Here is a 112,182-nt window from a genome sequence, read left to right on the forward strand (position 1 = left end):
GTCTGCTGGCCCTGGGCGGCGTGCGCTCCGGACAGTCGGTCCTCGACGTCGCGACCGGCCTGGGCGAGCCCGCCCTGACCGCCGCCAGGGCCGTCGGCCGCGACGGCAGGGTCGTCGGGGTCGACATCTCACCGTCGATGATCGAGGCCGCGCGACGTCGCGCCGGGAACATCGGGAACGTCGAGTACCGCCTGGGCGACGTGGAGTCGGTCGACTTGCCCGACGGTTCCTTCGACGTCGTCCTGAGCCGGTGGGGTCTGATGTTCGCGGTGGACCACGTCGCCGCCTTCCGCGAGATGCGACGCCTGCTCGTCCCCGGCGGAGTACTCGCAGCATCCGTGTGGGGGCCGTCGGAGACGGCTCCGGCGATGTCGCTGGGCTACACGGTACTGAGCGAACGGCTCGGACTGCCCGCTCCGCCCCCTGGTCTGCCGGGGCCTTTCAGCATGTCCGACCCGGCGCGGCTGATCGACGACGCGGTCGCCGCAGGGTTCGCCCACATGTCGGTGAACGAGTTCGACGTGCCCTTCCGCTTCGGATCCGTCGAGGAGTACGTCGGGTTCAACCAGGCGGTCACGCCGCCCCTACTGCTGGACCGCCTCCGCGACGTCGGCGACCCCGATCCGTGGCAGCAGCTCGCCGAGGCGGTGGGGCGCTACCGGTCCGACGACGGCGGCCTGTCACTGCCGTCGACCACCCTGTGCCTCCGGGCCGTCGCGCCGAAGGCCTGACCGGCCCCGGTCCGGTGCGCGCGGAGAGGAATCGGCCCGTGCGGTCCACGCACGCGCGGACCGTCGCCGCGGTCGTACTCGCCGGAGGCTCCGGCAACCGCCTGCGACCGCTGACGGACCGTTCCAACAAACACCTGCTCCCGGTTGGCGGCGAGCCCCTCGTCGTCCGGGCCGTACGGCAACTGGTGGCCGCGGGCGTCCGCGATGTGCTGGTCGTCATCGACGACCGGCACGCCGGCGCGTTCATGGGCGCGCTGGAGGACGGGGCCGCGCTCGGGCTGCGCAGCCTGGCCTACGCCTGGCAGCCGCCGGGGGGCGGCGGGATGCCTACCGCGATCGGCGCGGCGGAGCACCGACTCTGCGCCGAGAAGTTCCTCGTGGCATGCGGCGACGTGCTGACCGACGCCGACCTCGGCCCCGTCATCGACGACTTCCTCGCCCAGACCGACGGCGCGCGGATGACGGCGGTGCGCACGGCGGACACCGCCGGGTACAGCCCGCTGGTCACCCGCGGCGCCGGCGTCGCCGGGATCCTCGACAAGGATTCGCGCCGTCACCTGCCGGGCCTGGTCGACCTGGGCTTCTACCTCTATCACCACGACGTCTTCGAGGTGATCCAGAAGCTTCCCGTGTCGGCCCGCGGCGAGACCGAGATCTGGGACCTCAACCGCGTCTATGCGGAGCGCGGGCTCCTGGAGTTCTCGGAGGTGTCCGGCTGGTGGGCCGACGTGGGCGCGAGCGTCGACGTCTACATGGAGGTGAAACGCCGGTATGGCGGATGACGAAGGACCGGTCGAGTTCCTCATCCTCGGCGCGGGCTTCGCCGGCCTCGGCGCCGGCGTCGAGGCCGCACGCCGCGGCCGCGACAGCCTGATCCTGGAGGCCGCGGCGGAACCGGGCGGGCTGTGCCGGAGCACCACCGTGCACGGATGCGTCTTCGACCACGGGCCCAAGGTGCTGCTGCCGGGTACCCCCGATCCCGGCATCGCCGCAGAGCTGCTCGGGCATCTCGACGGCGGCTACGACAGCTACTCGATGCGCCAGCAGACCTACCTGACCGGCGTCGGCCTTGTCGGGTTCCCGGTCCAGCGGTATCTCGTGGACCTGCCCGCCGGCGAATGCCTGCAGATCCTGGCGGACCTGCCGGCCGGCGATCCGGCTCCCGAGGACCTCACCTGCTACCGCGACTGGCTGCTGCACACGTACGGCCGGCGGCTCTGCGAGACGGTGCTCTTCCCCTACGAGGAGAAGAAATGGCAGGCACCGCTCGACTCGATGGACTACGAGTGGGCGCGGAACCGTCGCCAAGAGACCCGTGCGGACATCATCGAAGGGGCGACGAGGAGGCTTCCACCGAACGGTCGTTACTATTACCCGCTGCGCGGCGGGATCTCGGTGCTGAGCGAGTCCCTGGCCCATCGGGCCGGGCCGATCCGGTATCACGCCGAGGTGACGGAGATACGCGAGGCGGAAAGGTACGTCGTCGCCGGCGGCGTCCGGTACCGCTACGAGCATCTGATCTCGACGCTGCCGCTCGACCGTGCCCTCGCGATGGGGCACGAGGCGGACCGCGCGTTCGTCGACGCGGCCACCGACGTTCTGCGGTGGCTCGCCGTCAGGGTCTTCAACCTCGTCTTCGCCGGAGACACCGACATCGACGGCACCGCGATCAGCTTTCCCGACCCGGACATACCGTTCCGCAGGCTGTGCGTCCTGCAGAACCTCTGTCCCGCGCTCGCCAGGAAGGGGATGACACCGCTGTCCGTGGAGACGTCGCTGCATCCGAGCGAACCGGCTCCGGACGAGGCCGCCCAGCTCGACGCCGCCCTGGGTGCCATCGCCCGCCTGCCGTTCCTGTCCGAGCTCGGCGAGCTGCTCGGCCATCAGGTACTCACGCTCGACTACGCCTACCCGCGGCAACGGCGGCGTCTCGACGAAACCGTACGGGCCGTACACGCATTTCATCGCACATACGATATTCACCATTGCGGCCGTGGCGGCAATTTCGACTACTGCAATAGCGACGCAGCCTATGCGCAGGGAAAACGGGTGGTCGCGCGTCTCATCGACGAGCGGCCGGAGTCGGCCGTTCGGCCGCGATCATCGATGCGGATCCGGCGTTAGGTACTCGTGTGAAAGACATCATTCGGCGGGTCGACCGCTGCCGCGTGTGCGGGATGAACGACTGGTTCGACGTCATTTCTCTGGGGCCGATGCCGCTGGCCAACGACTTTCGTGCGCCCACAGAAGCCGCCGAGGCGGTGCCACGGTATCCCCTGGATGTCATCGTGTGCCGCGGATGCCGACTGATGTGCCTGCGTCACGTCGTCGACCCCAATGAGCTCTTCAAGAATTACGTCTATACGTCGTCCGATTCGCTCACAGTGCGGACGCACACACGTCACCTTACCGAGCTGTGCATCCGGCGATTCGGCCTGCGGCCCGGGTCGTTCGTCGTCGAACTCGGCAGCAACACCGGAACTCAGCTCGATCTCTTCCGCGCCGCCGGAATGCGCGTTCTGGGAGTCGACCCGGCACGGAACCTGGCCGACATCGCCGGGCGCCGCGGGATCGAGACGCTGCCGGAGTTCTTCGGCGGGGACGTCGCCCGGCGCGTCAGGCAGGATTACGGCGCCGCGCGGCTGGTCCTGGGCCGGCACGTGTTCGCGCACATCGCGGATCTCGATGACGTGCTCGACGGCGTCAAGACGCTGCTCGATCCGTCCGGCGTCTTCGCGATCGAGGTGCCGTACCTGCTGGACCTGCTGACGGGGAACCAGTTCGACACGATTTACCACGAGCATCTGTCGTACTTCTCGGTCGGTACTCTTTGCATCTTGTTCCATCGGCACGGGTTGCGGGTCGTGGACGTCGAGCGTGCGGGCGTGCATGGTGGGTCCATCGTGGTGTTCGCCCGGCCCGCGAACGGCGACGGACCGGTCGCCCCACGTGTGGCGGACCTGCTGGCTCTGGAAGGCCGGACCAGACTCACCGACCTGTCCACATACCACGCGTTCGCCCGGCGGGTCCGGCGGGCGAGGGAGTCACTCGGCGAACTCGTACGGGAGCGGGTGACCGGTGGCAGCGTCGTGGCCGGCGACGGCGCACCGGCCAAAGGCGCGATCATGGTCAACGCATGTCACCTCGGCGGCGACCATCTCGCCTTCTGCCATGACACGACACCGTTCAAGCAGGGCCGGCTGCTGCCCGGCACGACGATTCCCGTCTGGTCTCCGGAACGGGCACGCCGGCGGCCGCCCGACTACTACCTGCTCCTCGCCTGGAACTACGCGGAGGAGATTCTTCGCCGGGAGACCCGCTACCTCCACGGCGGGGGACGTTTCATCATCCCCCTTCCGGAGCCCCGGATCGTCTCCGCCGATTCGGGTAAGGCCGTGTGCTCCTGACATGCCCGGCTGACCACGCCGACATCCGGGTTCCGCGCGTGGTTCGCGCGTCATGCGCTCCGGAATATACTTGTAAAGTTGGCAGCGAGGAGGGCGTCCCGACGTGAAGCATCAGCGCCGCAACTACGGGCAGTACTGCGGCCTCGCGGGCGCGCTCGACATCGTCGGCGAGCGCTGGACGCTACTGATCATCCGCGAGCTGCTCACCGGCCCCTGCCGGTACAACGAGTTGCTGGTCAACCTGCCCGGAATCGGCACCAATCTGCTCGCCGACCGGCTGAAGTTCCTGACCGAGGTCGGCGTCATCCGCCAGCGGCCCCGTGAAGGTTCCAGGGTCCGGATGTACGAGCTGACCGACCAGGGGGAGGGGCTTCGCAACGCGGTACTCTCGCTGGCGCGCTGGGGCCTGGGCACGCTCCCGATGCCCCAAGCCGAGGACATCGTGCGTCCCCGGTGGGCGGTTCTGGCGATCGAGGCGATGGCCGATCCCGCCTGGACCGGTCCCGACGAGCAGTACGAGTTCCGCATCGATGACGAGGCGTTTCACGTCAAGGTGGAGGACGGTCGGGTCTCGGTGGCGCATGGCAAGGCGACCACCGAACCGGCCCTTGTCGTCCATACCGACGCCGTGACGTTCGTGGAGATCGGAGCGGGTCGCCTGGATCCGCTCGAGGCGACGCTCACCAGGCGCCTCGTCATGGACGGCGATGAGGATGCGATGCTGCGCTGCTCCCGGCTGCTGGGCCTGGTGGCCTGACGGCCGGTCCCGGCCTGCCTGTGGATCCTTCGATCTACGCCCTTGACTACACATTACTGAAGTCCTCTAATAGGGCATAACCAGGCTACGCCATTTCGTACCTAAAGCTTACTTCTTGAGGGCTGCCACACTCACCGAGAGGTCGTGCACGGTGACTGAGAGCGCATCAGCGGTGAGGCGTTCGTCCATCCGTGACAGCGCCCGGACGCGAGGTCCGGAACGCCACGAGCGCTGCCGCCCCGGTGATCCGTGAGGGTCGCATCGCGTAACGGTGAGCCGTTGCACCGGTGGTCCTCCGCTCGTCCCGCCCTTGTGCATTATCACCTTTACTCATGGCAAATATGTCCTTGACGGCCTCGCCGATCCTCGTCTTTACTGCTGCCGACCAGCCCATGTTCCGATTGGATAGGGAACATCGTGAAACTGCCCGAGATGGCGACTACCTTTCACGCAGGCCGGCACTGTCGCACATCCATGCCGGGAGGCATGGCGTCCCTGCCCGTACCCTCGTCGGTCGGCGCGTCGGCAACCCCTCGGGCGGGCGAAGCGCCGGCGCCGGGCGGGTGCGCTCGGTGAGCGGTGAGGCGCACGCCGCCGCGCGCGCCAATCTCAGTGCGGGCAGGCTCTCGTCCTACGGGTTCGCCGTGGAGGCCACGATGGGACAGCGGCCGATGCGCTACCTGATCGGGCGGCGGATCGCCAAGGGGACGGCCGTTACCGGACTGTTCGTCGTCGAACCCGACAGTCTGTCGGGCACCCACGTCTGGATCACCGAGAACCACGCTCGTCGGGAGTGCTGTGTTCAGACCTACGTCCCCACCATGAGGACGTCGGTGCGCCTGGTCGAGCGCTACGTCTTCGCCTGTCTTCCGCTGACCGACATCGGCTACCTCGACCTCATGGCATGGCGCTACCCCGGGCTGGACGTCGTGCCGGCGGACATCGAGGTGGACATGTCCTGGAGCCGGTGGCGCTCAGCGGAGTCCCGTTGTTACCTCGGCCCGGGCAGCACGCCGGGACTTACCGTGACCGAGGCCACCGATTCCGGCACCGGAGTGGTCGTCGCACGTGTCGTCGAGCGGCGTCGCGAGCAGTTCCGGCGCTGGGAGGTCCTGGAGCTGGGCGACGATGACATCGACGGCCTGCCCAAGCGGATCAGGGTCTCGCGTCCACAGACCGGCCGATGGACGGAGTTCCACCGCGACGGCGAGCCCCTTCCTCTTCCGGAGGAGGCGTTCGACGGTGATCCCAGGTGCCTGCGCGCCGAGCTCGAACACCAGTGTCCTGGAAGGGTGTGCTGACATGGCCGGGCACGCCCGCCGAGCTTCGCATACTCCTCAGGGCCGTAGGCCGGATCGTCTGGATGGCCCCGCCGACCCTGGCGCGGCTGATGTTGATCATGTTAACGACCCGGCGGCGGCACCGTGGCGAGCGTGCCGCCGCCGAGTTCGCGCGGCTTCTCGAACGGCTCGCCGGTGCGTTCGTCAAGGCGGGACAGCTTCTGGCGACACGCGTCGACCTGGTGGGGGAGACGCTCGCCGGAGCCCTCGGCCGGCTACACGACAGCGTTGAGCCTATGAACTCCGGGGAGGCACTTCGCACGGCGCGCACCGGGCTCGGCCGGGTTCCGCCGGCGTTCGTCCGTGGCCTCCGCAGGCCTCCGGCGGCGAGCGGTTCCATCGCGTGCGTCTACCGAGTCGAACTGGACGGCCGGGCCGTCGCGGTGAAGGTCCGCCGCCCGAACGCAGAGGCCTTGATCACGGCGGACATGGCCTTAATGCGCCGTATTGCGAGCCTGGCTGCACGACTTCCCGCCTTCCGCGGGTTGCCGCTCGTGGAGATCGTCGAGCAGATCGCCGACAGCCTGGAGGCGCAGCTCGACTTCACGGCCGAGGCGGCCAGCCTCCGGCGGCTGCACGACAACCTCGCGTCCACGCCGGGCGTGGTCATCCCGGACGTGATCCCCGAACTGTGCGGCGAGGGCATCATCACCATGGAATTCATCGAGGGTCTCGGCCGCACGTCGATCGACTCCCTGCCCGAAGACGTCCGTAGGGCGGAGGTGGCCACCCTGGTGCGCGCCGTCTACCGGATGCTGTTCGTCGAGGGCCTCATCCATGTCGACCTGCACCAGGGGAACGTCTACTTCATGCCAGACGGCAGGGTGGTGGTGCTGGACGCCGGCTTCGTCTTCCAGATGAGCCCGATGGCACACCGCAAGTTCACCGAGTTCTTCGGGGGCATGATCCGCGGAGACGGCGAGGCGTGCGCCGACATCCTGCTGTCGACCGTGCGACGCGTCGACACGGGAGCGGACGTGCGGTGGTTCCGGGTCGGCGTCGCCGAACTCGTCGCGCGCAACGCCGGCGTGGCGGTCGAGGACTTCAACCTTCCCAGCTTCTGTGTCGCCCTCTTTGATCTACAACGACGGCATGGCCTGTACGCGGAGCCGGAGTTCGTGTTTCCCCTCCTGTGCCTCCTGACCCTCGAAGGAACGATCCAGCGTTACCACCCGCAGTTCGACTTCCAGATGGAAGCCGCTCCTTATGTGATGCATGGACTTCTTCTCTCGGGCGATCCATGACCCTAGCCCAAAGGTTTCGTCGGTGACATCAACTATTGTCAGGAGGTAGGTTTTTATTGCTTGTAGGCCAGTCGGTAGGTCGGCTGAAAATCTCTTCGCTCGCCATGAAGGATTCCTGTGCGTCGACTACTGAGCGGCTATTGTAATAGTAATTACACTGACTCGATGCAGCGGCCTGCCAGCGCCTCTGAACAGCGTGGACACGAGACTCGACGAGATCATCGGTGACCTCCGCGCAGCCTGGTCGGCCGCGTCGTCCGCCGCGCACTTTCGCGATTCATCGGCACCCTTTGTCGACGTTTGAGAACGTTTCCGAAAGTCACGCGGCGAGTCTCCGCAGCGTACCGCTGGTGCGGTGCGCAATCTGTCGTGCGGAGTTCATTCATGCGTATGACGTGCGCGGGCCCGACACTTGATGTCCGGCCTGCATATCCTGCATTGACTATCCTGCGGAAGCTGATTAGTTTCAGGCGTATCGTGCTGTTTGGGGGTTCCGCGCATGATTTTTTTGTTCCCGATATATCCGGCTGCACTGGACTTCCCGGCGCTCCCGCACCGGCTGCGCGGCTTCACCTTCGAAGGAACGGTGATGAGCACCATCATCCTCGATCTGATCACCGTTTCCCGGCGCCGCCCCGTCAGGTCGCAGCTTAAGAAGTTCCTGCGCCACGTGTCCGCCCCGGGCGCGATGCCGGCCGGCATCCAGGAGACGAGGGGGACATCGTGAGCGATCCCGTGGCTGCGCACGACGCCATCGCCATCGTCGGCGTAGGTTGCCGGTACCCGGACGCCGACGATCCCGACCAGCTCTGGGAGACGGTGCTGGCCCGGCGCCAGGCGTTCCGTCCGCTGCCACGTGTGCGCCTGGACCTCGCCGACTACGGCCCATCCGCCGACGCGGGCTCCGACTCCACCTACGCGCGATACGCGGGCGTGCTGGACGGATGGTCGTTCGACCGAACCCGCTTCCGCGTGCCGGGCCCAACGTACCGTGTCACGGACCTGACGCACTGGCTGGCCCTGGACGTGGCCGCCGCGACCCTGGCCTCGGCCGGTTTTCCGGGCGCCCGCGGGCTGAACGGCGATCGTGCCGGCGTGATCTTGGGCAACACCATGAACGGCGAGTTCAGCCGTGCCGCGTTGATGCGGCTGCGCTGGCCGTATGTGCGGCGGATCCTGCAGGGCACGCTCGGCGGCCTCGACCTGGAGGCCGATGCACTCGCCGAACTGCTGCGCCAGGTGGAAAAGGCCTACAAGGAGCCGTTTCCCGAACCAACCGACGAGAGCCTCGTCGGGGGCCTCGCGAACGCGGTGGCCGGACGCATCTGCAACCACTTCGACCTGCGCGGCGTCGGCTATACGGTCGACGGAGCGTGTTCATCGTCGCTGCTGGCGGTGACGACGGCCTGCACCGCGCTGACCAACGGTGACCTCGACTTCGCCCTCGCCGGCGGCGTCGACCTCAGCCTCGACCCGTTCGAGATGGTGGGCTTCGCCCGGGTCGGGGCCTTGGCGGAGTCGATGATGCGGGTGTACGACGCAGAGCCGACCGGCTTCCTCCCCGGCGAGGGCTGCGGAATGGTCGCGCTCATGCGCGCCAAAGACGCCGCCGCCGAAGGGCTCACGCCGATCGCACTGATCCGGGGATGGGGCGTCTCCTCCGACGGGCAAGGCGGCCTCACCCGGCCCGAGACGTCGGGCCAGTTGCTGGCGCTGCGGCGGGCGTACGCCAGAGCCGGGTTCGGCGCCGAAACCGTCGCGTTGTTCGAGGGGCACGGGACCGGCACCGCAGTCGGCGATCAGGCAGAGCTCGGCACTCTCATCGAGATCCAGGCGGCCCCGCGCAGCGGCCCTCCGGCGGCGCTCGGATCCGTCAAGGCCAACATCGGCCACACCAAGGCCGCAGCCGGGGCGGCCAGTCTCATCAAGGCGACCATGGCGCTGCACCGACAGGTCATCCCGCCGACGACCGGCTGTGAACGCCCGCACCGCCTGCTGCGCCAACCCGGCGTCCCGCTCCGGATCGTCGAGGATGCCGAGACATGGCCGGACGCGCCGCGGCGGGCGGCGGTCAGCTCGATGGGCTTCGGCGGCATCAACGCTCATGTCGTACTGGAGGCGGCGACCGAACATCGGAAGACGCGACTGACGGCAAGGGAACGCCGTACCGTCGGCGGCGACCTCAACTGCGAACTGTTCGCCACCGCTGCCGATACGGCCGCTGATATGGCGGCGTTGCTGGACCGGATGGCGGCACGGGCCGCGACGATGTCCTTCGCCGAGCACACCGACCTCGCGGCCGCGCTCGCCGGCCGAAATGGCCACCGTACGGAGGGGATACGGGTGGCCATCGTGGCCCGCGAGCCGGCCGAGCTGGCCCGACGTGCCGTCCAGGCGCGCGACCTGATCGCAGGGCTGGGCACCCGCACGTTCGCCGCAGCGGCCGGGATCTGGGTGGGACAGGGCTCACCAGGACGCGTCGGCCTGCTGTTCCCCGGTCAGGGTGCACCGGTACCCGGCCGCCCCGGCGCTCTGGGCCTCGTCCTCCCGGAGTGCCGGGACTGTTTCGAGAAGTCCCCGGCGGGCCGGTCTCCGGCCGTCCCCGGCCGGAGACGGAGGCGGTGGACACCGCCGTGGCGCAGCCGGCGATCTTTCGGGCCTCCGTTGCCGGACTCCGCTGGCTGGCACGGCTCGGTGTCACGCCCGTGGCCGCCGCGGGGCACAGCCTCGGCGAGATCACCGCCCTGCACTGGGCCGGCGCGTTAACCGAGCCGGACACCGTGGCCCTGGTCACGGCGCGGGGCCGGATCATGGCCGACGCGGGCGCACACGGAACCGGGATGCTGTCCGTCGCCGCACCGCGCGACGTCGTCGCCTCCCTCATCGTGGGCACCGATCTGGTCACCGCGGCCGATAACGGCGCCGCGCAGGTCGTCGCAGGCACGATCACCGACATCGACCTCGTCGCCGACCGAGCCCAAGCCGCCGGTGTCGTCGCACAGCGGCTGAACGTCAGCCATGCCTTCCACTCACCCGCGGTCGCCCCCGCCGAACCGGCCCTCGCGCACTACCTCGCCGACGTACCCGTCGCAGCCGTCCGCCGCCGCGTCTACTCCACCGTGAGCGGCCGCGAGCTGAACTCCGCCGACGATCTCCGCCGGATGCTCGCCGCACAGGTCACCGGGCCGGTGCGGTTCCGTGAGGCCCTCCAACTGCTGGCCGCCGACTGCGACGTCCTCGTCGAGACGGGCCCCGGACACTCCCTCACGATGATGGCACGGTCCATCACGGACGTGCCGGCCGTCGCACTCGATGTGGGCGCCGAGTCGGCGCTACCCCTGTGCGACGCCACCGGAGCGCTGTTCGCAGCCGGCGCGTGCGACGACCTCACCGTCCTGTTCGCCGGACGCTTCCACCGCCCCTTCGACCTCTGGCGCGACCCGCAGTTCCTCGCCAATCCCTGCGAGAGCGCACCGGGCGCCGACCTGGTTCTTCAGGACGCGTACACGCCTGCCCGGGTAGCCGCCCGCGCCCATCCGCACACCAGCAGCGCGCGCTCGGGCAGCGAGGGTGACGTCGGCGACACATACGCCGCGATGCACGGAGACAACCCGCTCCCGCCCGCCGCGAACAGGGCCGCGGCGGAGAGGGACGGCGCCACGGCCATGGACTCCTGCGACCTGCCCTCCCTCGTCCGCCAGTTGATCGCCGAGGCGGTCGAGCTTCCGCTGGACGCGATCGACGACAGCGAGTTCCTGCTCGGCGACCTGCACCTGAGCTCGCTGCGGGTCGTCCAGCTCACCGTCCAGGCCGCCAAGGCGGCCGGGCGAGCCGCCCCTGCGGGACAGCAGCTAATGACCGAGACCACCGTCGGAACACTGATCGAGACGATCGAGCAGCTGCCGTCGGCCGCGGAAGACAGCGAACGGCTCGAGCGCAGAACCGGCGGAGTCGCCGAATGGCACCGGGTGCTCATTCCGGAGACACGCCCGGCCGACCCGCCCGGCGCACCGCAGCGGCTCGACTGGCGGATTCTTGGAACCGGCTCCCTTCGCGCCTCCATCGAGCCCCGCCTGCAGATCGCCCCCCACACCCAGCCCGCATACCTGGTGTTCCTGCCCGAAGATCCCGACGACGACGCGATCGGCGCACTGCTCGACGGCACCCGCCGGGCCCTGGCCGAGGACGCGCCGCTCACCGTCGTCGACCAGGGCGACACGGCGTCGGGTTTCCTCGGGACGATCGCGCAGGAACATCCCGGTCGGCCGGTGCGGTGGGTGCGGGCCACCACGGATGACCGGGCCGACGTGCTCGCGGACGTACTGGTCACCTCCTGGAACGGTCACGCGGAAGTCGTCGTCGACGAGGCAGGCCACGTCCGCACCACGGCCTATCGCCCCGCCGTCACCCGGGGGACCGGCGCTCCACTGTCGCCCGGGCAGGTACTCCTGGTGACCGGTGGAGGGAAAGGCATCGGATTCCACAGCGCCCTGTTCCTCGCCCGGCGCTGGGGCGTCCGCCTCGGGCTCATCGGCCGCAGCCGGCCAGAAAACGACAAAGAGCTGCATGCCGGCCTGGCGCGGCTACGCGAGGCGGGTGTCAACGTCCACTACGAAGCCGCTGATGTGACCGACGCCGCCACACTGCGCCGCAGCGTCCATCGCATCACTGCGGCGCTCGGCCCGATCGCCGGCATCCTCCACGCCAGCGGGCTCAACCGTCCGGCCCGCTTCGCCGATCTCACCCCGGACGACTTCGCCGGGCACGCCGCGCCCAAGCACCACGCGCTACGGGCGCTGCTGGACGCCGTCGACCGCCCGAAGCTGCGGCTCCTCATCACATACGGTTCGGTGATCGGCCGTTTCGGCCTCCCAGGCGAGGCGCATTACGCACTCGCCAACGGCCGCATGCGCGAGCTCAGCCGGGTTCTGTCCCGCGAACTCCCTGACTGCCGGGTGTGCGACGTGGATTGGACCGTCTGGTCCGGTGCCGGAATGGCTGAGCGACTCGACGTGCTCGACACCCTCGACGCTGAGGGCGTCGTCCCGCTGCCCGCCGAGCGCGGCGTGGAGCTCCTCGCCCAGGTGGCGGAGGCACCGCCCGAGGCACACGCCGTGATCGTGAGCGGACGCCTACCCCAACTCGACCTGGCGGATGGGGCACCAATCGGGGAACACCGCTTCCTGCGGCGCACGCGATCCTGGACGCCCGGCGTCGAACTGGTCGCCGAGACCGAGATCAGCGTGGCGGACGATCCGTATCTTCTGGACCACCGCATCGACGGCGTACTGGTCCTGCCCGCCGTCTGCCTCCTGGAGGCGATGGCACAGGCGGCGGCCGTGATCACCGGAGGGCCCGTCAGGGGAGTGGTGAACACCCGCTTCGACCGCCCGGTGGTCATACCGGACAACGGGCACCGGACCATCCAGGTGTCCGCGCTGACCCGCGAAGACGGCGATGTGGACATCGTCGTGCGCAGTGACGAGACCGGCCTCGCCGTCAGCCACGCCGCAGGTACCGTGACGTGCACCGAAGCCGCCCCGCCCGACGTTCCCGGCGGGGGACAGCGGCCGCCCGCACACGATGGCGGCGCACTGTACGGCCCGCTCTTCTTCCACGGCCCACGATTCCACCGGCTCGGCGCGTACACCCACCTGGAGGCCACCGCCTGCACCGCGGTGCTACGCGGCGACCGGCCCTGGCAGTTCGGGCCCGGACTGCCCAGCGCCCTACGGTTCGGCGATCCAGCACGCAACGACGCCTCCATCCACATAATGCAGGGATGCGTGCCGCATCGGCGGCTTCTGCCGACCGGATGCGCGCGGTTCACGGTGCATCAACGACAGACCGATGGCGGCGACCTCACCCTCCGCGCGATCGAGCGTGGGCATTCCGGCGCCGACCACACCTACGACGTCCTGCTGCAGGACGCCGCCGGGCGGCCGGTTGTCAGCTGGTCGGGGCTGCGGCTGCGCGACGTCGGCCCGCTGCCCGCATCGGGCGGGCGCCCTGCCGCGATCGTCGGCCCCTACGTGAACCGCCACCTGGCGGAGTTGTCGGCGGGCCGGGACGTCAGGCTGGACCTTACGGTGGCCGGCGAGCCCGTAATGACCGCAGCGGGCGGCGACCCGGCGGCCTGCGCATGGGTACCGGACGTCGCGGGGCCGCCAGACCCTCGGTGGGCCTCGTCGATCGCCGAGCTGACGCATCTCTGCGGAGAGTCGGAGCCTCAGATCCACGCACGGCTGCACACCATCTACGCATGCCTGGGCACAAGCGTGCCGCTCAGGGGCCACCGCGTCCACGAGGACGGGTGGATCGTGCTCCGCGCGGACGGCGACGACGTCATCTCGGCCATGTTCGCCATCGACGGCCACCCGCGGCAGCTAGCACTGGCCGTCCTCATCAAGGGGGGGTCATGAGACCGTACTTCGAATACCGCCACCGGGTGACGTTCGCCGACACGAACACGGTGGGCAACGTCTACTTCGCCAACTACGTGATGTGGCAGGGAACCTGCCGGGAGCGGTTCATCGCCGAGAAGGCCCCAGGCGTCGTGGCTCGTCTCAGCGACGACCTGGCGCTGGTCACCGCCTCATGCGCATGCGACTTCATCTCGGAGCTGTACGCCCTCGACCTGGTGTCCGTGCGGATGTCCCTCCGCCGGATCGACGGCAACCGACTGACCATGGACTTCGCCTACTACCGGATCGACGCCGGCCCCGGCCTGCTCGTGGCGCGCGGAGAGCAGACCGTCGCCTTCATGACCCGCGACGAGGACGGGCTCGTCCCCGTGAGCATGCCGGACGAGCTGAGGAAGGCGCTCGATCCCTACACCGAAACCATGAACGGCGGATTAGACACCGCGATGCCCCGGCCGTCCAATGCCTTCCTAAGACGAGAAGAGGTCGCCGGGAACGGCCGCGGCACCTCCCAGACCCCCACCGAGAAGGGACGTGTTCCCTCATGAGATCGCCCGGAGCCATCGCCGTCGAGCCGGCCGCGACGGATCTCCGGTTTCCTGCCACGCGAGCACCGCGGTGCCATCACCAGGAGGTCAGATGCCGCACATCGATCTGGGAAACAACCTGCCGGGCATCCTCGGCCTGTTCCGCTACCGTCCGGAAACGGCGCGCCCGCTCTCCGAACTCGTCGATTTACTGTTGCGCGGGCCGAGCACCCTCACCCGGGGCGAGCGGGAACTGATCGCGACCTACGTGTCGGCCCTGAACGAGTGCGTCTTCTGCACATCCGCGCATGCCGCGTTCGCCGCCGCGCAGCTCCCCGGCGGGCGCACCCTCGTCGAGGAGGTCTGCGCGGATCCGGCCGACGCGCCGGTGTCGGTCAAGCTGAGAGCGCTGCTGCGCATCGCCCGGGCGGTGCAGGAGGGCGGCGCCGCGGTCCGTGGCGAGCACGTCACCGACGCACGCGCGGCCGGCGCGACCGACACGGAGATCCACGACACCGTATTGATCGCGGCGACGTTCTGCCTGGCCAACCGTTATGTCGACGGGCTGGCCACCGATGTTCCCGCGGACCCGGCCGCGTACGAGGATGCCGCTATGCGCCTCGTCGCGCACGGATATGTCGATCAAACCTGACCGCGGACCGACAAGGGGTCCTGCCGGCCCCATCCGGCTGCACTGACTTCGCGGTATCGACATGCCTACTGAAGATCCCCGGTCGGCCGGCGCTCGGATCGCTTTCTGCGTCTCTCCGGATGAGAGGAAACGATGTCTCTCTCAAATGCCCGACTGAGAAAATCAGTTCCCGGTGCCGTCGCGGTGGTCGTGGTCTTGATCCTCTTCCTCGTTGCGCGCCTCCCGGACGCGTCCGGCACTGAACGGGAGCAGATCGCCTCGCGTTACCGGTTCAACGAGATGCCCATCGCGTTGCCTCCCGGTTACCGACCGCGACAGACGGTTCGCAAGGTCAACCCGGCCTACCACCACGTCCGGTCGTGGATCTCATCGGTGGGGGCGTCGATCGCCCTCAACGACCTATGGGGCCGAGGGCGCGCCGACACCATGTGCTTCGTCGATCCGCGCACCGACCAGGTCGTGGTGACCTACGCCCCGACCGCACCGCCTGAGGACAGGTTCACCCCGTTCACCCTCGATCCCAAACCTCTTCCGGTCGACTCGGCCATGGCACCCATGGGCTGCACACCCGGCGACTTCAACGCAGACGGCCGGATGGACCTCATGGTCAATTACTGGGGCCGCACCCCGGTCCTCTTCCTTGCCCGGGCAGACGCCACCACTGTGGCGGCGAACGCGTACGAGCCGGTGGAACTGGTCCCTCAGGTCTCGGTCGACGGGCGTTACCACGGCCCGCGGTGGAACACCAACGCGGTCAGCGTCGGGGACTACGAAGGAATCGGCCATCCGGATATCTTTCTGGCAAATTACTTTCCCGATTCCGACGTGCTTGATCCACATGGCCAGAGCAACGTGGTGATGAACTCGTCGATGTCCGACGCCAAGAACGGCGGCGGCACGCATGTGTTCCGATGGTACGGAGCGACCGCCGGGCCACACCCGACAGCTCATTATGTGGAGGAACACGACGCCGTTCCCTATCGGACCTCGACCGGGTGGACGCTTGCCATTTCGAGCGCGGACCTGACCGGTGACGGCAAGCCAGAGGTCTATGTCGCCAACGACTTCGGCGAGGATCACCTGCTCCACAACGTGTCGACACCCGGTCACATCAAGTTCACCGAAGCAACAGGGAGACGCGGCCCGGCGACTCCCAAGTCATTCGTCCTCGGCCACGATTCATTCAAGGGGATGGGCATCGACTTCGGTGACCTTAACCGCAACGGCAGATTCGACATGGTCGTCAGCAACATCACCGCCGCTCGGGGACTCGAGGAGAGCAACTTCGCCTGGATCAATGAGGCGAAGAGCGAGGCGGACATGAACCGGCGGCTCGCAAGCGGAGTGGCGCCCTTCTCACAGCAGGCTCAGCAATTGGGGCTGGCATGGTCCGGATGGGGCTGGGACGTCAAGATGGGCGACTTCCTGAACGACGGAACGCTTGAGGTACTGCAGGCCGAGGGGTTCGTCAAGGGCAGGATCAACCGCTGGCCCTGGCTGCAGGAACTGGCCATGAGCAACGACTCGATCTACACCAACCCGAAGATGTGGCCGAACGTCCAACCCGGTGATGACATCGCGGGGAGCCAGCCCATGGCTTTCTATTCCCGCCAGGGAGCCCACGGCACCTTCGTGAACATAGACGAGCAACTCGGACTGGCCGTGCCGATTCCGACCCGGGGCATCGCCACGGCAGACACCCGAGAGAACGGCGCTCTAGACCTCGCGATAGCCCGGCAGTGGGGTCCGCCGGCGTTCTACGCCAACAACGCACCAGCCCGCGGTCAGTACCTTGATCTTCACCTCTACCGCCCGGTGGCGGGTGCTCATGACGCACACGGTCTACGGGCTCTCGGCAGCCCCGCCTACGGCGCAACCGCGCGGATCCGCACAGCGGACGGACACTCCGTGCTCTCCCAACTGGACGGTGGCGGCGGACACAGCGGCAAGCGCAGCTTCGAGGTGCGGTTCGGCCTCGGCGCGTACGCCGGCGCCATACCCGTCACGGTGCGGTGGCGCGACACGCGGGGCGCGCTGCACGACCAGACCATGCAGCTCACCCCGGGGGAGCACACCCTTCTCCTGGACAACGCGGCCGAGGAGGTTCCGAGCCGATGACCACGACCGCCCAAACGGCGAACAGCGCACCCGCTCCCGCGGTGACACCCGCGGCGTCGCCCGAGCGCCGACCCGACCCCCGCTACCTGGCACTACGCAACTTCGCGATCTCCATCACGGTGTTCAACATCCTCGGTTACACCGTGCTCGGCTTCGAGCAGCCGTGGCTGTGGCCGTTCCTCGCCGTCGCGACCGGATACTCCACGGAGATCATCTTTGAGCTGATCAGGGCCTGGGCCGAGCGCCGGCCGCCAGGCTTCCGTGGAAGGGGCCTTCGCGGGCTGTACGAGTTCCTGTTGCCGGCGCACATCACCAGCCTTGCCGCCAACATGCTTCTCTATGCAAACAACCAGTGGTGGCCGATCATGCTGGCCATCGTGGTAGGGGTGGGACAGAAACACGCGCTCAGGGCACCGATCAACGGCCGGTGGCGTCACTTCATGAATCCCTCAAATCTGGGCATCACCGTCGTCCTGCTCACCCTAGGAACATGGGTCAGCATCGCTCCGCCATACGAGTTCACCGAGTACGCCAACACCTTGTTCCGAATCACGATTCCGCTGGTCATCGCCACCGCCGGCACGGTGATCAACGCCATGCTCACACGCCGGATACCGCTCATCGTGGGGTGGATGGGCGCATTCGTGATCCAGGCGCTCATCCGTCACTGGATCTGGCACGCCCCGTTGTTCACCGCGTTGGGGGTCATGAGCGGCGTCGCATTCGTGCTATTCACCAATTACATGATCACCGACCCGGGCACCACACCTGCCAAACCACGTGCCCAGTTCATGTTCGGCAGTGCGGTCGCCTTCGTCTACGGCGCGCTCATGGTGGCCAACGTCACCTACACCTTGTTCTACGCGACGACCATCGTCTGCGCCCTCCGCGGGGTCGGCTGGTGGGGCGCCTACCTGTGGCGACGGCGGCGTGAGCGTGCTACGCGAACAGCAGACCCCGCAGAGACGGGCGCCGACCCGCCAGAGCCCGTCACGGCCTGACGGGCAGACCGGTCTCCGCGCCGATCGCGTGCGGCCGAGGTGTCTCCCGGTTTCCGGGAGACACCTCCTGCGCCGCATCCGCAATTCCGTGTAGCTCTATCCGTCATGGCAGGGCCGAATTCAGGAGGATCCTTGGGTAATTCCTGGAGAAGAATCCGGAGTCGTGTGCTGACGCCGAACCAGTCGGCGACCCGGCTCGACGTACGCGGATTCCACGTGAAGGACCCAGACGCCCGCGACCTGCTCGAGACCATAGGCCGTACCTTCCTCACTGGCTATGCCCGCGCGGCCGAGACCCGCTCGGCGGCCGAGACACGGCCAGGGCTCGACCGGATCCCGACGCGTTTTCGTGGTTTCGCCTATGAGGGCGCGGCCATGGGATGCGCGGTCCTGGACGGCCTGCCATTCGGTCGAGCGGGCCGAGTAGACGATCTTCTCTCCGGACCGGGCTCCGACCATGTCTACATGGCCTACGTCGGCATCGGATGGGCCATGGCCCGGCTGCCAAGGTTCCGCTGGTCGAGACTGAGCGCGCCCGACCCGCTGCTCCGCTGGCTCGTGCTCGACGGGTACGGCTTTCATCAGGCGTACTTTCACACCGATCGCTACGTTCACCGACGATTCCGGGAGGAGTCCTTTCCCTGGCCGCCGGCGCCTCCGCACCGTACGCGGGCCGGGCCATCGACCAGGGCATCGGACGTGCCCTGTGGTTCGTTTGCGGCACGGATACCGACCTTACGGTCATGACGATCGAGCGCTTCCCCGAAGAACGCCGCGCCGCCCTGTTCAGCGGGGTGGGCCTGGCCATCACCTACGCGGGTGGTGCGGATGAGAAGGAAATGTGCGGCCTCTGGCAGCAAGCCGGCGAATACCGGCCGAATATCGCTCAGGGCTCGGCATTCGCCGCGGAGGCGCGGCTGCGCGCGGATCTTGTCGTGCCGCACGTCGAGCTCGCCACCGAGACGTTCTGCCACATGACTCCGGCACAGGCGGCACAGGTGTGCCGCGCGATGCTCCCCGAAGAGACGATCGTCCCGGCCGAGGACGCCCGGAGCCCCGAACCCGCCTACGAGACGTGGCGGCGGCGCATCGCCGAGGAGTTCGCCATCCGCGGGAGGACTTAGCCTCCGGCATCCCGGCCGAGAACACCACCGCATCAGGTTCACCGGAGGGGACAATGGCGCTCAGCCTTACCGATGACAAATGGACGGCGACACGCCGATCCCTTCGCCGGACCGGCGACCGATTCGCAGAACTCGTCTCCTCCGCCCCCGATCGAGGGCCGAAGGCGACTCAGCACTGGTCGGTGGGGGAGACCGCCGCCCACGTGCTGACCATCGCCCGGGTCTACACATCCATGCTCGATCCGGACGCCGCAGTCCCGTTCGAGGGCCTCGACGATCTCGTCCAGTCGACGGTCGTCGACACCGTCGACGACCTCAATGCCGCTCTGCTCGTCCAATTCACCGAGCGGGACCCGCGTCGGATCGCCCAAACGTTGCGGTCGGACATCGACCACCTCCTGCAGGCGACAGACGGCACGGATCCGAAGACCGCCGTGCCGTGGCTGGGCGGATCCGAGGTTCCGCTCGCCGGGGTGTTCGCGCACCTGCTCAACGAACTCCAGATCCATGGCCGCGACATCGCTTTCGCCGGTGACGCGCGGTGGGTGGTCCCACCCGAGGAGGCCGCGCTCTTCTTCGACCTGTTCCTCGTCGGAGTGACCCGGTACGGCTACGGTCGGCTGCTGGACGGACACGGCCCCGCGCCGGCGGGGCGCATTGCGGTCGAGTTCCGCTCGCCGTACACCACGCCCGTGACGCTCGCGATGACCGACGGGTTCGTCACGGTGGAAGAGCCCGGCGGCTACACCGACGTGCGCCTGTCCTTCGATCCGACGACGCTCAACCTGGTGCTGTTCGGCCGCATCGGCAAGCCCCGCGCAGTGCTGATGGGAAAGATCGCCGTCCGGGGTCGACGACCGTGGAAATTGCCGGCCTTCCTCCGAATCCTCCGTCTACCGTCCTGATGCCCGCTCATCCATAGCTGGACGGCGCAGTTTCTGGATAAAGCAACTATCGTATGTATCGTTGATAGGGCTGACTTAATGACGAACTCTCAAGAATCACGCGGATTGGCGAAGGAATCAATCGGAGAGCCTAACAACTCGGACGGTCGGCGCCGTCTCGTGACATTCTGGCTCGGGGCGGCGCTCGTCGCCATCGGGGTGTTCCTCCATCTCCCGATGTACTTCCAAGCCCGCGACATGCATTACCGCATGGCCGGAATGAAGATGGACGCCGGAATGATCACTGGAATGGTCCTCGTCGTCATCGGTATCGCCCTGTCCGGATACGGTCTCCTGCCACGTCACGCCGACTTCGACGTCGCGGCGCGGCTGAAGGTCGGGGCCATCGACGACGCGCGGATCGGCCGCACCCATGTGGGCCTTCTCCTCGTTCTGGCCGCCGCCGTGACGATCGACGTGATGAAGCCCACCTCACTGGCTTTCGTCACCCCCGGCGTAGCGAAGGAGTACGGCCTGAAATCGGCCCTAAATCCCCACGGGAGCGTGCCCGTCGCGCTGCTGCCGCTGTCCGGCATCATCGGCACCGTCCTCGGCTCGCTCCTGTGGGGCTGGCTGGGTGATCGCATGGGGCGCCGGGCGGCCATGCTGCTGGCCGGAGTGATCTTTGTCGGCACCTCGATCTGCGGTGCCATGCCGAGCTTCAACCTGAATCTGCTGATGTGCTTCATCATGGGCGTGGGCGTCGGCGGGATGCTCCCGGTCGCATTCACACTGCTGTCCGAGACCATTCCGGCGCGTCACCGCGGCTGGCTGATGGTGCTCATCGGCGGTGACATCGCCGGCGGTTACGTGCTGACGAGTTGGGCCTCGGAAACCCTCACGCCCACCTACAGTTGGCGCATCCTCTGGCTCATCGGGCTGCCGACCGGGCTCGTATTCATCCTTCTCACCCGGTGGGTTCCTGAATCGCCCCGGTACCTGCTTGCTGTCGGCAAGGAACACGAGGCGCGCGAGGTCCTGCGCAAGTACCACGCCGAGATCGTCCCCATCGAACGATCAGAGCTCCAGGCCGAGACGGCCGTGCGCAGTCGTTACCACGAGGTGCTGCGTCCCCCGTTCATCGGCCTGACCGCGATCCTGGCCCTGGCCGGAATCGGCATCGGGTTGGTGACGTACGGATTCCAACTGTGGCTGCCGACGAACCTGCGTCACCTCGGCTATGGGGGAGTGACCGCAGACCGGATGCTCCGGGACTCCGCGCTGATCGGATTCCCCCTCACCTTCGTGGTCGCCTACTTCTACCACCGATCGAGTCGTTGGACCATGATCGGCCTGATGGCGATCGTGGCGACGGCGCTGCTCGGATTCATGATCCTTGGCGACTCGGTCGCCGAAGACCGGCCGCTGCTCAAGGCGTTGCTGGTGGTCCCGATCTGGGGGTCCAGTTCAGTGGTGGCGGTCCTGTCGGCGTACGCGGCCGAAATCTATCCGACCCGGATCCGGTCGCGCGGCAGCGGGCTGGCGGCCGGGACGACGAAGGCGGGCGGCGTCCTCGTCATCGCCATGGTCGTCGCCGACGTGGCCGCGCCCTCGATGCGGGTCACCGCTGCGCTCGGCGCGATACCCCTGACGCTGGCCGCCGCGCTGGCGCTGCTGGTTGCCATCGAGACCCGGCACAGGCCGCTGGAGGAGATCACGGCCGCGGAACTCGGGGCAGAACACCTGCCCCAGCTCAGATAGGACGACCACAACGTCGGTCTTGGCAGGGGCTATGAGCGACTTTGATGGGACAGAGGCCAAGTTCCGTGAGACAGGACACCAAGCCCCAAAGCGCTCATGGAGGCCCGAATGCCGCATATCAGACAGAATCCAAATTCTGTTCGGTATAGGTCACGGGCGCCAGGACCGCAGGAGTGACAGGGGATCGGGCTCCGGCAGCCTCGATGCCGGGCGTGAGGGTCGTCGTGGCGGAACGCATCATCTTCGGTCCAGTGCGCCGTTGGAGCATCGATCGACGGCTGCGGGTTCCGCGACGTCCGCCGTGAATTCGTTGATCATTCCTGTGGTCGTACGCGCCGTTGAGGGCGGCGGCACGTCGACTCGTTCCGTGAACGCGCGGCATCGGTGCCGGACGGCCGGAAACTGGCGAGCATCCGGGTCGTGACGATGCCGTCGACACGGGCGCGCCGGTCCATCGAAGGTCCTTTCAGGGGGTGTCTTCTGGCGATTCAGCAGATGCTCGATAATGAACATTATGTCAAGTAGAGGGTCTGATAACGCATCAGTCCCTGCCCCTCGCTCGCCCGTGAGATCGGCCTTCCTGGCGCATCCGGGGCAGCCGGCGTCGAACTCCCGCCATCCCAACTGAGGAACGCAGGGGTCGGAGTATCCGACTAACCGAACGAGATCGGCCTGGTGACCCGCGCCACGATCTTCAGGTTTGACGGTTTGCTCGGGTCGCCCCCGTTCGATTGGACTGCGACGGCGATCAGGAAGCAGCCTCCGCCGACCTTGGCACAGTCGATCATGCCGGCATTCGTCCCCTGGCTGGTCATTCCGGTGAACGTGCGATGGACCACGACGTGCGCCCGGCCAGTGCCATTCCGATCGGCAACGAACCGCGACATCTCGGTAACGGCGCACACGGTCAGCTCGGCCCGTTGGCCGGCGCATTCGCCGATGGAGGACTGCATTCCCGTTCGACCGGCCGGGAACCCGGTGACGGTCGTGGAGATGGACTCGCCCTCATGCAGCCCGGACGCGGCGTGCCCGGCCTGCGGCATTGACCACATCGATCGCCGCGCCCGGCGTGATCAAGGTCTCCGCCTTCTTGATCACCTGGTCATTGGATGTGGAACTCTGGCCTTTTGGTGATGATTTCGACGACGAGGTGCGCGAGTCCCCCGACCGGGCGTACAGGACGGCGACGACCGCGGCCGCCACGATCACAGTCACCACGGCGAACATCAGGCTTCGTGGAATCCGGCTGATCGGTCGCATAATCCCTCTTGGGTGCGTACCCGGCGATTACTACATGTTTTTATACCATCGCACAGTCAGGTTTCGCGACCGCGATACGCCGGAGAAGACTCCGGCCCTGTCCACCGAGACCCTCCGGGAGCACACGATCCAGTAGCCGACCTTCCGCAGTTGAGGGCGGTGTCTGGGGCGCGTCCACGATGAACGGCAGGTCAGCGACTCGGCTCTGGTGACGTGAGCGAGAATCGCCTAGTACTCGACCGGCAGTGGCCGTCCGGCCGTGTCCAGGGGGCCGAGATAACGCTACGTCTCGCTTCGGTGCGTGCAACGTCGATACGAGCGGTCGGGACGAAGGCGCCGTACTGACACCTGACGACGAACGAGCGCTGACACGCTCGCGACGATGCGCAGCCCGGCCCGCTCCTTTCGGCAGCGGCCGTACATAAGCGAGGGAGACAGTCGCGGTGGTCTTCGGTTCGAAGGTGACAGGAGGTGGCGGGCCAGGGCGAGTGCGGTGAGCGCGGCGACGAGCGCGCACACTCCCGGCCACCCGGCGTGCCCGTAGGCGCGGGTTCCGAGCCAGGAGCCCGCGCTGCCGCCCAGGTAGGCGCAGGTCATGTAGGCGGTGTTGAGCCTGCTGCGGGCGTCGGCGCGCAGCGCGAAGATGCGGGCCTGGTTGGCGACCATGCCGGACTGCATCGCGACGTCCAGGAGCAGAGTGCCGATGGTCAGGGCGGTCAGGCCCGCTGCTCCCCCGCAGGCGCCGGCGGTCAGGACGGCGGCCGCGGCGAGGCGCCGAGCAGGCAGAGGAGGTTCACCGGGCCGGGGCCCCGGCGGTCCACCAGGCGGCCGGCGAGCGGGGTGCAGAGCATGGTCGCTCCCCCGACCAGGGCGAGCATGCCTACGGCCTGGGCGTCCAGGCCGTAGGACGGGCCGGTGAGCAGGAGCGCCAGGCAGGTCCAGACGGCGGAGAATCCGGCGAAGACGCATGCCTGGTAGAGGCAGGAGCGGCGCAGGTCCGCCTCGGCGCGCAGCAGGCGGAGCGGCTCGGCGATGAGCGCCGGGTACGGGCGGCGTGCGGGCGGGGCGGTGGCCGGCAGGGTGCGGGCCAGGACGGCCGCGAGGAGCAGTGTCAGCACCGCGGCCGCCAGGTAGGGGGCGCGCCAGCCGAGCCGTTCGCCGAGCGTTCCGCTGAAGGTGCGGGCCAGCAGCATTCCGCCGATCGATCCGCTGAGCAGGGTGCCGGTCACCGTTCCGCGGCGGTCGGCGGGCACGAGCCCGGCGGCGAGCGGCGCGATGACCGGTGCGGCGACGGTGGTGACGCCGGTGAGGGCGCTGGCGGCGATCAGGGCCGGCAGGGTGGGTGCGCAGCCGGCGGCGAGCAGGCCCAGGCCGGTGAGGGCGAGCAGGGTGGCGAGGAAGGGTCGGGGCGGGAGCCGGTCGCCGAGCGGGACGAGCAGGAAGATCCCGGCGGTGTAGCCGGCCTGGACGGCGGTCACCGCCAGGGCGGCCGCGCTGGCTGGTACGTGCAGTCCGGCGGCGATCAGCGGGCTGATCGACTGCGGGAAGTAGACGGTGCCGACGGCTACGCCGCAGGTGACGGCCAGGGTCAGGACCATCGACCGGCCGATGCCGCTCCCCCGGCCGGTCGATGACGGTTCCGTGCCGGGTGCGGGCCGCCGGCGGGCTGCTGGTGTCATGGACCCGAGTCCACGGCGGCGGTGCCCGGCCGTCGATGGATGTAGCGTGGGGCTTAATGATCGGTTTCGTGCTCGGCGTCGAGGACCTCGCCGACACGCGTTTCGCCCTCTCCCCCGTGACCGAGACGGTGCTGAGCCTGCGGGTGCTTCGGGATCCGGGCCTGTCGGCGTTGCACCTGCCGTGGCGCAGGTCCGTCATCGGCGGGCTCGCGACGCTGGACGCCGGTCTGCTGATGTCCCTGGTCGGGGACCGGCTCACCCTTCCGGACTTCCTGACCCCGCGGCCGGCTTCGCCCGGGCCTTCGAGGAGGAACTGGCCGTCGTTCGCGGGACCTGCCCGGGTGTGGTGCGCCGTGATCTGCTGGCGGCGCACGCGCCCGGCCCGCTCCCCCGCGTCCTGCGGGAAGCGGCCACCGGCGATGACGAGGCCGTCGTCCGGCTGCGGGACGCGATCTGTGATCTGCTGCGGCGGTACTGGGGCCTGGCGATCGAGCCGGCGTGGCCGCGGATGCGCCTGCTGCTGGAGGCCGACATGACCTACCGTGCCCGGCAGCTGGCCCTGGGCGGCGCCCGTCTGCTGTTCGCGGATATGCACCCGAACCTGCGATGGCACGACGGGGTCCTGCAGATCGACAAGATGATCGGCGCGCATCGCGTCGAGGCGCCGGGGCAGGGGCTGTTGCTGGTGCCGTCGGTGTTCGCTCACAAGCCCGCTCCCCCGGTGAGCCCGGATGAGCCGCCGATGCTGGTGTATCCCAGCCGTGGCGTGGCGACGTTGTGGGCTCCGGTGCGGGCCGCCGGCGCGTCCGCTCTGGTGGCGCTGATCGGCGCGCCGCGGGCCAGGCTGCTGGGGTTGCTGGAGGAGCCGCTGGCCACCGCCGAGCTCGCCCGCCGTGTGGGGGTGACGCCCAGCGCGGTGTCCCAGCATCTGCGGGTGCTGTTCGCGGCGGGACTGGTCACCCGGGCCCAGAGCGGGCGTCAGGTCCTGTATCGGCGGAGCGATCTGGGTGACCGGCTGGCCGGCGGGCACCGCCCCTCCCCCTCCTGACCGCCGGGGCGTACGTTCGTGGTGCGGTCCGGGGACGGCGATATCCCTGACCTGGGCCGATCCGCCCGCGTAGGTGTGGTTCTGTAGGGAATGATGGGATCGGTGCCGGGGCTGCGAGGGCCGTTGGTCCTTGATTTCAGGGCCGAGGCGCCCTGTTCCCGCGGGGGCGCGGTGTTCAGGGCGTCGTACGGCCAGGGGGAAGCGAGGCGTTCATGACCATCCGGGTGTTCTTGGTGGATGACCATGAGGTCGTCCGGCGTGGGGTGGCGGCCTTGCTGTCGTCGGAATCGGACATCGAGATCGTGGGTGAGGCCGGCAGCGCGGAGCAGGCGCTGGCGCGCATCCCGGCGGCGCGTCCGGACGTGGCCGTGCTGGACGTGCGGCTGCCCGACGGGGACGGTGTCAGCGTGTGCCGGGACGTCCGCTCGCGCATGCAGGAGGTGGCGTGCCTGATGCTGACGTCCTTCTCCGACGAGGAGGCGCTGTTCGACGCGGTCATGGCCGGTGCGGCGGGGTATGTGCTCAAGCAGATCCACGGGTCCGATCTGGTCAGCGCGGTGCGTACCGTGGCGTCCGGGCAGTCGCTGCTCGACCCGCGCAGCACGGCGCAGATGCTGCAGCGGCTGCGGGAGCGTCAGACCCGCAAGGACCCCCTCGCAGCCCTGTCGAGTCAGGAGCGTCAGATCCTCGAGCTGATCGGTGAGGGGCTGACGAACCGGCAGATCGGCGAGCGTCTGTTCCTGGCGGAGAAGACGGTGAAGAACTACGTGTCGAACCTGTTCGCCAAGCTCGACATGCGCCGGCGTACGCAGGCGGCCGCGTTCGTGGCCCAGTTGAAGGCGGCGGAGGGCCACGAGTCCCGCGACGAGTGAGTCGGGCGCGGGCGTGGTGGTCAGGCCGGGGTGCAGTGGTCGATGAGCCGCATCCGGGTGTTCTGCAGGCGGTCGAGCATGATCGCGGTGAACCGGCGGGTGAGCTCGAAGCCGAGGGCCGGGTCGGTCACGCACAGGGCGCGTACGGTGCGGCCGTCCAGGACGATCGCGCGGACGGGTTCGGCGGCGACGGCGCCGAAGCGCCATTCGTACGGCGGGAACAGCCAGGACCATCCCAGCACGGTGCCGCGGCCGAGCGTCTCGACGACGACGGTGCCGCGGCCGGGGACGCGCAGGTCCAGGGTGATGCGGCCGGCCTGGATGAGCCAGAACCGATCGGCGCGTCCGCCCTCCTCGAAGAAGCGGTGCCCGGCCGGTTCGTGGGCGTAGTGGGCGGCCCGGGCGAGCATGTCGACGTGCCGTTCGGGCATGCCCCGGAAGAACTCGTGGGCTGTCAGGGCCGTTCCCGGCAACGTCGTCATGGCCGTTCATCCCCTCGCCGATGTCCGGTGGTCGGTGGCGTCCCACCGTGTCGCACCGGCGGATCACCGCCGGCGCTCTTCCAGCGTCCGTGGCGGCGGCGCGGGCGCAGAAGGGCCGAAGGTCCCGCCCGGTGGGGCCGCTCGGCTCTCTCCCGGGCCGGGATGCGGGGGGATCGTGGATAGCGACTTGAGGAGGTCGTCATGCTCGTTGGCCCGGGACCCCGGTATGTGATCACGGGGTTCGACGGATCCCCGAACTCCGTCGCGGCGCTGCGCCGGGCGGCGGAGGAGGCCCGGCGCCGTCATGCTCGCCTGGACGTCGTCCAGGTCGTTCCGGCTTCGGAGGGGCTGTTGGGGTGGGGGCGTGCGTGGCTGCGGCTGCGTGACGAGGTGGCCAGGCTCCTGCCGCGCTCGCAGCAGATCACGACGCGGCTGCGGGTCGCGCGCGGCGAGCCCGGTGTGGAGCTGACCCGGCTCGCCGCGCGGGCCGAGGCTCTGGTGGTCGGCGCGCGGCTGAACGCTCATTACGGTGACCTGCTCGAGGGTGCCACGGTTCCGACGGTCCTGATCGCGTCGCCGTGTGAGGTCATCGTGTGTGTGGGCGATTCGCGGCAGGACGTCTGAGTCGCCGCGCGGGTCACGCGTCCGGGGCGGTGTGGATCGAGACGGGGCGGGTGGCCGCGTCGTAGGCCGCGCGGGAGCCGGTGGCTCCCATGCCGCTGTCGCCGGCCGGTTCGTAGAGTCGTTCGGGACCGCCGCCCTGCCATTGGTTGATCCAGAGGACTCCGGCGGGGATGCCGCGCGCCGCGGCGATGTGCGCCGGGTCGGCCGTGTAGACGGTGGCGGCGAGGCCGAAGCGTGAGTCGCGGGCCTTCTCCAGTCCTTCCTCCGAAGGAGGAGATGATGGTGACCGGGGCGGACCTGTCCGAACGGCAGCGCGGCCGCCTCGCTGACATGCGCGAGTACGCCACTTTCATGGCGGGCGTCTGGAATCGCTCCTCGGGGAGTACAAGGCCTCGCGGGAGACCGGCCGCTCCACGCCCGTGGGACGCGACCGGTAACCCACCCCCTCCCCCGGCCCGCGCTCATCGGCCTCACGACGCCGCCTCGGTCCGGCCGCTACGGGCCGGACCGGCGACATGGCGGCTCGTCAGGAGGCGTCGGTTCCGGGGCGGAGACAGACGCAGAACGGGTGACCGGCCGGGTCGAGCAGGACCCGCCAGCGGTCGCCGCCCGGCTGGAACTCCGGCCGGACGGCCCCGAGCTTCACGCAGCGCGCCTCGGCCTCGTCCAGGTCGTCGGCGTACAGGTCGAGGTGGTATCGCTTGGAAGAGTCCGTGTCGGGCCAGTTCGGCGCCCGGTAGCCCGCCACCTGCCCGAAACCGACGTTGGTCACGCCGTCGCCGATCATGGCGTACGCGTCCTCGCTGTGGGTGATCGGCAGGTCGAGGACCTGGTGGTAGAACTCGGCGAGCGCCCGGGGATCGGCGCAGTCGAGGTTGACCATGGCAAGTGAGGCGATCGCGGTCATGGATGGCCGCCTTTCCTTCTCGGTGACGGCTCCCATCCTGCCGGTGATACCTGACATCTTCTGGCAGTCTTCCCGGCGTCAGATCTCCACGTCGATGAGCGCCCGGGCGCCCCGCCGGATGGAGGCCTGCCCGCCGGTGGCGGCCGCGGCCCACGCTTCGAAGGCCGTCAGGTCCGCCTCCGGAACCGGCACGTCGATCTCGACGCCGGCGCCGTAACGGGTGCCCGCCGGCGGGTACGGCGAGGCGTGCAGGTCGCGCTGGAGCCGGCCCGCCCGTTCATGCCCGACCGAGACGGTGACGGTGACGACCGGCCGGCGCTCGACCACTCCCACGGCGTCGATCGTCTCGGCGACCGCCTGGCCGTAGGCGCGGACCAGGCCGCCGGCGCCGAGCTTGATCCCGCCGAAGTACCGGGTCACGACGGCGGCGACACCGGTCAGGCCGCGGCGGCCCAGGACCTCCAGCATCGGCAGGCCGGCGGTGCCGGCCGGTTCCCCGTCGTCGCTGTTGCGGGTGGTCTGCCCGTGCTCGCCCAGGACGTAGGCGGTGCAGTTGTGGGTGGCGTCGCGGTGGGCGCGGCGGCGCTCGGCGATGAACGCCTGCGCCTCCTCCTCGGTCGCCACACGGCCCAGGGCGCAGATGAACCGGGATCGGCGGATCTGCAGCTCATGGGCCCCGGAGTGCTTGATGGTGCGCATGTCGCCTCCCACCGTAGAGGGCCGGCGGGGGCGTCGGCCGTCACGCACGTGCTGTGGTCACGCTCGGTGATGTTCGGTGGCGTGTCGTTCCGGTTCGCGTTTCCCTCTTCCCGGCGACCGCATCGTGTCCCGCGCGCCGCCTGAAGTGGTGATTCGGGTCGGGCATAGTGGGAGCCGCCGGCCGAGGCGGCCGGGGCCGGGGCGGCCGAGATGGTCACGCGTTGATCACGCCCGCGGGCGGGCGAGTACAGGGAGCGCGGCTGATGGAATCGTTCGACGTCCCGGACGGGAGCATGCCGCCGGTCCCGGTGGCGGCGGGGGCCGGCGAGCCGGCCCGGCTCGCCGCCGTCCGCCGCTACCAGATCCCCGACACGGTGCCGGAGGACGGCGCGCTGGAGCGGATCGCGGCGCTGGCCGCCCGGATCCTCGACGCGCCGATCGGCAGCGTGACGATCGTCGATGAGGACCGGGTCCGGTTCAAGGCCGCGTTCGGGCTGCCGGGCGTCGAGCAGGTCCCCCGCGTCCCCGGGCTGTGCGTGACCGTGGTGTCCCACGGCCGGCCGTACGCCGTCGCCGACACCCGCGAGGATGCCCGCACCCGGGATCATCCGCTCGTCCAGGGCGAGCCCGGAGTGCGGTTCTACGCGGCCGCGCCCATCGTCACCCCCGACGGGCATTGCCTGGGCACCGTCAACGTCATGGGCCGCCGGCCGCGCCAGATCGCCCCCGGCGAACTCGCCGTGCTCGCCGACCTGGCGGCCCTGGTCATGGACCACCTGGAGCTCCGGCTGTCGGCGCGGCGCACCATCGCACTCGAACGGGCCGTCCACGAGGCCACCGAACGCGAGAGGCTTCAGCTGGCGACCCTGGCCGACGCGCTGCAGCGGTCGCTGCTGCCACCGGCCCTGCCGGAGCTGCCGCACTGTGAGATCGCCGCGCACTACCAGCCGGCGATCGAACCGGTCGGCGGGGACTTCTACGACCTGTTCCCCATCGGCGAGCACGGCAAGCGGTGGGGCCTGTTCATCGGCGACGTCGTCGGCAAGGGTGCCCAGGCGGCCGGCCGCACCTCTCTGGTCCGCTACACCCTGCGCACCGAGGCGATCACCCGCCCCAACCCGGCCCGGATGCTCGCCGGCCTCGACGCGGCGATCGCCCTGGACCAGGCCGCGTACGGCTCCGGCGGAGCCGAGATGTGGTTCTGCACCGCGGCGGCGGCCATCGTGCGTCCCAGCCCCGGCGGCGCCATCCTCACGATCGCCGCCGGTGGCCATCCCCCGCTGATCGTGCTGCGCGCCGACGGCCGGCTGGAGACCCGTGAGCTGCGCGGCCCGATCATCGGCTGTCTCGAGGGCGCGGTGTACGACAACGCCCACCTCGAGCTGGCCGCCGGTGACACGCTGCTGCTGTACACCGACGGCCTGGTCGACGCGCACCGCGACGGCACCCGTTTCGGGGACGAGCGGCTGCGGGCGTTCCTCGCCGACTGCACGGGGCTGGCCGCGCCCGCCCTGATGGACCGCCTGCGGGCCCTGGTCGCGACGTTCGGCCAGCCGGCCGACGACGACATCGCCCTGGTCGCGCTCAGCATCCCCGCCTGACGGCCCGCGCCGCCAGGGCCTGCCTGACGAATCCGCTGGGCTGGGCGCCGGGTCGGGGCCGGTCGGCCGCGGTCCAGAGAGGAAGCCCCGCTCGCCGATGAGCGGTCCGTCGTTCCCGTGGTGTCGGCGGTTCGGGTGGCTGTGGGTGGCGTATGCCGTCAGGCCGGAGCCGTGTTGGCCGTGCGGGGCCTCGTCCGTTCAGGCGTCGGCCGGGGCGAAGATCGGCGGGATGCTCCGTACGGCGGTGTCCAGCTCGAGCAGCGCCGTACGGAGCCGCTCGTCCGGTGACGGGCCTGGCGCGGCGGGCGCCGGTACGGGCGGGCGGGGTGCGGTGAGGGGGCGGCGGCCGACGGCCAGGCGGGCCCGGGTCAGGTCGGCGGTGACGGCGGCGTTCAGGCGGACGATGTCGGGTGCCGTGAGCACCTGGCCCGCTTCGTCCGCGCATCGGGCGATGGTGTGGACCGGCGCGGCGCAGCGGCGTACGGCGTCGATCGCGTCGGCGGGATGGGGGGCGGCGCCGCGGCGGAGCCGGCGGTGGGCGCGCAGCGGGCCGGCGATCTGCTCGAGCCGGTGCAGGCAGCCGTCGAACCTGGCCTGGTGATCGGCCAGGCGGCCCGGCTCCTGGCGCGCGGCCGTCAGGAACTCCCCCAGGGCCGCGAGGGCGTCGGCGGTGCGGCGGCGCAGCACGTCGATGGACTTGATCGGAAGGATCAGCCAGGACGCCGCGATGCCGAGCACGGCGCCGACGACGATCGCCTCGAGCCGGGTCGCGAGCAGGTCGGGGGCCGACTGGCCGAAGTAGCCGTACAGCAGGGACAGCGCCGCGGTGACGAACGCGGCCCAGTAGGCGTAACCGGCGGGCCGCAGCCAGGTCGCGGCCGCGAGGACCGCGAAGATCACGGCGATGGAGCGGGCGTCGTGTGGGCCGAACGTGTCCGCGGTCACCGTGGCCGCGGCGGTCCCGGCCGCCGCGCCCGCGGCGCGCAGCACGCCCTTGTGGACGACGTCCGCGCGTCCCCGCGCCCCGCTGCAGACCACGAACGCGGTGAGCACCGACCACGCCCAGTGCTGGGAGAACAGCAGGTGGCCGGCGGCGAATCCCGCGCCGACCGCCCCGCCCATCTGCAGGCTCATGCGGGTGCTCGCCGAAAGCCGTCTGCCTCCGCTCGCCGGGGTGGGGGCCGGTGGGAAGGCGGTGGCCGGGCGTGTGAACCCCAGACGGCCGGCGATCGCCTGGGCGGTGAGGCCGCACAGCACGGCGATCAGCGCGACCAGCGCGGCCCACTTGTCCTGATCGTGGCCGGGGGCGTGGCCGCCCGGGGGCGTGACGAGCACCGCGATCAGCGGGAGCACGGCGAGGGTCCCGGCCCTGGTCGCCCGGGGGCCGAACCGGCGGACGGCGATCGTGGCGCAGATCAAGGCGGTGAACACCGTGTCGCCGGCGGCGGGATGGCGGGACATCAGCGCGGAGGTCTCGGCTGCCGCGACGGCCACCGGTGGCAGTACGGCCAGGGCGGTGATCCGGTCGGATGGCGTGCGGGGGCCGGTGCGGGACAGGGTCAGCGTCAGTGCGACCGCCTGGACGAGGATGACGGTGTGCAGGTGCTCGGCGTGCTCGAGCAGCAGCGCCGCCGCGTACGCGGCGAGCGTCGCGGTCATCGTGACGGCGGTCGCCCGCAGCCCCGCCAGGCCCGGGTCCAGCCGCCGTATCCCTGTTAGGCCGTGGGAAACGATACGCAGTGCGTACGACATCGATGCCGCTCTCCCTGATTCACCCGAGTATGCGTCCGCCAGATAGTAAGTGATAGCGTAGCAATATGGGTGACAGGCAGGAGGAGGCGGAGCTCCTCGACGGTGCCGCGCAGGTCCGTCAGGGCATCATCCGCCTCGGGCGGCGGCTGCGCGCCGAGCGCTCCCCCGAGGCGCTGAGCGCCAACAAGCTCGGCGTCCTGAGCCACCTGCACCGGCACGGCCCGGCCACCGCCGGTGAGCTGGCCGCCGCCGAGCACCAGCGGCCGCAGTCCCTCACCCGTGTCTTCGCCGAACTGGAGCAGGCGGGACTGGTCACCCGGATCCGCGACGAACGCGACCGCCGCCAGTCCGTGCTGGCCATCACCCCCGAGGGGACCGCCGCCCTGGCCCGCGACATGGCCGAACGCGACGCGTGGCTGGCCTCGGCGATGGCCGGCCTGTCGCCGACCGAACGCCAGGTCCTGCGCCTGGCCGGCGCGCTGATGGACCGGCTCGCCGACGACCCGCCCCACCCCGCGCCGCACCGACCCGGTGCCGGATGACCGACCGAGGGATCCATCGATGCACTGGTCCGAACACGCCGTCTGGTGGCACGTCTACCCGCTGGGCTTCACCGGCGCCGAACACCGGGCACTCCCCCCGCCCGCGCCGCCGGTGCCCCGGCTGACCCGCCTGGCGGACTGGCTGGACTACCTCGTCGCCCTGGGCTGCAACGGGCTCGCCCTCGGCCCGGTCTTCGCCTCCGAGACCCACGGCTACGACACCGTCGACCACTTCCGCATCGACCCCCGCCTCGGCGAGGAGAAGGACCTGCTGCGGCTCGTCGAACAGGCGTCGCGGCGCGGGGTGCGGGTGCTGCTCGACGGTGTGTTCAACCACGTCGGCCGGAGCTTCCCCGCCTTCGCCGACGTCACCGCGCACGGTCCGCGCTCACGGTACGCCTCCTGGTTCCGCCCCGCCCCCGGCGGCCACGTGACCTTCGAGGGCCACCACCGCCTCGTCACGCTGAACCACGACGAACCAGAAGTCGCCGACTACGTCACCGAAGTGATGACGCACTGGCTCGAGCGGGGCATCGCCGGCTGGCGGCTCGACGCCGCCTACGCCGTGCCGCTGCCGTTCTGGCGCGCGGTGACCGAGCGGGTCCGCGCCCGTTTCCCCGGCGCGTGGCTGATGGGCGAGGTCATCCACGGCGACTACGCCGCCTACGTCACCGACGGCGGGCTGGACTCGGTCACCCAGTACGAGCTGTGGAAGGCGATCTGGAGCTCGTTCAACGACCGCAACCTGTTCGAGCTGGCCTGGACCCTGGACCGGCACAACGCGCTGCTGGAGACGTTCGTCCCGTACACCTTCGTCGGCAACCACGACGTGACCCGCATCGCCAGCCGCCTGAGCGACGAACGCCACCTCGAGCACGCCCTGGTGATCCTGTGCACGGTCGCCGGGATCCCCGCGGTCTACTCCGGGGACGAGCAGGCGTTCCGCGGCGTCAAGGAGGAGCGGGAGGGCGGCGACGACGCGATCCGCCCGGAGTTCCCCGCCGGCCCGGCGGGCCTGGCCGGGCACGGCCGCCCGCACTACCGGCTCCACCAGGACCTCATCGGCTTCCGCCGTCGGCATCCCTGGCTCGTCCGCGCCCGTACGACGGTGACGGCCCTGACCAACACCACGATGGTCTACACGGCCGCCGACGGGGACGACGGCGTGACCGTCGCGCTGAACGCCGCCGACCATCCCGCCGAGGCCGACCTGCCCGCCGGCGTCTGGCGGCACGCCGCCGGACCCGGGCGGATCGACGGCTCGCGGGTGAGCCTGCCCGCGGCCGGCTGGGCGATCGCGACGCGAGGCTGATGGAGCGACGGCAAGGCCCGTTCGGCGAGCGACGTGCGGCGGGGCCCGGCCATCGACCGGGCCCCGCCGGTCTTCCGAGAGCGGCGCGGGCCCGGCGGGACGGCGAACGGAAGCGGTGTCACAGGCGGTCGGGGTGCGGGGTGCCCGCGCCGCGGAGCAGGGTGTCCACGACGAGCGTCGCGAGGGTGTCGGTGTCCTTCTCGTCGCCGATCTGCGCGGCCTCGTGGATGAGGGCGTAGTAGACGCGGCGGGTCCATGGAATGTCGGCGTCGGCGCGCAGGACGCCCGCCTCCCGGGCCCGGCGGAACAACCGTTCGCACGTCTCCCGAACATCGCTGTGCACGCGAGCCACCTCCGGGTTGGCCGAGGAGGCACGGCTCATCGCGAATCCCCAGCTGGTCTTGACGCCGAGGACGTTCGCGGTCGTCTGGTAGAGGGCGACCAGCGGCGGAGCGGTGTCCGGGTGGGCGGCGTCCACCGCGGCGGCGAACCGCTGGGTGGCCCACGCCGCCAGGGTGTCGATGAGTGCTTCGCGGGTGGCGAAGCGCCGGTGCACGGTGGTGCGGGCGACGCCGGCGGCTTCGGCGATCTGCTCCATCGTGGCCGCGGGATCGCGGCTGAGGGTGCGTTCGGCCGCCTCCAGGATCGTCGTCATCGTCCGCTCGGCGTCCGCGCGCAGCGGGCGGGCGCTGGCGGGTGTCGACTGCCGCTGTGTCTTCATGAGGAAAGCATACGGGAGCGTCACGGTTCGCTGCGGAGTTGCATCATCGATGTTGCAAGTTGTAGCTTCATCGCGTCCTTGTTGATGCGACTAGTGACGCCTCCTGAAAGGTTGGAACACGTGGAGTACACCCGCCTCGGCCGCAGCGGCCTTTCGGTGTCCCGGCTCGTCCTGGGCACCATGAACTTCGGGTCGCGCACGTCCGAAGAGGACAGTCACGCGATCATGGACCGTGCGCACGAGCACGGCATCAACTTCTTCGACACGGCCAACTCCTACGGCGTGCGGCAGGGCGACGGCGCCACCGAGCAGATCATCGGCCGGTGGTTCGCCAAGGGCGGGGACCGGCGCGACAAGACGGTGCTGGCCACCAAGGTCTACCTTCCGATGGGCGACTGGCCCAACGACAGCGGGCTGTCCGCCCTGAACATCCGGCGCGCGGTCGACGCCTCGCTCAAGCGCCTGCGGACCGACCACATCGACCTGTACCAGATGCACCACATCGACCGGAACACGCCGTGGGACGAGATCTGGGAGGCGTTCAGCGTCCTGCACCAGCAGGGCAAGGTGCTCTACTACGGCTCGTCCAACTTCGCCGGCTGGCACATCGCCCAGGCCCAGGAGGCCGCGCGGTCCCGGCACTTCCTCGGACTGATCAGCGAGCAGTCCATCTACAACCTGATGACCCGCTGGGCCGAGCTCGAGGTGCTGCCCGCCGCGCGGCACTACGGGCTGGGCGTGATCCCGTACTCGCCGCTGCACGGCGGTGTGCTCAGCGGCGTCCTGCGCAAGCAGCGCGAAGGCGCCGCCGTCCGCAGCGGCTCGGGACTGTGGGCCGCCGCGTTCGCCGAGCAGCGGGAATCCGTCGAGGCGTACGAGAAGTTGTGCGCCGAGATCGGCGAGGACCCGGCCCACGTCGGGCTGGCGTGGCTGCTCGCACAGGACGGCGTGACCGGGCCGATCGTCGGCCCGCGGACGGCCGAGCAGCTCGACGGCTCGCTGCGCGCACTGCAGGTCACACTCGACGACGCCACCCTCGCCGAGCTGGACGAGCTGTTCCCGCCGCCCGCGCCCGGCGGCGCCAAGCCCGCGCCCGAAGCGTACGCCTGGTGATCACGCCCCGGCTCTGATCGCCGTACGCCGCGATCAGAGCCCGGCGCGTCGGTGAGCGCCGCTCCTGCCACGGCGCCGCGTTCATGACCTGGGCGGTCAGGCCGTCGTCCCGGCCGGGTCGGCCGCGGGCGCTCGATGGCACGGGCCGGTCCGCTCGGTGAGGATGTCCTCGTACACCCCGACCTTGTGGTTGATCAGGTCGAGGCATCGGGTGAGGTCGGCGATCTGGGCGGTCACCCGCTCCTGATGCCGGTGCATCAGCGCGAGCCGCTCCTCCTCGTTGCCGGCGCCCTCACGGACCAGCTCGGTGTAGCGGCGGATCGCCGGCAGCGGCATCCCGGAGGCGCGCAGGATGATGCAGACGGTCAGCCAGTCCACGTCGTCCTCGGTGTAGACGCGGCGTCCGCCCGGGTCGCGCCGGACCGGTGAGACGAAGAGGCCCTCGCGCTCGTAGAAGCGCAGCGCGTGCACGCTCAGGCCCGTCCGCTCGGCGACCTGCCCGATCGTCAGGTCCGATGGGATTTGCGGCATACCGCCCAGCGTAGGGCGTCGCCGGGGGCCCGGTCCCCGAGCGCGCGGAGCAGGTACGGGAGCAGTGGCGCCCGTCTCTCCTGAGCCGGGCGGCGGTGACCGTACGGGGCCCGTCAGCGGAAGTCGCCGGCGTGGTCGGCGACCCACTGGCGCAACGACCGCGGCGGGACGCCGGTGACGTCCTCGACCGTGGAGGTCAGGACGGGCGGCGGGCCGGCGAGCATCGCGGCGTAGCCGTCGAGCAGCACGTCGACGAAGGAGTCGGGGAAGGTCTCATCGGCCAGCAGGCGCCGCCGGGCCTGCTCGCGGGTCAGCTCCTCCCAGCGCAGCGGCCGCCCCAGGACCTCGCCGATGACCCGGACCTGCTCGGCCTGGGTGAGCACCTCGGGGCCGGTGAGGGTGTAGGTCGCGCCGTCGTGCCCGGGTCCGGTCAGGGCCCGGGCCGCGACGGCGGCCATGTCGGCCTCATGGATCAAGGACATGGGGAGCGTGCCGTACGCGCCGCGGACGACGTCGCCGGCCCGGATCTGGTCGGCCCACCACAGCGTGTTGACGGCGAAGGTGCTCGGCCGCAGCACGGTGGACTCGACGCCGCGGCCGTGGACGAGCTTGTCCTGCTCCTCGAACGGCAGGTCGGGGACGCCGCCCGTGCCCAGGAAGACCACGCGGCGGGCCCGCGCGGCGATCAGGTCCAGCACCGCGGGCAGCCCCTCGCCGCCGTGCAGCGGCCACAGCAGGAAGACGGCGTCGATTCCGGCGAGGCACGTCTCGAGGGTGGCGGGGTCGGCCAGGTCGCCGGGCACGACCTCGACGCCTGCCAGGAGGCGGGCGGCGCCTGGGTCGCGGGTGACCGCCCGTACGGCGTGGCCGGCCTCCCGCAGCAGGGCGACGATATGGCGGCCGACGTTCCCCGTGGCGGCGAAGACGAGGATCTTGGTGTCTGTCACGTCCCCGATCCCACCTCGAGACCCCGGCATCGCGAAAGCCGGCCGGGCGACATCGCCGGAAACCGTCATCGTGCCGGTGGCTCCGGACGGATGCCGTCGGCGCCGCCGGTGGCGTCAGGCCGCGAAGACCTGCGCGTCGTCGGCGAACGCCTTGAACTCCAGGGCGTTGCCCGCCGGGTCGAGCAGGAACATCGTCCACTGCTCCCCCGGCTGCCCTTCGAAGCGCACGTACGGCTCGATGACGAACGCCGTGCCCGCCGCCCGGAACCGCCCGGCCAGCCGGTGGAACTCCGGAACGGTCAGGATGAGGCCGAAGTGGGGCACGGGGACGTCGTGCCCGTCGACCGGGTTGTGCGCCCGCTCGCGGCGGCCGGGCACCAGGTGGGTGACGAACTGGTGGCCGTGCAGGTTCCAGTCGATCCAGGTGTCGGCGCTGCGGCCCTGCGCGCAGCCGATGAGCTCGCCGTAGAAGGTGCGGGCGGCGGCGAGGTCGTCGACGGGCACGGCCAAGTGGAAGCGCGGGATCGGGGAGTCCAGGGTGCTCATGGTGGTACGTCCTTCCGGGTGGACAAACCGGGCATTGTCGGAATGTTAACATTCGTGCATGAGTCCCGATGAGGGCGGTGTGCTGCGCCCGGCGCGGCGGCGCGGCCTGGCCGACGAGGTCGCCGACCGCATGCAGGAGGCGATCTTCAGCGGGGTCTACCCTCCGGGCGCACGGCTGCGGGAGGTGGAGGTGGCCGCGGCGCTGCGGGTCAGCCGCGGGCCGGTGCGCGAGGCGCTGCTGCGCCTGGAGCGCGAGGGCCTGGTCCACAACGAGTGGCATCGCGGCGCCACGGTGATGTCCCTGTCGGCCAGCGACGCCGCTGAGCTGCACAGCCTGCGCGCCGTCCTGGAGGACCTGGCCGTGCGATGCGCCGTCGAGCGTGCCGGTGATGAGGACCTGGCCGCCGTGACGCAGATCGCCGAGCGGATGGCGCGGGCCGAGGACGCGCACGCGATGGTGCGGCTGGACATGGAGTTCCACGACGCCGTGTACGCCGCGGCCGGGCACCGGCGCCTGCGGGCGGCGTGGGAGGCGATCCGCTCCCAGGTGCACCTGTTCCTGCTGACGCGGATCGGCCTGAGCGAGCCGGACTACCTCGGGCACATCCCCGAAGAGCACAGCCGGCTGGCCGCGGCGCTGCGGGCGCGGGACGCCGAGACGGCGCTGCGGCTGTTCGCCGAGCACCGCCGGCACGCCTTCGACCTGCTCGCCGGCGACGGCTGAGCCCTGCTCACCGGGGCGGAGACGCCTGGGTGAGGGTCGGGGACAGGACGGCGGCCAGCAGTCCGGGGAAGCGGGCCTCCAGGTCGTCGCGGCGCAGGCTGACCTGGCGCTGCCTGCCGTAGGGCTCGTTGCGGATCACTCCGGCCTCACGCAGGGTCTTCAGGTGGTGCGACAGCGTCGATTTGGGGATCTCGCCGCCGACGGGATGGCAGGCCGCGACCTCCAGGGGGCCCTCGGTGAGACGGCAGGCGAGCTCCAGCCGCGCCGGGTCGCTGAGGGCGAACAGGACGTCGGTCAGGACCAGGTCCGCGGCGTCGGGATGGGGCATCTCCCGCGAGGATCCACTCATGGTTCGATAATAGTTGAACAGTTCGCCCGACCGGAGTAGCCTCCAACAGTTCGATTTTCATGGAACAGTTCTGAGGAGCACCCGAATGGCCACAGTGCACGACCGCGCCCCGGCGACGGGCCGCGCCACCGGCCTGCGCCTGCCGCGCACCGCCGGGTTCTGGCTGCTCGGCGGCGTCCTGCTCACCTTCATGGCCGCCGCCAGCGCCCCCTCCCCCCTCTACGTCGTCTACCAGCACGAATGGCGGTTCTCGGCGACCACCCTCACGGCCGTGTTCGCCGTGTACGCCCTCGCCCTGCTGATCGCACTGCTGACCGTCGGCGGCCTGTCCGACTTCATCGGCCGCCGCCCCGTCCTGGTGCTCGCGCTCCTGGCCGAGACGGCGGCCATGGTCCTGTTCCTGACGGCCGGCGACGTCGGGACGCTCCTGGCGGCCCGCACGCTGCAGGGCCTGGCGACCGGCATGGCCACCGGCGCCATCAGCGCCGGGCTGGTCGACCTTCAGCCCGGCAGCCGGCTGGGACCGCTGGTGAACAGCGTGGCGCCCACCCTGGGCCTGGCCGCCGGCGCCCTGGGCACCGGAGCGCTGGTCCAGTACGCCCCGGCACCGACCACCCTGGTGTTCGTCCTGCTCACCGCGGCGTTCCTGCTGCTGGCCGCGGCGGTGGCGTTCCTGCCGGAACTCGTCTCCCCGCGCCCGGGCGCGCTGGCCTCGCTGCGCCCGCGGGCGTCGATCCCGGCCAGGGCCCGCGCGCCGTTCCTGGCGGCCCTGCCCTGCCTGATCGCGACCTGGGCGATGGGCGGGCTCTACCTGTCCCTGGGCGGCTCCCTGAGCGCCGGAGTCCTGCACGTGCGCAGCCACCTGGTCGGCGGCCTGGTCGTCAGCGCCCTCACCGGCGCCGGCGCCGTGGCCTCGACGCTGCTCCGCGATCGGACGCCGCAGCGGGTCATGATCGGCGGATCGGCCGCGCTCGCCGCCGGGACCGGCCTGACCCTCCTGGCACTGGGCCTCACCTCCACCCCGCTGTTCTTCCTCGGCACGGCCGTCGCCGGCTGCGGGTTCGGCGCCGCCTTCCTCGGGGCGTTCCGCTCCCTGGCCGCCCTGGCGGAACCGGCCCAGCGGGCGGAACTGTTCGCCGCGGTGTACGTGGTCAGCTACCTCGCCTTCAGCGTGCCCGCCGTCCTGGCGGGGCTCGCCGTCCCGTCCTTCGGCCTGCGCGCGACCGCGACCGTGTACGGGACGATCGTCATCGCCCTGGCCCTGACGGCCGTGCTGTCCGGCGCCGTTCGCGCCCGGGCCGCCCGGACGGCCGCACCGGTGACGACCGCCGCCCCCTGCCCCACCGGAAGCCGCCCCGCCACCGGCTGACCGAGCCCTGGCGAGCGAGGCGGCACCCGGCGCGTGCAGCGCCAAGGACGCCCGGCGCGGGGGCGTTCTCGGCGCCGGGCCGATGGGCCACATCGCGTCGGCGAGGGCGCGGCAAATCGGTTGCGTCGCGGCGCACTGCCGACAGGATCGGGAGCATGAGCATCACCGCGCCGGAACGCGCCCTCGCCTCCCTGACCGGGTTGTCGGTCGGGGACGCCTTCGGAGACCAGTTCTTCCTCCTGGCCAACCGCGGGCTGGACCCGTGGGACGCGACCCCGCCGGGACCGTGGGAGTGGTCCGACGACACCGAGATGGCCTGCTCGGTCGTTGACGTGCTGATCCGGGACGGCCGTGTCGACCAGGACGCGCTGGCCGCGTCCTTCGCCGCCCGCATGGACGTCGGCCGCCGCTACGGCGCGGGCACGCTCGAACTGCTGGAGAAGGTCCGTGACGGAGTGCCCTGGCGCGCCGCGTCGGCCGAGGGCTTCGGCGGGAACGGCTCGTACGGCAACGGCGCCGCCATGCGCGCCGCGCCGCTCGGCGCCTACTTCGCCGGCGACCTGAAGCGCGCCGCCGCCGAGGCGGCCGCCTCGGCAGAGGTCACCCACGCCCATCCCGAGGGCGTCGCGGGGGCCGTGGCGGTCGCGGTCGCCGCCGCCCATGCCGCCGAGTCCGGGCCCGGCCTGTTCGAGGCGGTGCTCGACCACCTGGCGCCCGGCTACGTCAGGCGAGGCGTCGAACAGGCCCGGAAGCTGGCAGGCGTCACGGTCGAGCAGGCCGCGGCGCGGCTCGGCAACGGGTCCCGGATCACCGCGCAGGACACCGTGCCGTTCACGCTGTGGGTCGCCGCCCGGCACCTGGACGACTACGAGACCGCGGTACGCGGCTGCGCCGCCGCCGGAGGCGACATGGACACCACAGCGGCGATCGTCGGCGGTGTTCTCGGAGCGCGCGTCGGGGGCGCACCGGCCGACTGGCGACGGCACCGCGAGCCCCTTCCGGCCTGGCTCGGCCGGCACGCCTGACAGCCGCAGAGCGCCGTCACACGGCGGGTCACGGCCACGGCGCTGCAGGCATCTACCGGCGGGCGCGTCGTTCGGCCAGCACGATGGACACCGTCAGGAACGCCGCGCCGGCGGTGAGCGGCGCCGCCGTGGTGGCGCCGCCGGCCGCTCCGGCGGCGATCGCGACGACCGCGGGCACGACGGGCTGGGCGATGCCCCACGAGGAGCCGAAGAACGCGAACCACCGGGGCCGGTCGTCCTCCGGCGCGGCATCGGCGATCATCGCCGGCCAGCGTCCCAGCAGCAGGCCGCCGACCGCCGTCCAGGCGAGGTAGGCCGTCACCGTCACCGCGAGTCCGTGGGCGGCCGCCATGAGCAGGGCGAGCAGGCCCAGCAGCGCCGAGCCCGCCCCCAGGACCACCGTGTGCGCGCGGTGCTCCAGCCGCCGGCGCGCCAGATGCGCGGTGAGCGGGCCTGGCAGGGCCGCGCCCGCCACGGCCAGGCCGGGAAGCCAGTGCGGCGCGCCCCGCTGCAGGAGGATCAGCGGCAGGAACATCACGACCGCCAGGTGGCCGTAGGCGAAGGCCGTGCCCGCGGCCGTCGAGCGCAGCAGCGGCAACGGCGGCCGCCGCGGTTTGCGGCGCCGTACGGGAACGGCCGGGCGCGGGGACGCGTCGCCGGGGAGCGCGACGGTCGACGCCGCGGCCGCCAGGCAGGTCAGCGCGTCGGCGACGATCAGCCATCGCACGCCGAGCGGGAGCAGGATCGCGGCCAGCAGGCCGCCGACGGCCCCCGCCGCCGCGAGCGAGGTGCCCAGCAGCGCGTAGGCGCCCTGGCGCTGCCCGCCGGAGGTCACCCGGGCCAGGAGCTCCTGGCTAGCAGGCTCGTAGATCTCGAAGGCCAGCCCGACCAGCGCGGTCGCGGCCAGCGTCTGCGCCGGCGTGCGGGCGGCCGCCAGCACCAGCAGCGCGGCCCCGGTCGCCGACAGTCCCAGCGCGATGGTCGCGCGCGGGCTCAGCCGCTCGAGCAGCAGCCCTCCGCTCCACCGCGAGACCAGCGCGGCGACTCCGAAGACGGCCAGCGCCGCGGGTGCGAGCCGCGGGCCGGCCAGCACGGCCAGGAACGCCAGCGCGTAGGCCCCCAGCTGGTTGAGGATCCGGATGCCGACCAGCGCCTTGGCCGCGCGCGGCAACGCCTCCGCCACCGTCCCCCCGTCCTCGTACTCGACCGCGTGGCATCCTGCCATGGGCCACCGACACGGGCCACCGACACGGGCGCGCCCGCACCCGGGGAGGACCTCGCAGAACGAGCCGGGTGCGGACGCGCCCGTACCGGCGCCGAGAGGACGGTGTACGAGGTGCGGTGAGGGGGGCGGCGGAGCGCGGAGGGGGCGCCCCGCCGCCAGGCTTCGGGTTAGATCACCCAGAGGTCGTAATTGGTCCAGGTGCTGCCGTTGCACTGGTACTTCGACCAGGAGTGGTTGTTGATGCCGCGGTTGCCGACCTCGATGCAACTGCTGGCCCAGAAGTAGTTGTCGATGTACCGCCAGCCAGGGCCGGGCGGGTCGCTGCAGGGGTGGGTGCACTTGACGGTGACGGCCCCGTGCGGCGCGGGCGTGGCGGCGCCCGCGGGGGACGCGAGCGCGACGGCGCCGACGGCCAGCGCACCCGCGACGGTGCTCGTCGCTATGAGATTCCGAAGTCGCATGAAGCGGACCCTTTCGTTTCCGGGGAACTTCACCTCGACGTTATGGGCGGCCCCGCATCGAGGTATTGAACGAATGCGAAGGGCCGGCCCCCGCCCCGCGCACCGATCGCCGGCGGCGGCCTACTCGCGCGACGCGGTGGTCGCGGCGGCGTGTTCGGCGCGGAACGCGGTCGGCGTGCAGCCCGCCAGCCTGCGGAAGTCCCGGTTGAAGTGGGCCTGGTCGGCGTAGCCGCACGCGGCGGCCACCTGCGGGAGCGTCTGGCCCGGGGATCGGGTGAGCAGGTACACGGCCCGCTGGAAGCGCAGGATGCGGGCCATGGTCTTGGGCGGCAGGCCGATCTGCTCGGCGAAGCGCATCTCCAGGTAGCGGCGGGTCACGCCGATCTCCTCGGCGAGCGTGCCGACGCTGATCGCTCCGGCGGTCCGGCGCAGGAGCCGCCAGGCGCGCAGCACCGCCGGTGCCGGCTCCGGCCCGGTGCGGAACCAGGCGGGCAGCAGGTGGTCCAGCAGCGCGAACCGCGTGGCCCAGTCCGGTGCCTGCCACAGGCGTTCGGTGAGATGTTCGCAGCGGCGGCCGAGCAGGTCGGCCAGGTCGACGGTGGTGTTGGACAGTTCCCGCATCGGCACCCCGAACAGCGCGTGCGCTCCGGCCGGGGTGAGCTCCACGGCCATCCCCCGGTGGTGGCCGTGCTGCTCGAACAGCACGGGACCGTCGTGCAGGCCGGTGACGTGAGACGCCTGGACGCGTGCCGGCGAAGGCGTGGTGATCAGCCGTACCGAGGCGGTGAAGTCGATGAACAGCGCGACCGTGCAGGTCGGCACGGCGCGGCCGTTCAGCGGCCGGGCCGTCTCCACGCGCAGGCCCGCGTAACCGAAGACGTGGCCGCGCAGGGCCGGCCCGGGCCGCGCCACCACCATCCTCGGCTCGGGCCGCGGCTCGCGGCACTCCAGAATGACCCCCCCGACGCCATTCACCATCGACCGCCTTTCCGCGCGACTCTTCCCGGCTCAGTCTCTCCGCGGACCTGCGGAGCGGGGATCCGGGAAATCTCGTATTCGGGAACGGGAAAGCGAACGCCGCTCGCGGGTGATACCGATGTGACCGCCATCCGCGCCATGGAAAGGCACCACATGACAGGGGATCCCCCGCCCGACCCGGTCGAGCGTTTCGATGAGGTCTTCGACGCCTATTTCGCCGAGATCCACCGGTACGCGGCCAAACGGCTCGGTCCGGACGCCGCCGCGGACGTCGCGGCGCAGACGTTCCTGGAGGCGTTCCGGGGGCGTCGGCGCTATGACCCGATTCGGGCGAGCGTGCGCACCTGGCTGTACGGGATCGCGACCAAGGTGGTCGGCAAGCATCAGCGGGCTGAGACGCGCGCGCTGCGGGCGCACGCCCGCCTCAGCCCGGGCCGGGGCACCGAGGAGCACACCGAACGGGTCGATTCGCGGGTCAGCGCCGAGGGCCTGCGCGGCCGGCTCGCCGGGGCGATCGCGTCGCTGCCGCGCGGGCAACGCGACGTGCTGCTGCTCGTGGCTCTGGCCGACCTCAGTCACGACGAGGTCGCGGCGGCGCTGGGGATCTCCTATGGCACGGTCGGCTCCCGGCTGAACCGTGCCCGAACCACATTGCGCAAGGCGTTGGGCGGGACCAATCCGATGCTCACGTTGGAGGAACAGCATGGATGAGATGCGGATGGTCCGGGACTTCTACCCCGAGCCCGCTCCGCCCACCGCCCGGGACATCACCCGGGCGAAGGCACTGCTGAGCGAGTCGTCGCGCCGTCCACTGCCCCGGATGCGGTGGGGACTGGGCGGCGGCCTGGTCGCGGTCGGCGCGGCGGCGGCCGTGGCGATCGCGCTCGCCGGGGGGAACACGACCGGCGGGGGGAACACACCCGCGTCGCCCGGCCCGGTGAACCTGGACGCCAAGGGAGCGGTCCTGGCCGCGGCGGAGAAGGCCGAACAGCAGCCGACCGGCAACTACTGGCGCATCGACGTGGTCGAGGGCCAGTCCTACATGATGCGCCCTGGCACCGGGACATACGCGATCACCGGCGCGGCCGACGAGGTGTTCCACTGGACCGGCGCGAAACCCGGCATGGGAGAGGCCTACTACAACCGCGACCTGCCAGCCCACCCGCTGACCAAGCAGGACCAGGCGCTGTGGCGCAAGGCCGGGTCACCGTCGAGCTTCCGCGTCTGGTCGGGCGACCACTACTACACCTACCCCGCCAAGGGCACGAAGTGGAGCGCGCACGGCCCCAACGTCGGCATCGACCCGCACGGCGGCGGGGATTACATGGGCAAGTCGGTGAAGGATCTGCAAAACCTGCCGACCGACCCGGCCAAGCTCGCCGCGATGTTCCTGAACGACACGGACACGAACAGGGCGCTGGGCGCTCGGCCGGGAAAGACGCTGTCACCCGAAGCGGAACGACGCTTCAAAGAGGCCGCGCCCAAGCTGAAGATCTCCAGGGTGGCGGGGATCTTGAGCGGCCCGGTCCAGCCCAAGGCACGGGCCGGCCTGATGCGGGCGCTGGCCACCCAGCCGGGCATCCACGCGATCGGCCACGACACCGACCCGCTGGGCCGCCGGGGGATCGCACTGGCCTCCGACGACAGCGCCACGACGGTCACCGGCGAGTACGGCGGGCCAAAGGCCGAGCAGGGGACCTACCGCTGGCGCGCGGTGGTCATCTTCGATGAGCACACCGGCGCGGTGCTGTCCCGGCAGAACGAGCTGACCACGCCTGGCGGCCCGTACTCGGAGATGAAGCCCGGCTTCGTCATCGAGTACCAGGCCACCCGCTCGACGGGCTGGACCGGCACCAAACCCGCCCCCTCGCCGGAACTGCCGTCGTTCGGCTGACCCTTTCGGCCGGGCCCGGACCGCGTCCGGGCCCGGCCGAAAGGCGGCGCCCCTCAGCCGAGGGCCGTGTACAGGTCGTGGGTCCGGCGGGCGATGTGGGACCAGGAGAAATGCTCGATCGCCCGCCGGCGGCCCGCCTTGCCCATCGCGGCGGCGCGTTCGGGGTCGGTGACGAGGGCGCCCACGCGCTCGGCGAGGTCGGCGACGAAGCGGTCGGGGTCGACGGGGGTGCCGGTGCCGTCGGCGGCCTGCTCGATCGGCACGAGCAGGCCCGTCTCGCCGTCGGCGACCACCTCGGGGATGCCGCCGGTGGCGGTGGCGACGACCGCCGCCTCGCAGGCCATGGCCTCCAGGTTGACGATGCCCATCGGCTCGTACACCGACGGGCAGACGAACACGCTCGCGTGGCTGAGGATCTGCACGACCTCGGGGCGGGGCAGCATCCGGGTGATCCACACGATGCCGTCGCGTTCGGCGCGCAGCGCGTCGACGAGCCCTTCGACCTCCGCGGAGATCTCCGGGGTGTCGGGGGCGCCGGCGCACAGCACGAGCTGGGCGGCCGGGTCGAAGGACCGGGCGGCGCGCAGCAGGTAGGGCAGCCCCTTCTGGCGGGTGATGCGCCCGACGAACACCACGGAGGGGCGGCTCGGGTCGATGCCGTGCCGGGCCAGGACGTCGGTGCCGTGGTCGGGGGCGTACTCGTCGGTGTCGATGCCGTTGTGCAGGACGGTGACCCGGCCGGGGTCGATGTCGGGATAGCAGGTGAGCACGTCGCGGCGCATGCCCTCGGAGACGGCGACGATCGCGTCGGCGGCCAGCAGGGCGGTGCGCTCGGCCCAGGAGGAGATGGCGTAGCCGCCGCCGAGCTGCTCGGCCTTCCAGGGCCGCAGCGGCTCGAGGCTGTGGGTGGTGACCACGTGCGGGATCCCGTGCAGCAGCTTGGCGATGTGACCGGCGAGGTTGGCGTACCAGGTGTGGCTGTGCACCAGGTCCGCTCCCCCGGCTCCGGCGGCGATCTCCAGGTCGACGCCGAGGGTCTGCAGTGCCGCGTTGGCCTGTTCCAGCGCCCCGGGGACGCGGTAGCCGGTCACGCCGGGCTCGGCCCGGTCACCGCCGAAACAGTGGACCCGCAGGTCGCACAGGTGGCGGAGCTCCCGGGCCAGGTGCTCGACGTGGACGCCGGCTCCGCCGTAGACGTCCGGCGGGTATTCGCGGGTGAGCAGATCGACGCGCATGTCACGCAGCGTATGGGAAATATGCCCGCTCGTCCTGTTTTATTGCTGGTGGGCGGGCTAAGGTCCTCGACATGGCGAGACCTCATGTCCTGGCGATGGTTCTGGCGGGCGGCGAGGGCAAGCGGCTGATGCCGCTGACCGCCGATCGGGCCAAGCCCGCTGTGCCCTTCGGCGGAATGTACCGGCTGATCGATTTCGTCCTGTCCAACCTGGCGAACGCCGGGTACCTCAAGATCGTCGTGCTCACCCAGTACAAGAACCACAGCCTGGACCGCCACGTCTCGCGTACGTGGCGGATGTCGACCCTCCTGGGCAACTACGTGACGCCCGTCCCGGCCCAGCAGCGCCTGGGACCGCGGTGGTTCGCCGGCTCGGCCGACGCGATCCTGCAGAACTTCAACCTCATCGAGGACGAGCGGCCCGACCACGTCATCGTCTTCGGCGCCGACCACATCTACCGGATGGATCCGCGGCAGATGGTGGACCAGCACATCGCGTCCGGCGCCGGGGTCACCGTCGCCGCGATCCGCCAGCCGCTGGCGCTCGCCGACCAGTTCGGGGTGATCGAGACCGGGCCCGACGGCGTCACCATCGAGGCGTTCCGGGAGAAGCCCAAGGACGCGATCGGCCTGCCCGACGCCCCCGAGCAGGTCTACGCCTCCATGGGCAACTACGTCTTCGACACCCAGGTGCTGATCGACGTGGTGAAGGAGGACGCGGCCGACGTGTCCAGCAAGCACGACGTCGGCGGCAACATCATTCCCCGGCTCGTCAAGGCCGGCCGCGCGCAGGTGTACGACTTCGCCGACAACGAGGTGCCCGGCTCCACCGACCGTGACCGCGGCTACTGGCGTGACGTGGGGACCCTGGACGCCTTCTACGAGGCCCACATGGACCTGATCTCGGTCCACCCGGTCTTCAACCTCTACAACCGCGACTGGCCGATCTACACCGGCCACGACCCGCTGCCGCCGGCCAAGTTCGTCTTCAACGAGGAGGGCCGGCGCGGCTACGCGACCGACTCGATCGTCTCCCCCGGCGCCATCCTGGCGGGCGGGATGGCCGAGCGTTCCATCCTGTCGCCCGGCGTCCAGCTGGACGCCGCCGCGGAGGTCCACAACTCGGTCCTGATGGACAACGTACGGGTCGGGCGCGGCGCCGTCGTCCGGAACGCCATCATCGACAAGAACGTCGTGATCCCCGACGGCGGGCGCATCGGCGTCGATGAGGACTACGACCGGGCGCACTTCACCGTGACGGACAGCGGCGTCCGGGTCCTGGGCAAGAACCAGGTCGTGCCGCGCTGACCGCTAGGGCAGCCGACCCGCCGGGTCCTCGGTCATGAACTCGGTGATCAGGTCCGTCGGGTTGGCCGCCGCGGTGAGCGCGAACATCGCGTCGGGGTCGAACATGTCGTAGAGGATCACCGGCAGCGGTCGTCCCAGGGCCGTGACGATGTGCCCGCCGGTGTGGAGGCCGCGCGCCACGTCGACGCACAGCTCGTGGAATCGCCGGTCCAGCAGCTCATCGCGCCGGTCGATCTCCTCTTCGGCCAGCTCGTCGCCGTCTTCGTACCACAGGCCCTCGGCCGCCGCCTCACGCCGATGCGCCTGCGCGCCGGCCGGGTCGTGTTCGGGATCGTGACCGGTGACGCGGACGCCCTCCAGCCCGGACGGCGGGAAGTAGGCGTAGTTCCAGCGGGCCTCCCATGCCTCCGACGGGCCCAGTGTCTCCAGCGTCCGCCGTACGTCGCCGTCGGTGTTGTAGCCGATCGCCAGGTAGGGGAACCGGGGATCCTGATCGACGCTGTCGATCCGGAACGTGACGGTGTAGATGTCGGGCACCGTCTCCGGCGGGAACTCCGCCAGGGCGCGCGCGGCGGCCTGCTCGATGTGCTGCCGGAACGTCTCCACTGCTCTCCTCGACTCGCGTGGCGCGATCATAGTGGGCCGGGCCGGCGGCTCACTCGGGGCGCAGGGCGGCCAGCTGCTCCTCGAACGGCACGACGGACTCGGCAGCGGGGGCGGCGGCCGGGCGGCCGGCCAGCAGCGCGGCCAGTTCGCCCGCCGCGCGGCCGATCCGGTCCGCCAGGTCGCCGGTGCGCTCCTCACCGGCCGACCCCCAGTCCTCCGACGCCGCGTACACGGCCGTGGGGACCACGATCGCGCGCAGGTAGGCGAACAGCGGCCGCAGCGCGTGCTCGAGGGCGAGCGAGTGGCGGGCGGTGCCGCCGGTCGCGGCGATCAGGACGGGCGTGCCGGTCAGGGCATCGCCCTCGAGCACGTCGAAGAACGACTTGAACAGGCCGCTGTAGGAGGCCGAGAAGATCGGGCTGACCGCGATCAGGCCGTCCGCGGCGGTGACCGCCTCCAGCGCCGTACGCAGCCGGGCGCCGGGGAACCCGGTGACCAGGTTGGAAGCGATGTCGGTGGCCAGGTCGCGCAGCTCGATCACGGTGACCTCAACCGGGCGGGTGTCCTCGGCCAGGTGCTCGCGGGCCGCCTCGGCAAGGCGGTCGGCCAGCAGGCGGGTGGAGGAGGGCGTGCTCAGGCCGGCCGAGACGGCCACGAGGCTCAGCGGGCTCACTTGGCCGCCTCCGCCAGGGCCTCGGCGCCGCGGGCGGCGAGCAGGGAGGCGTGGGTGGGGGCGTCGGGGACCTCGGCGGGCCGGTCGCTCGCGAATTCCTTGCGGAGCACGGGGATGACCTCCTCGCCGAGCAGGTCCAGCTGCTCCAGCACGGTCTTCAGCGGCAGCCCGGCGTGGTCGATGAGGAACAGCTGACGCTGGTAGTCGCCGAAGTGCTCCCGGAAGGTCAGGGTCTTGTCGATGACCTGCTGCGGACTGCCGACCGTCAGCGGCGTCTCGTCCATGAACTCCTCCAGCGACGGCCCATGCCCGTAGACGGGGGCGTTGTCGAAGTACGGGCGGAACTCCCGTACGGCGTCCTGGGAGTTCTTGCGCATGAACACCTGCCCGCCCAGGCCGACGATCGCCTGCTCCGGCGTGCCGTGGCCGTAGTGGGCGTACCGCTCCCGGTACAGGCCGACCAGCCGCTGGAAGTGCTCCTTGGGCCAGAAGATGTTGTTGGCGAAGAACCCGTCGCCGTAGTAGGCGGCCTGCTCGGCGATCTCCGGGCTGCGGATCGAGCCGTGCCACACGAACGGCGGGACGCCGTCCAGCGGCCGGGGCGTGGAGGTGAAGGCCTGCAGCGGGGTGCGGAAGCGGCCCTTCCAGTCGACCACGTCCTCACGCCAGAGCCGGTGCAGCAGCGCGTAGTTCTCGATGGCCAGCGGGATGCCCTTGCGGATGTCCTGCCCGAACCACGGGTAGACCGGCCCGGTGTTGCCGCGGCCCAGCATCAGGTCGACGCGGCCGCCGGCCAGGTGCTGCAGCATCGCGAAGTCCTCGGCGATCTTCACCGGGTCGTTCGTGGTGATCAGCGTGGTGGCGGTCGACAGGATCAGCCGCTCGGTCCGCGCCGCGATGTACCCGAGCATCGTCGTGGGCGAGGAGGGGACGAACGGCGGGTTGTGGTGCTCACCGGTGGCGAACACGTCCAGGCCCACCTCCTCGGCCTTCGACGCGATCGTCACCATCGCCTCGATCCGCTCATGCTCACTCGGCGTCCTGCCGGTGGTCGGATCGGGCGTGACGTCGCCGACCGTGAAGATTCCGAACTGCATGACCCACCTCTCCTGATTGAAAGTTCAACTATAGCGGCGAACGCGCGGACCCGGTCGTCGATTCCCCCGGGGGGGCTCAGCGGACGGGGCCGACGCGGACCGCCCGCATCTCCTCCTCGGTGGCAGGTCCCCCGCAGTGCGCGCAGACCGTCCTGGGGTGGAACTCGGATCCGCAGGAGTGCCGCCAGACGGTGGGCGCGGGGCCGTCGGTGACGTACCGGTCGCCCCAATCCATCAGGTTGAGCAGGATCGGCTGCAGGGCGTGGCCCGCCTCGGTGGGCACGTACTCATAGCGCGGCGGATGCTCCTCGTACGGCCGCTTCTCCAGCACGCCGGCCTCGACCAGCGTGCGCAGGCGCGCGGCGAGGATGTCACGGCTGGCCCCGGTGTTGCGGGCGATCCCGTCGAACCGCCGCTCGCCGAGCAGGATCTCGCGCAGGACCAGCAGGCTCCACCGCTCGCCGATCACCGCCAGCGCGTTGGCGATGGAACACACACGGCCACGTGCGGCCACCGGACTCCCCTCCTAGATCCGTCGCGATCTCGCGCACCCCAACCTATCGGGCCGCGTCGCGAGTGGGTTGTGAAATCCAACTTTGCACGATATATCCGTGAGTAGGGTTCTGAAGCGACTGAGGGGACACCTCCATGAACGACGCTGTGATCGTCGACGCGGTCCGGACGCCGATCGGCAAGGGCAAGCCGGGCGGCGCCCTGTCGGGGGTGCACCCCGTCGACCTGCACGCGCACGCGATCCGGTCCCTCATCGAGCGGACCGGCATCGACCCGGCCATCGTGGACGACGTGATCAGCGGAGCGGTCGGGCAGATCGGCGAGCAGAGCGGCAACACCGCCCGGTGGGCCGCGCTGGCGGCCGGGCTCCCGGAGTCGGTGCCCGCCGTGACGGTGGACCGCCAGTGCGGCAGCGGCCAGCAGGCGATCCACTTCGCCGCCCAGGGAGTGATCAGCGGCGCCTACGACGTCGTCATCGCCTCCGGGGTCGAGTCCATGAGCCGGGTGCCGATCGGCAGCCAGACGGCCGGCCGCGACTTCCTCGGCCCAGGCGTCGCCCAGCGGTACCCCGACGGCCTCGTCCCGCAGGGGATCAGCGCCGAGCTGATCGCCCAGCGCTGGGAGCTGTCCCGCGAGCGGCTGGACGGCTTCGCCGCCGAGAGCCACCACCGCGCCGCCCGCGCCTGGGCGGACGGCCGGTTCGCCGCCGAGGTCTCCCCCGTCAAGGCGCCGTCGGCCGACGGCGCCCCCGTGACCGTCACCCAGGACGAATCGGTGCGCCCGAGCACGTCACCACAGATCCTGGCCGGGCTGCGGCCGGCGTTCCGCGCCGACGTCTGGGAGGAGCGCTTCCCGCAGATCGACTGGCGGATCACCGCGGGCAACTCCTCACCGGTCAACGACGGCGCCGCCGCCGTGCTCATCACCAGCGGCCACACCGCCCGGCGGCTCGGGCTGCGGCCCCGCGCGCGGCTGCACACCTTCGCCGTGGTCGGCGACGACCCCCTGCTCATGCTCACCGGCATCATCCCCGCGACGCGCAAGGTCCTCGACCGCGCGGGCCTGACGCTGCGCGACATCGACGCGTTCGAGGTCAACGAGGCCTTCACCAGCGTCGTGCTCGCCTGGCTGGCCGAGACCGGAGCCGACCCGGCCAAGGTCAACGTCAACGGCGGCGCCACCGCCATCGGGCACCCCCTCGGGGCCAGCGGCGCCCGCCTGATGACCACCCTGCTGTCGGTCCTCGAACAGCGCGGCGGACGGTACGGCCTGCAGACGATGTGCGAGGCCGGCGGCCTCGCCAACGCCACCATCGTCGAACGCCTCTGAGCCGGGGGTGCCTGATCGCGGGCCACACCGCCCCCGGATCGGCGTGCGCGGGTGGTGTGCCCGATCCTGGACAATGGAGGGTCCGCACCGGGCGCCGTGAGACGCCGGCGCCGCTCCGAACAGGGGGAACACGCCGTTGCCGCAGGACCACCAGACGCAACGCGCCGACCGCACCGACCTGCGGGCCGACTGCGGCCGGTGCCAGGCGCTGTGCTGCGTGGCGCTGCCCTTCTCGGCGTCGGCCGGCTTCGCGATCGACAAGGAGGCCGGGCGGCCCTGCCCGAACCTTCGCGGCGACTCCCGCTGCGGCATTCACGCCGACCTGAGGGCGAAGGGCTTCTCCGGCTGCACCGTCTTCGACTGCTTCGGCGCGGGGCAGAAGGTCTCCCAGGTCACCTTCGCGGGCCGGGACTGGCGGGAGACGCCGGGCGTCGCCCGGGAGATGTTCGCGGTCTTCGCCGTCATGCGGCAGCTGCACGAGATGCTGTGGTACCTCACCGAGGCGCTGACCCTTCCCCAGGCCCGCCCGATCCACGACGAGCTGCGCGCGATGCTGCAGGAAACCGAGCGCCTCACCCGCGCCGGCGCCCGTGACCTCGCCGAACTGGACGTGGCCGCCCACCGCGCCCGCGTCAACCCGCTCCTGCTGCGCGTCGGTGAGCTCGTACGGGCCGGGGTCCCGGGCCGCCGGACGAACCACCGGGGCGCCGACCTCATCGGCGCCCGGCTCAAGGGCGCGGACCTGCGCGGAGCCGATCTGCGCGGCGCCTACCTCATCGCGGCCGACCTCAGGAACGCCGACCTGCGCGCGGCCGACCTGATCGGCGCGGACCTGCGCGACGCCGACCTGCGCGGAGCGGACCTGACCGGCGCCATCTTCCTCACCCAGGCACAGGTCGACGCCGCCCGCGGCGACGCCGCGACCAGGCTGCCGGCCGCGCTCACCCGCCCCGCCCACTGGTGATCTCTCCGCCCACATGGGGCCCACCCGCCCAGGCCGCGCTGCGACGTCTCATCGCGACCCACCGCTGATCGACCGGCGCCGTCACCGGGTGCGTGCCTTCTCCTCGCTCGCCGCCGTGGCGGCTGCCGTATTCTGGCGAGGTGGCAAAGCCCGACGGTGAACGCATGGGGGTCGTCGCCGCACTGGTGCGTTCCTCTTTCCTGGTGAACGCCGTGTACGCCGAGTCGGCCCGGGAGTACGGGCTGACCGCGCAACAAGGGCAGCTGCTGTGCGTGCTGATGCCCGGGCCGTACGGCATGACCGAGCTGGGCCGGACGCTGGGGCTGGCCAAGTCGAGCCTGACCGGCCTGGTGGACCGGACCATGCAGCGTGGCCTGGTGCGGCGCGAGCCCGATCCGGAGGACAAGCGCGCGGTCCGCGTCGCGCTGACCGACGAGGGCAGTGAGGTCGTGGAGAAGTTCTACGCCGAGACCTGCCGCCGGGTGGACGCGCTGCCGGGAGACCTGCCGGAGTCCGACCGCGAGACGCTCGCGGAGCTGCTCGGCCGCGTCGTTTCGGCCAACAAGGTGCCGATGGTCTTCGCCGAGGCCGACGCGGCGGCCACCGCCGCGCACGAGCGCTGAGCGGCCACTTCACAATGGCCTGATGGCCGACTCCAGTACGGACCCCGCGGACGGTCCCGTGACGCCCGGGTCGGACTTCCTCCAGCTGCGCATCGAGGAGGCCCCCGCGGGCGGCCGCTCCGACTGGCTCGCCGAGCGGCTGCGGCACGCGATCGCGGACGGCCGGCTGCCGGTGGGCAGCCGGCTCCCGGCCACGCGGTCGCTGGCCGCAGACCTCGGCGTCTCCCGCGGGGTGGTCACCGAGGCCTACCAGCGTCTGATCGAGGAGGGCCGGCTCGCCGGGCGGGGCCGCGCCGGCACCGTCGTCGTGGCCGCCCCGCCCCCGGCGCGCGTCCCGGCGCCCGTCCGCCCGGAGCCGGCGGGCGCGGTGTTCGCGGCCCCGCCGGGCGGGGACGTCTTCGACGCCGTACGCGCGGCGCCCGCCCGGATCGACCTGTCGCCCGGCGTGCCGGACCTGGCCGCGTTCCCGCGCACCGCCTTGCTGCGTGCCGAGCGCGCCGTACTCGGCGACCTGCCGACGGCCGACCTGGGATACGGAGACCCGCGGGGAGCACCCGCGCTCCGCCGCGCCGTCGCCGAGCGGCTCGCCCGCACGCGCGGGATCCGGGCGGATCCGGACGAGGTGATCATCGTGGCGGGCACCGCCCAGGCGCTCGGCCTGTTCGCGCAGGTGCTCCGGGACGACGGGATCGGCGCGGTGGCGGTGGAGGACCCCGGATCCCTGGGCGCCCGCCAGCACCTGCGTCACTGGGGGCTGCGGACACCGCCGGTCCCGGTCGACTCGGCCGGAATCCGCGTCGACGATCTGCGCTCCCAGGACACTCCGGCCGTCCTGGTCACCCCGGCCCACCAGTTCCCGACCGGAGTGGTGCTCGGCGGGGAACGCCGCCGCCGGCTCGTGGACTGGGCCCGTGCGGGCGGGCTCGTCCTCGAGGACGACTATGACGCCGAGCACCGCTACGACCGGCCTCCGGTGCCCGCGCTGCGGTCGATGCTCCCCGACCGCGTCTGCTACGCCGGGAGCGTTTCCAAGCTCCTGGCCCCGGCGCTGCGCGTCGGCTGGATCCTCGCCCCGCCGGCGTATCGGGACGCGCTGGTGGAGGCCAAGCGGTACGCCGATCTCGGCAACGCCCTGGTGCCGCAGCTCGTGCTGGCCCGCCTCATGGAGTCGGGCGCGATGGACCGCCACCTGCGCCTGGTCCGCAGGCGCCACCGGCAGCGCCGCGACGCGATGATCGAGGCGATCGGGACGCACCTGCCGGGCGCGACCGTGCACGGCGCCGCCGCGGGCCTGCACCTGCTGATCACTTTCGCCGGCGGGTTCGCCGACACCGAACTCGCCGCCGAGGCGCTCGCGCGCGGAGTGAAGGTCCAGCCACTGTCCTGGCACCGCGTGCGCCCGGGCCGGCCGGGTCTGGTGCTGGGCTATGCCGCGAGCAGGCCGACCGACATCGCCGAGGGCGTGGCGGTCGTCGGCGAAGCCCTGCGCGGCCTGCTCCTCGGCCAAGGGTGACAGGGCCCGGCGCCGCCGTCCCGTCACATGGGCGCGATCCGATCCGTCATCGCTACGACGAGACGCGACAGAAGGACATGAGAGATGGACGAGGACGAGTTCCTGGCCGGCCGGTTCGAGGAGCACCGCACCCACCTGAGGGCGGTCGCCTACCGGATGCTCGGCTCCCTGGCCGAGGCCGACGACGCCGTGCAGGAGGCGTGGCTGAAGCTGAGCCGTGCCGACATCGGCGACGTGGAGAACCTGGGCGGCTGGCTGACCACGGTCGTCGGCCGGGTCTGTCTCGACATGCTCCGGACGCGCGGTTCCCGGCGTGAGGAATCCCTCGAGGCGCGCCTGCCCGACCCGGTGGTCGGCCCCGCCGAAGGGATCGACCCCGAACAGCAGGCGCTGGTGGCCGACTCGGTCGGGCTCGCGCTGCTGGTGGTGCTGCAGTCGCTCGGACCCGCCGAGCGCCTGGCGTTCGTGTTGCACGACATGTTCGCGGTGCCGTTCGAGGAGATCGCCCCGATCGTGGGCCGCTCGCCGGCCGCGGCCCGGCAGCTCGCCAGCCGCGCCCGCCGCCGGGTCCAGGGCGCGGCCCCCGTCCCCGACCCTGACCTGACGCGCCAGCGCGAGGTCGTCGACGCGTTCCTCGCCGCCGCGCGCGGCGGCGACCTCGACGCGCTGGTCGCCGTGCTCCACCCCGACGTGGTGCTGCGCACCGACCGCGGTGCCGTCCCGGGCGGAAGGGCGGAGCTGCGCGGCGTACGGGACGTCTCCGGGCAGATGGCCACCTTCCACCGGTTCGCCGGTTCGTACGCCACACGGTCGGCCCTGGTCAACGGCGCCGCGGGGGTCGTCAGCCTCGACGACGGGCGTCCGATGTCGGTCCTGAGCTTCACGATCACCAACGGCCTGATCGCCGCGATCGACATCCTCGCCGACCCCGAGCGCCTGGCCCGCCTCGACGTCACGGTCCTGGACGGCTGAGGCCGGCGGCGCCGCCGGACGTCGGCTGAGGCGCAGCGGCGGCCGACAGCCCAGCGGCTCCCGGATATGGGATATCCTCCCGAATATGGGAACGTCGTCGACGAGTGTCACGCCGGACGAGGTGGACGCCCGGCTGGCGGCCCGCCTCGCGGAGCTGCGGGCCGAGCGCGGCTGGTCACTGGAGGAGCTGGCGCGGCGCACCGGGGTGAGCCGCTCCACGCTGTCGCGCCTGGAGCACGCCGAGATCAGCCCGACCGCCGCCCTCCTCAACAAACTGTGCGCCGCCTACGAGCGCACCATGTCGCGGCTGCTGGCCGAGGTCGAGTCCGAGCCCCCGCAGCTCGTCCGCGCCGCCGACCAGGCCCTGTGGCGCGACGAGGCGTCGGGCTTCCTGCGGCGCTCGGTGTCGCCCCCGCACGCGGGCCTGCGCGGGGAGGTCGTCGAGGGCACCCTGCGCCCGGGCGCGGACATCTCCTACGACGGGCCGCCCGTGCCCGGCGTGGAGCAGCACATCTGGGTGCTCGAGGGAGCCCTGCGGGTGGACGCGAACGGTCACGGCCACGAGGTTCGCGCGGGCGACTGCCTGCGGTTCCGGCTGTGGGGCCCCTCGCGGTTCCGCTGCGTCGGCCCCGACCCGGTCCGCTACGCCCTGGTGGTGGTGCTGCCATGATCACCCGGCTGTCCCCCGCCGAGTTCGCCGCCACCGTGCCGGATCTGGCGGAGCTCCTCGCCGACGTCGTCGCCGACGGCCACTCCCTCGGCTTCCTCACCCCGTTCGACCCGAGCGAGGCGATCGCCTGGTGGGAGGCGCGCAGCCCCGTCGTGGCCGACGGCGGCCTCCTCGTCTGGGTCTCACGCGGCCCGCGCGGCGTCGACGGGACGGTCAGCCTCGCCCTGGAACCGAAACCCAACGGCCGGCATCGCGCCGAGGTCGTCAAACTGATGGTCCGCCGGGACGCGCGCGGCCGGGGCCTCGGCCGGGCCCTGCTCGCCACCGCCGAGAAGGCGGCCTCCCAGGCCGGGGCGACCCTCCTGCTCCTGGACACCGAGACCGGCAGCGCCGCCGAGGACCTCTACCACGCCACCGGCTGGGTCCGGTACGGGGTCGTCCCCGACTACGCCGCCGACCCGGCCGGGGCGCTCCGCGACTGCAGCTTCTTCTACAAGCGCGTCGGCTGACCGGTCCTCATCCGGTCGCGCGGGAGTCCTCGCGAAGGGACCGGAAGAACGCCCGTACGTCGGCGACCAGCAGGTCGGGCTCCTCCATGGCGGGGAAGTGCCCGCCACGGTCGTACTCCGTCCAGCGCACGATGTTGTTCGTCCGCTCCGCGATGTGCCGCAGGAAGATGAAGTTGTCCTCGGGGAACACCGCCAGGGCGGTCGGTGCGGACAACGGCTCGGGCGGATCGCCCCAGTAGTCGGCGTGCGCCCGCTCGTAGTAGACGCGGGCCGAGGATCCTGCCGTCCCGGTCAGCCAGTACAGCATCACGTTGGTGAGCAGCAGATCCCGGTCCACGGCGTCCTCGGGACGGTCCCGGGAGTCCGTCCACTCCTTGAACTTCTCCACGATCCACGCCAGCTGACCGACCGGGGAGTCGGTCAGCGCGTAGGCGAGGGTCTGGGGGCGCGTCGACTGGATCGCGGCGTAGCCCGCGCGTTCGCGCTCCCACTCGCGGGTCCGCTCCCAGGAGGCGAGAGTGCGTTCGCGTTCGGCGGGGCTCAGCGCCGCCAGCTCGTCCGCGTCCGGTTCGCTGGTCGCGGCCGAGTTCGGGATCAGGTTCAGGTGGACGCCGATGATGTGGTCGGGGCGGATCCGGCCGAGTTCGCGGGAGATGGCCGCGCCCCAGTCGCCGCCTTGGGCGCCGTAGCGCGGGTAGCCGAGGCGTTCCATCAGCTCGGCGAAGGCGGCCGCGATCCGCTGGTACTCCCAGCCGGTCTGGCGTGTCGGCCCCGACAGGCCGAAGCCCGGGATGCTGGGAATCACCAGGTGGAACGCGTCGGCCGGATCGCCGCCGTGCGCTCGCGGATCCGTCAACGGGCCGGCGACCCCGGTGAACTCCACGATCGACCCCGGCCAGCCATGGGTGATGATCAGCGGGGTCGCGTCCGGCTCCGGGGAGCGGATGTGGGCGAAGTGGACGTCCGCGCCGTCGATCGCGGTGGTGAACTGCGGCCAGGTGTTCAGCCGGGCCTCGGCGGCCCGCCAGTCGTACTCGTGCCGCCAGTACCGTACGAGCTCGCGCAGGTAGTCGCGCGGGACGCCGTACGCCCAGCCCACTCCGGGCAGCTCGTCCGGCCACCGGGTGCGGTCCAGGCGCCCGTGCAGGTCGTCCAGGTCGGCCTGCGGGATGTCGATGCGGTGCGGGCGGATGGTCTGGTCGGACAACGCGATCATTCACTCTCTCTTGAGACATCGGGCCGGCGCTCGGTGGAGCGCCGTGCGCGCAGCGCCCGGACCTTCTGGCGGTTGCCGCAGCGTTCCATCGAACACCAGCGGCGGCGGCCCGGGCGTGAGGTGTCGACGTAGATCAGGTAGCAGTTGTCCCCGGCGCACATGCGGATGCGCTCGGCGAACGGACCGGTCAGCAGGTCCACGGCGTCACAGGCGACTGTAGCGAGCAGCCGCGCGCCGTCGGCGGGCCCCGCCCAGCGTCGCTCGCCATCCGCTCCGACGGCGGGCGCCAGCGGCGGGTTGGCGGCGGCCTCGTTGACGGTGGCCAGATCCTCCGGTGCGCACGGTTCGTCGCGCGTGCGGGCGATGGCGATCCGCCACAGCGCGTCGCGCAGCCGCCGTGCGTCCGCGACCTCCGCCGGGGTGACCTTCAGGGCGGGCGTCGGCGTCAGCCGTGACCGGGCCGCCCAGGCGGCCAGGTCGGCGGGCTCGTGCAGCACCTCCCATCTGCGGAACTCACCGGGCCCGCCGGTGGTCAGCAGCTCCAGGCACAGCGCGCCGGGATCGAACCGGAAGACGACCCCGGAGTGCGAGCGCAGGACCAGCCCGGGGGTTGCCGACGAATCCATGTAACCAATATAAGTGGTTACATGCCTTTGCACTGGAAGCTGGTCATCGACAGCGAGGACTCCCCGGCGCTTGCGGACTTCTGGGCCGCCGCGCTCGGGTACGAGGTGGAGGACCCCGGGGCGCTCGTCGACCGGCTCCTGGCGGCGGGCCAGATCGGCGAGGACGCGGTGATCGAGCACCGTGGCCGGCGGATGTTCCGCGGGTTCGCCGCGATCCGCCATCCGGAGGATCCCTTCGACGCGACCAGCGGGATCGGCCGGGGACGTCGCCTGCTCTTCCAGGACGTGCCCGAGGCGAAGACCGGCAAGAACCGTCTGCACCTCGACGTCCACGCCGAGCCCGGAGGCCTGGACGCGCTCGTGGCCCGGCTGGAGACCCTGGGCGCCACCCGCGTCCAGGAGGTGAACAAGGGACCGGCCGGGCACTGGTGGGTCATGGAGGACCCGGAGGGCAACGAGTTCTGCGCCGCGTAGTCTGAGACGCCGTGACGACCACCGCCGGGATCCCCGACGAACTGCGGCGCCGGCTGGGCGTCTTCGACGCCGTCGTGATCGGCCTGGGCTCGATGATCGGCGCGGGGATCTTCGCCGCGCTCGCCCCGGCGGCGCGTGCGGCCGGATCCGGGCTGCTCCTCGGCCTGGCCCTGGCCGCGGTGGTCGCCTATGCCAACGCCACTTCCTCGGCGCGGCTCGCGGCCCGCTACCCGGCCTCCGGCGGCACCTACGTCTACGGCCGTGAACGGCTCGGCGACTTCTGGGGCTACCTCGCGGGCTGGGGGTTCGTGGTCGGCAAGACCGCCTCCTGCGCGGCGATGGCACTGACCGTCGGGACCTACGTGTGGCCCGGCCACGCGCACCTGGTCGCGGTGGCCGCCGTGGTGGCCCTGACCGCCGTGAACTACGTCGGGGTGCACAAGTCCGCCTGGCTCACCCGCGTCATCGTGGCCGTCGTCCTGGCGGTGCTCGCCGTCGTCGTGGTCGCCACGCTGACCTCCGCGCCCTCGGATGCCGCCCGACTGAACGTCGGCTCGGACGCCACGTTCGGCGGAGTGCTGCAGGCGGCCGGGCTGCTGTTCTTCGCCTTCGCCGGCTACGCGCGGATCGCCACGCTGGGCGAGGAGGTGCGCGACCCCGCACGGACGATCCCGCGCGCCGTTCCGCTGGCGCTGGGCCTCACGCTCGTGGTCTACGCGGCGGTCGCAGTCGCGGCGCTGACCGTGCTCGGCAGCCGCGGGCTGGCCGCGGCGGCCGCTCCGCTGGCCGACGCCGTCCGCGCTGCCGGGCTGCCCGGCCTGGCCCCGCTCGTCCGCGTGGGCGCGGCCCTCGCGGCGACCGGCTCCCTGCTGGCATTGATCCTCGGGGTCTCCCGCACGACCTTGGCCATGGCCCGCGACCGCCACCTGCCGCACGCCCTGGCCGCCGTCCATCCCCGGTTCGGCGTCCCCCACCGCGCCGAACTCGTCGTCGGCGCGATCGTGGCCGTGGCGGCGGGCACGGCGGACGTACGAGGCGCGATCGGATTCTCCTCCTTCGGTGTGCTGGTCTACTACGCCATCGCCAACGCCTCCGCGGCGACCCTGACGCGAGCCGAGGGCCGGCCGCCCCGCCTCATCCCCGGGGTCGGCCTGGTCGGCTGCCTCGTCCTGGCCTTCGCGCTGCCCCTCTCCTCGATGGTCACCGGGGCGTGCGTCCTGGCCGCCGGAGCCGCCGCGTACGGACTGCGCCGTATCGCCGCGTCCCGCGCGTCGTGAGCGGGCGATCGTGGCCCGGTCGAGTTCCCGATAGGTTCGGGGTGTGGACGACAGCGTGAACGACGACCTGGACGTGGACGCCTTCACCACGGCGATCGAAGGCTTCAACCGCTTCTACATCCGGCTTCCCACCCTGGAGAAGCTGTCGTTCACGACGCTGTCGGTCCTCGACACCCTGGCGTTCAACGACCGGCCGATGCGGCTGACCGACCTCACCCGCACCGAGCAGGTCACCCAGCCCGCCATCACCCAGCTGGTCACCCGGCTGGAGCGCGACGGGCTGGTCCAGCGCCGCCCCGACCCGAGCGACGGACGCGCCGTCCTTGTCCACATCACCGAAGGCCGGCGGATCTGCCGGTCACGCCACGACGACCGGACGAGCCACCTGGCCCCGCTCATCGCCCGGCTGACCGCCGAGCAGCGAAAGGCGATCGCCGGCGCGCTGCCCGCCCTGACCCGCCTCGCCGAACTCGGACGCACGCCATAGCCTCCGCGTCATCGATCGCGGTGCCGGAGGAGACACGGGAGCGGGCCCGGCCTGGGCGTATCGGATGACTACAGCACCGGCCGGCGCCCGCCCGTACGTGTGCGGTCAGCAGCCGGACGAGGTCAGCTTGATGCTCCAGACGGGGGTCCAGTCCACCTCGGCCGTGATAGGCGCCGCCGCATAACAACCGATCTGCTTACCGCTGGAATCGTAGGTTCTGACGGCCGCGCCGCCGGTCTGCGCGTTGGTCAGTCCGCCGTGGCCGATCCAATTGCTCAGTGAATACGTGCCATAGTTGTAGAAGTTAAAGACGTAGTACCCACTCCCGTAAGAGACGATCGCGCAGGCGTAACCGCTGGAGCACGCCGGGATGCTCGAGGAGCTGGCGTAGTACGTATGGGACACGGTGGGCGACGTCGACGGCGCGGACGCGGCGCCGGCGGGAGTGGCGGCGGCGGCGACCGCCAGGGCGGTGGCGGCGAGTCCGACGGTGGCGCGGGTTTTGTGCCGGCCGAGCTTCACGATTCTGCGAGGTGCGTTCATGGGTTCCCCATACCTTTCTTTCGACCATTGGGGGATTTACCGAAATATGGCCTCTTTGGATATCGCCGGTCAATCATTTAAGTCGTCGCCAAAAGTCCCTGGGCGGGGTGACATTTGAGCTTCGTGGGACGGGTGATGCCGATGGTGTCTCCGGAGCCCGGGAGCAGGAAATCGTTTACACATCCGGGCCGGGTGGCGGTAGACTGCCGTTGGTGATCATGCCGAGCACCTTTCTGGGGGAAGGATGCTGCGGATCCATTTCCGCACCGAGGACCTCACGCGAATCCGCATTTCGGGCCAGCCGGATCCAATGTGGGAAGCGGTTCTCAGCCTGCAGTTACTGCAGCACCGGCAGGCGTCGTCGTTGTTCGACGGATGGCGCCGCCGGGTGCGCGGAAACCCCGGCACGTGGGCGCGCCTGCTCCTGCCACTCGCACCCAACGCCGCCTACTTCCCGGACTTCCTGACGCCGTCCGGCGGCACCGCGGCTCTGGAGGAGGGCATCGACGCGGTGCTCTCGACACCGGTCCGCCGCATGCGCTCGGAGTTGCGACTGCTGAGCGGACACCGCCGCCTCCCCGGCTGGACCACCGGGCTGGTCCACCGTGACACGACGGCCCTGGCCCGCCTGGGTGACGCCCTGCGCTCCTACCACGCGATGGCGCTGCGACCGTTCTGGTCCTCGGTCCGGTCCGCCGTCGACGCCGATCGCGACCGCCGCTCACGCGCCTTACTCGAGAACGGAGTCGAGGGCATGCTCGCCGGCTTCTCGCCGACGATGCGGTGGCGTGCCCCGGTGCTCGAGTGCGACTACCCGGTCGAGCGCGACCTCCACCTCGAGGGACGGGGACTGCTCCTCATCCCCGCGTTCTTCTGCCTGCGCACTCCCGTCGCGCTGGCCGACCCCAGCCTGAGCCCGGCCCTCGTCTATCCGATCGAGCACGAATCGGCCGTGGCCCCCGACGACGTGTGCCACGCCCGGGCCGAACGCGCGCTGGAGGCCCTGCTCGGGCGCACGCGCGCCGCCGTCCTGTGCAGCATCGCCGAGGGCTGTACCACCACCGAACTCGGCCGCCGGGCCGGCATCTCGGTGCCCTCGGCAAGCCAGCACGCCACCGTTCTCCGCAACGCCCGGCTGATCGTCACTCGACGGTACGGCAGCGCGGTCATCCACACGCTGACGCCACTCGGCACCGAGCTCATCGCCGGGCGGAACCACAACGCCTAGCGGATGTCAGCGTGAGCGGGCGAGCCGGAACCCGAGATCGTCGATGTGGAACGCGGGGTGGCTCTTCCGCCGCGACGAGGCCCGGCATCCCCAGGACCGGTCGTGCGCGCCTCCACCGCGGAAGACGCGGTAGGGGCCGTAGACGGCGGGATCGTAGACGTCCCAGCACCACTCCCACACGTTGCCGATCATGTCGTGCAGGCCCCAGGCGTTCGGTTCCTTCGTCCCGGCCTCGTGCACCGTGCCGCCGGAGTTCTTCCGGTACCAGGCGATGTCGTCCAGTTCGCCGTACCGGACACCGGAGCTCCCGGCCCGGCACGCGTACTCCCACTCCGCCTCCGAGGGCAGCCGGTAGCCGTCGGCGTCCCAGTCACAGACGACGTCGAGCGCGTCGACGTCCTCGCCGCCCGAGTAGCACGGCCGCAGTCCCACCGCGCGCGACAGCCGATTGCAGAAGCGGACCGCGTCCCGCCAGGAGACGTCGGTCACCGGCAGGCACGCGTCCGCCGCCGCCACGGGCGTCTCACCGGCGACCTGCCGGTACAGGCCCCGGGTCACGGTGCAGGTGGCCAGCCGGAAGGCCGCGACCTCGACCTCCCAGCTCCGGTCCGTGCCCTCGTCGCGCAGCACGACCGTCCCGCCGGCGATGTCGACCAAGCTCTCTACAGCCATCGTTGCGAGATCCATAGCCGTGACATCGTCGCACCGGCCGGTCAGTCGGTGCCGGACTCCATCGCGGCGTGATCGAGCAGCTCCTCGTCGGCCGGCACTTCGCCGCGCGAGGCGATCGCTTCGGCGCCGCCCCTGGGCATCGCGCCGATCAGCCCGGTCGAGGCCGCCTGCGCGGCGCCGATCAACGTCGGGTGCCGGCTGCCGACCATGCCGAGCCCGGCGTACTGCTCGAGCTTGGCACGAGAGTCGGCGATGTCGAGGTTGCGCATGGTCAGCTGGCCGATCCGGTCGACCGGCCCGAACGCGGAGTCCTCGGTGCGCTCCATCGACAGCTTGTCCGGGTGGTAGCTGAACGCCGGTCCCGAGGTGTCCAGGACGGAGTAGTCCTCACCGCGCCGCAGCCGTAGGGTCACCTCGCCGGTGACCGCCGTGCCGACCCAGCGCTGCAGCGACTCGCGCAGCATCAGCGCCTGCGGGTCCAGCCAGCGGCCCTCGTACAGCAGCCGGCCCAGCCGCCGTCCCTCGGAGTAGTAGGTGGCGAGGGTGTCCTCGTTGTGGATCGCGTTGACCAGCCGCTCGTACGCCGCGTGCAGCAGCGCCATTCCGGGCGCCTCGTAGATGCCCCGGCTCTTGGCCTCGATGACGCGGTTCTCGATCTGGTCGGACATGCCCAGGCCGTGCCGGCCGCCGATGGTGTTGGCCTCCAGCACCAGGTCGACGGCCGAGGGGAACTCCTTGCCGTTGATGGTGACCGGCCGCCCCTGCTCGAAGCCGATCGTGACGTCCTCGGCGGCTATCTCGACGCTCGGGTCCCAGAACGGCACGCCCATGATCGGCTCGACGATCTCGATGCCCGCGTCGAGGTGCTCGAGCGCCTTGGCCTCGTGGGTGGCGCCCCAGATGTTCGCGTCGGTGGAGTAGGCCTTCTCGGTGCTGTCCCGGTACGGCAGGTCACGGGCGAGCAGCCACTCCGACATCTCCTTGCGGCCGCCCAGCTCGCTGACGAAGTCGGCGTCCAGCCACGGCTTGTAGATCCGCAGGGACGGGTTGGCGAGCAGGCCGTAGCGGTAGAACCGCTCGATGTCGTTGCCCTTGAAGGTGGAGCCGTCGCCCCAGATCTGCACGCCGTCCTCGAGCATGGCGCGCACGAGCAGGGTGCCCGTGACGGCCCGGCCGAGGGGCGTGGTGTTGAAGTAGGTGCGGCCACCGGAGCGGATGTGGAAGGCCCCGCAGGCCAGGGCCGCGAGCCCCTCCTCCACGAGGGCCGCACGGCAGTCGACCAGCCGGGCGACCTCCGCGCCGTACGCCGTGGCGCGCCCCGGCACCGAGGCGATGTCGGGTTCGTCGTACTGGCCGATTTCCGCGGTATAGGTGCACGGCACGGCACCCTTCTCGCGCATCCACGCGACCGCGACCGAGGTGTCGAGGCCGCCGGAGAAGGCGATCCCGACACGTTCACCGACTGGCAGAGAAGTGAGCACCTTGGACACGAGCACAAGTATGCACGATGGTGCATGGTCATGCAAAGCCCTGTGTGGCAGATCGTCGGGCGACATCCTGATTTCGCCGCTTCGGGGCGGCCGCAGAGCGCGGTCGCGATCTTCGTCCGGGGGCCGGGACCTGCCCGAGGGCTACCGCCGGTGCGGACCGTCGCCGTCCCGCTCCGGGGTGACCGACGCGGCCAGCTCGTAGGCGGGTGAGCGGTCGAGGGAATCGCGGGCCCGGTCGTACCGCCGGGTGGTACGCGGGTCGGCGTGACCGGCGAAGTCCTGGACCACGTGCAGCGGCCGACCGTCCCCCAGCGCGATCGTGATCGCCGAATGCCGGAACGAGTGCGGCGAGATCGCGTGCGGCACTCCGGCCGCGCCGGCGACCCGGTTGACCAGCTTCCACGCGTACGACTGCGTCAGCCGCCGGCCGGTGCGCGACACGAAGAGCAGCCCCTCCTGGGGATCCCCCCGTTCCTCCAGGTAGCCCTGCACCGCGGCCAGCGCCGCGGGCGGGATCGCGAACCGTTTGACCCGGCCGCCCTTGACGGACAGGTCCAGGACCTGATGGCCGCGGTCCTGGCCCAGCTGCTCGATCCGGGCGTCCAGGATCGAACTGATCCGCCCCGCCGTGGCGAACATCAGCCACAACAGCGCGTACGTCCGGGCGGACTCATGGTCGGCGGCATGGCCGAGGACCGCGGTGACCTGCTCGCGCGACAGCCCCCGCGTACGGGAGGCATGGGCGTCCAGCCGTGGCCGCTCGGCGCCCTCGAACGGGTTGATCGCCGCGCACTGCTCCCGGAGCAGGTAGGTGTACCACGACGAGACGGCCGCGATCCGCCGGCCGATGGTGGCTCGCGCCAGTCCCGACTCCTTCAACGCCGCGATGTACAGGTCCGCCGCCGCCGTGGTCGCCGCCGCCGGCACGCAGCGCTGCGCGGCGCACCACGACACCCACCAGCTCAGATCGCGGACATAGGCGGCGCGTGTATGCGGTGACTCGCGCCGCCCGGAGACCAGCCACATGGCCGTCGACCGCAGTCCCGCCTCCGGCATTCCCGCCGCCCGCAGGAGACTCGCCAGCTCGTGCGGTGTCCGGGCCTGCGGCGCGCCGCGCAGGACGGCCCCGGCCGCCGCCGAGGAGGCCAGAACCTCGACGCCCACGGCCATCGCTCACCACCATCACCCGTATGCGGGCCGGATGCCCGGTACCGTCCAGAAACGGTACCGCCCCGAGCCGGCCGAGATCATGAGGCGGCACCGGCCGGGCGTCAGCCGTCGAGGACCTCCGGGCTCCGGCCGGTCATGGCCTGCAGCGCCATGACGGCCACGTGCAGCTCCGTACGCTGCGGTCCGGACTCCAGGTCGTGGCCCAGCAGGCGTTCGATCGTCCGGAGACGGTGGTAGAACGCCTGGCGCGACAGGCCGCTGCGCTTGGCGGCCGCGGACTTGTTGCCGGCCTCGGCCAGGTAGTGGTGGAGCGTGGCGATGAGATCGCCGCCGTGTCGTTCGTCATGGTCGATCAGCCGGCCGAGCCGGCGGTCGACGTACCGCTGGATCCGCACGTCGTCGCGCAGCGCGTACAGCAACTGCGGCAGGCCGATGTCGGACGTCACGTGGAACGGCCGGTCGGAGGCGCCGGGCCGGATGGCCTCCAGGACCTGCTCGGCCTCGGCGAAGGAACGGGCCACCTGTCCGAGGTCGGCGACGCCGGGCCCGACCGCCACGACCGCGTCGGCGCCGAGCTGCTCGCGGGCGAACCGGCCGATGCGCTCGGCGACCGGCTCCCACGCGCCCGACCGCGCCACGGCGACCAGCACGCCGGTCACTCCGGGGCGCAGGCCGCCGACCAGGGCGTGCGCGCCTCCGGCGGCGAGCCGGGCCGCCAACGCGTCGCCGAAGCCGGCCTGGGCCGTCCGGGAACCGGCCCGGACCAGGAGTGCGACGAACCGGTGTCCGGCGACCGGCAGGCCGAGGGATTCGGCTCGGGTGCGGGCCTCGGTCGCCGTGCGGTGCCGTCCCTCGATCAGGCCGCGAAGCGCGGTCTCATGGGCGTCGCGTTCCCAGCGCGCGTGCCCGGCCAGCCGCGCGAGCGTGAGCGCGGTCGCCGCGTGGTCCAGGACCATGACGTGCTCGGGGCTGATCAGCGGATCGTTCTCGTCGGGCAGGAGGACCAGGCGTCCCCAGCGGCTGCCGCCGTGTTCCAGCGGCGTGACGAGCCACTCCTCCGGCCCGCTCTGCGCGGCGCGGTCGGGGGTCGGCGTGCCGTGGGAGCGCCGGGGCCAGGCGGTGAGCACCTGTCCGGCCGGGCGGCCGGCGGGCGCGCAGTGCACGGCGTGATGGATGAGGTTCTCCAGGACGATCGGGCACCCGGTGAGCTCCGCTGCGGCTTCGACGATCTCGCCCGGTTCGGCGCCGTGCAGAGTCAGGTCCCGGAAGACGTCCTGGATGTGCTGGGCCCGGCGGAGCAGCTCTCCCTGAGCGTCGAGGATCAGCGCGTGCACGGTCTGGGTCACGTCGATGAACCGGACCTCGCGGTGCAGGACGATGAGCGGGAGGTCGCGATCCCGGCAGGCGCGGACCAGGTCGGACGGCACTCGCTGGTAGCGGCGGCCGAGCTCGATGACGAGCCCGGCGGCGCCGATGTCGGCGAGCTGATCGACGTAGGCGCGCAGCAGGGTGGGATCCTCCGGGTGCGGCATGCCGGTGGTGAATATCAGTTCGCCGCCTTCGAGGAAGGACGCCGGGTCGAGGAGTTCGGTGACGTGTACCCAGCGCACCGGGCGCGCCAGGTGCCGCTCCCCGGACACGACCTCCGGGAGTCCCGCGACGAGGACCGGCAGCCGCAGCACGTCGGCGATCGTGAGGAACCGGGTCGACGAGGTCGTCTCCCCCGGTTCTGGCGTCTGACGCATGTATCGCCACTCTGGCAAACCGGCCATGATCCCCGCAAGAGTCGTTGACGCTGGTCAGGCAGTGCTTTACGGCATCATCGGCGGTCCGATGCGGTCACGGACGATGGGATCCGCGCTCGGAGTGGTGGACACACCGTCCACATCCGGGCCGCCGACCGCACAGTGTGCGCGTTGACCGTCGGTGGGGCGCGTGGCGAAGGTAGCCGTGTACGCCGGGTTACGAGACCGCACGCACCGCTTCGCACCCCACGGGAGATCAGCACCATGACCGACCTGTCCCCGCACCTGCGCCAGGCCACCCCGGTCGTCGCCGAACGCGGCGAAGGCGTCTACCTGTACGGCACGGACGGCCGGCGCTACCTGGACTTCACCGCGGGCATCGGCGTCACCGGAACCGGGCACTGTCACCCGCGCGTGGTCGCCGCCGCCCAGGAGCAGGTGGCCAAGCTGATCCACGGGCAGTACACGACGGTGCTGCACGAACCGCTCGGCCGGCTGACCGACAAGCTCGGCGAGGTGCTGCCCGAGGGCCTGGACAGCCTGTTCTTCGTCAACTCCGGCAGCGAGGCGGTGGAGGCCGCGATGCGGCTCGCCCGCCAGGCCACCAAGCGCCCGAACGTCGTGGTCTGCCACGGCGGCTTCCACGGCCGTACGGTCGCGGCGGCGTCGATGACCACCTCCAACACCAAGGTGCGGACCGGGTTCGGGCCGATGATGGGCGGTGTCGTCATCACGCCCTTCCCCAACGCCTTCCACTACGGCTGGGACGAGGAGACGGCGACCCGCTTCGCGCTCCGCGAGTTCGACTACATACTCCAGACCGTCTCCGACCCGGAGGACACGGCCGCGATCATCGTCGAGCCGGTGCTCGGGGAGGGCGGCTACGTCCCGGCAACCGAGGGCTTCCTGAAGGGCCTGCGGGAACGCGCCGACCGGCACGGCATCCTGCTCATCCTCGACGAGATCCAGACCGGCGTCGGGCGCACCGGCCGGTTCTGGGGACACGACCACTTCGGGGTCCGCCCCGACATCCTCATCACCGCCAAGGGCCTGGCCAGCGGCTTCCCGCTGTCCGGAATCGCGGCGTCGCAGGAGCTGATGAGCAGGGCCCGGCCCGGCTCACAGGGCGGCACGTACGGCGGCAACGCCGTGGCCTGCGCCGCGGCCATCGCCACGCTCGAGGTCGTCCAGGACGAGGGGCTGGTCGCCAACGCGGCGGCGATGGGCGCCCGCCTGCGCGCCGGCCTGGAGAAGGTCGCGGCGGACCACCCGGGCGTCGGCGACGTACGCGGGCTCGGGCTGATGCTCGCCAGTGAGTTCGTCACCGCCGACGGGGAGCCCGACCCGGAGACGGCCGCGCGCGTGCAGCGGGCCGCCGTCGAGGAGGGCATGCTCCTGCTCATGTGCGGGCCGTGGAACAACGTGGTCCGGATGATCCCCGCCCTGGTCGTCAGCGAGGACCAGATCGACGAGGGGCTGCGGGCCTGGACGGCGGCGGTCGCCGCCGGCACCTCCTCCCGGTGACCCGGGAGAACGCCCCAGGCCCGCGCGCTCTCCTCCTGGAAGCGTTGCGCCGTCACGCGCCGGGCCTGGAGGTCGACGCGGGCGCCGGACGGCGGGCGCAGTACGCCTACGACGCGTCGAACTACCGGGTGCCGCCGCTGGCGGTGGCCTTCCCCAAGGACCCGGCCGACGTCGCGGCGGCGGTCCGGGCCTGCGGGACCGCCGGCGTGCCGGTGACCGCGCGCGGCGGCGGCACCAGCATGGCCGGCAACGCGGTCGGGCCCGGCCTGGTCCTGGACTTCTCGCGGCACATGAACCGGGTGCTGCGCGTGGACCCGGACACGCGCACCGCGGTCGTCGAGCCCGGCGTCGTCCTGGACGACCTGCAGCGCGCCGCGGCGCCGTACGGCCTGTTCTTCGGCCCCGACCCGTCCTCCCACAGCCGCTGCACCCTCGGCGGGATGATCGGCAATGACGCGTGCGGCAACCACTCGGTCCGGTACGGCCGCACGGTCGAGCACGTCGAGTCCCTGGAGATCGTGACGGCGGACGGGGTGCACGCCGTCGCGGAGGCCGGCGGGCTGCGGCCTGCCGACCCCGCCGACGACACGGCGGCGCGGCGCGTCGCCGAGATCGACGCGGCTCTGGACGGCCTCGTCACCGGCCACCTCGCCGAAATCCGCACCGAGCTCGGCCGCATCCCCCGCCAGGTCTCCGGCTACCAGCTGCACCATCTGCTGCCCGAACACGGCCGGCACGCCGCCCGCGCGCTGGTGGGCACCGAGGGCGGCTGCGCGATCGTGGCCCGGGCCACCGTACGCCTGCAGCCGATGCCGGCGGCGACGGCGCTGCTGGCGATCGGCTACCGCGACGTCATCGACGCCGCCGCGGACGTGCCGGCGATCCTGGAGCATCGCCCCACCGCCGTGGAGGGCATGGACGAGGCGATCGTCGCGACCATGCGGCACCGGCGGGGACCGGGCGCGGTGACGGGGCTGCCGGAAGGCGACGCGTGGCTCTACGTCGAACTCGACGGCGACGGCTCCGAGGACGCCGGGCGGCGCGCCACCGGCCTCCTCGCGGCGCTGCGCGCGAACGGCCGGATGGTCGCCGGACGCGTCGTCGAGGACCCCGCCGAGCGGCGCTCGCTGTGGCGGGTACGCGAGGACGGCGCGGGACTGGCCGCCCGCCTCGTCGGCGGCGGTGAGTCGTGGCCGGGATGGGAGGACGCCGCCGTCGCGCCCGAGGACCTCGCCGCCTACCTGCGCGACTTTCGGGCGCTGCTCGCCGAGCACTCCCTGACCGGCGTGCTGTACGGGCACTTCGGCGCCGGCTGCGTGCACGTGCGCATCGACTTCGACATGACCTCCCCGCGGGGAACCGCCGCGATGCGGGCCTTCCTGCAGGACGCCGCGACCCTCGTCGTCAAGCACGGGGGCACCCTGTCCGGTGAGCACGGCGACGGCCGGGCCCGCAGCGAACTGCTGGCCACCATGTACGGGCCGCGGATCCGCGCCGCGTTCACCGCGTACAAGAAGATCTTCGACCCGGAGGGGATCCTGAACCCGGGGATGGTCGTGGCCCCCGCCCTGCTCGACGCCGACCTCGCGCTGTCCGTCGTGTCACCGGCCGGACCGCAGGAGGCCCGGACCGGGTTCACGTTCCCCGAGGACGCCGACGGGCTGGCGGGGGCGGCCCGGCGCTGCATCGGGGTCGGCCGCTGCCGGAGCGCGACCGGCGCCATGTGCCCCAGCTATCAGGCCACCGGAGACGAGCGCGACTCCACCCGCGGACGCGCCCGCGCCCTGCAGGAGATGCTGCGCGGCGGGCCGGACGCCGTGCTGACCGACGGCGAGCGGTCCGCCGACGTCCGCGACGCGCTCGACCTGTGCCTGTCCTGCAAGGCCTGCGCGTCCGACTGCCCGGTCGGGGTCGACATGGCCACCTACAAGGCGGAGTTCCTCCACCGCCACTACCGGCGGCGGCTGCGGCCGCGCAGCCACTACACGCTCGGGTGGCTGCCCTGGTGGGCCGCTGCCGCCGGGTACGCCGCGGGACCGGTCAACGCCGCGCTGAGCGGCCCGGCCGGGCGACTGGCGGCCCGCATGGGCGGAGTGACCACCGAACGCGCCCTTCCCCGGTTCGCCTCCCGCCGCGCGCTGCGGGCCGCGCTGAACGGCCGGCCCTCAGGACGCGTCGAGGCGGTCCTCATGGTCGACTCCTTCACGCGCGCCTTCCGGCCGGAGGTGGCCGGCGCCGCGATGCGCGTGCTCGACGACGCCGGCGTGCCCGCCTCCGCACGCACCGGCCTGTGCTGCGGGCTGACGTGGCTGAGCACCGGCCAGCTCGGCATCGCGCGCCGGGTGCTCACCCGCACGGTCCGCGCACTCGACGAGGGCCCGCACGAAGGCCTTCCGATCGTGCTGGCCGAGCCCAGCTGCGCCGCCGCGCTGAAACACGACGCTCCCGCGCTGCTGGGCACCGAGGCCGCCCGCCGGGTCGCCGCACGGATCCGGACGTTCGCGGGCGCGCTCACCGACCTGGCCGAACCCGGCTGGCGGCCCCGGAACGTCCCGCGTCAGGTGACGGTGCAGCCGCACTGCCACGAGCGCGCCGTGTTCGGCGCGTCGACGCAGGAGGCGCTGCTGCGGCGCGTCGGTGTGGAGACCATCGACCAGTCCACGGGCTGCTGCGGCCTGGCCGGGAACTTCGGTTTCGAAGCCGAGCACTACACCACCTCCATGGCCGTCGCGGAACTCTCGCTCGCGGCCCGCATCCGCGAGGCCGACGAGGCCGCCGTCGTGCTCGCCGACGGCCTCAGCTGCAGCACCCAGATCGACCATCTCACCGGCGCCGCCGGCCCCCGGGCCCTGCACCTCGCCGAACTTCTCGACCCGCAGGAAAGGGAGACCCCATGACCATCACCGACGCCCGGACCGACGTCGTGGCCGCCGTTCCCAAGCGGCTGTTCATCGACGGCGCGTGGACCGACGCGGCGTCCGGCCGTACGTTCGCCGTGGACGACCCGGCCACCGGCGGGGCGCTGTGCGAGATCGCCGACGCCGGTCCGGACGACGGACGGCGTGCGATGGAGGCCGCCGTCGCGGCGCAGGAGAGCTGGGCCGCGACCGCTCCCCGGGCCCGCAGCGAGATCCTGCGCCGCGCGCATGAGATCATCCTGGCCCGCACCGAAGAGCTCGCCCTGCTGATGACGCTCGAGATGGGCAAGCCGCTGGACCAGGCGCGCGGTGAGGTCGCCTACGCCGCCGAGTTCTTCCGCTGGTTCTCCGAGGAGGCCGTGCGCATCGACGGCGGGTACGCGCCGACGCCGGACGGGGCCAGCCGCATCCTGGTCATGCGCCAGCCGGTCGGCCCGTGCCTGCTGATCACCCCGTGGAACTTCCCGCTGGCGATGGGCACCCGCAAGATCGGCCCGGCCGTCGCGGCCGGGTGCACGATGGTGCTCAAGCCGGCCCCGCAGACGCCGCTGTCCAGCCTGGCGCTTGCCGGGATCCTCACCGAGGCCGGCCTCCCCGCCGGAGTGCTGAACGTCGTCACCACCTCCGACGCCGCCGCCGTCGTCGAGCCCCTGCTGCGGGGCGGCCGGGTGCGCAAGCTGTCGTTCACCGGCTCGACCCAGGTCGGCCGGATCCTGCTCGCCCAGTGCGCCGACACGGTCGTGCGCACGTCGATGGAGCTGGGCGGCAACGCGCCGTTCATCGTCTTCGACGACGCCGACCTCGACGTCGCGGTCGACGGCGCCATGGCGGCGAAGATGCGGAACATGGGCGAGGCGTGCACCGCGGCCAACCGGATGTTCGTGCACCGTTCCGTCGCGGACGAGTTCGCCGCCCGGTTCGCCGAGCGGATGGCCGGGCTCACCGTCGGCGCCGGCACCGAGGCGGGCACCGACGTCGGGCCGCTGATCGACGCCGCCGGGCGCGGCAAGGTCGAGGAACTGGTCGCGGACGCGGTCCGGCGCGACGCCAAGGTCCTGACGGGCGGGACGGCCCCGGAGGGCCCCGGCTACTTCTATCCCCCGACCGTCCTCACCGACGTGGCCCGCGACTCCGCGCTGATGAGCACCGAGATCTTCGGCCCGGTCGCCGCCATCACCACCTTCGAGGACGAGGACGACGTCGTCCGCGTCGCCAACGACACCGACTGGGGCCTGGTCGGCTACGTCTTCACCCGCGACCTGGACCGCGCGATCCGCGTGAGTGAACGGCTCGAGGTCGGCATGGTCGGCCTGAACACCGGCCTGGTCTCCAACCCGGCGGCCCCGTTCGGCGGCGTCAAGCAGTCCGGTCTCGGCCGCGAAGGCGGCCGCGTCGGCATCGAGGAGTTCCTGGAGTACAAGTACCTGTCCGTCCCCGTACGCGCCGCGAAGTGACCGCGAAGTGGTCGGCGGGAAAAGGGGTTGGGCGGGGGTGACGTTCGGCTGGTAACGTACGCGGCGATCGTGACATCGCGCCAGGAGGTGAGACCCATGAACGCTGTATCGAGGTGGGTGCTCCCTCGCTTCATCACGGTCGGGCGATCGACGTAGGGGTCGCCGGGAGCGCCTCGACATCAAGGCACTCCCGAAAGGCAACACCTATGCATACTGTGCGTTTCACCGCGGAGACCTCGTCGAACGGCGTCGTCGAACGCGACTTCCTCGTGGGCGAGGTCACCGGCGTGCTCTGGTCGCCGGTATCCGGTTCCGATCGTGCGCCCCTGGTGCTGATGGGTCACGGTGGCGGCCTGCACAAGAAGACGCCGGGACTCATGGCCCGCGCACACGACACCGTGACCAGGTGGGGTTTCACCGTGGTCGCCATCGATGCGCCCGGACACGGCGACCGCCCGCGTACGGCGGAGGACGAGCAGGCTCGCGCCGACCTCCAGCAGGCGGTGGCGGGCGGCGAGACCGAGCGCTTCGAGTCGATCAGCGTCCGGTACGGCGCCTCACTGGCGGAGCGTGCCGTGCCGGAATGGCAGGCGACCCTGGACGCCCTTCAGAAACTGCCCGAGATCGGCACCGAAGCGCCGATCGGCTACGGCGGTGGCATGTCGCTGGGCACCGCGATCGGAATCTCGCTGACGGCGGTCGAACCCAGGATCTCCGCCGCGATCTTCGGTGGCGGGTTCTTCGTGTACGAGGCGTTGGTCGAGGCGGCGAGGCGGATCACCGTCCCGGTCCAGTTCCTGCTCCCGTGGGACGAAGAGTACGTCGACCGCCAATCCGTTCTCGCGTTGTTCGACGCCTTCGCCGCGAAGGACAAGACGTTGCTCGCCAACCCCGGCACCCATCGCAGCATGCGCTGGGTCGGGGTCGACGACGAGTTCTTGGTCCGGCACCTCGGCCGGGCCGGCGAGTCACCGGCCTGACCTGACGGGTATCGGCGTCCGGCCCACCCGCCGGGCGCCGACACCGCCGTCGGAGCCTTATCGCCTAGGGCGTGTCCGGTGGATCTTCGTCCGGCTGCGCGGCGTCCAGAGCGTGCCTCGCGGCGTTGTCGTCGGTCGGCAGCCAACACCAGGCTGCCTCCCTCCTCCGCCTTGCGAGGCACGCTCTGGACGCCGCTCGCTACGAACAAGATCCACCGGACACGCCCTAGCGGCGTAGCCATTCGTCGAGTAGCGCGGCCTCGGATGGGCTCAGCTGCGGGAGACGCGGCGCAAGCGCGCGGAACGCCGTAACGGCGGCGGCTGTGTCGTCAGTGGGTAGCGCTGGGGCTGACGTGAGGATGGTGCCCGTAACGGCGTCATAGATCGCGTCGGCGATGCCGGGGTCGCGTCGCTCGGGTGGCTGGCCGAGCAAGGTGACAAGGACTCCGGTACCGGCGGCGTGGATGAGGTCGACAGCGCGCTGCTCATCGACGCGCAGACGACCGGCCGCGGCGATGGAGTGCACGCGGGCCGCGAGCACCTCGAGACCTTGCTGCAGGGCCGGGACGCCGCGGGCGCGGAGAGGGTCGGCGGCCAGCGCGAACGCCGCCGGGTTGGCCAGGCCGAAGTCGATGTAAGTGCGCCAGCCGGCGCGCAGTGCCGCGACCGGGTCCGCTTCCTCGGCACCGGCCTTTTTGGCATCGACGAACTCGGCATAGATGTGCTGCACCACGGCGTCGAGCAGGGCGTCCTTGTCGGCGAACAGCCGGTAGATCGCCGGCGGCTGAAGACCGGCGGCCTGCGCGACCGCGCGCGTGGTCACCGCATCGGCACCCTGCTCGTTCAGCAGAGAAGCGGCGGTACGCACGATCCGATCCCGGACGCTGTCACGCTCCCTCACGATATCGACGATACCGCATAACCACGAACACCGATGGTATCGTTGGAAACGAAATCTAGTTTCCAGTGGAAACGAGTCTATGGTGATCATCATTACCGGCGCGACCGGCGCCCTCAACGGCGCCACCGTCGAACATCTCCTCACGCGCGTCCCGGCAGACCAGATCGGTGTCAGCGTGCGTGACGTGACCAAGGCATCGCACCTCGCCGAGCGCGGCGTCCGGGTGCGACGCGGCACCTACGACGACCCGGCCGCCCTGCTCGACTCCTTCGAAGGCGCCGAGCAGGTGCTGCTCGTGTCGTCCAACGACCCGCACGCCGACCAGGCCAACCTGCACCGCACCGCGATCGACGCCGCCATCGCGGCCGGCGCGAAGCGGATCCTCTACACCAGCCACCAGCACATCGGCGCCGACAGCCCGTTCTCCCCGGCCCGTGAACACGCGGCCACCGAGGCGATCCTCGCTGACTCGGGAGTCGCCTGGACCGCCCTGCGTAACGGTTTCTACGCTCACAGCCTCGACTGGCTGCTCGGGCCGTGGCAGCAGACCGGCGTGATCGCCGCGCCGGCCGATGGCCCTGTCTCGTGGACCGACCGGGCCGATGAAGCCGAGGCCGCGGCGATCATCCTCGCCGGCCTGCGCCGGTTCGACGGCCCCGTCACACTCACCGCCGGCGTCGCGGTCACCTTCGGCGACATCGCCCGGTTTCTCTCCCAACACGCCGGCCGCGGGATCCAGCGCGTCGTCGTGGACGACGAGCGGTGGATCGCCGAGCAGGTCACCCAGGGCTCCACGGAGTCCATGGCCCGACTTATGCTTGGCTTCTTCCAGGCAGCCCGAGAAGGCCGCTTCGCCCAGGTCGATCCGCTCCTCGCCGAACTCCTCGGCCGCGAACCGCGCACGGCCACCGACCTGCTCACCGACCACATCGCCGACTGAGCCGGCACGGACACGGATTCCGCGTTGGGTCGCCTCGAGCGGAATCTACGGTCTCACCCGCCCGGCCCGGGACTCCAGGTAGCGCTGCTCGGCGATGCTGGCGGTGGACTTCGCGGCGCGCCGGTAGTGCTCGTACGCCCCGGCCAGGTCGCCGGTCTTCTCCAGCAGATGCGCCCGTACGGCCAGCAGCCGGTGGTGACCGGCCATCCGCTCGTCATCGTCCAAGGTGGACAGCAGGGCCAGCCCGGCCGGCGGGCCCTCCGTCTCGGCGAGCGCGACCGCCCGGTTGAGGGTGACCATCGGGTTGGGCGCGATCCGTTCCAGGATCAGGTAGAGAGCGTGCACCTGCCGCCAGTTGGTCTCCTCGGCGGTGGCCGCGTCGGCATGCGTGGCGGCGATGGCGGCCTGCAGCTGGTAGGGCCCCAGCTCCGGTACGGCCAGCGACGCCTTGACCAGCTCGACGCCCTCGTCGATCAGCCCGCGGTCCCACTGCGTACGGTCCTGCTCGTCCAGCGGCACCAGGTCGCCGGCCGTCGTCGTACGCGCCTCCCGGCGGGCGTGGGTCAGCAGCATCAGCGCGAGCAGCCCGGTCGCCTCGCCGTCCTCGGGCAGCTGCGCGTGCACCATCCTGACCAGCCGGATCGCCTCGCGCGCGAGGTCGGGTCGGTCCAACGCGCTGCCCGAGGACGCGGCGTAACCCTCGTTGAAGATCAGGTAGAGCACGTGCAGGACGACCCGCAGCCGCTCCTCGCGCTCGGCGCCGTCCGGCAGGCCGAACGAGCTGCCGGCGGCCTTGATGCGCTGCTTGGCCCGGCTGATCCTGGCCGCCATCGTGGCCTCCGGCACCAGGAACGCGCGGGCGATCTCAGCGGTGGTCAGGCCGCCGACCGCCCGCAGCGTCAGGGCGGTCTGGGAGGCCGCGGTCAGCGCCGGATGGCAGCACAGGAACAGCAGGACGAGCGTGTCGTCGGTGTCCGGTACGTCCTCGGGCACCACCTCGGTGGCCGTCGCCGACTCCCGCTCGCGGCGCGCGTGGTCACTGCGCACCTGGTCGATGAGCCGCCGGGACGCGACGGTCACCAGCCAGCCGCGCGGGTTGTCGGGCATTCCCTCGGCCGGCCACTGCACGGTGGCGGCGAGGACGGCCTCCTGCACGGCGTCCTCACATTCTTCGAACTGGCCGTGCCGGCGTACCAAAACGCCGAGGACCTGCGGCGTGAGCTCACGCAGCAGGTCCTCGATAGCTGGTGTGGTCACGCCTCCAATTGTCCGTCAGCGAACATCACCTGCCGCACCTCGACCCCCAGACCCTCGATCGCGGTGTCCGGGATCTGCGCCGCCAGCTCGATCGCCCGCTCCTTGTTCTCGCAGTCGATCAGGTAGAAGCCGCCCAGGTACTCCTTGGCCTCCAGGAAGGGACCGTCGGTCACGACCGGCTGGCCGTTGCGTACGGACACGACGGCGGCCTGCGACGGGTCGACCAGCGCCTGGGTGGTGATCAGCTCACCGGACTCCTTCAGCGCCTCGATGAACCTGCCGTGGCCGTCGCCGATCGCCGCCTTCTCCTCGTCGGTCAGCGCGTCCAGGACGGCCGGGTTGATGTGCATGCTGATCAGGAACTTCATCGTGTACTCCCTCGTGGTTCGAGACCCCCTGGCGGGGCCCCTTCGACCGGTTGGTCGGAGCCGCCACCGTCGTCTTGACATCCCCGGCGCAAATATTTCCGTGGATTCTCCCCGCTGCCGATGTCAAGAAGCCGTCGGCCGCTCCGACCAAGCGGCGAAACGTCGACAGAACAGGGAGTTTCGAATATGCGAGCCAACCGGGCATGGCTGGGACTGGTCGTCCTCATGCTGCCGACACTGCTCGTCGCGATGGACATGACGGCGCTGCTCCTCGCGCTCCCACGGCTGAGCGCCGACCTGGGCGCCACCAACGTCCAGCAGCTGTGGATCAGTGACGGCTACGGGCTCATGGTGGCTGGCATGGTCATCACGATGGGCACGCTCGGCGACCGGATCGGCCGCCGGCGGCTGCTGATGATCGGCGGGGCGGCGTTCGCGGTGCTGTCGGTCGTGGCCGCCTTCGCGGTCAGCCCGCTGATGCTGATCGTCACGCGTGCGCTGCTGGGCGTCGCCGGCGCGACCCTGGCCCCGTCCACGCTCGCCTTGATCACCAACATGTTCCGCGACGACCGGCAGCGCGGGAAGGCCATCGCGATCTGGGCGACCTGCCAGTTCACCGGCGGCGCGCTCGGACCCGTCCTCGCCGGATTCCTGCTCGAGCACTTCTGGTGGGGATCGGTGTTCCTGGTCGCCGTGCCGGCGATGGCGTTGCTGCTGCTCGCCGGGCCGTTCCTGCTGCCGGAGTTCCGCAGCGACCAGGCCGGCCGCCTGGACCCGGTCAGTGTCGGGCTGTCGCTCGTGGCGGTGCTCCTGATGGTCTACGGCATCAAGCAGCTGACCGTCGAGAGCGTCCCGGTCGTGCCGGCGGTGGCCCTCGTCGTCGGAGCGGTGATCGGATGCGTGTTCGTCCGCCGGCAGTTGCGGCTGGAGACGCCGCTGCTGGACCTGCGGCTGTTCCGCAACCGCCCGTTCACGGCCGTGATCGTCGCGCTCGTCTTCGCCGGAGTGGCCATGGCCGGTACGGGCCTGCTGGTGACCCAGTACCTGCAGAGCGTGCTGGGCTTCTCGCCGGCCGCGTCGGCGATGCTGTTCGCACCGATGGGCCTGGGCGTGGCGGCCGGCACCATGGCCGCGCCGGCGCTGGCCCGGCGGATGAAGCAGACGACCGCGATCGCCGGCGGGCTGGCGGGGTCGGCGCTGGGCAGCCTGCTGCTGGTCGGTGTCCACGGCAGGACCGCCCTGCCGCTGGTGATGATCGGCATCGCCGTACTGGCGCTGGGCACCGGCCCGCTGTTCGCGCTGGGCACCGGGCTGGTCCTCGGGTCCGTACCGCCGGAGCGCGCCGGCTCGGCGGCGTCGATGTCGGAGACCGGCAACTACTTCGGCGGTTCGCTCGGCTTCGCGCTGCTCGGTGTGCTGGCCGCGGTGGTCTACCGCAGCCGGATGGGCGGCACGTCCGACTCGCTGGCCGGCGCGGTCGCCGCCGCCCGGCGCCTTCCCGCCGGCCAGGGCGCGGAACTGCTGCACACCGCGCGGGAGGCGTTCACCACCGCCCTGCACGTCACCGGCGTCGTCGCCGCGGTCATCTTCGCCGGGCTGGCCGTGCTGACCCTGACCATGCGCCCGGAGACCCGGACCGCGCCGGCCGCGCTCCCCGACTACGAGGCGACCCGCTCGTAGCGGCACTCGGCCGGGGAGGCGCCCTTGCCGCGCCTCCCCGGCCGGGCCCTGCTCAGCGCAGCCGGTCCTTCGCCTTGTAATAGGCCCCGGCGAACGGCAGGAACCAGGCGGTGCCGTTGTAGAAGGGCACCGGGACCTTCGGGAAGCCCAGACCGCGCAGCGGGTTGGCCTCCGGATGGCCGTCCATGACCTCGGCCATGGCCCGCCCCATGTACGTCGCCATCTGCACGCCGTGGCCGCAGTAGCCCATCGAGTAGTACACGCCGTCGGCCTCGCCGGCGTGCGGGATGCGGTCGTAGCTGAACCCGACGCTGCCGCCCCAGACGTAGTCGATCCGGACGTCGGCCAGCTGCGGGAAGATCTCGGCCATCTCCCGCTTCAGCACCTGCCCGCTCTTGCGGTCCGAGGCCGGGTCGGACGGGGCGAACCGGGCCCGCCCGCCGAACGCCAGCCGGTTGTCGGGGGTCAGCCGGATGTAGTGCCCGATGTTCTTGGAATCGACGACGAGCCGGGCCCGCGGGATGACCTCGGCGGCGAGCTCGTCCCCCAGCGGCTCGGTGACGATGATGAAGCTGCCGACGCAGATCAGCCGCTGCCGGAACCACGGCATGGACCGGTCGGTGTAGGCGTCGGTGGCGGCCATGACCTGCCGGGCGCGGATCGTGCCGTGCAGGGTCTCCACGAGGAACCGGCCGTCCTCGCCGCGGGTCACGGCGGTCGCCGCGTTGCGCTCGCGGATCACCGCTCCGGCGCGTTCGGCGGCTGCGGCCATGCCGTGGACGTACTTGCCCACGTGCAGGCCGGCGCTGAGCGGGTCCAGCAGGGCGCCGTGGTAGTAGTCCGAGCCGAGCTCCGAGCGCAGCTCGGTCCGGTCGAGCAGCGTGGTCGGGTGACCGAAGTCGGCGGCCAGGACGCGTTGCTGTTCCCTCATCGCCGCGAAATGCTCGGGCTTGAACGCCACGCCGAGCCGGCCGGAGCGTTTGAAATCGCAGTCGATCTGCTCCTCGACGGTCAGCTTCTCGACGACGTCGACGGCCTCGCGGAAGGCGTCATAGAGTTCGCGGGCGCGTTCCTGCCCGTAGCGCTTGCGGGCCTCGCCGACGCCGATGGTGATGCCCTGGGTGCACATGCTGCCGTTGCGGCCGGAGGCGCCCGACCCGACCTTGTCCTTCTCGACGAGGACGACGTCGGCGCCCTTGCGGGCGGTGTGCAGCGCGGTGGACAGGCCGGTGAGGCCGCCGCCGATCACGACGACGTCCGCCTCGTCGGGCAGGTCCCCACCGGACCGGTCGGGGAACGGCGGGGCGGTGTCGAGCCAGTAGGGGATCTGCTTCATGCGGGCCTCCGGGGTCAGCAGCCGAGCAGCGCCGGCAGGCCGGACAGGTCGGGCAGTTCGTCGTAGGGCCGGTAGTCGGCGCTGCCCTGGCGCCCGTACCGGTTGATCCATACCCGGCGGTGCAGCCCCAGGTCACGGGTGGGGATCAGGTCGTACTCCCAGCCCTGCGCGACGTGGATGACCGAGGACGCCTCGACGCCCATGGTCTTGTGGGCGTACTCGAACGTCTCCCGCGACGGCTTGTAGGCCCTGGCCTGCTCGGCGGTGATGACGTGGTCGAACTCCACGCCGAGGTTGGCGACGTTGTGCTTGATGAGGTCGTCGTCGGTGTTCGAGATGATCGCGATCTCGTACCGGCTCTTGAGGGCCCGCAGCGCGTCCGGCACCTCGGGGAACGGCCCGAACGTCGGGACCGCCGCGACGAGGGCCTCGCCGTCGGAGGCGCGGTAGTCCAGGCCGTGCAGGCGCATCGCCTTCTCCATGCTGGAGTGCAGCACCTCGTCGTAGGGGCGGTAGGCCTCCAGGACGGCCTGGAACCGCATGACGCGGAAGTCGTCGAGGAACTCCTCGACGTTCAGCCCGTCCAGGTCGAGCCGGTCCGCGAGCACCTTCAGGGTGGTCGGGCCGAGCTGGAAGTCGATCAGGGTGCCGTAGGCGTCGAAGGTGACGATCTGCCGCATGTTCTCCAACCTCATGGTTTCAGACCACCCGCTCGCCGGGGGTCACGATGTCGTCGAGTGCGGCCAGGTCGGCCGCGTCGGGTGTCCAGTCGGCCGCCGCGGCGTTGGCGGCGACCTGCTCGGGGGCCATGGCGCCGCAGATCACCGAGCCGACCGCGGGCAGTGCGGCCAGACCGCCCACGGCGACCTGCAGGAGCGTCAGGCCGCGTTCGGCGCCGAACGCGCGCAGCGCCTCGACCCGCTCGAGCGCGCTCTCGGTCAGCCAGCCCTCCCGCCACGACAGCCTGCTGCCGGGCGGCGGCGCCTCGCCCTTGCGGTACTTGCCGCTGAGCAGGCCGTTGGCCAGCGGATAGTACGGCAGCAGGCCGACGCCGAACCGCCGGCAGGCGGGCGCCAGCTCGGTCTCGGCGGAGCGGTCCAGCAGGTGGTACCGCGCCTGCACGGCGGTGAACGCCGGGCAGGCCCGCCGTGCGGGCCTGCCAGGACGCGTCGGCCAGCGTCCAGGCGGGCAGGTTGGAGCAGCCGACGTGACGCACCTTGCCCTCGGCGACCAGCTCATCGAGCGCGCCGAGCGTCTCCTCGATCGGGGTGACGCCGTCGGGCTCGTGGTACTGGTACAGGTCGATGCGGTCGGTGCCCAGCCTGCGCAGCGACTCCTCCACGGCGTGCCGCACGTACCGCGGCGCGCCGCGCGGGCCGTACCGGTCGGCCTCCTCGCCCATGCTCATGCCGAACTTCGTGGCCAGCACGACCTCGTCGCGGTGGCCCTTGAGCGCGACGCCGAGCAGACGTTCGCCGTCGCCGGCCGCCGCGCCGCCGTACGCGCCGTAGATGTCGGCGGTGTCGAACAGGGTGATCCCGGCGTCCAGCGCCGCGTGCACGATGGCGCGGGTGCCGTCCTCGTCGAGCCGGGAGGCGATGTTGTTGCCGCCCAGGCCGACCGCCGAGACGAGCGGGCCGTCACGGCCGAGGCGCCGGTAGCGCACGGTCACCTCCCTGCGTGAAGCCCAGGCAGACGTTCTTGACCTGCGTGTAGCTCGCCAGGGACTCCATGCCCTTCTCCCGGCCCCAGCCGCTGTGCTTGTAGCCGCCGAAGGGCAGTTCGACGCCGGTGCCGACGCCGGTGGCGTTGACGTACACCTGCCCGGCCCGGATCCCGGTCGCCAGGCGCATCGCCCGGTCGACGTCACGGGTCCACACGTAAGAGGACAGGCCGTACGGGCTGTCGTTGGCGATCGCGAGTGCCTCGTCGGCGTCGTCGAACTCCAGCACGGTGATGACCGGTCCGAAGATCTCCTCCCGCGCGGTGCGCGCGTCGTTGGTGAGCCCGGTCAGGACGGTGGGCTCGATGAAGTACCCGCTCGCCAGGGCCGGGTCCGCCTGGCCGCCGCCGGTGCGGACGACCGCGCCCTCCTCACGGGCCAGGGCCAGGTACTGCTCGACCCGGTCACGCTGCCGGGCCGACACCAGCGGGCCGAGGTCCGGATCCGACAGGCCGGGGCCGGGCCGCATCGCCTCCGCGTGCTTGACCAGCAGGTCGAGGAACTCCTCCGCGCCGCGCTGCAGCAGCAGCCGCGTGCCCGCCGAGCAGGTCTGCCCGGCGTTGCCGAACGCCGAGCCCGCCACCGCGGCCAGCGCCCGGTCGAAGTCGGCGTCGGCGAAGACGACGACCGGGGACTTGCCGCCGAGCTCCACCACCGAGGGCACGACGTTCGCGGCGGCGGCCTGAGCGACCTTCACGCCGGTCGCGACCGAGCCGGTGAAAGTGATCTGGTCGATGCCCGGGATGGCCGGCCAGCGCGGCACCGGAGTCCTCGCCGTATCCGGGCACGACGTTGAGCACGCCCCACGGCAGCCCGCACTCGACCGCGATCCGGCCGATCTCCAGGGGACTCAGCGGTGCCTCCGGCGACGGCTTGAGGACCACGGTGCAGCCGGCGGCCAGGGCCGGCGCCGCGCCGCGCGCGGTGTTCTGGAGCGGATAGTTGAACGGGATGATCTGCCCGGAGACGCCGATCGGCTCGCGGACGGTGTAGTCCAGCAGGCCGGGCCCGAGCGGGATGGTCGTTCCGGCCGGCTTGTCGGCGGCGCCCGCGTAGAACTCGAAGTAGCGGGCCGCGGCCTCGACGTCGGCGCGGGCCTCGCGCAGCGGTTTGCCGACGTCCAGGCTCTCCAGCCGGGCCAGCGCCTCGCCCTGCGCGCGGATCTCGGCGGCGATGCGGGCCAGCAGGCGGCCGCGGTCGGCGGCGCGCATCCCGGCCCACTCCGGGCAGACGAGCGCGGCCCGCGCGGCGGCCACCGCCCGGTCCACGTCGGCCGCGGCGGCCCGCGACACCTCCGCGACGGCAGCGCCGCTCGACGGATCGACGACCGTGAAGGTGCGGCCGTCCGCCGCCGGGACGCGCTCACCGTCGATGAGCAGCCCGCGAAGGACGGCCTCGTCCGTCTCCTGACGTGCCGTCGCGGTGTCGTCGGCGAGCGCGCGCGCCCGTGCCGCCTGCTCGCCGGTCACGGCCGGATCTCCCCGCGCACCGCGCCGAAGATCACCACTTCGTCGCCGGGGCGTACGGTGCGGATCCGGCGCTGCCACAGCACGATGCCGTCCTCCGGGGCGTGGACCTCCTCCAGGGTGCGGCCGTAGTGGTCGACGATGCTGCCGAGCAGGTCACCGGCCTTGCACTGGTCGCCCGGCCCGGCGTGGCCGAGGAAGAAACCGCCGGCGGCCGAGCGGGCGAACGTCCCGGTGACCTCCGTGTAGCGCTCGCGCAGTTCGACCTCGCCGTCGATCATCTCCAGGCGGCGCATGATGTTGCGGACGCTGCCGACGTGCAGGTCGACGGTCCCCTCCCGGTAGGTGCCGCCGCCCGCCTCGATCGTGATGGCAGGCTTGCCCGCCTGCAGCGTCGACAGGCGCGCCGTGCCGCCCCAGGAGCCGCCCTTCCAGATCAGCTCGTGACCCGCCGCCAGACCGATCGGGGTCGCCAGCTCCTCGTATCCGCCCTGCACGATCGTGAGCGGGGCGATCTGCCCGAACGTCCCGCCGGTGTGCAGGTCGACCAGCGCGTCGACGGCCGGGATGACCTGCTCGACGAAGGTCGCGGCGAGCCGGAGCGAGAAGGAGCCGTCGGCGTCCCCGGGGAAGATCCGGTTGAGGTTGGCGTGGTCGAGGCCGCTGGTGCGGGCGGCGGCCTCGAAGGCGGGCGTGTTCACACAGGGGATGCCGACGAGCGTGCCGCGCAGCGTGGCCGGATCGGTCTCGGCGATGACGCGGCGGACCGCCTCCATCCCGTCGTACTCGTCGCCGTGCACGCCGCCGTCCACGCACAGCACCGGTCCGGGCGCGGCCCCGTTGACCACGATGACCGGCATGCCGAGCTCGACGCCGTACGAGCTGACGCCGACCGGGATCAGGCCCTCGGCGCGTTCGCCGGGCGGGCAGGTGACCGGGCCGATGGTGTACGCGGTCATGGTGTCCACCGTCATGTTCGATTCCTCGTTCTCGTCGTCAGGGGATGGGGATGGCCGGGGTCGTCAGCCGCGCGGACGCGCTTTCCAGGGCGTCGCCGATGATGTCGACGATCCGGTCGAGCAGGTCCCGGTCGCCGACCAGCGGCGGCGCGATCTGCACCAGCGGTGCGGCGCGGTTGTAGACCCTCGCCAGCAGCCCGGACTCGCGCAGGGCGCGCGGGATCAGGTCGCCGACGAGTTCGGCGCGGCAGGCGTCGCTGAAGCCGCCGTCCTCCCGGTCGCCGGACAGCTCGACGGCGTAGAAGAATCCGGCGCCGCGTACGTCGGCGACGATCGGCAGCGCGGACAGCGCCGTCATCCGCTCGGCCAGGTGGCCTTGCAGGTCACGCACGTTGTCCAGGACTCGCTCGCGCGTCATGATGTCGATGGCGCGCAGCGCGATCGCCGCGCTCACTGGATGGCCGCCGAAGGTGTAGCCGTGGTTGAGGACGGCGCCGGGGCGGTTCAGCACCTCCACGACCCGGTCCGCGACGAGCGTGGCGCCCATGGGGGCGTACCCGGCGGTGAGGCCCTTGGCGACCGTGACGATGTCGGGCCGGACGCCGTACCGGTCACCGCCGAACCACTCGCCGAGCCGGCCGAACGCCGTGATCACCTCGTCGGCGACCAGCAGGAAGCCGTACCGGTCGGCCAGGTCCCGCAATCCCTGCCAGTAGCCGTCGGGCGGCGTGATGCACCCGCCTCGGTTCTGGACCGGCTCGGCGATCATCATCGCGATCGTCTCCGGGCCCTCGGCCAGGATCGCGGCCTCGAGGTCGGCGAGCAGGTAGGCGGTGAAGGCCGCGTCGTCGGCCATGCCGGCCAGACCGTGACGGTTGGTGTTGGCCACGAAGCGGGTCTCGATCGCCGGGTCGCCGTACGGCTCACGCAGGCCCGGGTCGTCGGTCAGGGCCAGCGCGCCGAGCGTCAGCCCGTGGTAGGCGCCGCGCCGAGAGATGGCCTTGGTGCGCCCCGGCTCGCCGCGCAGCGCGTGGTACCGGCGGGCCATCTTCAGGGCGGTCTCCACGGCCTCGGCTCCCCCGGCGCTGAAGAAGACGTGGTTCACGCCGTCGGGCGCCAGGGCCGCGAGCCGTTCGGCCAGTTCGATGGCGGCGGGGTGCGCCGAGGCGGACCACAGCGGGCTGAAGCACAGCTCGCGGATCTGCCGGTCCGCCGCCTCGGCGAACTCACCGGCGTAGGAGTAGCCGAGCTGGCAGCAGTACAGCCCGGACAGCCCGTCGATGTAGCGCCTGCCGTCGGTGTCCTCGACGTGGACTCCCTCGCCCCGGCGCAGCACGAACACCGGCGTGCCGTCGGGGCCGAGCGAGCCGTTGGACGTCATGTTGAGCAGCAGGTGCCGCGCCGCCAGGGTCGGCCATTCGGTGGTCATGGGGCCTCGTTTCCGGGGAGGGCCGCGGCCGACTCGACGGGGAGCAGACCGCTCGCCCGGCCCGAGCCCAGCCGGCGCGCGACGCCGACCAGCGCGAGGGCGAGCACGGCGACGGCGATGAGGACGGCGCTGATCGCGGTGACCGTCGGATCGACGTCGTACTGCAGCACGTTGAACACCTGCACCGGCAGGGTGGTCGTGTTGACCGAGGACAGGAACTGGGAGATGAAGAACTCGTCGAAGCTGGTGATGAAGGAGAAGATCGCGGCGGCCACCATCCCGGGAGCGGCGAGCGGGAAGGTGATGCGCCGGAAGATCGTCAGCCTGGCGCCCATGCTCGCCGCCGCGTCCTCCAGCCGCTCGTCGATGCCGCGCAGCGTCGCCATCAGGATGAGCACCGCGATCGGCGCGGCCAGCACGGTGTGGCCGAGGGCGATCGCGATCGGGCTGCCGAGCATCGCGGCCGGGTCGAACAGCAGGAACAGGCCGAGCGCGATGACCACCTGCGGGATGACCATCGGAGCCAGGACGAGCCCGTAGACCGCCGAGCGCAGAGGCAGGTCGCTGCGGACCAGCGCGGTCGCGGCGGTGACGCCCAGCACCAGCGAGAAGACCGTGGTGATCGAGGCGACGAGCACGCTCAGGGACAGCGCTCCGGGCCACTTGCTGCCGGAGGCGAACAGCTGGTGGTACCAGTTGAACGTCCAGGAGTGCGGCGGGAAGGAGCCGAGCGCGTCGTTGCCGAACGAGGTCACGACGATCACCACGATCGGCATCGCCAGGAACAGCAGGATCACGATGGAGGCGACGGCCAGGCAGATCCGCCCGGCCCAGGTGCCGCGCAGGCCGATCATGCCGCACCTCGCTGCCTGGCGTTCGCGCCGATCGCCCTGGCCAGGCGGAGCAGCGACAGCCCCGCGAAGGTGAGCAGCAGCAGGATGACGCCGAGCGCCGCCGCGCTGTTCCACTGGTTCTGCTTCATGACCTGGTCGTCGATGAGCGCCGCGACGACCGTCTGCTTGGTGCCGCCCATCAGCGCCGGGGTGAGGTAGTAGCCCAGACAGAGGATGAAGCTGAGCACCGCGGCGTTGACCAGGCCGGGCGCGACCAGGGGCAGGTAGACGCGGCGGAACATCACCAGGCGGCCCGCACCCATGCTGGCGGCGGCGGCGAGCAGCCGCCGGTCCACGCCGCGCATCACGGCGTACAGCAGCAGGACCGTGTAGGGCAGCATGACGGACGTCGTGCCGATGATGACGCCGACCTCGTTGTAGAGCAGCTGGAACGGCGCGCCGGGGAAGTGCAGGTCGACGAGCAGCTGGTTCACCACGCCGTGGTCGCCGAGCAGGATGATCCAGCCGTACGTGCGCACGAGCGCGCTGATGAAGTGCGGCACGACGACGATGAGCATCATCAGGCCGGCCCACAGCGGACGCAGCCGCGACATCGCGTACGCGAGCAGGAACCCGATGACCACGCTGATCAGCGAGGTCTCGACCGAGATCCGCAGGGTGGTGAGCAGGACGGCGAGGTTCGTGCCGCTGAGGGCGTCGGCGTACCAGTGCAGGGTCAGGCCGCCGCGTGCGCCCTTGAGGCTGAGCATCAGCGTGCTCAGGATCGGATAGACGAACAGGAGCAGCAGGTAGACGACGATGGGCGCGCCGTTGAGCAGGCCCGAGCGGGTACGGCGGCTGCGCAGCGAACGGCGCAGCCGGTCCCTGGCGGTGGGCGCGGCCGAGGTGGGCACGGGGGCGAGAACGGATCCGGCCACGGCTCACCCGCTCTCTTCGAGGGCGAAGAGGCTCACGTCGCCGGCCTCGGCGGTCAGCCCCACCTGCTCTCCGGCGACAGGGGCGCGGCCCGCCGGGAGCTCCAGCCGTACGAGGCTCTCGGCGCCGTTCGGCCGGACGCCGACGCGGACCAGCGTTCCCACGTAGGTGACCGTCTCGACGGTGCCGGTACAGAAGCCGTCGGCCGGCGCGCACAGGGCCACCCGGCCGGGCTGGACCGCTGCCTGGACCCGATGGCCGGGCGCGTACGGATGCGATCGCGCGGTCAGGAGCCCGCCGTGGTCGAGCCGGACCAGGGTGTGCTCGGCGGTGTGCTCCTCCAGGCGGCCGGACAGGAAGTTGGCCGCGCCGAGGAAGTCCGCGACGAACGCGGTCCGCGGCCGCTCGAACAGCTCCCGGGGAGTGTCGAACTGGTCGATGCGGCCGTCGCGCATCACCGCGATCCGGTCGGACAGGACCAGGGCCTCCTCCTGGTCGTGGGTGACGTAGATGACGGTCAGGCCCAGTTCGCGCTGGATGTTCTTGATCTCGGTCTGCAGCTGGTCGCGCAGCTTCTTGTCCAGGGCGCCGAGCGGTTCGTCCATGAGGATCACCGGCGGCCGGTACACCAGCGCCCGGCACAGGGCGACCCGCTGCTGCTGCCCGCCGGACAGTTCGCGCGGGCGCCGGCGGCCGTAGCCCGTGAGGCCGGCCATCTCCAGGACCTGCCCGACCTGACGGCGGATCTCGGCCTTGGACAGGCCGCGCAGCTGCAGCGGGAAGGCGATGTTCTCCGCGACGGTCATGTGCGGGAACAGCAGGTACTGCTGGAAGACGAACCCGAGCCCCCGTTTCTGCGGGGCCAGCCGGGTGACGTCACGGTCGCCGACCTTGATCACGCCGGCGTCCGGCTCGACGAATCCGGCGATCATCATGAGGGTCGTGGTCTTGCCCGAACCGGAGGACCCGAGGAAGGTGACGAACTCCCCCGCCTCGATCTCCATCGACACCTCGTCGACCGCGACGATGCCCGCGTACGTCTTGCGCAGCCCGGTGGCGGACAGCGGTTTGCCGCTTCCCGCCAGCGTCCCGGCGCCGGCGCGTGGCTCGCGCTGCGACATCACTCCGGCCTCAGCCACGTGCCCATCCCCTCCAGCGCTTGATGACGGCGTCCTGGTTCTTGATCCACCAGTCGACGTCGAGGTCGAACCCGGTGTGCAGGTGCTCCGGGGAACTGGCGAGGTTGGAGCTCACGGAGGCGGGCAGCTGCTTGTACGCCGCCTGGACGACCGGCCCCATGGGGTAGAGCGTGGCGAAGTGCGCCTGCACGTCGGGCCGCAGGGAGAAGTCGATGAGCTGGTAGGCCGCGTCGGTGTTGGCGGCCCCGTTCGGGATCCCCCACCCGTTGCTCTGCCGCCGCGCGCCGTTCCACTGGTAGGCCAGCGGCTGGCCCTGCTTGATGAGCGCGTCGAGCCGGCCGTGCCAGACGCTGGAGGCGACGACCTCCTTGCGGCCCAGCAGGACGCCGGGAAGGGCGCCGGTGTCCCAGTACTTCTTGACCGAGCCCTTGATCCGGTCCATGGCCTTGAACGCGCGGTCCACGTCAATGGGGTACAGCTTGTCGAGCGGCACGCCGTCGGCCAGCAGCGCGAACTCCAGCTCCGGCAGGTCCGCGTCCGGATTCTGCAGCGACCGGTTGCCCGGGAAGGCCTTGGTGTCCCAGAAGTCCGCCCACGACTGCGGCTTCTTCCCGCCGAACGCGTCGGTGCGGTAGGCCATCACGCTGGCCCAGTAGTTCTTGCCGATGGCGTTCGGGGTGACGAGGTTGGCCGCGATGCCGGCGCCCTTGAAGTTCTTCAGCCGGTCCTGGTCCAGCTGCTGCAGGGCGTTCTCCTTGGTGAACAGCACGAAGTCGGCCATCGAGTCGTCGATGACGTCGAACTGCGGCCTGCCCTGCTTGATCTGGGCGAGCATCTGCGCGTACTCGATGTTCACCACCTGGACGGCGATGCCCGTCTCCTTGGTGAACGGCTCGTAGATCGCCTTCTGGTTCGCGTCCCCGTACGTGCCGCCGCTGTTGCGGACGACGAGGGTCTTCTTACCGCCACCGCCACCGCCTGCGGCGGCGCCCGCCGAACGGCTCGTTCCGGTCCCGCATCCGGTCAGCGACGTCGCGGTGATGCCCGCCGCGACTCCGCCGACTCCGAGAAGGAATGCCCTGCGGTCGATCCGTGATTCTTTCATCGCCGATATCTCCTGGTCGTGCTGAGCGTCTGTCCCGATCCGTCCCCGATGTGGTCCTGCCGTGGTCACCCGTCGCGTGCGGGCGGGGTAAGCCGGGAGGTGAGCACCGGCCGACTGCCGAGAGGAAACGGGCCATGGTCACGCGCCTCCGTACGGGGCGGCGATGGCCGCGAGCTCGGCGCCGGGCGCAACGGTCAGCCCGCGCATCCCGTAGAAGATCCGACCCGTCGCGGAAGCGCCGACCTTGTGCTCACGGCCGTCGGCCGGGTCGATGATGCGTCCGATGACCTGACCGGCCGTCACGTCGTCCCCTGTCCCGACCTCCGGGTACCACAGTCCGCCGACCTCGGCCGCGACCGCCCCGACCCAGACCCACTCGCGGACGGGTATGGCCTGGGATTCGGACGGCGGCCGGTCGAGCACCCCGAGGTGGTGCAACAACCGGAAGAGGCCTTCGACCAGGACGCGGGCGTGAGCCAGGTCCCGCTCGCCGAGCTGCCCGGTCTCGACCAGGATCGCTGGGACACCCTGCCGGGCCGCAGCCGCATGGCTGTTGCCGCCTTCGGCGTTCAGGCCGAGGATGACGTCCTCGTACCCGAGCGCATGCGCCATCCCCCGAGCTTTGGCATCGACCTCCGCGTCGCCAGCGATCCGGTAGCCGACGAAGTCGCGCAGCGTCTCATCGATGCCGCCGCTGTGCAGATCGACGTACGCGTCGGCCCCATCGATCAAGGTGGCGAAAATCCAGGCGGCGAGCCGTTCCGTCGGTCCCCCGTCCGCGTCGCCCGGGAACACGCGGTTGAGGTTGACACCGTCGAGAGGCGACGCGTCAATGCGTCCCTGGTACACCGTCGGCGGGTTGGCCACCGGGCAGATGGCCAGCCGGCCGCGTACCTCCGCCGGCTCCAGCAGCGAGCAGAGTCGGGTCGCGGCATCCACGCCGATGAACTCTCCGCCGTGCACACCTGCTGTGATCGCCACGGTGGGGCCGGGGCGTGCGCCGTTGACAAGGGTGACCGGGATTTCGACGATCGTCGTCCCGAGGTCGGCCGGGACACTGCCGCGTGCCATCGTCCCCGGCTCGGCGCGCAGTGTGCCGATGGTCATGGCCGCATCGGGCGTCGCCTGCGCTGATGCCGTCATCTCGCTCCTCATTGCTCTGTAGTCGGACGGGAATGGCGTGGTCGTACGGTCGGCCGGCGAGGTCAGGCGGCCACGCGGTCGACGGTGGACAGGAAGTCGATCGGCTGGTCGGTGGCCCCGGTCAGCGCGAGGTCCGCCGCGATGTCGCCCATCGCGGGTGACAGCTTGAAACCGTGGCCGGAGAACCCGGCCAGCAGCACGACGTTCTCCGCGCCGGGCAGCGGGCCGACCAGGGGCCGGCTGCTGTCGGTGTAGCCCTCCATGAAGACCGACAGCCGGATCGGGTCGGGGTGCAGGTCGGGCAGGTAGCGCCGGAGCAGGCCGGTGAACACCTCCAGCTCCTCCGGGCCTACCGTCCGGTCCACCTGGTTCGGATCGTCGACCGGCCGGTGCAGCGCGCGGGACAGGCCGATCTTCACCGAGATCCCGTCGGGCGAGGGCAGGCCGTAGCAGTGGGTCGGCGCGGTCCGGATGAACGCGGGCCGTTCGGCGCCGGACCAGGTGTCGGAGGCGGGTACGTACCAGGCGTTGATCAGCCGGCGGATGTCCACCTCCCACGGCAGGCCGGGGAGCAGTTCGCTGACCCACGGGCCGACGGTCACGACCACGGCGTCGAAGTGCTCGGTGCGGTCGTCCGTACGGACGTCGACGCCGCCGTCCGCGGGCACGATCTCGCGGACCGGGGTGTAGCGGTGGATGCGCGCGCCGAGCCGCTCCGCCTCGCGGGCGGCGGTGACGACGGTGAGCTCGGGACGGACGTACCCGGCGTTGCGGTCGAGGACCGCGGCGTCGCCGTCCTCGAGCCGGAACTGCGGGAACCGCTTGGCGAGCGCGTCGGCGTCCAGGACCTCGTGCTCGAGCCCGTGCTCGGCGATCGACTCGAGCACGGTGCGCATCTGCTGGTGCTCGGCCGGCCCCATCAGCAGGCAGCCGGTCAGGCGGCGCAGCTCCCGGCCGCTCTCGTCCTGCAGGCGGCGCCACATCGTGTCGGCGTGCCGCAGCAGCGGCACGTACCGCGAGTCCTCGAAATGGGCGCTGCGGAAGATCCTCGTCTCGCCGCCGGCCGCGCTGCGGTCGTGGCCTGGAGCGAAGCGGTCGAAGCCGACGACCTCGGCCCCGCGGGCCGCCAGCCGCCAGGCGGCCTGGCTGCCCATCGTCCCGACGCCGACCACGGCGACGCGCTTCCTGGGTACCACGGAGGGACTCCTCATCGTCTCGAGGGGTGGACCGAGCCTTGCTCGGATCGCGGTGAGAGGCGTATTCGAAGGGGAACGCGCGGGTTCGCCGCGCGGGGAGCCGGGAGACGAAGGTGTGTCACCGAAGGCCCGTGCCACTATGTGGCATGCTGTGCTATTATTTGGCACAAGCTTGAGGGTTGCCAGAGATCAAGTCAAGGGGTCTCTTCACCGGAGACCGGGATTTAACTGGGGAAACCTCGTGGAAATGAAGAGCGTGATGCGCAGTCTGCGGCTCCTGGAAGCGGTGGCGCAGCATCAGCCGGTGACCGTGGGAGAGCTCGCGAAGCTCTATGGGATCCCCAAGTCGACGGTCCAGCGCACCCTCGTGACACTGCACGAGGCGGGGTGGCTGCGGGCGAGCCGGGGCGACACGACCCGCTGGGAGATCGGCGCGCGCGTGCTCGCCGTCCGGCCGGCCGCCCTGCAGGGAGCGAGCCTGTTCGCCGCCGCCCGCGAGCCCATGGTCCGGCTCAGGCAGGCGCTCAACGAGACCATCCACCTGTCCGTCCCGGACGGACTGGACTGCATGGTCGTGGTCGACCGGGTCGACTGCGACCGGACGGTGCGCACCTTCCACGAGATCGGCGACACCTCACCGCTCCACGCCACCGCGACCGGACGCGCCATCCTCGCCCACCTCCCCGCCGCGGAGGTGGAGGAGTTCATCGCCCAGGGGCTGGAAAGCTACGGCGAGGCGACCATCACCGACCCGGCGGAGCTGCGTGCCGAGCTCGAGCGCGTACGACGGGACGGATACGCGCTCAACCGCAACCAGTACCGGCCCGACGTCGCCGCGATCGCGGCGCCCATCTTCGACGCCGACGACACTCCCCTGGCCACCCTCGCCATCTCGATGCCCGACTCCCGATACGAACCGGACCGGCTTCCAGAGCTGGGCCGGCTGATCGCCGACACGGCCACGGAGATCAGCACCCGCCGCCTCGGCGGAATGACCGGGATGTGACCGGCCGCGCACCGTCCGGCGGGAGCGAGCACCCGGTCAGGCTTCCGGTTTGAGCTCCTGAAGGATGGCCTGCCCCGCCTTGCGATGCTCGGCGGCCGCAGGCGGATCCGTCTCGTCGAGCACGGCCGCGATCCCCTCGTGGGCCAGCGCCTCCGCGTACCGATACCCCAGTTTCGGAGCCAGCTCCAGCGCCTGCCGGTGCAGCCGCAGAGCGTCCTCGGGCAGGCCCGCCAGCCGACAGGTCTCGGCGTAGCCGTCGAGGAAATGGATCTTCCAGTGTTCCTCGAACAGCTCCTCCAGCAGCGCGAACGCCTGCCGGTGGCTCGCCAGCGCCTCCTCATACCGGCCCATCTGCCGCAGTGCGACTCCCAGGCAGTTGAGACACCACGCCTCGTTGTGCTTGTGCCCGTCCTCGCGGGCCAGCTCCAGCGCCCGCCGCAGGTGCTCCACGGCCTCGTCGGGTTCGTCGTGGGCGATGGCCACGCCGAGGGTGATCCGGGCCGTCAGCGTCGGTGGCCATGCCGGGTCGGCGTGCGGGATGTCGAGGGTCTCCCGGGCCAGCCGCGCCGCCTCCTCGCGGTGTCCCAGTTGCAGCATCGCCCAGGCCTCGTACGCGGTCGCGTGGGCCGTGCCCGTCGGGCAGCCGGCGTTCGCGTACAGCCTCCGCGCCATCCGGAAGAGCTCGAGCGGCTCCTCGGCATGCCCTTCGTCCCACCTGAGGTAGCCACGGCGCATGGTCAGTTCGGCCTCGGACCGGGTGTCCCCCGCCTGGGACACCAGCGGCGCCGCCGCCTCGTACGCGGCGTCCGCCTCCGCCATCCGGCCCGCGTTGTAACGGGCGAAGCCCAGGTCGCTGTGCGCCTCGGCCAGCTGCAGCGGATCGCCCAGGCGCTGCGCGGCGACCAGCGATCGCTCGAAGAGGACGTTGAGGTGCGTCGTGCCGCAGCGCCGCGCGAAGAAGGCTCGCATGAAACGCGGCAGCTCGCACACGTGGGTGTCGGCTCCGGCTGCGACCGCCGCGTCGAAGACGGCCATCAGGTTGGTGTACTCCGTGGCGAACCAGAACAGTGCCGCGTGCTTGTCGGTGAACGTCGGCAGCTCGGCCGGGGGCCGGCCCGCGGAGACCTCCCGGATGGGAGACAGGTACGACATCGCGGCGTCGGCCGCGGCCGCCGCGTGTACGTAGTAGTCGAGCACCCGGCCCAGCGCCCGCTCCAACTCCGCGGGGGAGTCCTGCTCGGTGGCGGCCCGGCGCGCGTGCTGGTGCACCAGGTCGTGCAGCCGATAGCGGCCTGCCGCCGGCTGCTGAACGAGGTGCGCGTCGAGCAGGTCCTCCAGCATCGCCCGGGCGCTGCGCAGCGGTAGGTCCGCCAGTGCCGCCGCCACGTACTCGTCGAAGGTCGAGCCGGGCAGCAGGCCCAGGAACCGGAAGAAGCGCCGCTGCGCCCGGTCCAGCTGCCGTACGGACATGGCGAACGCCGTGTCGAACTCGGTGGCGCCCTCCGCCATCCGCTCGACGAGGATGCCCACGGTCCAGCCCGGCCGGTGCCGCAGCCGCGCCGCGGCCAGCCGCAGGGCCAGCGGCAGATGGCCGCACAGCCGCAGCACCTCGGCGGCGGACTCCGGTTCGCGGCCCAGCCGGCCGTCGGATCCGCCCGGGTCGCCGCTGGCGCGGGCCAGCAGCGCGGCGCTCTCCTCCGGGGTCAGTACGTCCAGCGAGACCGGCGGCACCTCCTCCAGGCCCAGCAGCCGGCTGCGGCTGGTGATCAGGGTGACCGACGGCCCGGCGCCGGGCAGGAGCGGGCGGACCTGGTCGGCGTCGGCGGCGTTGTCGAGGACCACGACGGCCCGCCGGTGGGCCAGCTCCGACCGCCAGCAGGCCGCCAGCGGCTCGATGCCGCCCTCCTGCGGGATCTTCTCCGATGGCACGTCGAGGGCGGCGAGCAAGGTCCGCAGCGCGGGATCGGGATCGAGCGGCTCCCGTCCGGCGGTGAACCCGTGCAGGTCCACATACAACTGGGCGTCGGGGTAGTCGGCGGCGAGCCGATGCGCGGCGTGCACCGCCAGGCACGTCTTTCCGACGCCCGCCATGCCGTCGACGGCGACCACCCGGCTGTCCTCCACCGCGGCGAGCACGGCGGCGAGCTGTGCCTCGCGTCCGGTGAAGTCGGGCACGTCGCGCGGCAGATCGTTGCGGGGCGGGCGCGGAACCCCGGCGGGCGGCGACGGGGGCTGCACCTGGCGGCTGGTCTTCGGGGGCGCCGGCAGGGGGTTGGACGCCCGCTCCCACAGGGCGCGCAGCGGGCGCGGGTCGCGTTTGACGAGGCGGCACAGCGCGATCACCGCGGGCCAGGGCGGCACCGTCTGACCGCTGAGGTACCGCGACAGCGACGACGAGCTGAGGCCCGCGTCGCGCGCCAGGGCCCGTACGCCACGTCCCGACAGCTCCTGGAGCAGGCGCAGCCGGGCGGCCAGCTCGTCCTGCGGGGCCGCCTTCGCCGTCCGCTGTTGCACAACCACCGTTCCCCCGCTTTCCTGTCCCGCCTTGGCGGAACCTTCCCGTGCCGAGTCGTCACTGTTCAAGGCCGTTTCGGCTGTCCCACGGTGTCCCATCGGCGTGGTCGTGGCAAGCCCGCTGGGCTGTGATGGTGTCACGCCCCGGAGGGAACGGGGCACCCACACCGAAGAGGGAGAGAACCATGATGCAGTCCCGGATGAAGAACCCCGCTTTCGTGCTGTCCGGCGCGATGCAGCCCATTCAGGAGATCTTCAAGGCCGTGCATTCTGGTGGGGTGGAGGAGCAGACGCTGGAGCTGGTGCATCTGCGGGTGAGCCAGATCAACGGCTGCAGCGCGTGTGTCGATGCCGGTGCCAAGACGGGTCGTAAGGCCGGGTTGAGTGATGAGCGGCTGGCCACGGTCGCGGCTTGGAGGGAGGCGCCGTACTTCAGTGATGAGGAGCGGGCGGCGCTGGAGCTGGCCGAGGCCGCGACCCGGCTGGCCGACCGCCCTGACGCGGTGAGTGATGAGGTCTGGGACGCCGCGGCGACCTACTTCGATGAGAAGCAGCTGGCCGCGATCGTCTTGATGATCGGTGTGACCAACCTGTTCAACCGGCTCAACGCCACCACCCGCCAGATCGCCGGCGCATGGGGATAAGACACGCCGGTCCCGGGCGGCGCGCGTGAACCCGCCGCCCGGGACCGCCCCCATCGCCCCCATCGCCGCTCGTCGAAGGAGACCCGTGACCACCGCAGCCGACACCGAGCCCGCCGCGGTGAACCGCTCGTACCGCGACGTCCTGCTGCGCAACCGGAAGATGGCCGGCCTGCTGCTGGGCGATCTGCTGGCGAACGTCGGCACGGGGATGCTGGTCGTCGCGATGCCCGTGCAGACGCTGGCCGTTCACGGGACCGTGGACGCGGCGCTCGCGATCGGGATGGTGGAGGCCGCGCCGTTCCTGCTCTCCACGGTGCTCGCGCTCGCCATCAGCCTGGGGAGGTTCGCCGCGCCGCCGCGACGGCTGCTGCTCGCGGACTGTGTGCTGCGCGCCGGCACGTCCACCGGCCTGGGCATGCTGGCGGTGGCGGGCCGGTCACGCTGCCCGTGCTGGTCGGCGGGCTGCTGCTGGGCAGCACCTGCCGGATGGCGGGCTCCAGCAGCCGCCGGCTCCTGGCCACCTCGATGGTGGGCGACGCGGACCGGTTCGCCGTCAACGGACTGCTGGGACTGGGCGGCAACTTCGCGCTCCTCGTCTTCGGCCCGGTGGCCGGCGGGCTCCTGGTGGCGTGGACGGGCGCCGGCTGGGCGCTGTTCGCCGACGCGTGCGGGGCGCTGGTTCTGCTGGCGTCGCTGCTGTGGTGCGTGCCGCGAGCGCCGGCCGCCCGCGCGGAGGACGGGCCTGGGCCGGAGCGCGAGTCGGGGTGGCGGATCCTGCGGCGGCGGCCGGTGGCCGGGCGCCTGCTCGTGGTCGTCTTCTTCTTCAACTTCCTCTACATGCCGATCGAGGTGGCCCTGCCGCTGTACGTGCGGGGGACGCTGCACACCGGCGCGTCCGGCCTGGGCATGCTGTGGACCGCACTGGGCGTCGGGGCGCTCGCGGGCGCCGGCCTGGTCGACCGGCTCCGCAACCTCCCTCAGCGCCCGCTGCTCATCACGATCATCGCGCTGTGGGCGCTGTGCCCGATCGCACTGGCCGGCGTCGCGAGTCAGACCGCGGCCATGGTCGTCTTCGGCCTCGGCGGGCTGATCTGGGCCCCGTTCACCCCCGTCGCGTACAGCTTCCTGCAGTCGGGCCTCCGGCCCGCCGAGCAGCAGCCGGTGGTCACGCTCTGGACGACGGGCTCGACGGTCGCCGCCCCGCTCGGCCTGCTCGCCGGCGGCCCGCTGATCGCCCTGACGGGCACCGGCACCAGCCTGTTCCTCTCCGGCCTCCTGACCCTGCTGCTGGCCCCGCTGGCCGCTTGGAGCGTGCTGACGCGGTCGGAGGTCCGGGGCGGCCCGAGCTCGTGACCTACGGTGACTCGACCCAGGTCGGTGCTGTACGGGTGGGATAGTCGGGCGGTGATCAGTTCGCGTCAGCTCGAGTACTTCCAGGCCGTGGCGAGGGAGCTGCACTTCACCCGGGCCGCGCGGGAGCTGCGGATCGCCCAGCCCGCACTGTCCCAGCAGATCCGAAAGCTCGAACGCCAGCTCGGCGTGGTGCTGTTCGAGCGGGACAACCATCGGGTGGCGCTGACCGAGGCCGGTTCGGCGCTGCTGGAGCGAGCCGACCGGATCCTCGCGGACCTCGGCGCGGTCGAGGACGAGATGCGCGGGTGGGGCGGCGGTACACGCGGCCGGATCCGGCTCGGCGTGGCGCGCGGGCTCATCGCGGGGATGTCCAGGCTGCTGGCCGAGTTCTGCGCCGCCTATCCCGGGGTCGAGATGCGGTTCCGCGAGATGACCACCGGGGAGATGCTGGAGGGCCTGCTGGCCGGGCGGCTGGACGTGGCCACCGTGGCCGAGGTGCCGCGGAACGAACCACGGCTGGCCACCCACCCGCTCGGAGAGGAACCGCTGGTGCTGATCGTGGCACCCGACGCCTCGCCGGACGCCGCCTCCCCGGGAGCGGCATCGCCGGGAGTGGCCTTCGCGCCGGGCGGGCGGGCGAAGGTGGCCGACCTGGGCGACCTCGACCTCGTCACCTATGCACCCGGCTCGGTCGTGCGGGAGGTGGTCGCGGGGGCAATGGCCGACGCCGGGATCTCCGGGCGGTTCCGGTTCGAGACGCGCGACTACGGGACGGCGCGGTCGCTGGTGAGCGTCGGACTCGCCGCGGCCGTGCTGCCACGCTCGGTCGCCGCCGAGCCCGGCCCGCCCGTACGGGTGATCGACCTGGAACCGGTGCTGACGTGGCGGCCGTCGCTGGCCTGGTCGGCGGTGCGGGTGCCGGCTCCCGCGCTGAAGGTCTTCGTCGAGTTCGTGGCCGAACACGGTGAGATCCTCGGCCTATCACCGTGAGGCCGATCAGATATTGGACGCATGATCCGGTCCGGGGAAATGATCGAGTCATGGACAGGAACGAACGTGGCCTGAGGGAATACGCGGCGCTCATCGGCGGCTCCGCCGAGGAGCAGCTCGCCGGGATCAGGGCGGCCTCACCGCACATGTACGAAACGATGATCGAGACCGGCTTCGCCGGGCCGATGGCCCGGCCGGAGCTCGGCCGGGCCGCCCGGGAGCTGGCGACGGTGGCGGTCATCGCGGCGCTCGGCGGTGCGGACGACAAGCTCGCCGTGCACGTACGCGCCGCCCTGCGCCAGGGCATCGGAGCGGACGAGCTGCGGGCGCTGGCCGAGCATGTGGCGCTGTACGCCGGTTTCCCGCGTGGCCTGACGGCGCTGAGCGTGATCGACGGGGTGCTGGCCGAGGCGGGCGTCCCCGCTCCCGCACGGCTCCGGAAGGTACGGCTCGAGGACCACGAGACCGTGGTGGCGCAGGTGGGCGAGAGCGGACCGGCCGTGCTGCTGTCCCACTCACTGGGGTTGGACTGGCGGATGTGGGAGCCGGTCATGCACCGCCTCGCCGTGGGCCGCAGGGTCTTCGCCTACGACATCCGCGGGCACGGCTCGGCCGCCGGCTCCCCCGCGCCGTTCACGATGCACCAGACCGGCGACGACCTGCTCGGCGTCATGGACGCACTCGGGCTCGACCGGGCCCATGTGGTGGGCCTGTCGATGGGCGGTTCGATCGCGCAGACCGCCGCCGTACGGCACCGGGAGCGGATCGCGTCGCTGGCGCTGCTGGCCACCAGCGACCACCCGTTCACCGACGCGTTCGAGAACCGGGCCCGGTCCGGGGAGATCGACGGGATGGAGGCCCAGGTGGCGCCGACGCTGACCCGGTGGTTCACGCCGGGCGCGCTGGCGGTCGACGCCTGGGGCGTCCGGTACGCGCGCGAGCGGATCCGCCGCATGCTGCCCGAGGACTGGACGGCGGCCTGGCGCGCGTACAAGAGCCTCGACGTGCAGGGCCGCCTGGCCGACCTCTCCGCGCCCACGCTGGTGCTGGCCGGCGCCGCCGACGCCTCGACGACCCCCGAGATCATGTCCGCGATCGCCGAGCGCATCCCCGGCTCGACCTATGTGGAACTGCCCGGCACGCCGCACCAGCAGACCCTGGAGCGGCCCGAACTGGTCGCCGACGCCCTCGACGACTTCCTGCCCACCGCCGCGGACGGCGATCCGCGATGAGGGCCGCCTGGTACGACCGCAACGGCGCCGCTCGCGACGTCCTCACCGTCGCGGAACTGCCCGACCCCGAGCCCGGACCCGGCGAGGTCCGCGTGCGGGTGGCGGCGGCCGGGGTGAATCCCGCCGACGTCAAGCGCCGCTCGGGCGTCGGCGGGCGGACGATGACCGCACCGCGCGTCATCCCCGGCGACGACGGCGCCGGGACCATCGACAAGGCCGGTCCCGGCGTGCCCGCCGACCGCGTCGGACGCCGGGTGTGGGTGTACGCCGCGGGGCAGCACTCGCCTTTCGGCACCTCGGCCGAATACGTCGTGGTCCCGGACGCGCAGGCCGTCGAGCTGCCCGACGCCGTCCCCTTCGAGGCCGGGGCCTGCCTCGGCGTCCCGGCGCTGACCGCGCACCGCTGCCTGCTCGCCGACGGCCCGGTCGACGGGGCGACGGTCCTGGTCACGGGCGGTGCGGGAAGCGTCGGCCACTACGCGATCCAGCTCGCCAAGAACCACGGCGCGACCGTCCTCGCAACCGCCAGTACCGGCGAAAAACAGCGCGCCGCAATGGCTGCCGGCGCCGACCACGTCGTCGACTACCGCCGTACGGACGCGGCCGAGGCCATCCTCGAGCTGACCGGCGGCCGCGGCGTCGACCGCGTCGTGGACGTGGCGTTCGGCGCCAACCTTCCCCTCACCTCCGCGACCGTCGCCACCAACGGCACCATCGCCGGTTACGCCTCCGACGCCGTACCAGAGCCGACGCTGCCGTTCTATCCGCTGATGCGGCGCGGCATCGTCGTCCGCATGGTGCTGGTGTACGTGATGCCCGAGGACGCGCTGCGGTCAGGCATCCCTACCTTCTTTCTCGGGCCGCTCGGGCCAGTCGTAGGGTTCGAGCACCCAGGGGTGCCGGGTGTGGCTGTCAGGCATCTGCCGTCTGTGGCTTCCCTCGATTGGCCGCGCGGCACCCCGCGACGACTCGGCCGCTGATTGAGAACTGCGAACACGTCGCTGTGTAGGGATGAGCCGGCGAGGTCGTCTGCGGGAAGACCAGGACAAACGCGCTGGGAGGCGATGTTGAGGCGGGCATGGGCCGGGATCGATATCGGCAAGGGACACCACCACGTGGTGGTCATCGACGCAGACGGGCAGCGGCTGCTGTCGCGGCGCGTGGCCAACGACGAGACCACGCTGGGCGAGCTGATCACGCAAGTGCTCGGCCTGGCCGATGAGGTGACTTGGGCCGTGGATATGACCACCGGCGGCGCGGCCCTGGTCCTGGCGCTGCTGATCGTTCACGGGCAGCAGGTCCTCTACATCTCTTCCACCATGGTCAACGCTGCCGCCGGCGGCTACCGCGGGGCAGGCAAGACCGATGCCCGCGACGCTGCGATCATCGCCGACCAGGCCCGCATGCGCCGCGGCCTGGCCCCGCTGCGGGTCGATGACGAACTCATCGTCGAGATGCGGATGCTGACCGCCCGCCGCGCCGACCTGGTCGCCGACCGCACCCGGATGGTCAACCGGCTGCGCGAGCAGCTGTTGGCCCTCTGCCCGGCGCTGGAGCGCGCCCTGGACGTGACGAACAAGGGCCCGCTGGTCCTGCTCACCGGCTTCCAGACCCCTGCGGCGATCCGCGCGGCTGGTGCCGCGGAGCTGGAGCGCTGGCTGAGCGACCATGGCGCCCGGCGGGGTACCGCCGACCTGGCCGCCCGTGCGGTGCAGGCCGCCAGATCCCAGACCACCACCCTGCCGGGCGAGCAGTTGGCCGCCATGCTGGTGGCCGACCTGGCGAAGGGGGTGATGGCCCTCAATGAGCAGATCAAGCACATCGACCTGCTGATCGAGGACCGGTTTCGCCGCCACGAACTGGCCGAGGTGATCATCAGCATGCCTGGCATCGGCGTGTTGCTCGGCGCCGAGTTCCTCGCCGCCACCGGAGGCGACCTGACCGCCTACGCCTCCGCCGACCACCTGGCCGCCTACGCCGGCCTGGCCCCGGTGCCCCGCGATTCGGGCCCTATCCACGGCAACCTTCACCGACCCCGCCGCTACAACCGCGCCCTCAATCGGGTGTTCTACACATCCGCGCTGGTGAGCATCCGCTTCAACGCCGAATCCCGGACCTTCTACGACCGCAAGCGCACCGAAGGCAAGCTCCACACCCAAGCCGTCCTGGCCCTCGCCAGACGGCGCGTCAACGTCCTGTGGGCACTCATCCGAGATCGCCGCTGCTACGAGCAGAGTCCTCCGGCCGCCCAGGCCGCATAGCTCGATCATCACTTGACAAACCTCATTGAGAATCGAGGACATCACCGAACTGCTGGCCAAGGACGCCCTCGACCACCCCGTCGCCGCACGCCACTCACTCGACGAGATCGCCGCCGCCCATGAGGCGGTCGAGACCGGAAGCGGGATCGGCAAGATCATCATCAGACCGTGACCTCCTCTGCCGGGCCTACCAGGCCCGGCCCCGTGCCCATGCCCGGATGCTGGGAGATGTCACAGGCGGGGGTTGCCGTCTCGTCGTATGGGGTGCAGGCAATCCTCGATCAAGGAGCAGATGATGAACCTCGCGCTGTGGATCGCAGCCGGGCTGCTGGCCGCAGTCGCTCTGACCGGCGGCATCACCAAGACATTCGTGCCCAGGGAGAAACTGGCCGCGGTCCATGGCGGGGGCTGGACCGGAGACGTCGGCGCCGCTTTCGTCAAGAGCCTCGGCGTCCTCGAGCTCCTGGCGGCGGTGGGCCTGATCCTGCCCGCCGCGCTCGACATCGCACCGGTTCTGATGCCGGTGACCGCCGTCTGCTGGATCTTGCTGATGGTCGGCGCGATGATCACCCACGGCCGTCGCGGCGAGTCCACGCTCGTGGTGCTGAACGTGATCTATCTCGTGCTCGCCACGTTCATCGCGTGGGGCTGCTTCGGCACCGGGTCCTTCACCGGCTGACCGGCGGCATGATGACCCCCAGGGCCCAGCGGGAACTCGGCCGGCGGCTGCGCCGTCCCTCATGGCGGCAGGGTTGCAAGGAGGAGCTGGTATGAGCAGGACCGAGGAGTTCGAGGAGCTGCGGCCGCTGCTGTTCTCGATCGCCTACCGGATCCTGGGTAGCGTGAGCGAGGCCGAGGACGCGGTCCAGGAGGCCTGGCTGCGCTACGAGGCATCCGCGACCCAGCCCCGGTCACCCAAGGCCTACCTGTCGGCCACGGTGACCCGGATCTCGATCGACGTGCTGCGCTCGGCCCGCGTCCGGCGGGAGGAGTACGTCGGGCCGTGGTTCCCCGAGCCGCTGCTCGCCGACCCGTATGAGGATCCGACGCGGTCGGCGGAGCTGGCCGACTCGGTGTCGATGGCGGCCCTGCTGCTCCTCGAGCGGCTCAGCCCGCTCGAGCGGGCGGTCTTCGTGCTGCGGGAGGTGTTCGACTTCGGCTTTCCCGAGGTCGCGTCGGCGGTGGGGCGCTCGGAGGCGGCGTGCCGCCAGCTGGCGGTGCGGGCGCGGCGCCACATGGCCGAAGGCCGGCCCCGCTTCGAAGCGGACCGCAAGGAGCGGGAGCACCTGGCGTCGCGGTTCTTCGACGCGCTCCGCGAGGGCGACGTCGCCGGTCTGCGGGACCTGCTCGCCGCCGACGTGTCGATGGTCGGCGACGGCGGCGGCAAGGCTCCGCAGCTGGCCAGGGTCATCGTCGGCGCCGAGAACGTGGCCCGGCTGCTCGCCTCCGTCTTCCCCCGGCTGGCCCGGGTCGACGTGACGTACGAGCCGCACGAGATCAACGGCCAGCCGGGCGCGATCTTCCGCGACCGGGACGGCAAGGTGCTCCACACCCTGGCGCTCGATGTACTCGACGGGCAGATCCAGGCGATCCGCTTGGTGGTCAACCCCGACAAGCTCGGGCACGTGGGCCCGGTGGCGGACGCCTGGGCGATCGACCGCGAAGTAAGACGGGCACGCCGGCCTGCGGAATGACCGGCTGCCGTCTACGAGCAGTGGCGACGGCCGTGCGGCCTTCGCGTCAGGCCAGACCGGAGGGGTCGGGGTCGGCGGCGTAGCAAGCGGCGGCCTCGGCTGCCCTGCGGGCCAGCGCCTTGCGGAGGTCGAGCGGCGCGAGGACTTCGGCGTCGGTGCCGAACCCCAGGAGCATCTCCGCTGCGCGCAGGGAGGGGAAGCGCAGGTCGACGGGCACGCGTTCGGGTTGGGGTTCGGTGTCGGGCAGGAGGTCGACGGGAGCGGGCCCGGCCAGGTCGGCTTGGTGGAGGCGCAGGAATTTGCCGAGGACCTCGCGCCGGACGCTGACCGTGACGAGCACCGGTGCGGGAATGTCGTCGATGTGGCGACGCAGGCGGTCCCAGACGTCGGCCAGTTCCAGGCCGTCGTGGCGGCGGACGGGCTCGTCCAGGACGGCGGCGGATTGGGCGCGGTCGGCCCGGAAGAGCCGGGGTTCGCCGCGGTGGTCGGCGACCAGATACCAGGTGCCGGCCTTGTTGACCAGCCCGTACGGGTCGACGGTGTAGGAGCGGACGCGGTTGTCGCGGCCGTGCCGGTAGCGCAGCCGCAGCCGCCGGTCGTTGAAGACCGCCTGCTGGAGCACGGCGAGATCGACAGGGGCCGGGCGTGCGGGGCCGCCGCGCCAGCGCACCGGGTCGATGAGGATCCGGCGGCTGGCCAGGTCGGCGTCGGGCCGGTGCGGGGCGGGCAGCGCGGCCATCAGCTTGCGCAGCGCGGAGCCGAGGGCTTGGCCCAGACCCAGTTCGGTGTGGGCGCGGTCGGACAGCAGCACGAACAGCGCACGGGACTCATCCGTGGTCAGCCCGGTGACGTTGGTGCGGTAGCCGGGCAGCAGGGCGATGCCGCCGTGCGGGCCGCGCACGGTGTAGACCGGCACCCCGGCCGCCGACAGCGCCTCCACATCACGCATCACCGTACGGACCGACACCTCCAGGCGGTCGGCCAACTCGCCCGCCGGCAGCTGCCCATGGGTCTGCAGCAGCAGCATGATCGACAACAGACGCTCGGCTCTCATACCTCCAAAATTACCCAGGTATATGACGTTCCCTGACATATACCTCGGCGACGCTGCAGGTAGACGGGCCGCCCACGGGGGCGCTCCGCAGATCCCCGGCCGTACAGGGGACGACATGCACGAAAGGAACTGTGCTGTGACCGGAACGAATGGGCTCGCCCAGAAGGTCGCCGAGGACTTCGTCCGCGCATGGACCAGCAAGGACGTCGACAAGGCCCTGAGCCTCCTCGCGGACGACGTCGTGTGCGAGGCGCCGACCGGCAGGTTCGAGGGGGTGGAGGGCTACCGCAGGTTCCTCGAGCCGTTCGCGTCCTCGCTCACCGGTGCCACCGTCATCGACGTCCTGGCGAACGACACCCACGCGGCGACCGTGTACACCACCGACACCCCCTTCCTGAAGGACTTCCGCGGCATCGACCACATCACCGTCGAGAACGGCAAGATCACGCACGTGACCAGTGTCTTCGACCTGCTCCCGGTGCATCGGGCCAGAGGCGACATCCAGCACTGACCCGGCTCGATGCGGGGCCGGTAAGGACTGAAGTCCTGGAACACGAGGGAAGTCCGCCTCTACGGACCGGCGAGGCGGCGTGCCTGGAATGAAGGTGCACGCATTTCGATTACGGCGATCCGGCCGGTGGCTCCGGTTGATCAAATGACAACGAATTGGGAGGAATGATGCATGCCGTTGTCGGCGATTCGCTGGTGGTGAAAGGCCGTCACGTCGGAGATGAGGTCCGCGAGGGTGTCATCATCGAAGTGCACGGAAAGAACGGTGCGCCGCCTTACCTCGTGTGCTGGAGCGACGGCCATGAGAGTGTTTTCTTTCCCTCCGGCGATACGCTGATCGAGCACCGTCCCGCCAAGCAGGGAGCGCAATAGTCGACGCACCGCCGCCGACCTGATGGAGGTCTTCCGGGCCGGACGCGCCACTGCCCGCCGCGTCCTGGGCCGCGCTTCGGCCCGGCCCAGAGGCTGGATCTCGTGAGAAGAAGGAGGGATGACCACTCCTCTCCACTTCCAACATATAGCGCGTGGGGGGCCTTGCCGCAAGGCCCCGGTCATACCGCACAATCACCCCTCGACACCGGAAAGCACGGAAAGCGGGGGGCGCGGAATGCGCGTTGTGTTGATGACCTACGGGTCGCGCGGGGACGTCGAGCCGATGACGGGGCTGGCGCTGCGGCTTAAGGCTCTCGGCGCGGAGGTGCGGGTGTGCGCGCCGCCGGACTTCGCGGAGTTGATGGACCGTGTCGACGTGCCGCTGACTCCCCTCGGCTGGCCGATCCACGCGCTGGCGACGGGGGCGATCCCCGGCAAGACGTGCCTGTCCGATATCGCCGCCGGGCTGACCGCCATGGCGTACGAGTCGGTCGCCGGCGTGGCCGAGGGCTGCGCCGCGGTGGTGGCCACCGGCTCGTTCCCGGCCGTGGCCGGCGCGCGGGCGGCGACCGAGAAGCTGGGCGTGCCCTTTGCGTTCACGTGCTTCTCCCCGTCCGCTCTGCCGTCGCCGCACCGCCCGCCTCGTCCCTGGCCGGGCCAGGTGTTCCCCGTGGAGGTGACCGACAACCGGGTGCTGTGGGACCTCAACGCCGAGCACATGAACACGCTGTTCGGCGAGACGATCAACGCCCACCGGACCTCGGTCGGTCTGCCGCCGGTGGACGGCATCCGCGATCATGTCTTCACCGACCACCCGTTCCTGGCGGCCGACCCGGTCCTGGGCCCGTGGCAGGAGACTCCGGACCTCGACGTGGCACAGACCGGCGCATGGATCCGGCCGGACGAGCGCCCGCTCCCGGCCGACCTGGAGGCGTTCCTGGCCGCCGGTGCGGAGCCCGTGTACGTGGGCTTCGGCAGCATGCTGATGCGGGGCGCGGACGCGCAGGACGTCTCCCGGGCCGTCATCGAAGCGGTCCGGGCGCAGGGTCGCCGCGTCCTGCTCGGGAGCGGCTGGGCCGACCTGGCCTTGATCGATGACCGGGGCGACTGCTTCGTCGTCGGCGAGGTCAACCAGCAGGCGCTGTTCCGCCGGGTGGCCGCGGTCGTGCACCACGGCGGCGCGGGCACCACCGTGACGGCGGCCCGTGCCGGGACGCCGCAGGTGCTGGTGCCCCAGGTCGCGGACCAGCCGTACTGGGCGGGCCGGGTGACCGAGCTGGGCATCGGCACCGAACACGACGGTCCGACGCCGACCGCCGAGTCCCTGTCGGCCGCGCTCACGATCGCACTGGCCCCCGAGACCGGTGCCCGCGCGGCCGTCGTGGCCGAGACGGTCCGCACCGACGGGGCGGAGCTGGCCGCGAAGCTCCTGCTCGACAGGATCGGCTCGAACGGGTCCGCGGTGTTCGCGGGCTGATCCCCCGGAGGCCGCGCGGGCAGGCATGCCACCTGTCCGCGCGGACCGCCCAACGACCTGCCTCGGCTGCGGCTCCTCGCGGAGCCCGCCGGCATGCGGCTGGACCTCGAGGACCTTCGTCTCTGCCAGAGATCTGAGCGCCCGTGGTCCAATGGACACCGGATGTCGCAGCGAACCGGCCGAAGGGGTACGTCTCTGAGCCGGAAGGGGGCGCGGGATATGCCGTCGGCCTGGCCGCGTGCAGGTTCGACCGAGGAGATCACGCCATGCCGTTGACGGATGAGGAGCTGTGCCGGATCGACGCGTACTGGCGGGCCGCGAACTACCTGTCGGTTGGGCAGATCTATCTCCGGGGCAATCCCCTGCTCCGGGAACCGCTGACCCGTGATCACATCAAGCCCCGGCTGCTGGGTCACTGGGGGACGTCGCCGGGGCTGAACCTCTGCTATGTCCACCTGAATCGGGTGATCAAGGAACGCGATCTGGACATGATGTACGTGATCGGGCCGGGCCACGGCGGTCCGGCGGCGGTCGCGAACGCCTGGCTCGAAGGCACCTACAGCGAGGTCTACCCGCCGGTGTCGCGCGACGCGGCGGGCATGGCCCGGTTGTTCGGTCAGTTCTCCTTCCCCGGCGGCGTGCCCAGCCACGTCGCGCCCGAGACCCCCGGCTCGATCCATGAGGGAGGCGAGCTGGGCTACTCCCTCGCCCACGCCTACGGTGCGGCGTTCGACAACCCGGACCTGGTCGTCGCCTGCATCGTCGGCGACGGTGAGGCGGAGACCGGGCCGCTGGCGGCCGGCTGGCATTCCAACAAGTTCCTGGACCCGGCGGCCGACGGCGCGGTCCTGCCGATCCTGCACCTGAACGGGTACAAGATCGCCAACCCGACCGTGCTGGCTCGTATCCCGGAGCATGAGCTGGTGGCGCTGCTGGAGGGGTACGGCCATCGGCCGATCATCGTGAGCGGGGACGAGCCGGCGGACGTGCACCGGAAACTGGCCGATGCCCTGGACGACGCCGTGGACGACATCGCCCGCATTCAGGCGTCGGCCCGCGGCGGCTCGACCGAACGGCCCCGATGGCCGATGGTCGTGCTGCGGACGCCGAAGGGGTGGACCGGCCCGCGCGAGGTCGACGGGGTGCCCGTCGAGGGCACCTGGCGCGCCCACCAGGTTCCGCTCGCCCGGGTACGGGAGGACCCGGAGCATCTGGCCGCGCTGGAGGCGTGGCTGCGTTCGTACCGTCCGGAGGAGCTGTTCGACGAGGACGGCAGGCCGGTTCCGGAGTTGCTGGCGCTGCCGCCCGAGGGCGAGCGGCGGATGAGCGCCACCCCGCACGCCAACGGCGGTCTGCTGCTGCGCGACCTGGCGCTGCGCGACTTCCGCGCGTACGCCGTGCCGGTCGACAAGCCGGGAACGACGTTCAGCGAGGCGACCCGTGTGCTGGGCGGCTTCTTGCGGGACGTCGTCGCCGACAACGCCGACAGCTTCCGGATCATGGGGCCTGATGAGACCGCCTCGAACCGGTTGTCGGCCGTCTTCGAGGTCACCGATCGGGTCTGGGAGGCTCAGCGGTTGGCGACCGACGAGCACCTGGCCACCCGTGGCCGGGTCATGGAGGTGCTGAGCGAGCACCTGTGCCAGGGCTGGCTCGAGGGGTACCTGCTCACCGGACGGCACGGGCTGTTCAACAGTTATGAGGCGTTCGTGCACATCGTCGACTCGATGTTCAACCAGCACGCCAAGTGGCTGTACGTCACCCGCCGCCTGCCGTGGCGGCGGCCGATCGCGTCGCTGAACTACCTGCTCAGCTCCCACGTGTGGCGGCAGGACCACAACGGCTTCACCCACCAGGACCCGGGCTTCCTCGACGTCGTGGTGAACAAGAAATCGCAGATCGTCCGGGTCTACCTGCCGCCGGACGCCAACACGCTGCTGTCCGTGGCCGACCACTGCCTGCGTTCCCGGGACTACGTCAACGTGATCGTGGCCGGTAAGCAGCCCGCGCTCACCTGGCTGTCGATGGAGGAGGCGGTCCTGCACTGCACGCGCGGCATCGGGATCTGGGAATGGGCGAGCACGGATGCGGGCGCCGACCCCGACGTCGTTTTGGCCTGCGCCGGCGACATCCCGACCCTGGAGACCCTCGCGGCCGCCGATCTGCTCCGCCAGTACTTCCCCGACCTGCGGGTCCGTGTCGTCAACGTCGTCGACCTGA

Annotated in this window: 109 protein-coding genes and 2 pseudogenes (2 of these 111 cut by a window edge); 63 read left to right on the forward strand and 48 right to left on the reverse strand. The window is 71.4% G+C overall.

Going from position 1 to position 112,182, the window contains the following annotated elements:
- The 18 genes from ACYVF7_RS27895 to ACYVF7_RS27980 form a co-directional block, all read left to right on the forward strand.
- Positions 1-731 carry the 3' portion of a class I SAM-dependent methyltransferase gene (locus tag ACYVF7_RS27895; protein ID WP_460346584.1) on the forward strand. Its footprint begins 127 nt before the window's first position, so only the last 731 of its 858 coding nucleotides appear in the window; its start codon lies off the left edge, out of view; the stop codon is at positions 729-731.
- Positions 732-769: 38 nt separating this feature from the next.
- The gene (locus ACYVF7_RS27900; protein ID WP_460346586.1) at positions 770-1,513 is read left to right on the forward strand and encodes a sugar phosphate nucleotidyltransferase; all 744 of its coding nucleotides are present in this window, start codon (positions 770-772) and stop codon (positions 1,511-1,513) included.
- Positions 1,503-2,855, forward strand: a complete 1,353-nt coding sequence (locus ACYVF7_RS27905) for a protoporphyrinogen/coproporphyrinogen oxidase (protein ID WP_460346588.1) — start codon at positions 1,503-1,505, stop codon at positions 2,853-2,855. Before ACYVF7_RS27900 ends, ACYVF7_RS27905 begins: the two co-directional genes overlap by 11 nt.
- Before the next feature lie 8 nt (positions 2,856-2,863).
- Positions 2,864-4,138: a methyltransferase domain-containing protein gene (locus ACYVF7_RS27910; RefSeq protein WP_460346590.1), complete on the forward strand. Its 1,275-nt coding sequence runs from the start codon at positions 2,864-2,866 to the stop codon at positions 4,136-4,138.
- A 103-nt stretch (positions 4,139-4,241) separates the two neighbouring features.
- On the forward strand, positions 4,242-4,895 hold the full coding sequence (locus ACYVF7_RS27915) for a winged helix-turn-helix transcriptional regulator (protein ID WP_460346592.1): 654 nt from the start codon (positions 4,242-4,244) through the stop codon (positions 4,893-4,895).
- A gap of 572 nt (positions 4,896-5,467) precedes the next feature.
- Positions 5,468-6,196 (forward strand): hypothetical protein, encoded by a 729-nt coding sequence (locus tag ACYVF7_RS27920; protein ID WP_460346594.1) that lies wholly within the window; start codon positions 5,468-5,470, stop codon positions 6,194-6,196.
- 62 nt (positions 6,197-6,258) lie between these two features.
- Positions 6,259-7,479, forward strand: coding sequence for an ABC1 kinase family protein (locus ACYVF7_RS27925; RefSeq protein WP_460346596.1), 1,221 nt, complete (start codon positions 6,259-6,261; stop codon positions 7,477-7,479).
- Between the two features lie 589 nt (positions 7,480-8,068).
- Positions 8,069-8,206, forward strand: coding sequence for a hypothetical protein (locus ACYVF7_RS27930; protein WP_460346597.1), 138 nt, complete (start codon positions 8,069-8,071; stop codon positions 8,204-8,206).
- The gene (locus ACYVF7_RS27935; RefSeq protein ID WP_460346599.1) at positions 8,203-10,245 is read left to right on the forward strand and encodes a beta-ketoacyl synthase N-terminal-like domain-containing protein; all 2,043 of its coding nucleotides are present in this window, start codon (positions 8,203-8,205) and stop codon (positions 10,243-10,245) included. Before ACYVF7_RS27930 ends, ACYVF7_RS27935 begins: the two co-directional genes overlap by 4 nt.
- Positions 10,128-13,901 (forward strand): SDR family NAD(P)-dependent oxidoreductase, encoded by a 3,774-nt coding sequence (locus tag ACYVF7_RS27940; protein ID WP_460358144.1) that lies wholly within the window; start codon positions 10,128-10,130, stop codon positions 13,899-13,901. Before ACYVF7_RS27935 ends, ACYVF7_RS27940 begins: the two co-directional genes overlap by 118 nt.
- Complete coding sequence (locus ACYVF7_RS27945; RefSeq protein ID WP_460346601.1) at positions 13,898-14,449, forward strand: acyl-CoA thioesterase; 552 nt, start codon at positions 13,898-13,900, stop codon at positions 14,447-14,449. Before ACYVF7_RS27940 ends, ACYVF7_RS27945 begins: the two co-directional genes overlap by 4 nt.
- 91 nt (positions 14,450-14,540) lie before the next feature.
- A complete protein-coding gene (locus ACYVF7_RS27950) occupies positions 14,541-15,080 on the forward strand; it encodes a carboxymuconolactone decarboxylase family protein (protein WP_460346603.1) in 540 nt (179 codons plus the stop codon).
- Positions 15,081-15,263: 183 nt separating this feature from the next.
- Positions 15,264-17,198: an FG-GAP-like repeat-containing protein gene (locus tag ACYVF7_RS27955; RefSeq protein ID WP_460346605.1), complete on the forward strand. Its 1,935-nt coding sequence runs from the start codon at positions 15,264-15,266 to the stop codon at positions 17,196-17,198.
- A gap of 119 nt (positions 17,199-17,317) precedes the next feature.
- Positions 17,318-18,199, forward strand: a complete 882-nt coding sequence (locus tag ACYVF7_RS27960) for an enediyne biosynthesis protein (RefSeq protein WP_460346607.1) — start codon at positions 17,318-17,320, stop codon at positions 18,197-18,199.
- Positions 18,200-18,304: 105 nt separating this feature from the next.
- The gene (locus ACYVF7_RS27965; protein ID WP_460358146.1) at positions 18,305-18,946 is read left to right on the forward strand and encodes a DUF1702 family protein; all 642 of its coding nucleotides are present in this window, start codon (positions 18,305-18,307) and stop codon (positions 18,944-18,946) included.
- Positions 18,904-19,323, forward strand: a complete 420-nt coding sequence (locus ACYVF7_RS27970) for a DUF1702 family protein (protein ID WP_460358149.1) — start codon at positions 18,904-18,906, stop codon at positions 19,321-19,323. Before ACYVF7_RS27965 ends, ACYVF7_RS27970 begins: the two co-directional genes overlap by 43 nt.
- A 53-nt stretch (positions 19,324-19,376) precedes the next feature.
- A complete protein-coding gene (locus ACYVF7_RS27975) occupies positions 19,377-20,228 on the forward strand; it encodes a maleylpyruvate isomerase N-terminal domain-containing protein (RefSeq protein ID WP_460346609.1) in 852 nt (283 codons plus the stop codon).
- A 159-nt stretch (positions 20,229-20,387) separates the two neighbouring features.
- Entirely contained in the window at positions 20,388-21,968 is a 1,581-nt protein-coding gene (locus tag ACYVF7_RS27980) for an MFS transporter (RefSeq protein ID WP_460346611.1), read from the forward strand.
- A 653-nt stretch (positions 21,969-22,621) separates the two neighbouring features.
- Here ACYVF7_RS27980 and ACYVF7_RS27985 read toward each other — a convergent pair.
- A complete protein-coding gene (locus ACYVF7_RS27985; RefSeq protein WP_460346613.1) occupies positions 22,622-23,011 on the reverse strand; it encodes a neocarzinostatin apoprotein domain-containing protein in 390 nt (129 codons plus the stop codon).
- Between ACYVF7_RS27985 and ACYVF7_RS27990 the strand changes: the two genes are divergently transcribed.
- Positions 23,011-23,364 (forward strand): hypothetical protein, encoded by a 354-nt coding sequence (locus ACYVF7_RS27990; protein ID WP_460346615.1) that lies wholly within the window; start codon positions 23,011-23,013, stop codon positions 23,362-23,364. The genes ACYVF7_RS27985 and ACYVF7_RS27990 overlap by 1 nt on opposite strands.
- 146 nt (positions 23,365-23,510) lie before the next feature.
- Here the strand turns inward: ACYVF7_RS27990 and ACYVF7_RS27995 are convergent, their stop codons facing one another.
- Positions 23,511-23,906, reverse strand: coding sequence for a hypothetical protein (locus ACYVF7_RS27995; protein ID WP_460346617.1), 396 nt, complete (start codon positions 23,904-23,906; stop codon positions 23,511-23,513).
- 71 nt (positions 23,907-23,977) lie between these two features.
- A complete protein-coding gene (locus ACYVF7_RS28000) occupies positions 23,978-24,907 on the reverse strand; it encodes an MFS transporter (protein ID WP_460346619.1) in 930 nt (309 codons plus the stop codon).
- 343 nt (positions 24,908-25,250) lie between these two features.
- On the opposite strand from ACYVF7_RS28000, the gene ACYVF7_RS28005 reads away from it, so the two are divergent.
- Both ACYVF7_RS28005 and ACYVF7_RS28010 read left to right on the forward strand, forming a co-directional pair.
- Positions 25,251-25,955, forward strand: coding sequence for an ArsR/SmtB family transcription factor (locus ACYVF7_RS28005; protein ID WP_460346621.1), 705 nt, complete (start codon positions 25,251-25,253; stop codon positions 25,953-25,955).
- Between the two features lie 212 nt (positions 25,956-26,167).
- Positions 26,168-26,827 (forward strand): response regulator, encoded by a 660-nt coding sequence (locus ACYVF7_RS28010; protein ID WP_460346623.1) that lies wholly within the window; start codon positions 26,168-26,170, stop codon positions 26,825-26,827.
- Between the two features lie 20 nt (positions 26,828-26,847).
- On the opposite strand, the gene ACYVF7_RS28015 is transcribed toward ACYVF7_RS28010, so the two are convergent.
- Positions 26,848-27,309 carry a cyclic nucleotide-binding domain-containing protein gene (locus tag ACYVF7_RS28015; RefSeq protein ID WP_460346625.1) on the reverse strand — a complete coding sequence of 154 codons (462 nt, stop codon included), beginning with the start codon at positions 27,307-27,309 and terminating at the stop codon, positions 26,848-26,850.
- Between the two features lie 201 nt (positions 27,310-27,510).
- On the opposite strand from ACYVF7_RS28015, the gene ACYVF7_RS28020 reads away from it, so the two are divergent.
- Positions 27,511-27,933: a universal stress protein gene (locus tag ACYVF7_RS28020; protein ID WP_460346627.1), complete on the forward strand. Its 423-nt coding sequence runs from the start codon at positions 27,511-27,513 to the stop codon at positions 27,931-27,933.
- Positions 27,934-27,946: 13 nt separating this feature from the next.
- Here the strand turns inward: ACYVF7_RS28020 and ACYVF7_RS28025 are convergent, their stop codons facing one another.
- From ACYVF7_RS28025 to ACYVF7_RS28035, 3 genes are all read right to left on the reverse strand, one after another.
- The gene (locus ACYVF7_RS28025) at positions 27,947-28,189 is read right to left on the reverse strand and encodes an aldehyde dehydrogenase family protein (protein ID WP_460358152.1); all 243 of its coding nucleotides are present in this window, start codon (positions 28,187-28,189) and stop codon (positions 27,947-27,949) included.
- A 270-nt stretch (positions 28,190-28,459) separates the two neighbouring features.
- The gene (locus tag ACYVF7_RS28030) at positions 28,460-28,840 is read right to left on the reverse strand and encodes a VOC family protein (protein ID WP_460346629.1); all 381 of its coding nucleotides are present in this window, start codon (positions 28,838-28,840) and stop codon (positions 28,460-28,462) included.
- Positions 28,841-28,918: 78 nt separating this feature from the next.
- A complete protein-coding gene (locus ACYVF7_RS28035) occupies positions 28,919-29,539 on the reverse strand; it encodes a YigZ family protein (protein WP_460346631.1) in 621 nt (206 codons plus the stop codon).
- Between the two features lie 263 nt (positions 29,540-29,802).
- On the opposite strand from ACYVF7_RS28035, the gene ACYVF7_RS28040 reads away from it, so the two are divergent.
- Entirely contained in the window at positions 29,803-31,140 is a 1,338-nt protein-coding gene (locus tag ACYVF7_RS28040; protein WP_460346633.1) for a PP2C family protein-serine/threonine phosphatase, read from the forward strand.
- Between the two features lie 198 nt (positions 31,141-31,338).
- On the opposite strand, the gene ACYVF7_RS28045 is transcribed toward ACYVF7_RS28040, so the two are convergent.
- A complete protein-coding gene (locus tag ACYVF7_RS28045) occupies positions 31,339-32,892 on the reverse strand; it encodes an FUSC family protein (RefSeq protein ID WP_460346635.1) in 1,554 nt (517 codons plus the stop codon).
- Between the two features lie 65 nt (positions 32,893-32,957).
- Here ACYVF7_RS28045 and ACYVF7_RS28050 point away from each other — a divergent pair, with 65 nt between their 5' ends.
- Together ACYVF7_RS28050 and ACYVF7_RS28055 are read left to right on the forward strand one after the other, a co-directional pair.
- On the forward strand, positions 32,958-33,434 hold the full coding sequence (locus ACYVF7_RS28050) for a MarR family winged helix-turn-helix transcriptional regulator (RefSeq protein WP_460346637.1): 477 nt from the start codon (positions 32,958-32,960) through the stop codon (positions 33,432-33,434).
- A 19-nt stretch (positions 33,435-33,453) separates the two neighbouring features.
- The gene (locus ACYVF7_RS28055) at positions 33,454-34,746 is read left to right on the forward strand and encodes an alpha-amylase family protein (protein ID WP_460346639.1); all 1,293 of its coding nucleotides are present in this window, start codon (positions 33,454-33,456) and stop codon (positions 34,744-34,746) included.
- A gap of 118 nt (positions 34,747-34,864) precedes the next feature.
- Here ACYVF7_RS28055 and ACYVF7_RS28060 read toward each other — a convergent pair whose 3' ends face one another.
- Entirely contained in the window at positions 34,865-35,467 is a 603-nt protein-coding gene (locus ACYVF7_RS28060; RefSeq protein WP_460346641.1) for a TetR/AcrR family transcriptional regulator, read from the reverse strand.
- 120 nt (positions 35,468-35,587) lie between these two features.
- Here ACYVF7_RS28060 and ACYVF7_RS28065 point away from each other — a divergent pair, with 120 nt between their 5' ends.
- Entirely contained in the window at positions 35,588-36,580 is a 993-nt protein-coding gene (locus ACYVF7_RS28065; RefSeq protein ID WP_460346642.1) for an aldo/keto reductase, read from the forward strand.
- A 96-nt stretch (positions 36,581-36,676) separates the two neighbouring features.
- Here ACYVF7_RS28065 and ACYVF7_RS28070 read toward each other — a convergent pair whose 3' ends face one another.
- The 3 genes from ACYVF7_RS28070 to ACYVF7_RS28080 form a co-directional block, all read right to left on the reverse strand.
- Positions 36,677-37,111, reverse strand: a complete 435-nt coding sequence (locus tag ACYVF7_RS28070) for a MerR family transcriptional regulator (RefSeq protein ID WP_460346644.1) — start codon at positions 37,109-37,111, stop codon at positions 36,677-36,679.
- 113 nt (positions 37,112-37,224) lie between these two features.
- The gene (locus tag ACYVF7_RS28075) at positions 37,225-38,058 is read right to left on the reverse strand and encodes an NmrA family NAD(P)-binding protein (RefSeq protein ID WP_460346646.1); all 834 of its coding nucleotides are present in this window, start codon (positions 38,056-38,058) and stop codon (positions 37,225-37,227) included.
- Positions 38,059-38,172: 114 nt separating this feature from the next.
- On the reverse strand, positions 38,173-38,604 hold the full coding sequence (locus tag ACYVF7_RS28080) for a VOC family protein (protein ID WP_460346648.1): 432 nt from the start codon (positions 38,602-38,604) through the stop codon (positions 38,173-38,175).
- Positions 38,605-38,662: 58 nt separating this feature from the next.
- Between ACYVF7_RS28080 and ACYVF7_RS28085 the strand changes: the two genes are divergently transcribed.
- The gene (locus ACYVF7_RS28085; RefSeq protein WP_460346650.1) at positions 38,663-39,328 is read left to right on the forward strand and encodes a GntR family transcriptional regulator; all 666 of its coding nucleotides are present in this window, start codon (positions 38,663-38,665) and stop codon (positions 39,326-39,328) included.
- A 7-nt stretch (positions 39,329-39,335) separates the two neighbouring features.
- Here the strand turns inward: ACYVF7_RS28085 and ACYVF7_RS28090 are convergent, their stop codons facing one another.
- A complete protein-coding gene (locus ACYVF7_RS28090; protein WP_460346652.1) occupies positions 39,336-39,677 on the reverse strand; it encodes an ArsR/SmtB family transcription factor in 342 nt (113 codons plus the stop codon).
- Between the two features lie 85 nt (positions 39,678-39,762).
- Here ACYVF7_RS28090 and ACYVF7_RS28095 point away from each other — a divergent pair, with 85 nt between their 5' ends.
- Both ACYVF7_RS28095 and ACYVF7_RS28100 read left to right on the forward strand, forming a co-directional pair.
- Positions 39,763-41,046 carry an MFS transporter gene (locus ACYVF7_RS28095; protein WP_460346654.1) on the forward strand — a complete coding sequence of 428 codons (1,284 nt, stop codon included), beginning with the start codon at positions 39,763-39,765 and terminating at the stop codon, positions 41,044-41,046.
- A 155-nt stretch (positions 41,047-41,201) separates the two neighbouring features.
- The gene (locus ACYVF7_RS28100) at positions 41,202-42,071 is read left to right on the forward strand and encodes an ADP-ribosylglycohydrolase family protein (RefSeq protein ID WP_460346657.1); all 870 of its coding nucleotides are present in this window, start codon (positions 41,202-41,204) and stop codon (positions 42,069-42,071) included.
- A gap of 52 nt (positions 42,072-42,123) precedes the next feature.
- Here ACYVF7_RS28100 and ACYVF7_RS28105 read toward each other — a convergent pair whose 3' ends face one another.
- The 3 genes from ACYVF7_RS28105 to ACYVF7_RS28115 form a co-directional block, all read right to left on the reverse strand.
- Complete coding sequence (locus ACYVF7_RS28105; RefSeq protein ID WP_460346658.1) at positions 42,124-43,296, reverse strand: MFS transporter; 1,173 nt, start codon at positions 43,294-43,296, stop codon at positions 42,124-42,126.
- A gap of 167 nt (positions 43,297-43,463) precedes the next feature.
- On the reverse strand, positions 43,464-43,757 hold the full coding sequence (locus ACYVF7_RS28110; RefSeq protein ID WP_460346660.1) for a hypothetical protein: 294 nt from the start codon (positions 43,755-43,757) through the stop codon (positions 43,464-43,466).
- Positions 43,758-43,877: 120 nt separating this feature from the next.
- Positions 43,878-44,669 (reverse strand): AraC family transcriptional regulator, encoded by a 792-nt coding sequence (locus tag ACYVF7_RS28115; protein ID WP_460346662.1) that lies wholly within the window; start codon positions 44,667-44,669, stop codon positions 43,878-43,880.
- 219 nt (positions 44,670-44,888) lie between these two features.
- On the opposite strand from ACYVF7_RS28115, the gene ACYVF7_RS28120 reads away from it, so the two are divergent.
- Entirely contained in the window at positions 44,889-45,446 is a 558-nt protein-coding gene (locus tag ACYVF7_RS28120; protein ID WP_460346665.1) for an RNA polymerase sigma factor, read from the forward strand.
- Positions 45,439-46,629: a hypothetical protein gene (locus ACYVF7_RS28125; RefSeq protein WP_460346667.1), complete on the forward strand. Its 1,191-nt coding sequence runs from the start codon at positions 45,439-45,441 to the stop codon at positions 46,627-46,629. Before ACYVF7_RS28120 ends, ACYVF7_RS28125 begins: the two co-directional genes overlap by 8 nt.
- A gap of 53 nt (positions 46,630-46,682) precedes the next feature.
- Here ACYVF7_RS28125 and glgA read toward each other — a convergent pair whose 3' ends face one another.
- Positions 46,683-47,864 carry a glycogen synthase gene (gene glgA, locus ACYVF7_RS28130; RefSeq protein WP_460346672.1) on the reverse strand — a complete coding sequence of 394 codons (1,182 nt, stop codon included), beginning with the start codon at positions 47,862-47,864 and terminating at the stop codon, positions 46,683-46,685.
- 71 nt (positions 47,865-47,935) lie between these two features.
- Here glgA and glgC point away from each other — a divergent pair, with 71 nt between their 5' ends.
- Entirely contained in the window at positions 47,936-49,171 is a 1,236-nt protein-coding gene (gene glgC / locus ACYVF7_RS28135) for a glucose-1-phosphate adenylyltransferase (protein ID WP_460346673.1), read from the forward strand.
- A 3-nt stretch (positions 49,172-49,174) separates the two neighbouring features.
- On the opposite strand, the gene ACYVF7_RS28140 is transcribed toward glgC, so the two are convergent.
- The 4 genes from ACYVF7_RS28140 to ACYVF7_RS28155 form a co-directional block, all read right to left on the reverse strand.
- The gene (locus ACYVF7_RS28140) at positions 49,175-49,777 is read right to left on the reverse strand and encodes a hypothetical protein (RefSeq protein WP_460346675.1); all 603 of its coding nucleotides are present in this window, start codon (positions 49,775-49,777) and stop codon (positions 49,175-49,177) included.
- A gap of 49 nt (positions 49,778-49,826) precedes the next feature.
- Positions 49,827-50,450: an FMN reductase gene (locus tag ACYVF7_RS28145; protein WP_460346676.1), complete on the reverse strand. Its 624-nt coding sequence runs from the start codon at positions 50,448-50,450 to the stop codon at positions 49,827-49,829.
- Positions 50,447-51,547 carry an LLM class flavin-dependent oxidoreductase gene (locus tag ACYVF7_RS28150; protein ID WP_460346678.1) on the reverse strand — a complete coding sequence of 367 codons (1,101 nt, stop codon included), beginning with the start codon at positions 51,545-51,547 and terminating at the stop codon, positions 50,447-50,449. Before ACYVF7_RS28150 ends, ACYVF7_RS28145 begins: the two co-directional genes overlap by 4 nt.
- A gap of 76 nt (positions 51,548-51,623) precedes the next feature.
- Complete coding sequence (locus tag ACYVF7_RS28155) at positions 51,624-52,061, reverse strand: winged helix-turn-helix transcriptional regulator (RefSeq protein WP_460346679.1); 438 nt, start codon at positions 52,059-52,061, stop codon at positions 51,624-51,626.
- A 134-nt stretch (positions 52,062-52,195) separates the two neighbouring features.
- Between ACYVF7_RS28155 and ACYVF7_RS28160 the strand changes: the two genes are divergently transcribed.
- The 7 genes from ACYVF7_RS28160 to ACYVF7_RS28190 all read left to right on the forward strand — a co-directional run bounded on the left by ACYVF7_RS28160 (position 52,196) and on the right by ACYVF7_RS28190 (position 58,640).
- Positions 52,196-53,389 (forward strand): thiolase family protein, encoded by a 1,194-nt coding sequence (locus ACYVF7_RS28160; protein WP_460346681.1) that lies wholly within the window; start codon positions 52,196-52,198, stop codon positions 53,387-53,389.
- Between the two features lie 136 nt (positions 53,390-53,525).
- Positions 53,526-54,353: a pentapeptide repeat-containing protein gene (locus ACYVF7_RS28165; protein WP_460346683.1), complete on the forward strand. Its 828-nt coding sequence runs from the start codon at positions 53,526-53,528 to the stop codon at positions 54,351-54,353.
- 140 nt (positions 54,354-54,493) lie between these two features.
- A complete protein-coding gene (locus ACYVF7_RS28170) occupies positions 54,494-54,976 on the forward strand; it encodes a MarR family winged helix-turn-helix transcriptional regulator (protein WP_460346684.1) in 483 nt (160 codons plus the stop codon).
- 22 nt (positions 54,977-54,998) lie between these two features.
- Positions 54,999-56,489: a MocR-like pyridoxine biosynthesis transcription factor PdxR gene (gene pdxR / locus ACYVF7_RS28175; protein WP_460346686.1), complete on the forward strand. Its 1,491-nt coding sequence runs from the start codon at positions 54,999-55,001 to the stop codon at positions 56,487-56,489.
- Between the two features lie 84 nt (positions 56,490-56,573).
- Complete coding sequence (locus tag ACYVF7_RS28180; RefSeq protein WP_460346688.1) at positions 56,574-57,461, forward strand: sigma-70 family RNA polymerase sigma factor; 888 nt, start codon at positions 56,574-56,576, stop codon at positions 57,459-57,461.
- An 85-nt stretch (positions 57,462-57,546) separates the two neighbouring features.
- Entirely contained in the window at positions 57,547-58,131 is a 585-nt protein-coding gene (locus tag ACYVF7_RS28185; protein WP_460346689.1) for a helix-turn-helix domain-containing protein, read from the forward strand.
- Positions 58,128-58,640 (forward strand): GNAT family N-acetyltransferase, encoded by a 513-nt coding sequence (locus ACYVF7_RS28190; protein WP_460346691.1) that lies wholly within the window; start codon positions 58,128-58,130, stop codon positions 58,638-58,640. The genes ACYVF7_RS28185 and ACYVF7_RS28190 overlap by 4 nt, the downstream gene beginning before the upstream one ends.
- Before the next feature lie 7 nt (positions 58,641-58,647).
- Here the strand turns inward: ACYVF7_RS28190 and ACYVF7_RS28195 are convergent, their stop codons facing one another.
- Positions 58,648-59,856 carry an epoxide hydrolase family protein gene (locus ACYVF7_RS28195; RefSeq protein WP_460346693.1) on the reverse strand — a complete coding sequence of 403 codons (1,209 nt, stop codon included), beginning with the start codon at positions 59,854-59,856 and terminating at the stop codon, positions 58,648-58,650.
- Positions 59,853-60,482 (reverse strand): CGNR zinc finger domain-containing protein, encoded by a 630-nt coding sequence (locus tag ACYVF7_RS28200; RefSeq protein WP_460346695.1) that lies wholly within the window; start codon positions 60,480-60,482, stop codon positions 59,853-59,855. The genes ACYVF7_RS28195 and ACYVF7_RS28200 overlap by 4 nt, the downstream gene beginning before the upstream one ends.
- Positions 60,483-60,503: 21 nt before the next feature.
- On the opposite strand from ACYVF7_RS28200, the gene ACYVF7_RS28205 reads away from it, so the two are divergent.
- Genes ACYVF7_RS28205 through ACYVF7_RS28215 form a run of 3 tightly spaced genes read left to right on the forward strand, consistent with a single transcriptional unit; the run spans position 60,504 to position 62,720 of the window.
- The gene (locus tag ACYVF7_RS28205; protein WP_460346697.1) at positions 60,504-60,956 is read left to right on the forward strand and encodes a VOC family protein; all 453 of its coding nucleotides are present in this window, start codon (positions 60,504-60,506) and stop codon (positions 60,954-60,956) included.
- Between the two features lie 11 nt (positions 60,957-60,967).
- Complete coding sequence (locus ACYVF7_RS28210; RefSeq protein ID WP_460346699.1) at positions 60,968-62,233, forward strand: APC family permease; 1,266 nt, start codon at positions 60,968-60,970, stop codon at positions 62,231-62,233.
- A 43-nt stretch (positions 62,234-62,276) separates the two neighbouring features.
- Positions 62,277-62,720, forward strand: a complete 444-nt coding sequence (locus ACYVF7_RS28215; protein ID WP_460346701.1) for a MarR family transcriptional regulator — start codon at positions 62,277-62,279, stop codon at positions 62,718-62,720.
- Between the two features lie 105 nt (positions 62,721-62,825).
- Here the strand turns inward: ACYVF7_RS28215 and ACYVF7_RS28220 are convergent, their stop codons facing one another.
- Positions 62,826-63,263, reverse strand: a complete 438-nt coding sequence (locus ACYVF7_RS28220) for a hypothetical protein (protein WP_460346703.1) — start codon at positions 63,261-63,263, stop codon at positions 62,826-62,828.
- A gap of 310 nt (positions 63,264-63,573) precedes the next feature.
- Between ACYVF7_RS28220 and ACYVF7_RS28225 the strand changes: the two genes are divergently transcribed.
- Positions 63,574-64,491: an ArsR/SmtB family transcription factor gene (locus tag ACYVF7_RS28225; RefSeq protein WP_460346705.1), complete on the forward strand. Its 918-nt coding sequence runs from the start codon at positions 63,574-63,576 to the stop codon at positions 64,489-64,491.
- A 6-nt stretch (positions 64,492-64,497) separates the two neighbouring features.
- On the opposite strand, the gene ACYVF7_RS28230 is transcribed toward ACYVF7_RS28225, so the two are convergent.
- From ACYVF7_RS28230 to ACYVF7_RS28245, 4 genes are all read right to left on the reverse strand, one after another.
- Positions 64,498-65,163 carry a formylglycine-generating enzyme family protein gene (locus ACYVF7_RS28230; RefSeq protein WP_460346707.1) on the reverse strand — a complete coding sequence of 222 codons (666 nt, stop codon included), beginning with the start codon at positions 65,161-65,163 and terminating at the stop codon, positions 64,498-64,500.
- A gap of 41 nt (positions 65,164-65,204) precedes the next feature.
- Positions 65,205-66,653: an argininosuccinate synthase gene (gene argG, locus ACYVF7_RS28235; RefSeq protein WP_460346709.1), complete on the reverse strand. Its 1,449-nt coding sequence runs from the start codon at positions 66,651-66,653 to the stop codon at positions 65,205-65,207.
- Positions 66,654-66,794: 141 nt separating this feature from the next.
- A complete protein-coding gene (locus ACYVF7_RS28240) occupies positions 66,795-67,823 on the reverse strand; it encodes a tyrosine-type recombinase/integrase (protein WP_460346711.1) in 1,029 nt (342 codons plus the stop codon).
- A 101-nt stretch (positions 67,824-67,924) separates the two neighbouring features.
- The gene (locus ACYVF7_RS28245; RefSeq protein ID WP_460346713.1) at positions 67,925-69,568 is read right to left on the reverse strand and encodes a PucR family transcriptional regulator; all 1,644 of its coding nucleotides are present in this window, start codon (positions 69,566-69,568) and stop codon (positions 67,925-67,927) included.
- Between the two features lie 264 nt (positions 69,569-69,832).
- Here ACYVF7_RS28245 and ACYVF7_RS28250 point away from each other — a divergent pair, with 264 nt between their 5' ends.
- The 4 genes from ACYVF7_RS28250 (at position 69,833) to ACYVF7_RS28265 (ending at position 76,444) form a co-directional block, all read left to right on the forward strand.
- Positions 69,833-71,092: an aspartate aminotransferase family protein gene (locus ACYVF7_RS28250; protein WP_460346715.1), complete on the forward strand. Its 1,260-nt coding sequence runs from the start codon at positions 69,833-69,835 to the stop codon at positions 71,090-71,092.
- A complete protein-coding gene (locus ACYVF7_RS28255) occupies positions 71,089-73,989 on the forward strand; it encodes an FAD-binding and (Fe-S)-binding domain-containing protein (RefSeq protein ID WP_460346717.1) in 2,901 nt (966 codons plus the stop codon). Before ACYVF7_RS28250 ends, ACYVF7_RS28255 begins: the two co-directional genes overlap by 4 nt.
- Complete coding sequence (locus ACYVF7_RS28260; protein ID WP_460346719.1) at positions 73,986-75,464, forward strand: NAD-dependent succinate-semialdehyde dehydrogenase; 1,479 nt, start codon at positions 73,986-73,988, stop codon at positions 75,462-75,464. Before ACYVF7_RS28255 ends, ACYVF7_RS28260 begins: the two co-directional genes overlap by 4 nt.
- A gap of 206 nt (positions 75,465-75,670) precedes the next feature.
- Complete coding sequence (locus ACYVF7_RS28265; RefSeq protein ID WP_460346721.1) at positions 75,671-76,444, forward strand: dienelactone hydrolase family protein; 774 nt, start codon at positions 75,671-75,673, stop codon at positions 76,442-76,444.
- Positions 76,445-76,670: 226 nt separating this feature from the next.
- On the opposite strand, the gene ACYVF7_RS28270 is transcribed toward ACYVF7_RS28265, so the two are convergent.
- Entirely contained in the window at positions 76,671-77,345 is a 675-nt protein-coding gene (locus ACYVF7_RS28270) for a TetR/AcrR family transcriptional regulator (protein ID WP_460346723.1), read from the reverse strand.
- Between the two features lie 82 nt (positions 77,346-77,427).
- Here ACYVF7_RS28270 and ACYVF7_RS28275 point away from each other — a divergent pair, with 82 nt between their 5' ends.
- Entirely contained in the window at positions 77,428-78,285 is an 858-nt protein-coding gene (locus ACYVF7_RS28275) for an NmrA family NAD(P)-binding protein (protein WP_460358153.1), read from the forward strand.
- A gap of 45 nt (positions 78,286-78,330) precedes the next feature.
- On the opposite strand, the gene ACYVF7_RS28280 is transcribed toward ACYVF7_RS28275, so the two are convergent.
- Both ACYVF7_RS28280 and ACYVF7_RS28285 read right to left on the reverse strand, forming a co-directional pair.
- On the reverse strand, positions 78,331-79,542 hold the full coding sequence (locus ACYVF7_RS28280) for an RNA polymerase sigma factor (RefSeq protein ID WP_460346725.1): 1,212 nt from the start codon (positions 79,540-79,542) through the stop codon (positions 78,331-78,333).
- Positions 79,539-79,910, reverse strand: a complete 372-nt coding sequence (locus tag ACYVF7_RS28285; protein ID WP_433190844.1) for a YciI family protein — start codon at positions 79,908-79,910, stop codon at positions 79,539-79,541. Before ACYVF7_RS28285 ends, ACYVF7_RS28280 begins: the two co-directional genes overlap by 4 nt.
- A gap of 186 nt (positions 79,911-80,096) precedes the next feature.
- Here ACYVF7_RS28285 and ACYVF7_RS28290 point away from each other — a divergent pair, with 186 nt between their 5' ends.
- Positions 80,097-81,590 (forward strand): MFS transporter, encoded by a 1,494-nt coding sequence (locus ACYVF7_RS28290; protein WP_460346728.1) that lies wholly within the window; start codon positions 80,097-80,099, stop codon positions 81,588-81,590.
- A 52-nt stretch (positions 81,591-81,642) separates the two neighbouring features.
- On the opposite strand, the gene ACYVF7_RS28295 is transcribed toward ACYVF7_RS28290, so the two are convergent.
- The 14 genes and pseudogenes from ACYVF7_RS28295 to solA all read right to left on the reverse strand — a co-directional run bounded on the left by ACYVF7_RS28295 (position 81,643) and on the right by solA (position 94,855).
- A complete protein-coding gene (locus ACYVF7_RS28295; protein WP_460346730.1) occupies positions 81,643-82,926 on the reverse strand; it encodes an NAD(P)/FAD-dependent oxidoreductase in 1,284 nt (427 codons plus the stop codon).
- A gap of 14 nt (positions 82,927-82,940) precedes the next feature.
- Complete coding sequence (locus tag ACYVF7_RS28300; protein ID WP_460346732.1) at positions 82,941-83,621, reverse strand: haloacid dehalogenase type II; 681 nt, start codon at positions 83,619-83,621, stop codon at positions 82,941-82,943.
- Positions 83,622-83,625: 4 nt separating this feature from the next.
- Positions 83,626-84,048, reverse strand: coding sequence for an aldo/keto reductase (locus tag ACYVF7_RS28305; protein ID WP_460346733.1), 423 nt, complete (start codon positions 84,046-84,048; stop codon positions 83,626-83,628).
- Between the two features lie 103 nt (positions 84,049-84,151).
- Positions 84,152-84,598, reverse strand: a pseudogene (locus tag ACYVF7_RS28310) (aldo/keto reductase); the annotation flags it as partial.
- The gene (locus ACYVF7_RS28315; protein WP_460346735.1) at positions 84,567-85,412 is read right to left on the reverse strand and encodes an aldehyde dehydrogenase family protein; all 846 of its coding nucleotides are present in this window, start codon (positions 85,410-85,412) and stop codon (positions 84,567-84,569) included. The gene ACYVF7_RS28315 and the pseudogene ACYVF7_RS28310, both read right to left, overlap by 32 nt.
- Positions 85,399-86,196 (reverse strand): annotated as a pseudogene (locus ACYVF7_RS28320) (aldehyde dehydrogenase family protein); the annotation flags it as partial. The gene ACYVF7_RS28315 and the pseudogene ACYVF7_RS28320, both read right to left, overlap by 14 nt.
- Entirely contained in the window at positions 86,115-87,089 is a 975-nt protein-coding gene (locus ACYVF7_RS28325; RefSeq protein WP_460346737.1) for a succinylglutamate desuccinylase/aspartoacylase family protein, read from the reverse strand. The pseudogene ACYVF7_RS28320 and the gene ACYVF7_RS28325, both read right to left, overlap by 82 nt.
- A 22-nt stretch (positions 87,090-87,111) precedes the next feature.
- Complete coding sequence (locus tag ACYVF7_RS28330; protein ID WP_460346739.1) at positions 87,112-88,503, reverse strand: aminotransferase class III-fold pyridoxal phosphate-dependent enzyme; 1,392 nt, start codon at positions 88,501-88,503, stop codon at positions 87,112-87,114.
- Positions 88,500-89,357, reverse strand: a complete 858-nt coding sequence (locus ACYVF7_RS28335) for an ABC transporter permease (RefSeq protein ID WP_460346741.1) — start codon at positions 89,355-89,357, stop codon at positions 88,500-88,502. The genes ACYVF7_RS28330 and ACYVF7_RS28335 overlap by 4 nt, the downstream gene beginning before the upstream one ends.
- Positions 89,354-90,274, reverse strand: a complete 921-nt coding sequence (locus ACYVF7_RS28340; RefSeq protein ID WP_460346743.1) for an ABC transporter permease — start codon at positions 90,272-90,274, stop codon at positions 89,354-89,356. Before ACYVF7_RS28340 ends, ACYVF7_RS28335 begins: the two co-directional genes overlap by 4 nt.
- 3 nt (positions 90,275-90,277) lie before the next feature.
- Positions 90,278-91,411, reverse strand: a complete 1,134-nt coding sequence (locus ACYVF7_RS28345; RefSeq protein WP_460346745.1) for an ABC transporter ATP-binding protein — start codon at positions 91,409-91,411, stop codon at positions 90,278-90,280.
- Positions 91,404-92,516 carry an ABC transporter substrate-binding protein gene (locus ACYVF7_RS28350; protein WP_460346747.1) on the reverse strand — a complete coding sequence of 371 codons (1,113 nt, stop codon included), beginning with the start codon at positions 92,514-92,516 and terminating at the stop codon, positions 91,404-91,406. Before ACYVF7_RS28350 ends, ACYVF7_RS28345 begins: the two co-directional genes overlap by 8 nt.
- A gap of 138 nt (positions 92,517-92,654) precedes the next feature.
- Entirely contained in the window at positions 92,655-93,659 is a 1,005-nt protein-coding gene (locus ACYVF7_RS28355; RefSeq protein WP_460346749.1) for a succinylglutamate desuccinylase/aspartoacylase family protein, read from the reverse strand.
- 62 nt (positions 93,660-93,721) lie between these two features.
- Positions 93,722-94,855 (reverse strand): N-methyl-L-tryptophan oxidase, encoded by a 1,134-nt coding sequence (gene solA, locus ACYVF7_RS28360; RefSeq protein WP_460346751.1) that lies wholly within the window; start codon positions 94,853-94,855, stop codon positions 93,722-93,724.
- A 247-nt stretch (positions 94,856-95,102) separates the two neighbouring features.
- On the opposite strand from solA, the gene ACYVF7_RS28365 reads away from it, so the two are divergent.
- On the forward strand, positions 95,103-95,861 hold the full coding sequence (locus tag ACYVF7_RS28365; protein ID WP_460346753.1) for an IclR family transcriptional regulator: 759 nt from the start codon (positions 95,103-95,105) through the stop codon (positions 95,859-95,861).
- A gap of 36 nt (positions 95,862-95,897) precedes the next feature.
- On the opposite strand, the gene ACYVF7_RS28370 is transcribed toward ACYVF7_RS28365, so the two are convergent.
- Positions 95,898-98,381, reverse strand: coding sequence for a tetratricopeptide repeat protein (locus tag ACYVF7_RS28370; protein WP_460346755.1), 2,484 nt, complete (start codon positions 98,379-98,381; stop codon positions 95,898-95,900).
- A gap of 182 nt (positions 98,382-98,563) precedes the next feature.
- Here ACYVF7_RS28370 and ACYVF7_RS28375 point away from each other — a divergent pair, with 182 nt between their 5' ends.
- On the forward strand, positions 98,564-99,019 hold the full coding sequence (locus ACYVF7_RS28375; protein WP_460358155.1) for a carboxymuconolactone decarboxylase family protein: 456 nt from the start codon (positions 98,564-98,566) through the stop codon (positions 99,017-99,019).
- Positions 99,020-99,265: 246 nt separating this feature from the next.
- Here the strand turns inward: ACYVF7_RS28375 and ACYVF7_RS28380 are convergent, their stop codons facing one another.
- The gene (locus ACYVF7_RS28380) at positions 99,266-99,436 is read right to left on the reverse strand and encodes a hypothetical protein (RefSeq protein ID WP_460346757.1); all 171 of its coding nucleotides are present in this window, start codon (positions 99,434-99,436) and stop codon (positions 99,266-99,268) included.
- 30 nt (positions 99,437-99,466) lie between these two features.
- On the opposite strand from ACYVF7_RS28380, the gene ACYVF7_RS28385 reads away from it, so the two are divergent.
- The 8 genes from ACYVF7_RS28385 (at position 99,467) to ACYVF7_RS28420 (ending at position 106,549) form a co-directional block, all read left to right on the forward strand.
- Positions 99,467-100,372 (forward strand): MFS transporter, encoded by a 906-nt coding sequence (locus ACYVF7_RS28385; protein WP_460346759.1) that lies wholly within the window; start codon positions 99,467-99,469, stop codon positions 100,370-100,372.
- Positions 100,373-100,423: 51 nt separating this feature from the next.
- Positions 100,424-101,362 (forward strand): LysR family transcriptional regulator, encoded by a 939-nt coding sequence (locus ACYVF7_RS28390; RefSeq protein WP_460346760.1) that lies wholly within the window; start codon positions 100,424-100,426, stop codon positions 101,360-101,362.
- Between the two features lie 50 nt (positions 101,363-101,412).
- Positions 101,413-102,594 carry an alpha/beta hydrolase gene (locus ACYVF7_RS28395; protein ID WP_460346762.1) on the forward strand — a complete coding sequence of 394 codons (1,182 nt, stop codon included), beginning with the start codon at positions 101,413-101,415 and terminating at the stop codon, positions 102,592-102,594.
- Positions 102,591-103,574 (forward strand): NADPH:quinone reductase, encoded by a 984-nt coding sequence (locus ACYVF7_RS28400; RefSeq protein WP_460346765.1) that lies wholly within the window; start codon positions 102,591-102,593, stop codon positions 103,572-103,574. Before ACYVF7_RS28395 ends, ACYVF7_RS28400 begins: the two co-directional genes overlap by 4 nt.
- A gap of 84 nt (positions 103,575-103,658) precedes the next feature.
- Positions 103,659-104,855 (forward strand): IS110 family RNA-guided transposase, encoded by a 1,197-nt coding sequence (locus ACYVF7_RS28405; protein ID WP_460346767.1) that lies wholly within the window; start codon positions 103,659-103,661, stop codon positions 104,853-104,855.
- A 25-nt stretch (positions 104,856-104,880) separates the two neighbouring features.
- The gene (locus ACYVF7_RS28410; RefSeq protein WP_460346769.1) at positions 104,881-105,027 is read left to right on the forward strand and encodes a zinc-binding dehydrogenase; all 147 of its coding nucleotides are present in this window, start codon (positions 104,881-104,883) and stop codon (positions 105,025-105,027) included.
- A 120-nt stretch (positions 105,028-105,147) separates the two neighbouring features.
- The gene (locus ACYVF7_RS28415; RefSeq protein ID WP_460346771.1) at positions 105,148-105,534 is read left to right on the forward strand and encodes a DoxX family protein; all 387 of its coding nucleotides are present in this window, start codon (positions 105,148-105,150) and stop codon (positions 105,532-105,534) included.
- A gap of 91 nt (positions 105,535-105,625) precedes the next feature.
- Positions 105,626-106,549 (forward strand): RNA polymerase sigma-70 factor, encoded by a 924-nt coding sequence (locus ACYVF7_RS28420; RefSeq protein WP_460346773.1) that lies wholly within the window; start codon positions 105,626-105,628, stop codon positions 106,547-106,549.
- Positions 106,550-106,595: 46 nt separating this feature from the next.
- Here ACYVF7_RS28420 and ACYVF7_RS28425 read toward each other — a convergent pair whose 3' ends face one another.
- Positions 106,596-107,603 carry a helix-turn-helix transcriptional regulator gene (locus tag ACYVF7_RS28425; RefSeq protein ID WP_460346775.1) on the reverse strand — a complete coding sequence of 336 codons (1,008 nt, stop codon included), beginning with the start codon at positions 107,601-107,603 and terminating at the stop codon, positions 106,596-106,598.
- 136 nt (positions 107,604-107,739) lie between these two features.
- On the opposite strand from ACYVF7_RS28425, the gene ACYVF7_RS28430 reads away from it, so the two are divergent.
- From ACYVF7_RS28430 to ACYVF7_RS28445, 4 genes are all read left to right on the forward strand, one after another.
- Positions 107,740-108,114 (forward strand): nuclear transport factor 2 family protein, encoded by a 375-nt coding sequence (locus ACYVF7_RS28430; RefSeq protein ID WP_460346777.1) that lies wholly within the window; start codon positions 107,740-107,742, stop codon positions 108,112-108,114.
- 164 nt (positions 108,115-108,278) lie between these two features.
- Positions 108,279-108,485 (forward strand): DUF1918 domain-containing protein, encoded by a 207-nt coding sequence (locus tag ACYVF7_RS28435; protein ID WP_460346779.1) that lies wholly within the window; start codon positions 108,279-108,281, stop codon positions 108,483-108,485.
- Between the two features lie 235 nt (positions 108,486-108,720).
- The gene (locus ACYVF7_RS28440) at positions 108,721-109,962 is read left to right on the forward strand and encodes a glycosyltransferase (protein ID WP_460346781.1); all 1,242 of its coding nucleotides are present in this window, start codon (positions 108,721-108,723) and stop codon (positions 109,960-109,962) included.
- A gap of 266 nt (positions 109,963-110,228) precedes the next feature.
- Positions 110,229-112,182 carry the 5' portion of a phosphoketolase family protein gene (locus ACYVF7_RS28445; RefSeq protein WP_460346783.1) on the forward strand. 404 nt of this gene lie beyond the right edge of the window, so only the first 1,954 of its 2,358 coding nucleotides appear in the window; it begins with the start codon at positions 110,229-110,231; the stop codon falls past the right edge of the window.

This window comes from Actinoallomurus acanthiterrae, from assembly GCF_054775715.1.

What these genes read in the sequence shown, in the direction of transcription:
- glgC (WP_460346673.1), top strand. Translation starts at nt 47,936, where the DNA reads ATGGCGAGACCTCATGTCCTGGCGATGGTTCTGGCGGGCGGCGAGGGC.
- ACYVF7_RS28230 (WP_460346707.1), bottom strand. Translation starts at nt 65,163, where the DNA reads ATGGCTGTAGAGAGCTTGGTCGACATCGCCGGCGGGACGGTCGTGCTG.
- ACYVF7_RS28195 (WP_460346693.1), bottom strand. Translation starts at nt 59,856, where the DNA reads ATGATCGCGTTGTCCGACCAGACCATCCGCCCGCACCGCATCGACATC.
- ACYVF7_RS28290 (WP_460346728.1), top strand. Translation starts at nt 80,097, where the DNA reads ATGCGAGCCAACCGGGCATGGCTGGGACTGGTCGTCCTCATGCTGCCG.
- ACYVF7_RS28090 (WP_460346652.1), bottom strand. Translation starts at nt 39,677, where the DNA reads ATGAGTGGATCCTCGCGGGAGATGCCCCATCCCGACGCCGCGGACCTG.
- ACYVF7_RS28250 (WP_460346715.1), top strand. Translation starts at nt 69,833, where the DNA reads ATGACCGACCTGTCCCCGCACCTGCGCCAGGCCACCCCGGTCGTCGCC.
- ACYVF7_RS28110 (WP_460346660.1), bottom strand. Translation starts at nt 43,757, where the DNA reads ATGCGACTTCGGAATCTCATAGCGACGAGCACCGTCGCGGGTGCGCTG.
- ACYVF7_RS28415 (WP_460346771.1), top strand. Translation starts at nt 105,148, where the DNA reads ATGATGAACCTCGCGCTGTGGATCGCAGCCGGGCTGCTGGCCGCAGTC.
- ACYVF7_RS28100 (WP_460346657.1), top strand. Translation starts at nt 41,202, where the DNA reads ATGAGCATCACCGCGCCGGAACGCGCCCTCGCCTCCCTGACCGGGTTG.
- ACYVF7_RS28395 (WP_460346762.1), top strand. Translation starts at nt 101,413, where the DNA reads ATGGACAGGAACGAACGTGGCCTGAGGGAATACGCGGCGCTCATCGGC.
- ACYVF7_RS28055 (WP_460346639.1), top strand. Translation starts at nt 33,454, where the DNA reads ATGCACTGGTCCGAACACGCCGTCTGGTGGCACGTCTACCCGCTGGGC.
- ACYVF7_RS28150 (WP_460346678.1), bottom strand. Translation starts at nt 51,547, where the DNA reads ATGCAGTTCGGAATCTTCACGGTCGGCGACGTCACGCCCGATCCGACC.
- ACYVF7_RS28120 (WP_460346665.1), top strand. Translation starts at nt 44,889, where the DNA reads ATGACAGGGGATCCCCCGCCCGACCCGGTCGAGCGTTTCGATGAGGTC.
- ACYVF7_RS28285 (WP_433190844.1), bottom strand. Translation starts at nt 79,910, where the DNA reads ATGAAGTTCCTGATCAGCATGCACATCAACCCGGCCGTCCTGGACGCG.
- ACYVF7_RS28085 (WP_460346650.1), top strand. Translation starts at nt 38,663, where the DNA reads ATGAGTCCCGATGAGGGCGGTGTGCTGCGCCCGGCGCGGCGGCGCGGC.
- ACYVF7_RS28095 (WP_460346654.1), top strand. Translation starts at nt 39,763, where the DNA reads ATGGCCACAGTGCACGACCGCGCCCCGGCGACGGGCCGCGCCACCGGC.
- ACYVF7_RS28265 (WP_460346721.1), top strand. Translation starts at nt 75,671, where the DNA reads ATGCATACTGTGCGTTTCACCGCGGAGACCTCGTCGAACGGCGTCGTC.
- ACYVF7_RS28420 (WP_460346773.1), top strand. Translation starts at nt 105,626, where the DNA reads ATGAGCAGGACCGAGGAGTTCGAGGAGCTGCGGCCGCTGCTGTTCTCG.
- ACYVF7_RS28060 (WP_460346641.1), bottom strand. Translation starts at nt 35,467, where the DNA reads ATGAAGACACAGCGGCAGTCGACACCCGCCAGCGCCCGCCCGCTGCGC.
- ACYVF7_RS28245 (WP_460346713.1), bottom strand. Translation starts at nt 69,568, where the DNA reads ATGCGTCAGACGCCAGAACCGGGGGAGACGACCTCGTCGACCCGGTTC.
- ACYVF7_RS28435 (WP_460346779.1), top strand. Translation starts at nt 108,279, where the DNA reads ATGATGCATGCCGTTGTCGGCGATTCGCTGGTGGTGAAAGGCCGTCAC.
- ACYVF7_RS28355 (WP_460346749.1), bottom strand. Translation starts at nt 93,659, where the DNA reads ATGACGGCATCAGCGCAGGCGACGCCCGATGCGGCCATGACCATCGGC.
- ACYVF7_RS28180 (WP_460346688.1), top strand. Translation starts at nt 56,574, where the DNA reads ATGGACGAGGACGAGTTCCTGGCCGGCCGGTTCGAGGAGCACCGCACC.
- ACYVF7_RS28050 (WP_460346637.1), top strand. Translation starts at nt 32,958, where the DNA reads ATGGGTGACAGGCAGGAGGAGGCGGAGCTCCTCGACGGTGCCGCGCAG.
- ACYVF7_RS28205 (WP_460346697.1), top strand. Translation starts at nt 60,504, where the DNA reads ATGCCTTTGCACTGGAAGCTGGTCATCGACAGCGAGGACTCCCCGGCG.
- ACYVF7_RS28185 (WP_460346689.1), top strand. Translation starts at nt 57,547, where the DNA reads ATGGGAACGTCGTCGACGAGTGTCACGCCGGACGAGGTGGACGCCCGG.
- ACYVF7_RS27905 (WP_460346588.1), top strand. Translation starts at nt 1,503, where the DNA reads ATGGCGGATGACGAAGGACCGGTCGAGTTCCTCATCCTCGGCGCGGGC.
- ACYVF7_RS28045 (WP_460346635.1), bottom strand. Translation starts at nt 32,892, where the DNA reads ATGTCGTACGCACTGCGTATCGTTTCCCACGGCCTAACAGGGATACGG.
- ACYVF7_RS28240 (WP_460346711.1), bottom strand. Translation starts at nt 67,823, where the DNA reads ATGGCCGTGGGCGTCGAGGTTCTGGCCTCCTCGGCGGCGGCCGGGGCC.
- ACYVF7_RS28350 (WP_460346747.1), bottom strand. Translation starts at nt 92,516, where the DNA reads ATGAAAGAATCACGGATCGACCGCAGGGCATTCCTTCTCGGAGTCGGC.
- ACYVF7_RS28365 (WP_460346753.1), top strand. Translation starts at nt 95,103, where the DNA reads ATGAAGAGCGTGATGCGCAGTCTGCGGCTCCTGGAAGCGGTGGCGCAG.
- ACYVF7_RS28200 (WP_460346695.1), bottom strand. Translation starts at nt 60,482, where the DNA reads ATGGATTCGTCGGCAACCCCCGGGCTGGTCCTGCGCTCGCACTCCGGG.
- ACYVF7_RS28335 (WP_460346741.1), bottom strand. Translation starts at nt 89,357, where the DNA reads ATGATCGGCCTGCGCGGCACCTGGGCCGGGCGGATCTGCCTGGCCGTC.
- ACYVF7_RS28015 (WP_460346625.1), bottom strand. Translation starts at nt 27,309, where the DNA reads ATGACGACGTTGCCGGGAACGGCCCTGACAGCCCACGAGTTCTTCCGG.
- ACYVF7_RS27975 (WP_460346609.1), top strand. Translation starts at nt 19,377, where the DNA reads ATGGCGCTCAGCCTTACCGATGACAAATGGACGGCGACACGCCGATCC.
- ACYVF7_RS28035 (WP_460346631.1), bottom strand. Translation starts at nt 29,539, where the DNA reads ATGCGCACCATCAAGCACTCCGGGGCCCATGAGCTGCAGATCCGCCGA.
- ACYVF7_RS27985 (WP_460346613.1), bottom strand. Translation starts at nt 23,011, where the DNA reads ATGCCGCAGGCCGGGCACGCCGCGTCCGGGCTGCATGAGGGCGAGTCC.
- ACYVF7_RS28125 (WP_460346667.1), top strand. Translation starts at nt 45,439, where the DNA reads ATGGATGAGATGCGGATGGTCCGGGACTTCTACCCCGAGCCCGCTCCG.
- ACYVF7_RS27925 (WP_460346596.1), top strand. Translation starts at nt 6,259, where the DNA reads ATGGCCCCGCCGACCCTGGCGCGGCTGATGTTGATCATGTTAACGACC.
- ACYVF7_RS28425 (WP_460346775.1), bottom strand. Translation starts at nt 107,603, where the DNA reads ATGAGAGCCGAGCGTCTGTTGTCGATCATGCTGCTGCTGCAGACCCAT.
- ACYVF7_RS28440 (WP_460346781.1), top strand. Translation starts at nt 108,721, where the DNA reads ATGCGCGTTGTGTTGATGACCTACGGGTCGCGCGGGGACGTCGAGCCG.
- ACYVF7_RS27995 (WP_460346617.1), bottom strand. Translation starts at nt 23,906, where the DNA reads ATGCAGTCCGGCATGGTCGCCAACCAGGCCCGCATCTTCGCGCTGCGC.
- ACYVF7_RS28330 (WP_460346739.1), bottom strand. Translation starts at nt 88,503, where the DNA reads ATGACCACCGAATGGCCGACCCTGGCGGCGCGGCACCTGCTGCTCAAC.
- ACYVF7_RS28380 (WP_460346757.1), bottom strand. Translation starts at nt 99,436, where the DNA reads ATGCCCAGGCCGGTGGACGTGCCGGCGCGCAGCACACAGTCCGCGAGC.
- ACYVF7_RS28105 (WP_460346658.1), bottom strand. Translation starts at nt 43,296, where the DNA reads ATGGCAGGATGCCACGCGGTCGAGTACGAGGACGGGGGGACGGTGGCG.
- ACYVF7_RS28260 (WP_460346719.1), top strand. Translation starts at nt 73,986, where the DNA reads ATGACCATCACCGACGCCCGGACCGACGTCGTGGCCGCCGTTCCCAAG.
- ACYVF7_RS27930 (WP_460346597.1), top strand. Translation starts at nt 8,069, where the DNA reads ATGAGCACCATCATCCTCGATCTGATCACCGTTTCCCGGCGCCGCCCC.
- ACYVF7_RS28295 (WP_460346730.1), bottom strand. Translation starts at nt 82,926, where the DNA reads ATGAAGCAGATCCCCTACTGGCTCGACACCGCCCCGCCGTTCCCCGAC.
- ACYVF7_RS28220 (WP_460346703.1), bottom strand. Translation starts at nt 63,263, where the DNA reads ATGAACGCACCTCGCAGAATCGTGAAGCTCGGCCGGCACAAAACCCGC.
- ACYVF7_RS27945 (WP_460346601.1), top strand. Translation starts at nt 13,898, where the DNA reads ATGAGACCGTACTTCGAATACCGCCACCGGGTGACGTTCGCCGACACG.
- glgA (WP_460346672.1), bottom strand. Translation starts at nt 47,864, where the DNA reads ATGCGCGTCGATCTGCTCACCCGCGAATACCCGCCGGACGTCTACGGC.
- ACYVF7_RS28225 (WP_460346705.1), top strand. Translation starts at nt 63,574, where the DNA reads ATGTGGGAAGCGGTTCTCAGCCTGCAGTTACTGCAGCACCGGCAGGCG.
- ACYVF7_RS28040 (WP_460346633.1), top strand. Translation starts at nt 29,803, where the DNA reads ATGGAATCGTTCGACGTCCCGGACGGGAGCATGCCGCCGGTCCCGGTG.
- ACYVF7_RS28160 (WP_460346681.1), top strand. Translation starts at nt 52,196, where the DNA reads ATGAACGACGCTGTGATCGTCGACGCGGTCCGGACGCCGATCGGCAAG.
- ACYVF7_RS28190 (WP_460346691.1), top strand. Translation starts at nt 58,128, where the DNA reads ATGATCACCCGGCTGTCCCCCGCCGAGTTCGCCGCCACCGTGCCGGAT.
- ACYVF7_RS28400 (WP_460346765.1), top strand. Translation starts at nt 102,591, where the DNA reads ATGAGGGCCGCCTGGTACGACCGCAACGGCGCCGCTCGCGACGTCCTC.
- ACYVF7_RS28325 (WP_460346737.1), bottom strand. Translation starts at nt 87,089, where the DNA reads ATGACGGTGGACACCATGACCGCGTACACCATCGGCCCGGTCACCTGC.
- ACYVF7_RS28070 (WP_460346644.1), bottom strand. Translation starts at nt 37,111, where the DNA reads ATGCCGCAAATCCCATCGGACCTGACGATCGGGCAGGTCGCCGAGCGG.
- ACYVF7_RS28010 (WP_460346623.1), top strand. Translation starts at nt 26,168, where the DNA reads ATGACCATCCGGGTGTTCTTGGTGGATGACCATGAGGTCGTCCGGCGT.
- ACYVF7_RS28020 (WP_460346627.1), top strand. Translation starts at nt 27,511, where the DNA reads ATGCTCGTTGGCCCGGGACCCCGGTATGTGATCACGGGGTTCGACGGA.
- ACYVF7_RS28375 (WP_460358155.1), top strand. Translation starts at nt 98,564, where the DNA reads ATGCAGTCCCGGATGAAGAACCCCGCTTTCGTGCTGTCCGGCGCGATG.
- ACYVF7_RS28300 (WP_460346732.1), bottom strand. Translation starts at nt 83,621, where the DNA reads ATGAGGTTGGAGAACATGCGGCAGATCGTCACCTTCGACGCCTACGGC.
- ACYVF7_RS27965 (WP_460358146.1), top strand. Translation starts at nt 18,305, where the DNA reads ATGGCAGGGCCGAATTCAGGAGGATCCTTGGGTAATTCCTGGAGAAGA.
- pdxR (WP_460346686.1), top strand. Translation starts at nt 54,999, where the DNA reads ATGGCCGACTCCAGTACGGACCCCGCGGACGGTCCCGTGACGCCCGGG.
- ACYVF7_RS28030 (WP_460346629.1), bottom strand. Translation starts at nt 28,840, where the DNA reads ATGACCGCGATCGCCTCACTTGCCATGGTCAACCTCGACTGCGCCGAT.
- ACYVF7_RS28080 (WP_460346648.1), bottom strand. Translation starts at nt 38,604, where the DNA reads ATGAGCACCCTGGACTCCCCGATCCCGCGCTTCCACTTGGCCGTGCCC.
- ACYVF7_RS27950 (WP_460346603.1), top strand. Translation starts at nt 14,541, where the DNA reads ATGCCGCACATCGATCTGGGAAACAACCTGCCGGGCATCCTCGGCCTG.
- ACYVF7_RS28405 (WP_460346767.1), top strand. Translation starts at nt 103,659, where the DNA reads ATGTTGAGGCGGGCATGGGCCGGGATCGATATCGGCAAGGGACACCAC.
- ACYVF7_RS28000 (WP_460346619.1), bottom strand. Translation starts at nt 24,907, where the DNA reads ATGACACCAGCAGCCCGCCGGCGGCCCGCACCCGGCACGGAACCGTCA.